Raw genomic sequence first — 115343 nt, 5'->3', positions numbered from 1 at the left:
CTCTTTCATTGTACGTAACTGGTGCATTTCCAGATGGAACAGACAAGCATTTCTGATTTCCGCCAATCACTGCATCAATATACCAATTATCTGTTTGTACATCTGCACCGCCAATTGTTGCGACAGCATCCACTATAAATAGTACATCTTGTTCTCTGCATGCTTTTCCGATTTGTTCTAACGGCTGCATACGGCCTGTTGATGTTTCTCCATGTACAATTGCTACGATTTTTGGATTTACTTTTTTGATTTCCTTAATAACATCTTCTGGGTCAAAAACCTCTCCCCATTCACAATGCATTAAATGAAGATCTGTGCCGTATCTTTCAGCGATTTCAGTCAGGAGATGACCGAATCTTCCATAAATCGGAATAAGTACTTTATCGCCAGGCTCAATCACACTGCCTAGAACAGCTTCTAATCCTGATCTTGATGTACCGTCAACAGGGAATGCCCATTTGTTTTTCGTTTGAAACACTTCTTGGATCATGTTCATTACTGTATTCATAATAGAAGTAAAAGCTGGATCAAACTGACCAACAATCGGTGTGCTCATCGCTCTCAATACTCTTGGATCTGCTTCTACTGGTCCTGGTGTCATAATCGTTCTTAATGGGGTGTTAAGTTCTTTATAGCTCATTTTTATTTCATCCTCTCTTTTTTAATAGGCCATGCGGTATAACATCTCAATTAAAACAATAACTCCATTTTTCAAATCTTCTGCTTCTGTATATTCTAACGGTGAATGACTAATGCCATTTTTACTTGGAACAAAGAAAAGTGCTGTTGGACAATACGTTCCAAACATTTGAGAATCATGTCCGGCTCCGCTGATCATTTTTCGGTAAGGGATGGACATGTCTTTTAAAATAGCATCCGAAAGACCAATTAGTTCTTGATCCATTTGCACTGGCTTTACATCCACCCATTGTTCTATCTCTAAACCAGCATCTTTTTTTGCACAAAATTCTTCGAAATAAGCAAAGATAGTCCTGCAATATTGCGCTAAAGTCGATTCTTCATGGTGACGCACATCTAATGTAAAAATCACTTCATTTGGAATGACATTTGGAACATTTGGAGAAACTGTCAGCTTGCCAACAGTAGCTACTAAACTATCATCTACTTTTGAGGCTCTATTTAATGCGTATGCTATTAATTCAGAAGCTATATGCATGCTGTCTTTTCGGTAAGACATCGGCGTAGTTCCAGCATGGTTGCTTTCACCAGAAACCTTTATATTAAATCTTCTTTGTCCTACAATATGTGTAGCGATGCCCACGGATTGCTTTTCTTTCTCAAGAACTGCACCTTGTTCGATATGAACTTCAATAAAACTTGCAATATCATCTCGAACCGCTGATTTTCCTGCAGGTGGGAATCCGGCTTGTTTCATCGCTTCATGAAAAGGAATAGAGTTTGCATCACACAAATCTGCACTATCTTCCATATTAAATTTCCCTGTGATCGAACCTGATCCCCAAAATGCTAACGGAAAACGGCTTCCTTCTTCTTCACATAATGAAACAACTTCAATTGTTTTTTTCGGCAATCCATGCTGCTGATATAAATAGTGCACGGCGAGCAAACTTGCAATGATTCCATACGCACCGTCATATTTGCCGCCATCCACCACTGTGTCAATATGAGAACCTGTTAGAATGGCTTTCTCCTGTTCTTCCGTTCCGGGCAATCGACCAAATAAATTCCCTACTCCATCAAAATAGGTTCTTAATCCACATTCATCCATTTTTGTCTTTAATGCAGATTGAGCTGCTTGCCAAACATCATCATATAATAGTCTTGTGACTCCGTCATTTGCTGTTCTGCCGAAATCAGCCAACCATTCTACCCATTTTGCCACCTCAGCTGTTTCCATATTAATTGTTGTTTTCATTCTTATCTCCTCTCGATGAATGATGTTTAAAACCATTTTTATATTCCCTTCCATAAAATCCATCAATTGTTAAGTTTCGTCACATTTATATTCACATAAATAATTTATATTTTCATTGTAATAAGGATATAAATCCAATACATTAGATAAATTGTTAGAATCCTTGATTTTTTTTGTGCAAAATAACTAAAGTAAAGGGTATAATAAAAATACTAACTTAATCTATGTTATTTTTATTAACATGAATGGAGGGGGAAAATGAAGTTAATCGATATCCTTAAAAAGCCTTTATTTCAGAATGTAAAAGTTATTGCAGGAGATTCAGGGCTTGAGAATGAAATTAAAAACATTACGATGATGGATGCACCTGATATTGCCTATTATCTCCATCCCAATGACTTTCTTATTACTACCGCCTATCACTTAAAGGATAATCCAAATAGTATCGTTCAACTCGTAAAAACAATGTATCAACAAAACTGTACGGCATTAGGAATTAAAACAAAACGATTTTTATCCAACATACCGGAAGAAGCACTGCAATTTGCCAATGACAATGGCTTTCCAATAATAGAGATTCCATTGGAAACATCACTTGGAGAAGTTGTAAATGCAACGTTAAATTATATTTTAGAAGAAAGAACTACGGAATTAACGACTGCTTTTGAAGTGCATCGTAAATTCACACAACATATTTTAAAAGGAAAAGGAATCAAAAAGCTTTTGGAGGAATTATCCGATATGATTGGTCAAAAAGTGCTGCTGTTTGATCAGCATTATCAAATCCACTCATCCTCCCTATCAAAATATCCGTTGGAAAATCAAATCTCTGAATTATATTCAAAGGGATATCAGCTTTTATTAGAGAATACGTCACATACTTGTTTTTCCATACGACATACGGAAGAAACAGTCAGTATTTTTCCGGTCCTTACACATATCGGAAAACCAGCCTATTTAGTGATTTTAGGAAATGTTCCAATCTATGATCAAAGTCTCCTTCTAATAATAGAACAGGCAACCAATGTATTATCCTTTGAATTAATGAGAGAAAATACATTAAAGCAATATGCAAGACGTGCAAGAAATGAGTTTTTCCTTCATTTTGTGGAAGGATCTTTTACTTCGAAAGAGGAAATCGAAAATAGAGCAAAAGAATTTAACTTAAAGTGGGATCAGCCAACTATTACCATAGCGGGAAAAATCGATCAAGATGAGAAACAAAAAAGTTTTACTCAACACCATTTAGAAACAGATTACATTTATGAATTCCTGGAAATGGAAGCAACAAAAGCTCCTTTTCCTGTTCATTTATTTCTAAAAGGGGATATGTGCATTCTAGTTATAGAAGCTCCTGAGCAAAGAGGGGATATTGATGTCGCCATTATACCATATCTAAAAGAGCTGCAAGCTTATATTGTCAATATCTTCAAAAGGACCATTTCCTTCGGTATAAGCAATATTGGTCATAATTTGTTCAATATTCCAAATGCATTTAAAGAAGCAGTCAGCGCCATTCATACCGGTCAACTTTCCGGAAGCTTGCAATTTATTCAAGTGCATCGCCCTAAGGATGTTTCGGAAATACTGCGAATTATACCAATGAAGGACTTGCAGGAATTTTATGATCATATCTTTCAAGGTTTTTCCATCCAGCAGCAGGGGGACGAAGAACAAATACTGCTTAATACGTTATCCGTTTATTTAGAAACACACTGCCAAATTTCTGAAACAGCAAAAAGACTATTTGTTCATCGGAATACTGTGATCTATCGATTAGAAAAATGTGAAGAATTATTAGGCAGCAGCCTAAAAGATGCCGACCTAACATTTCATTTGCGATTAGCATTTCGTATAAAATCTATCCTGCATACCAAATAATTGCATATTTTCTCAATATTTAGAAATTGTATACGATATTTTCTAAATATTTTGTTTAGTTTAACCAATGACTTCCAACTCTCCTTCTTTTATTATGTTAATAAAGTTAACTTATTTTGTTAGATGAATTAACATCAGTTAAAAAAGGGGAGATTACAATGAGTAATACGAAAAATGGCGGGATGAAAATATTTTCATTGGGGCTGCAGCATGTTCTTGCTATGTATGCTGGGGCTATACTTGTACCACTGTTAGTTGGTAGAGCATTAAATTTAACAACGGAGCAGCTTGCCTATTTAGTTGCCATTGATTTATTGACATGTGGTATCGCAACATTACTTCAAGCATGGAAAAATAAATACTTGGGGATTGGTCTACCAGTAGTACTTGGAAGTTCCTTTGTTGCTGTTACACCGATGATATCAATTGGTGGTACATATGGAGTTTCTGCTATATACGGAGCCATTATATTTACTGGTCTTTTTATTGTTATCTTTGCCCCTTTATTTAGCAAAATAACAAAGTTATTTCCCCCGGTAGTTATCGGAACAGTTGTTACGATTATTGGATTGTCATTAATTCCAACAGGAATAAAAAACATGGGAGGCGGAGTTGCCAGCAAAGATTTTGGTTCCATAGAGAATCTTTCTCTCTCCTTTGGTGTACTGCTATTTATTTTAATTCTTAATCGATTTGCCAAAGGGTATTTTCAATCATTATCTGTTTTAATTGGCATTATTGTCGGCACAATTGCTGCTGCTATTTTGGGAAAAGTAAATTTTGCTGCTGTTGCAGATGCTAGCTGGTTTCATCTTCCGAAAGCATTTTATTTTGGGACTCCAACATTTGAAGTTGGTCCTATTCTCACCATGTTAATTGTCGGAATTGTTATCATTATTGAATCAACAGGTGTTTTCTTTGCACTTAGCAAAATATGTGATAAGCCATTAGACGAAAAAGATTTAACAAGAGGTTATCGTGCTGAAGGGTTAGCTATTACTCTTGGAGGAATTTTTAACGCATTTCCATATAATACATTTGCACAAAATGTTGGGCTAGTTCAGCTCTCTAAAGTAAAAACAGCAAATGTTGTAGTTGCGGCTGGCGGCATTTTAGTATTTTTAGGACTTATTCCAAAAGTAGCTGCTTTTGCAACAGTTATTCCAACACCTGTTTTAGGAGGAGCAACTGTTGTTATGTTCGGAATGGTTGTTTCTTCAGGAATTAAGATGTTAAGCACGGTTGACTTTACAAATCAGGCTAACTTGCTTATTATCGCTTGTTCTATCGGTATTGGATTAGGAGCCACTGCTGTTCCAGATTTATTTGCACAGCTCCCATCAAGTCTTCGTATTATTGTGAGTGATGGAATTATAACTGGGAGCTTGACTGCCATTTTATTGAATGTATTGTTTAATGCTAAAACAAATAAAAAAAGCGTTAGTGCCTATTCTGATCAACTTAAGGCAGTAGACTAATACGAATAAGATTTAAAAATTATTAGATTAATAAAAACACTAGCGGCGTGATGCTAGTGTTTTTATTCGTTAAGGTTCTTTTCGTAGAGATTGTAGTTATTAATCCACAGCCTTACTACACTTCTCTTTCCGCGGGGCTACGTCTGAGCCGCTCCGTCGTTTAATCAATCCGCTTTATTTGCTTTGACCAACTTTACTCTTGCAACATTTGATTCAACAGCAGCTTTGGCTACTGCTTTAGCTACTGCTTTGGCTACTCGTGGATCAAATGGACTTGGAATTACATATTCTTCATTTAATTCTGTATCTGTTATTAAGTTTGCAATAGCTTCTACTGCAGCCTTTTTCATTTCTTCATTAATATTAGTTGCGCGAACATCCAGTGCTCCTCTGAAAATCCCAGGGAAAGCCAATACATTATTCACTTGGTTTGGATAATCAGAACGACCTGTGCCCACCACTCTTGCACCAGCTTCTTGTGCATCCGCCGGGCTGATTTCAGGAACTGGATTTGCCATTGCAAATATGATTGCATCTGTGCTCATGGACGCCACCATCTCTTTTGTTAATGCTCCAGCAGCAGAAACTCCAATAAATACATCCGCATTTTTCACTACATCGCCTAGTGATCCAGCTTCTTTATTTACGTTGGTGTAGGAAGCAACATCCGCTTTTACTTTATTCATTCCTTCAGGTCTGCCTTCATAAATGGCTCCCTTTGTGTCACACATAATCATATTCGTAACACCATATGAATATAAAAGCTTCGTAATTGCGATACCAGCTGCTCCTGCTCCATTTAAAACAATTTTCAAATCTTTCATTTCTTTTTTCACTATTTTTAGAGCATTTACTAAACCGGCCAATGTAACAATTGCCGTTCCATGCTGGTCATCGTGAAATACCGGAATATCAAGCGCTTCTTTTAATCTTTCTTCAATTTCAAAGCATTGTGGTGCTGCGATATCCTCTAAGTTAATGCCGCCAAATGTTGGTGACAATAATTTAACAGTTTCGACAACCTTGTCTACATCTGTTGTATCAAGCGCAATTGGAAATGCATCAACGCCAGCAAAACTTTTGAATAAAATTGCTTTTCCTTCCATAACAGGCAATGATGCAGCAGCTCCGATATTTCCTAATCCAAGAACAGCTGTACCATTCGTTACAACACCAACCATATTGCCTTTCATTGTATAATCGTATACAGTTTCTGGGTTTTCATAAATAGCTTTACAAGGCTCTGCCACTCCAGGAGAATATGCTAAGCTTAAATCTTGAGCATTTTTCACTTCCACTTTTGCATTCACTTCTAGTTTTCCTTTTTTTTCTTGGTGCATTTGCAATGCTTCTTCTTTTAAAGACATTTTCTTCTCTCCTTTTATTGTTATAAGTAATCATTATTGATTGGATTGTTTAGAAAGGATTATATTACTTGCTATTGCCGTATGGATTCCGCCGAAAAATAAAGATATCCACTCACTTTTCGAAACGTCAATTGACTCTTTATTGTAATAGTTCACCGTTCATCCTGTACGTTAGAGCTAGTCAATGGTCTAATTTGAAAAAATAATACTTTCTTTCCTGAAAATCTCAATGTAAACTTCATACTTATTTTATAAGGGGAAACTATTCTCCTTAAGATGATATAACTAATTAAACAAAAATGAAACGGCTATAGAGAAAAAAATAAGACGAAATTTTGACAAAATATACAAAGGCTGTACCATGTTTTATGATACAGCCTTGACATTACTAATCAGTAATTATTTCATTTATTAGAGGACAACAATATTTTTCTCTTTATCTAATGTAACTAAATGATGGATTCTATCTACAAACAAACCGTTTTCCGCAACGCCTGGAATTTGATTTAACTCTATTTGTAATTCCTTTGGATTTTGAATAGATGAAAAAAAGCAGTCTATAATATAATTTCCGTTATCTGTTACAAATATAGTATCCTCTTTCTGACGAAATGAGGTTGTACATCCTAATTTTTGAATTTGACGCTCCGTTAATTCGGCTCCAAATGGCACTACTTCTACTGGCAAAGGAAAACTGCCAAGTGTTGAAACAACTTTTTTCGAATCAGCAACAACAACAAAAATGTCTGCTGCATTTGCAATAACTTTTTCCCTTAACAAGGCTCCGCCTCCGCCTTTAATGGCATTAAATTGACTGTCCACTTCATCTGCTCCGTCGATCGCCAGATCAATCTTTTCAACCTCTTCAATCCTTAGGAGTGGAATACCAAGCTTTTTTGCCAATATTTCTGTTTGCAAAGAGGTTGCAACCCCTTGAATTTGCAAACCGCTTTTTATTTGTTCTGCAATTTTTACAATCGTATAATAAACTGTCGAACCAGTACCTAACCCAACAATCATGCCATCTTTAATAAATTCAATTGCTGCTTTTTCTCCTACCATTGCTTTTTCGTTCAAGATTCTACCTCCAAATCCAAACCGACTCTATTGTATTTCTACTCTTATTATATTCCTTTTTGGATTTCTATGGGGACAACTTACAGTCTTGAAGGTGAAAAAATAATTGCCTTCCATGTTTCACATGGAAGGAGCAGGATTCAGTAAAAATGGGAATTTGGAATAATATAAAGGTGAAAAGGCAAAAGGATTTATTATTAATTTTCCAAATAAACTTTCACAAGTTTTTCCACTTCCAACATTTTTTCGGCATTTTTTTGATACATTTTTTTGGCTTCTTTATTTTCCGTCTGCAAGGCGTAAATTTCTAAATCTGCCTGAATTTTTTTTATGGTTGCAAGCAGCAGTGGACGTTGTTGAGATTTCGCTAATTTCACTGTATCATCAAAAATATCAATGATTAATTCGCCATAGGAATTCACTTGCCCTAAAAAAACATTTTCTAAAGTAACGTTTAATTTACTCAACTCTACTTGCAGCCAATCCATTGTTTTTCCTGCTTTTTTTAACGGGTCATACAATACATTCCCATCCATAATAATTGTTTGAGGAACCTTATCCTTTGGCATTTTCATGTTCATCGCTTTTGGAGTCAAAGGACGATTTTCCTGCTTGAGCATAACACTTAACATCCCTTTTGGTTCAAGCACTGCATATTCTACTTCTGATAAACTAAATACGTTTTTTTGTCTCAATAGAGTACAAAAATCATCAATTGTATATTTTTCTTTTTTTAAATTCTCTTCCAATAGCTTTCCATCTTCAACTAAAACAGCTCCTGTTCCCTCAATGACATTTCTTAATGTTTTGCTTTTTAACGATATAATATCCGCTAGATAAGAAACAATGCCAAACACAGCTATCCCTAATATCCCATGTGAGATTTTTGAATCTTCACTTAAGATAACTTCCCCCGCAATATCACCAAGCGTTATACCTGCTATGTATTCAAATAATGATAATTGGGATATATGTTTTTTTCCTAAAAGCTTTGTCGTAATAAAAAGAATGAGGACAAATAAAAATGAACGCAGCACTACTTCTAAACCAGATATCATTTTTTATCCGCTCCTTTCATTTAAGATGAGCTGTATTCATTTTCTTCTCTATCCATCGTATATACTCTTAATTGAATATCATTTTTTATCTCCCCAACTAATACCATCGCCTCATGAAAATGCTTTTGTGCCTCTTCTTCCATTGAATTTAGAGCAAATGTAGATAATTGGGATTCCATTCCTTTTAAGCTGGCTAATGTTTGTTTTACACTGGATCCTACTGTCATTTTTTTGTATATCTCCTTTATCAGACGGTATGATTGGCAAAAACCAAACATACCGTTATAAGCATTATTGTTGTGTGTATTGTGGCTCTTCTTGTTCGATTTCTTGAACTCGTGGATTTAAAGTATCAATAACTTGTTGTGTTTGTTTTGCTGCATCTTGATACAACTGTTTTGCAGATTGGTTATCTGTAGCCAAAGCAAATGTCTCTAAGCTGGCCTGTGCACTTTTTAATCCAGCAACTGCTTGTTTTACGTTATTAATTACTGTCATTTTTTCTCCTCCTGTAGATTGTTTTTGCTACCTTTATATCATCTCTTTTCATCATTTTCTTATACAAATAATTAATTAGGAACTTCTTCTAAATCACCAAATTTAAACCATATAAAGTGAACCTTTCCATCAGTGGGGATTTTCTTCATCCCCCACTGATGGTTAGTTGAACTTATCGGACCTTTACGGGCAGTTTTATCCCCCACCTAGCTTCTTCGATTCCTCAGCATCCCCGAAGTGGGGGTTTTACTGCCCGTTAAGAGTGGGATAAAGTGAACCTTTCCATCAGTGGGGATTTTCTTCATCCCCCACTGATGGTTAGTTGAACTTATCGGACCTTTACGGGCAGTTTTATTCCCTTTATTGTGTTGAAATAGAAAATTTAAAAACTACAATGATAAGTAGACATATATGAATGCTAATTGTATTTTTAGGAGGGATTGTACAATGACAGGATTAGTAGCGGTGATTATGTTTTTTTCCATCTGCGTTATTGGCATCATTACGGACCATTTGCAAAAACAATCGAAATTAAAACAAAGCAGGCAACCGAGCAACAGCGTTGATACCAGATAGACCAGATATCTTTTTAGAAGGAATGCATGTTGTATTCATCGGTTCTTCCATGCTTTGTTTAATCGAAGCTTTTATAACAGGATGGAGGTTATTCACTTCTAAAAAAGCAGCAAAAAAACAAGAATCAAAGGCATCTTAGCATCCGGCGTTTTTGTGAATGACAGCCATAATTACTTTTAAAAAAGATAAATGACCATTGTCATATTTTTTTGCTGCAGGCAATAATTCATCTAAAGAAATAAACACCATAATTCCTGCAACTGCTGCATCTATCCACTAGTGACATGAAAGATTTTACATAAAAAAGAAAGACATGGAATCAAAAGAGGTCTTTCTGCTCCTAATAACTATGCTTTGAAACGATATGGGACTGTTGCAACTACAACATTTCTTCTATATAAAAGGTACGTTTTTATAAGTAAACTCGATTGGTTATGAAGTATATTATGCCAGCCTTTTTTTACAATAAACTGTGGTATTACTACAGTTACCCGATAATTTGATTCGCTTGCTTTATGTTCTACTGTATCTATAAATTTTGTTAATGGCTGAATAATGCTTCTATATTGAGAATGTAGAGTTACAAGTCGTATATCAGACTGCCATTTATTCCATTTTTCTTCAAACTGCTTTTCTTCTTCACGGTTAAAAGCAACATAAACAGCAATCACTTTATCTGGATTTAAAGACTTTGCATAATTTAACGAATTTTTAACTACGCGGGTAATCCCAGCTACTGGAACTATGATAACATTTCCAGAAATATCATCCCTTTCTTCCAGGTTTTGAATACGTAATTGTTCTCCAACAGAATCATAATGATTTTTTATTTTATAAAAGAAATACACAATGGGCGGAATAAATACTAAAACCGGCCAAACTTGTAAAAACTTTGTTATAAAAAACATAATGGTTACTATAAAACAAATAAGCGCACCAATGGCATTTATTATTAGTTTATATGTCCATCCAGCTGGTTTCTCACGTAGCCATTTAAAGATCATCCCGGTTTGGGAAAGTGTAAAGGGAATAAAAACTCCTACCGCATATAAAGGTATTAATTGTTCTGTTTTTCCTTGAAACGCGATAATTAGTATGATTGACAGCAATGCCAAGATAATTATCCCGTTAGAATATCCTAAACGATCTCCCCTGACTGTAAACATTCTCGGTATGAACTTATCTTTTGCTAAGTTTACTGCTAATAATGGAAAAGCTGTATAACCAGTATTAGCTGCTAGTATCAGAATTAAAGCAGTGGTCCCCTGGATAAAATAATACATAAAATTTCTCCCAAATATATTTTCTGCAATTTGAGATACCACTGTTACATTTTCTTTAGGAGAAGTTCCATAAAAATAGGCTAAAGAAACTATTCCTGTGAATAGAATCGCAAGTAAAATCCCCATTGCTATTAATGTTTTCGCAGCATTATTAGGTGCGGGATCTTTAAAATTTGGTATTGCGTTCGATATAGCTTCTACACCCGTTAATGCAGAACTTCCAGAAGCAAATGCTCTAAGAAGCAGAAATAAAGTAACCCCTTGAATAGGCGTTCCAATAGGTGAATGTAATTCTGCGGGAACCTTCCCAGTTAAAACTTGAAACATTCCGACACCAATCATAATAAATAAGGCTACTACAAATAGATAGACTGGATATGCAAGTATGGAAGCAGATTCTGTTACTCCTCGTAGATTTAAAATAGTTATAAAAATAACAAAAACTATCGAAATAAGAATATTGTATGAATGTAAAGCTGGAAAAGCTGAGGTAATGGCATCGGTACCAGCAGATACACTTACTGCCACTGTTAAAATATAATCAACTAATAGCGATCCTCCAGCAATCAGTCCAGAATTCACACCTAAATTTTTCATCGATACAACATATGCTCCACCACCGTGGGGATAAGCAAAAATAATTTGACGATAAGATAATATTAATGCAATCAATAAAACTAATACTCCTGCTGCAATGGGCACCGAGTACCAGTAAGCGGCAGTGCCTAGAGTTATAAGGACTAACAAAATTTGCTCAGGTCCATAAGCAACGGAAGATAAAGCATCTGAAGACAAAATGGCTAATGCTTTTGTTTTATTGATTTTTTGTTCCCCTAATTCATTCGATTTAAGGGGCCTGCCAATTAACAATCTTTTAAAAGAAATCATTTTAACACCACCATAGAGAATAATTTACTAATATATTCCCCTATTAAAACAAAATAACACAAAAAATCATAAAAAAGCCTACACGTCCATTTTCGACCTATAGGCTCCAGCTATAAAATGTATTTAATGTATATTAACCTTGTACAAACTTTGAAAAGACTCGATCTAACATACAAAAAACATTGAATTTCATATTTTTAAAATTGATCCTCTCAAATTCCACCAGTATAACTGCAGATTGATATATCAACCTGCAATATCTCTTTTTCTATATCCAATAAATCCAATTAAGGTGACAATCGCAGCTAAAGCGATTAATAACGAAATGGTTAAATAGTTTATCTCATCAACTGGATACTGCGGAATATTGCCAAATGGCGATAATTTCCCCATCCAATCTGGCGCTTGAAGCAGCTTCCCTAAATACACGACAAAAAACGAATAACCTAAATATAGCCATAAAATACTTGTTATCTTTGGAAATAAACCAATAAGCAGTATAGCGAGCCCAATTATTAATTCTTGTTTCCTTTTTTTATTCCCTCCCCCTCTCATCTTCATAAATAAATCGATTACTTCTCCACCTGTCAAATTCGGCCACAAATTGACATCTCGCGGTACATAGTTTTATTAATATATGATGCGGGAATATGCAGAAGAGGGCAATTATATAGAAAGAATCTATATGGAAAAAGCACTTCCTTATTTTTCTAATCTATTTAAAGAAGGCAGAGAAACCAGCTATATGAATAAAAATCTATCAGACGAGGCTATCTTTTTTTTCATTCAAATGTTAAAGGACTCTCTGCAAAAAGAAGATCATTATGCAAAAGCTCTGCCGTTAACAGAAGATATTATGAATATTTTCTTTTATGGGATTATGGGGAAAAGTGAAGAATAATTCACCCTTTACGCTTAGCTACTATGTTTCATCTTAGCAAGCGACCTCGTAATTAAGTTCGAACTAAGAAAAAAGACAGGGCAAGTCTGACTTGTCTCTGTCTTTGCTTTTTGTCTAATGAGGAGCAATTAATACACATAAAAATATGAATCAAGAGCACCAATAAATAATTAGATATCCTTGTACATTTTAGAAGTCAGTTTAAGTTGATACCTCGCTTACGAATAAACACATCTAAAGCACCAGATCCAAGTAAAATACCTCCAATAATAAAAACAAAACCTGTAACCTGTGTCAGCACAATCGTCTCTCCTAAAAATAGAACAGCACCAACTAAAGCAAAGAACGGATTTAAGTTAATAAAAATAGCGGCTTCTGTCACTCCGATTTTCCCAACAGCATAATTATATGCCATATGCCCAAGTGCAGTTGCAACAATAGCAGAGCTAAAGAAAATAAGCCATACACTAGCAGAACCTTTAGTCATGCTTGCTAATCCATTCGGTTCCGTAAATAAACTAATAATAAAAAGACAAATAGAACCGATTACTAACATATACCCTGTCATTAATCGAGGATCTAACGTATCGGATACTTTTTTAATCAGAATAAAGCTAATTGCCTGCGATAAAATGCTAATAAACATATAAAAATCACCAACAGACACACCATTCCATCCATTCGTGCCTTTTAACACGATAAAATACACGCCTAACAAGCCTAAAAAAACTCCAACTATCTTTGAAAAGGTGACCGCACTGCGTAAAAAGACAATTGCTAAAATGGTGGACAATAATGGCCCCATCCCCAAAATAAGACCACCATTTGTTGCAGAAGTATTTTTTAAGCCGATAGATAAAAAATAGTGATGGCCAACGACATTAAATAACGCACCTAAACAAACATACACCCACTCTTTTTTTGTTAACATGCGCACTTTTTTCAAATTAACAAGAATAATAAATACACAAATACCAGCAGTAAAAATGCGCAAAGCAGTCATCGTAGTCGGCATAAAGTTAGCTACCAGTACTTTTGTAGCAATAACATTCATCCCCCATATGGCCATGACACAAAGTAAAATAAAATAAATAGAACTTTTTTTCAAATTGCTCCCCTCTTTTCCACCACATATCATCGCATAAAAAAAGAGGAAAGAACAACCTAAAAATAAGTTAAAACTCTATTTTTGGCAGCCATGGATCAATACTATATGGAGTTTCTGCATTATGCTCTTTTGGCGGTATTTTCTAATTTTGCTAAGTAGACCTCCATGCTAATAGAAATTCGCACCATGGCGCATGAAAAAAGCAGTATCCCTATTTTATAGCACGGAGCAGCCCAGCATATACGAAGACTCCTATGGGATAAGCGGGACAGACGAGACCCCGCAGGAGCCATGCTCCAGGAGGCTCGACGCCCGCCCCATGGAAAGCGAAGTATATGCCGGCTGCGGAACCCTTTTTTCAGGGTAGACTAATTAGTATAAAGTAAACTTCCATCAGTAGGGGTCTTCCTCATCCCCCACTGATGGTTAGTTGCACTTATCGGACCTTTACGGGCAGTTATCCCCCGCCTATCTTCCTCGATTTCTCAGCATCTTGAGGCGGGGGTCTTACTGCCCGTTAAGAGCGGGATAAAGCACAACATTTATCCAGTATCAATTTTTTATAAAGGATGCTTTTCTACGTTCACCATACGAATAGGCTCCCCCTGCAGCTATAGAGAATATATTAATAGCTTTTTTATCCTATTGTTCAGTATTCCTTACCCGTTAAACCTCCCCATTATGATTGTATTATAGTACTTACCGTTAGATAACATTTTGTCCTTTTTGAGAATTCCCTCTATTTCAAAGCCGAATTTTTGATAAAGCTTAATCGCTTTTTCATTGGTTTCTAAAACTGTTAACGTTATTTTCTTCACGTCATTGTCACTGGAGTCCGCCCATTGAATCGATTTTTTCAAAAGACTTGATCCAATCCCATATCCCCAATAAACTTTTAAAACGCAGATTCCAAATTCTACTTTATGAGAGAATCTTCTCAATTGATTTCCTTCACATCTTGAAAATCCAACAATTTTTTCATCAACTTCCGCAACTAAAAATAGGTTTCTAACATTTTCCCGATCATTTTTAATGATTTGTTTAAAGGCCGATTCATCTAGGAATGCCTCGCCTTTTTCTCTGTCTAAATTTTCTGTTTCGCCGTCTATTTGCAATCGTATTTCAGACAAAATTTTCGCATCCATCTCTCTTGCACATCTAATAGAAATCATTGGGTTATTCATAATATACCTCCTAAAAATTTCTAGATATATGGAGATTTCAGGCTGTCTGGAAACGTTCAATTTCTTCATTGTTTCCTCAGATGCACAATCTCTCTAACAGAAAACATTAAGTATTTATATGACATTAGTACATCCAAAGAAAATATCTTGTTATCCTATCGTACCATATTATAAAGTATCAAAAAGGATGAAAGACGCCTTAAACTGATGAAAAAACATCAATGACATTAAAAACTATCTGAAAATTAAAAATAAACTCTTGACAACAGTCACTCTATTTAATTATCATGAGGTTAAGAGGTCAAACCTCTCATTTGGATTCGAGGTGATAATATGAATAATACAGAAAATTTAATGCCCACATTACGCGTGCGGAAGGGAGAAATCTCAGAATTAGTTCTTGTATGCGGTAGTCCAGACCGAGCGAAACTGATTGGTGAGCAGCTGGATGATTCGAAGGAGATTGCTTATTTCCGAGAATATCGCACCATCAATGGGTATTACAAAGGAGTTAAAATTACAGTTTGCAGTCATGGTGTTGGTGCACCAGGTGCAGCGGTATGCTTCGAAGAGTTAATTAAGGCTGGAGCGAAAAAAATCATACGTGTTGGTACAGCTGGTTCTTATCACGAGGATTTACCTCCAGGCAGTCTGATTATTGCTGATTCAGCTGTTCGTGCAGAGGGTTTGACCAAACAGCTAGTTCCAGAAGGCGTTCCAGCAGTGGCAGATTTTAAATTGTTAACCGCTCTTGAAGATACAGCAAAAACAAAAGAAGTTAAATATGGTTTAGGAACTATTGTCACGCTCGACGCATTTTATGCCGGACCATTAGAATTCCCACATATGCTTTATAAAGAATCAGGTGCCTTAGGGGCTGAAATGGAACTAGCTGCTCTATATGTAATTGCCAGGCTTAGAGGTGCTGCAGCTGCAGGTATTTTCGCACTTGATGGGTATGCTTTTGCAGACATGAACAACTACAATCCACACAAAGACTTAGTTCATCAAGCGATTCAGAACGAGATTGATATCGCACTCGATACATTCTTGAAAATTTAACTATTTTTCTTTTTGGACGACAGCCGCTGCTGTAAAATAAATCTTAATGGAATGTCGTTTTAGGAGGAAAGAAAATGAAAGATATTAGTATAGAAAAAAAATCATTATCAACCATTGCATTTAAAAAAATCGTGGACCTTATTGAAACCGATGTTTTTGCAATCGGAGAAAAACTGGATGCAGAACAAAAACTTGCAAACAAACTGAATATAAGTCGACCCGTTCTACGTGAAGCACTGCAGCGTTTAGAATTAGAAGGCTACATCACAAGAAAGCACGGTGTAGGTACATTCGTGCTTTCGAAAGCTCCGGTTTTATCAAGCGGTATTGAAAAACTAGATAGTGTGACGGAACTGGTTGGCGCACAGAACTATCAGGTAGGGACAATCGCCGTGACAAAACCTCAGTTATGCAATCATCCGCCTATTAAAAAACAGCTGCGCATGAGTGAAAATGAGAAATTGTATGCTTTTGAACGGATTCGGACTGCAGATAAAAAGCCGTTTGCTCTGGATAAAATCTATATGCCAGAACGTCTTATGATGAATAAGACGTTTACAGGAGATGCAGAGCAGTCTATTTTAGATTATTTAAGACAGGTTCATTCCATTGAGATTTTCAGTTCCCAGTGTAATATCTTTGCTGAAAATGCTTCAGCCGAAATTGCTGGGAAACTTGGCGTTATTGAAAATGAGGCGCTGCAAGTACTGGAACAAGCCTTTTACGATAATACAAATCAACCTGTGTTTTACGGTAAAAGTTATATTGCAAGCAACATCATGAAATTCAACTTGGTCCGCAGAAGATAAGGTGAAATAGAACATGTATCCAACGTTGCAGGAAGTAGTTCATGCAAACGCACTAAAAGCTTTTCGTACAGGCCTAATGGCAGGTACAAGTGGTAACTTTAGTGCGTTTGACAGAGATCTTGGTGTAATGGCCATAACGCCAAGCGGTATTGACTACGAAACAATGAAGCCCGAAGATATTACTATACTAGATTTGCAAGGGAATTGCATCGAAGGAAAATTTCCCCCTTCTTCAGAGTGGCAGATGCATCTTACGATCTATGAAACAATGCCAGAAGTAGCAGGAGTTGCCCATACCCATGCTCCCTATGCCACAGCTTTTGCTGTTTTGAATCAGCCAATTCCTGTTGTTTTGATTGAAATGGTTCTTTTAGGAGGGACAATTCCAGTGGCCCCGTTTGCCCTCCCAGGTTCACTAGAGCTTGGCGAAAAAGTGGTTGCTACTTTAAAGAAAAATCAAACTTCAGCTTGTCTGCTGGAGAATCATGGTACGCTTACAATTGGAGCAACACTTGAATCAGCTTGCGAAAAATCTGTATATTTAGAAGATTCTGCAAAAATATATCATTTTGCCAAATCGGTAGGGGAGGTCCAGCTTGTCAGTGAAAGGGCCGTTCAGGAAATGAAGCAGAAAATGGCTCTTTGATAAAGTGAACCTTTCCATCAGTGGGGGTTTCTTCATCCCCCACTGATGGAAAGCTTGCGTTCCACAGGATGTGTGGATCACACAAACGTTGCCACATGAAGTGGCGACCTTAGTTTGTGTACCTCTTATCGGCTTTACGGGCAGTTATCCCCCACCTAGCTTCTTCGATTCCTCAGCATCTTGAGGTGGGGGTCTTACTGCTGCCCGTTAAGAGTGGGATAAAGTACTAATATAGGGAGTTAATCAAATGAAAACTATTGAATCTGTAACTTATGATGGTTCAAAAATTATATTACTAGATCAGACCAAATTACCGAACGAAGAAGTTTATTTGGAAGTTGAAGACCTAAAAGATTTGTGGGATGCCATTTTTGAACTAAAAGTCCGTGGTGCACCAGCAATTGGAATTGCAGCCGCATTCGGGTTGGCTCTTTTTTCCAATCAACTGAAGACGGATAACAGCTTGACTTTTGTTAAACAGTGTCGAGAAATTTCAGAAACGCTCGCAAGTTCCAGACCGACAGCAGTTAACTTATTCTGGGCACTCCGCCGAATGGAAACAATTCTTGATGAATCAAAATCCGTATCAGAACTAAAAAGTCTACTGGATAAAGAAGCACATGCTATTAAAGCGGATGATGCGGACATTTGCAAAACAATCGGTCAATACGGATTGACATTATTAAAAGATGGGATGACACTTCTTACTCACTGTAACGCTGGTGGCATTGCAACTGCAAATAAATACGGAACAGCGCTTGCGCCTATATACCTTGCTAAAGAAAAAGGGATGAATATTCACGTTTTTGCTGATGAAACAAGACCGTTATTACAAGGAGCCAGGCTTACAACATGGGAACTTTTGCAGGCTGATATCGACGTGACCCTCATTACTGACAGCATGGCTGCAATGGTTATGAGGCAAGGGAAAATAGATGCTGTCATTGTAGGGTGTGACCGGATTGCAGCAAACGGGGATACAGCGAATAAAATTGGAACTTACGGATTAGCTGTTTTAGCAGAAAAACATGGAATTCCGTTCTACGTAGCAAGTCCGCTATCTACCATCGATTTGGAAACAAAAACAGGGGAAACTATTCCGATTGAGGAACGAAAAGCAGAAGAAATTACAGAAGGTTTTGGTAAACGCACCGCACCTGAAGATGATGTTATGGTGTATAACCCAGCGTTTGATGTTACGCCGAACGAGCTCATCACTGCCATTATTACCGAAAAAGGGATTGTCCATGCACCATATGAAAAAAATTTGAAACAGCTTTTTAAATAAAACGACTTAAACAAGGGGGACATCATGAACTTATATCTGATTGTCAATATTATTGGAGTTGCTGCTTTTATCGGTTTTGCATTTCTTTTTTCAAATAGCAAGAAAAATATCCAATGGAAATCTATAGGGATTTTAGTAGTCTTTAATGTATTTCTTACTTGGTTTTTAATAGTGTTTCCAATTGGAAGATGGATTATTAGCCAAATTGCCGTTGGGTTCAACTGGTTGATGGAGACGGCCTTCTCTGGTATTGGTTTTGCTTTTGCCAGCATGGTACATGTAAAAAATATGGATGTTGTATTTAGTGCCCTCATGCCGATTCTGTTGATTGTGCCGCTTTTTGATATCTTAACTTATTTCGGAATTTTACCGAAAATTATTCATGGCCTAGGTTGGGCACTTTCCAAATTAACTGGGCGACCTAAATTTGAGTCCTTCTTTGCTATTGAAATGATGTTCCTTGGCAATACTGAAGCACTCGCAGTTTCAAGTGGCCAGCTTAAGTCTATGAGTTCAGAGCGGCTATTTACCATTTCCTTGATGTCGATGAGCTGTGTATCTGCAGCAATTATTGGTGTTTATACACAAATGATTCCTTCACAGTTTGTTCTGACAGCTATTCCACTTAATATTATTAATACGATTATCATCACTAGTATTTTAAATCCAGTAAAAGTGCTGAAAGAGGAAGATGTGATATTCGAACTGAAAAAAGAAGAAAAGCCACCGTTTTTCTCTTTTCTTGGAGATTCCATTTTAGGAGCGGGGAAACTGATTTTCATTATTACGGCAATGCTGATTTCATTTATAGCACTTGCTGCGTTGCTTGACAAAATTTTACAAATTTTCGCTTCCTGGTTGACTCTTAGCAGTATTCTTGGGACAGTGATGATGCCGTTTTCTCTTCTGCTCGGTTTGCCGATTGATGAAGCTTTTAAGACTGCCCAATATATGGGAACGAAGCTTGTCACCAATGAATTTGTCGTGATGGCTGATATTATGCCAAAGTTAAGCACTTTTCCACCACACATGAAAGCTGTCTTATGTACTTTCCTTGTTTCTTTTACCAACTTTTCAACCATTGGTATGGTCCTCGGTTGTTTCAATGGGATTGTTAGTAAAGAAAAAGCAAATTATTTATCACGCGGTGTTTGGATGATGATTCTTTCAGGGACGCTAGTTTCACTTATGAGTGCAGCTCTTGTTGGTTTGTTTGTCTGGTAAGTAAATGTTTAGTATTACGCTATGTTTACTAAGGTTTAGATAAGCTAATATGAAACTAAAAACAGTGGGGTTTTCTTCCTTCCCCTACTGTTTAGTACGTTTCGATCTGCAGGAAGTAAGCAATTAATCATTACTAGGAGGAACAATTATAGTGAATACGAGATTTTACAATGGCTATGTATTATCAATGAAAAAAAACATGGAGGTGACTTTTGGTGAAGTATGGGTAGAAGGTCCTACTATTTCCTATGTTGGACCTAGCAAAGAATGCTCCATAGTGTGGGATCGCGAAATTGATTTAAATCATAATTTGATAATGCCTGGATTTAAGAATGCTCACACACATTCAGCAATGACTTGCTTAAGGTCTATGGCAGATGATAAACCATTAAAAACTTGGTTGGAAGAAAGTATTTTTCCTATGGAAGCTAAATTGACTAAAGATGATATCTATCATTTATCTAAGTTGGCCATTTTAGAATATCTAACTAGTGGAATTACAGCAAATTTTGATATGTATTTTTACCCAGAAAGTATTGCTCAAGCATCTTATGATTGCGGTATGCGTACTGTCATATTAGGTGGATTAAACGATTTTGTGCAAAGTCCAAGTGAGATAGAAGAAAATTATCTAAATTTAAACAAGAATAATCGATACAACGGTTTAATAACGTATGAGATGGGTTTTCATGCTGAATATACCACCTCCCATAGCATATTACAGGAGCTGTCTATCATTGCTAAAAAGCATAAAGCTCCAGTATACACTCATATTTCTGAAACGAAACAAGAAGTGGAAGAGTGTATAAAAAGACATAGCATGACTCCTGCAGTATATTTGAACAGTTTAGGATTATTCGATTATGGTGGTGGTGGATTTCACGGAGTCTACTTAACAAAAGAAGACATTCACGTATTTAAAGAGAAGAAACTATCCCTTGTTCTAAATTGTAGTGCTAATTTAAAATTAGCAAGCGGAATAGCTCCAATTAATGATTTTATCGCAGCAGGACTAAATATTGGGGTGGGAACAGATGGACCAGCAAGCAACAACAGCTTAGATATGTTCAAAGAGATGTTTTTAGTGAGCGGATTAGGAAAGGTACAGTCTGATCCATCATCAGTTTGTGGCAGTGAAGTATTAGCCATGGCTACACGTGGAAGCGCGAAAGCTATGAATTTAGAAAATTGCGACTCCCTTTCAAAGGGGAAATTAGCAGATTTAATTGTTATTGATATGCATAAACCAAACATGCAACCCGTAAATCATATTGTAAACAACATCGTGTATAGTGGAAGTAAAGATAACATTAAATTAACAATGATTAATGGAGAAATATTATATGAGAATGGCGAATTTTCACGTTTTAGTACAGAAGAGGTCGAAGAGATTTATCGAAAATCGAACCAAATTGTTAATAGAATTAGAAACACATAATAATTCATACTAATATTGTAGTAATTCAATATTCATTAAATAATAACTAATTAGGTTTCTTTTAAGGAGTTAAAAATCAAAATAGAAAAGGCTGAACCGATTATGAGAAAAAAAAGAACAATGATAGAATTAGTAAGCATACTATTAATAAGCGTTTTATTTATCTCAGGTTGTACTAAAACCGTTAATGATTATGGACAACAACAGACAAAAGACACAGTTACGGTTAAATCAGAAGAAAATTCAAGTGATAGCCTTAAGGATTCAGAAGAATACTTAGAACAGTTTTTTGATGTAAAGTTTGAAGAAAATGTAACAAAAGAAGATGTGAATACAGGAATAAAAAAGGTATTTGGAGAAAAAGCCCCCACTATTAACAAAGACTTAAATGGATTGACTTTTATTAAAGCACTCAACCAAGCAAGCGGCTTTAAAGAGTTATCTTTAACTTATAGTGACAAAAAGGTTAAAGATAGCTTGCAAAAAGCGGAGATAAATAAAAAAATGGATAGTAATTCAGCTAAATATGTTGCTTCTTCGATAGATACTAAGTTATTAGATGCTGCTACTGTAAAAGAACTTGTTTCTGTAAATAAAATTACCTCTGATATTGCTACTACAAGCTTTATGGAAGCAGTCAATAACAGCGGTCTCGGAAGGAATTTCCTCGGTTATTCAAACGATTCAACTATTTATCGAAAAATAGATGATAGTTGGAAATCTTTTATTTTATACAACGATAAAGAATTGTCTCCATTTGGTGCAAAACTTGTTAAAAATAATATTATTACTGGGTATAACTTAAAATTAAACTCCTATAACCCACACTTTTTACCGGAAAAAACGATAACTTATGGACACAATAATATTAACCATGCAATCCAATTAATAGGACTGCTAAATAGTGAAAATTTAATAGCTAAGGTGCAACTCGAACCAAAAGTTTCTATTTTTAAATATTTACCAGAATGGGGTCCAATTAACGAATCAACACCGATGTATAGGGTAGATAAGGTGGATGGCTTACTATTAGCAAATGCGGTAGAATACGACTTATCCTTAGAATTTTCCTCTATAAAAGATTTGGAAAAATTTGATCAAGTTATAGATACATATGCTAAGAGAAATAAAGAAAATAAAGGAAAGGGTTTAATTACTACCTCGTGGTGGCAGCCATTCCTTTTAACCTCTAATGATAAAATGCCTAAGGATCGTTTCTTTGAAGTATATGAAGCTAGTGCATCAAATGAACTGTATTCATGGAGAACTGTACTCTTAAAAGCTGATAAGGATAAAATGGAGAATAAATTGAAAGAAGTAAGTGATTTTGCTAAAACAAAAATGGAAAAACAGTATACTAATTTAGCCTTTTTTCATTATTTGCAAGGAAAAGATTATGAATAATCAGAATATTTTTTCGGTGCAAAGGTTGTATTTATTTTGAAAGATATATAGATTCCTCATTTAATTTCGGACTGTCAACAACCCCAACTTAAACATTTTAGTTGGGGTTGTCTGTATTTGATAAAGTAAACTTCCATCAGTTGGGGTTTTTCTTCATCCCCCACTGATGGTTAGTTACCCTTATCGGACCTTTACGGGCTGTTATCCCCATCTATCTATCCTCGATTTCTCGGCATCCCCGAGGCGGGGATCTTACAGCCCGTTAAGCGTGGGATAAAAAGGCCAGAAAATTAAGCAAAACAGGGTCCCTATCACTTACAATTTGCCATTTTTTTAAGATTCATGGTAGTAAAATCAAGGTGGACAACGTATACCTTGCTTCTTATATAGTATTTGTGTACTCAAATGGTAATCTGCTAAATTTAAAACTATATCCCGGAAGTTTTTGAACTCATTTCGGAGATTTTTGAAAAAATTACAACATCACACCGCGGCATTTCCTTCCATCGTTTTTTCTTGGATAAGAAGCAAACCTAATTCATGATGATCGCCTTCGTATAATGCCCGCTGCACGAAGCGAACTTCCCCCTGAATATCAAGGACATCGAGTTTGCAATGTGCAGAATTTCGCTGAAGTGCTGTATACAACTGGCTTTGGTTTTGAACTGGGATATTATTGACCTTTGTTATTAATTCCCCTGCTTTTAGATTCATTTTATCAGCTGGTGAATCTGGCACAATTCCTAATATTAACACCCCATTATTTTTACGTGTAAAATAAAACGGATGATTTTTTTCTTTGTTTTTCTGCCGATTAGAAATCCATTCACGTCCAATGATCGCTAATACAACACTAGCGATTGCGGCTTGAGGAAAGAAGTAGGAAGCAACAGCGCTTAGAGCGATAATAATCCCAAAAAATACTATCTTTTTCCCAACAGATTTTATCGCAGTAATTGGATGCATTCCAAATATTTCTTGTTTAAATCCTAATAAGAAAGGTACTAAAATGAGTGAATAAGTATGATCGCCTACTGTAAATACTGGCCATCCATTAATTGGAATAGTCAGTACACCATGTGGAACAAAAAGAAATACCGGCACCAGCCACGCTCGATTTGAAATATGTACGCCGATTGATTGGCCCCTTTTGCTTTTTTTCAAACGAGGAGAGGTGCCCTTTACACCGTTTCTTTGTATCAATATTCCTTCTGCAGCCAGCAGCAAGCCTAAAAGAATAACTGCTGTTGGAAATATATACATTTCTGCTTCTATTAAATTTTTAGAAAAAAAGAAAAAATCCCATTGCTTGTATAAGGAAAGCATGCTTAATAAAATACCAAAACCTACTGTATAAACTGGTGATAAAAAGCGAGTTTTAAAAAGCAGGCTAAAGACAATCGCAGCTAAACCTGCATACATAACAAATTCCATCGGTACAAGGAGCACAAGTCCAATGGATACAATAGATAGACATAAACCTATTATTAACCCCATTGGAAATAATTGCTTTAATTCATAATAAGCGTTTTGAGCCCTTACAGAAAAATATTTGCGTTCTTTTTTTACTCTTGATACTCCTAAATAAGCTGCCAGCAAAAACGAAAAATAAAAAACAGGATTTAAAAAAAGCTTGCCGACTCCTTTTAGTAATTCAAACAGCCAATCTTGCCCCATTGAGGCCACCTACCTTTTTTCAAAGACTTTATTGTGGAAATAAATAGTATGTCATTCTTTTAAAAAGTGGCATATTACCATCATGAACACTTTTATAACGAAGTGAAACATTACATTCTTTCTTGTTCGTTCATCCTGCTAGATGATAATGCTGCTTCACTTGAAATTTTCTTCATTCTATTATTCTATTATATTCCACAAAGCCTCCAATAGAAAGTATGCGTCTTATTTTTCTCTACAAAGATGTACCTGCTTTTATTGAATGAACAACCTATTCTTTATGCAGATATAACTAGCAGCACCGTATATAACAAGCTGCCGACTGTAAAAGTGAGGAAGCTGCTTTTTCTTTCTTTCGGTATTTCTTCTTTCATTGCATTAATGATAATGCCGCCAGAAATAAAAGCAAATACAGTCGATAATGCCAGTTGAGAGATTTCTATGATTCCTCCTAAAGACCAGCCAATTAAAACAGCAAAAGAAAGAAGCTTTCTTCCCGCCTTGTCATATATATTTTGATGATCATCCCTAATCCCACGGTCATTGGAAATAATATGAACGAACACGGCAAAAAAATATAAAAGCATTTCTTTTGCACTAGCAAAATCTTTATTTCTCAAGATATAGCCAATTAATCCGTTATATATAAAAAAGGAAGCAATATGAATCCAAAATACGCGTAATGATTCATAATCATCCCCCTTCTTTTTAACTGTTTTTGAAAGAAGGACAAGCCTTTCCATTCCTAAGAAGACAAAGAAACCAATCATTGCCATAATATAAGCGTGGTCTTCCGCTAATGCAACAATTTTATAATGGGTTTCCTTCTCTATATTTTGTTGGTGCTTATTTAAGTTAGGAAGCACCTCCACGAATACATAAGCAATAGATACTCCTCCAAAAAAAGATAAATATTTACTCCTCGGGATGGAAGACAAAAATCGAAAGTTGTTGGACAACATATGAAAAATAACAATACTTATTGCTAAATAAAAGCTAAGCACTTGCATCAAAATCACCTCAAATCTAAACGGGATGCCTATTTATTTAGAGAGCAGAAAGGGAAAAAGGACGCCACTGATGCCTTTAGGAACCCCTGCCTGTTAGGAGGAGTTCCTTTCCCCTTTTCCCCTTCTATTCATTAACCGTTGATAATCATTCCGCCATTCACATGAAAAACCTGTCCCGTTACATACGATGCATCATCAGAGGCTAGGAAGACGTAGCTTGGAGCAAGCTCTTCTGGCTGCCCTGCTCGTTTCATTGGAGCTTGTTGTCCAAAATTTGCAACCATCTCTTCTGTAAATGTTGCTGGGATAAGTGGTGTCCAAATTTCTCCCGGAGCAACTGCATTTACTCTAATTCCTTCTTCTGCCAATGATCCTGAAAGAGCTCGGGTAAAGGTTGTAATCGCACCTTTAGTAGAAGAATAATCAATAATTTGCGGATTTCCTTTATAAGCTGCAACCGATGTTGTATTAATAATAGAGCTTCCTGGTTTCATATGGTCTAGTGCCGCCTGTGTCATGAAAAACATCGAAAATATATTGGTACGGTAAGTGCGCTCTAATTGCTCTTCGCTAATTTCTTTTATGCTGTTCTTTGGATGCTGTTCTGCAGCATTATTGACAAGAATATCTAAACCGCCTAATTCCTTTACTGTTTGATCAACAAGTTCCTGACAAAAATCCTTATTCCCAACATCCCCAGGTACTAGAATGCACTTTCCTCCTGCCTCTTCTACATATTTCTTTGTTATTTCTGCATCATCATGCTCATTTAAATAGTTAATCGCCACATCTGCGCCTTCCTTTGCATAGGCAATTGATACTGCTCGGCCGATTCCGCTGTCACCGCCTGTAACTAAAGCTACCTTTCCTTTCAGTTTATCCTGAACTCCTGCAAGGTTATTTGCAAAGTGAGGATTTGGCATCATTTCCGATTCAATGCCTGGTTGTTTGTTTTGTGTTTGTGGTGGTTGTGATGTAGGTCTTTTTTCCATGGTAAATAAAAACTCCCTTCATTTTATCTTCATGGAACCTGTTCCCCGATAAACATATGTTAAACATGCCTTGTTCGCAAACAGGGTTTCTTTTTGGGAGGGAATTAGGGGTGTATCAACAATGAAAACCTTTGCTTTGATTCTCTTTTTTTTATAATAGGCTTTGTTAATTTTTATTGTTGATTTTAAACGAAGGTCCGCAGCAGGAATACACTTGACTTCGCTCCTGCGGGGTCTCGCCTATTTCGCTTTTCCCGTAGGAGTCTTCGTGTATTCCTGCTGCTCAGTGCTTCCAATATAGACAAAAACAACAATATCGTTTAACAGAGCCTTATAAAAAAGCGAGCAGAGCACCACCTATATTGTGTTTATCCCACACTTAACTGGCAGTAAAACCCCCACCTCGGGGATGCTGAGAAATCGAGGAAGCTAGGTGTTGAAACTCGCCCGTAAAGATCCGATAAGTTCAACTAACCATCAGTGGGGGATGAACAAAACCCCACTGATGGTTAGTTGAACTTTATAATGAAAACTCCTTTTTTTGAAAGAGGGAGGAAAGAAAAAAACCAGTCCCCTTCTATAAAGAAGCTGGTCTGGCTATTTTATCCCACTCTTAACGGGCAGTAAGACCCCCACCTCGGTAATGCCGAGAAATCGAGGAAGCTAGGTGGGGAATAACTGCCCGTAAAGATCCGATAAGTGCAACTAATCATCAGTGGGGGATGAGGAAAAACCCCCACTGATGGAGGTTTACTTTATTATTTATTTTGTTTTTTCTATTGCTGTTTTAACTTTCTCGACAACATTTTCTACTGTAAATCCATATTCTGCAAAAAGCTTTTCAGCAGGAGCAGATGCACCGAAATGGTCGATTGTTATATGCTCCCCTTTTGCACCAATATATTCTCTCCAGCCAAAAGATGCACCTGCTTCAATAGCAACTCGTGCTGGAATTGCTTCTGGAAGAACGCTTTCCTTGTATTCTGCAGACTGCTTTTCGAATAAATCCCAGCTCGGCATGCTTACAACTTGAACAGCAATGCCTTCTACTTCAAGTGCAGCTTGTGCTTTTATTGCTAAAGATACTTCTGATCCTGTCGCAAGAATAAGTGCTTTTGCCTCTGATTTTGCTTTAGATACAATGTAAGCACCGTTTTTTACACCTTCATATGCTTCTGCCTTTGTTACATCTAAAATCGGCAAGGCTTGGCGTGTTAAAACTAATGCTGTTGGTGTATCTTGGCTTTCTAAAGCAACCTGCCATGCAGCAGCTGTTTCTTTTGCATCAGCTGGACGAATGATCGATAATCCTGGCATTGCACGTAAAGAAGCAAGCTGTTCAATCGGCTCATGTGTTGGACCATCTTCCCCTACTGCAATGCTGTCATGTGTAAAGACATAGGTTACAGGCAATTTCATTAAGGCTGCAAGACGAATAGCCGGACGCAAATAATCAGAGAAAACAAAGAATGTTGCTCCAAATATTTTCACCCCACCATGAAGTGCCATACCATTTAAGGCAGCACCCATTGCAAATTCACGAACACCAAACCAAATATTTTTGGCTGCATACCCATCTAAAGCAAAATTTTTCTCATGAGCAATTAATGTTTTATTAGAACCAGCTAAATCAGCCGACCCACCTAAAAATGCAGGGACTGCTTTTGCAGCAGCTTGAATGGTTTTCCCTGATGCATCTCTTGTAGCCATTTGTTCACCGGCAGTAAAATCAGGCAGACTTTCCTGTAAATCTGCAGGCAATTCTCCTTTAAGAGCCAACTCCAATTGTTCTGCAAGCTCTGGATATTCCTCTTTATAACTTGCAAATAGTGTATTCCAAGCAGCTTCTTTTTCCTGTGCTTCTTGTACGAACACATCAAGATGAGAAGATACTTCTTCTGGAACATAAAACGCTTCCTCATATTCCCATCCATAGGCTTGTTTCGCAAGCAATGTTTCCGCTGCTCCAAGGGGTGCACCATGAGAAGCAGATTTTCCGCCTTTATTCGGAGAACCATATCCAATTACTGTTTTCACTTCAATTAATGTTGGTTCTTCTGATGTTTTTGCTTGAGCAATTGCTTCTTGAATTGCTTTTGTATCATTTCCATCTTCTACGCGAATTACTTCCCATCCATATGATTCAAAGCGTTTTTGCACATTTTCAGAGAATGATAGATTTAAATCGCCGTCTAGCGAAATATCATTTGAATCATATAAAACAATTAAACGACCAAGTTTTAAATGGCCAGCTAGTGAAGCGGCTTCTGCTGATACACCTTCCATTAAATCGCCGTCACCGCAAATGCTGTATGTGTAATGATCCACCACTGGATAATTTTCTTTATTATATGTTTCTGCTAAATGTCTTTCTGCCATTGCCATTCCGACAGCCATCGCAATTCCCTGGCCAAGCGGACCTGTTGTTGCTTCAACTCCTGGTGTATGGCCGTATTCTGGATGTCCTGGTGTATTGCTTCCCCATTGGCGGAAGTTCTTTAAATCATCGATTGTTACACCGTATTTAAACAAATGCAATAAGCTGTATAATAACATGGAACCATGCCCTGCTGATAAAACAAAACGGTCGCGGTTAAACCACTCTGGGTTATTTGGATTATGATTCATCTCTTTTGCCCACAGCGTATAAGCCATTGGCGCTGTTCCCATTGGCATTCCAGGATGCCCCGAATTTGATTTTTCGATTGCATCAATCGAAAGGGTTCTAATCGTATTGATTGCTACTTGCTCTACATTATTAATTACTGCCTTTGACATAATTTCTCATTCCTTTGAAGTTATTCAATAATCCTAGAATCATAGCTGTTAGCTATCCATATTTACTCAGTGCTTTTTTCTCACACAGATGTCTGCTTGCACTAAGTTTTATGTAAGCTCTACGCTTTCAGCTTGTCCGCTTAGACTAGCTTCTTTTTTTAATGTTTGCTTATTCCTTATTGCTTTTAAACGTAATACTGTCTTTGTGAACGATTAACTGACCTGTTTGCTTTTCATTGGCTGTCCACAATAAGATTCCTTCTGCTAATTCATTTGCCATAATGCGGTCAATTGCTGTTGGATTGGTGCCCATGCATAACGCTTCATCGATTTCTGCATATTTCCAATCCGCATCCACTTTATTTACCACTTCTTTTTCGACCACATCTGCTAATGAGACACTATAAATCAAAACATTAGAAGTATTCAAACTATTAAAAGATTTTGTGATATTATTGCTCAACTGCATCAGTTCAGCTGTTTCATAATCATTTGCTAAGAAATAGCCATCTACTGCAATAGCAATATCCTGCAGCATTTTTGTCGAAGGCTGCCCCTCTATAGAAAAACCAAATAATCTTGGCTTATCATATTTTAAAGAATGAATCGTATCTTTAACCTTTAGTATATTTTGTGTAATACTATTAAGCGCCGTATCATATCCTAAAGACCAATCCGATTCCTTTATATTGTTGTAAATAGAAACTGGTACAAATAAAGAGCGGATATTTGTGCTGTCAGCTAATTTTGCACTCCATGCTTCCTTGGCTTGTTGACCGCCAATAACAATGGCAATATCCATACCGAAAAACATTTCTTCCCAATCCTCGATATGTTCCACTTCCGATAATCTCAACATAGAATTACTTAAATAAGGAGAATCACTTGTGGACTGCAATTCATGATAGGAGACCTTTTCATCCTTTCCTGCTTCCAGCCCTATTAATTGATGCTGCGGTGATAGTTCATTATAAAGCTTATAAATGATCTGTTTAACTCCTGCTGGAAAAATCCCTAAAACTATAACTCCAACTTTCAAAATAGTTACCTCCTATTAATTGTCTCTTGTTGTTCATACTACACGTTATTATATAGGAAAGTTCTGAAAATGGGTATCACCATTCTTTTTTTTATTTATATGTAAAATACAATTAATACGACAGGGATTCTAATTTTACAATAGCCTCTACTTTTCTTCTTGTCTACCTCCTACCTACTTAAAACTACATAAAACTACATTAAATCACTTTCAGTCTATCACGTTTCTCCCTTTTATGCATTCGTTTTCAGTACATTATATGTTGAAGCCATTGTTCTACACTGTGACGGAATTATATAGTGGTCTTCCATTTTTTTCTACAAATGCCAACCTTCATGGCCATAAAACTTTCCTACAAAAAGTGAAAACTCCAAGAAGCACTGCTCCTTGGAGTTTCGTATTTAATAAGTTAAATTAAAAATCAAAATTATCAGGGTCTGGTCCTACTCTTGTATCTTGGTTTAATGCATCGATGCTTTCCATTTCCTCTTTTGTTAATGCAAAATCAAATACATTGCTGTTTTCAATAATTCTGTGTTCTTTAATGGATTTCGGAATGGTAATGATATTATTTTGCAGATCCCAGCGAATAATCACTTGCGCTACTGATTTATTGTATTTTGCAGCGATTTCTTGTAATTCTTCATTATCCAACAGCTGCCCTTGCATTAACGGCGACCATGCTTCTAATTGAATGCCATTTTGTTGGCAGAAGCTTAATAGTTCTTTTTGTGTTAAGCGTGGATGCAGTTCTACTTGGTTGATCATAGGTTTAATATCTGCATCTTTCATTAAGTCTTCCAAATGATGAATTTGGAAATTACTTACGCCAATCGCTTTGATTTTTCCAGCTTTATATAATGTTTCAATAGCTTTCCAAGCTTCTTTGTATTTGCCTTCTTTCGGCCAATGAATAAGGTATAAATCTAAATAATCCAATCCTAATTTTTCTAAGCTTACGTCAAACGCTTTTAATGTTTCTTCGTAGCCAAGATCGTCGTTCCACACTTTTGACGTAATAAATAAATCCTCTCTTGTAACGCCGGCAGCTGTCATTCCCTCTGCAATTCCTTTTCCAACGCCTGTTTCATTATCGTAGATTGCTGCTGTATCAATGCTTCTGTAGCCATTTTTTATCGCAGTGGAGACAGAAAAAGCAGTTGTTTCTCCATCTTCTACTTTAAAAACTCCTAAACCTAACCATGGCATTTTCACTCCATTTGATAATGTTACTGTTGATTGTAAATTATTCATCTTTGCTTTCCCCTTTTCTATTAGTATTCTCCATGTTGTGGAGTTCTCTTTTCTAACATTAAGCTATAGCCTGTCAAAATAACGGCTAATACTACCATTAATCCTCCCACCCAGGTGGTATGGATTAGTCCAATCTGATCTGTAACAACGCCGCCTAAATAAGCGCCTATCGCGATCCCTGCATTAAATGCTGCAATATTAATAGCTGATGCTACATTTACTGCCGTTGGAACAAAACGCTCTGCAAGCATGACAACATATACTTGCAAGCCTGGAACATTCATAAATGCCAACAACCCCATAAAGAAAATAGTGATGAGGCCAGCAATCTTAAACGGAATGGTGGTCATTAAAATAAATAAAACAACTGCTTGCACTACAAACATATAAAACAGTGCCAACAATGGTTTTTTATTGGAAAGTTTCCCTCCAATCATATTGCCGATTGCAATCGCAATTCCATATAAAAGCAAGATAACAGCAACCGTTTCTGCTTTAAAACCTGTTATTTCATGCAATAAAGGCGATAAATAGGTGAAGACAACAAATGTACCTCCATATCCTAATGCAGTAATAATAAACATAAGAAGCAAACGCCCATTTTTAACAAGCTTTAATTGATCGCCAAATGTTACCTTGCTTCCTTTTTGCAGATTGGATGGCACTAAGAAGCTATTAGCGATGAGTGCGATAATGCCAATGATCACAATAGCTAAAAATGAAATTCTCCAGCCAAATTGCTGTCCAAGGAATGTCCCTAATGGAACACCTGTTACAGTCGCAACTGTTAAACCAGTAAACATAATAGAAATCGCAGTTGCTCGTTTATCCTTTGGTACAACATCTGCTGCAATCGTGGAGCCTATGGACATAAACACCCCATGTGAAAATGCAGCAACGACACGAGCAATAAGTAAAATAGTAATATTTGAGCTGATAGCAGCAATACTATTACCAATAATAAAAATAATCATAATCCAAAGAAGTAATGTTTTTCTCTGCATATTAGATGTTAAAGAAGTGAGTACAGGAGCACCAACTGTAACACCTAGTGCATAAATAGAAACTGTCAGACCAGCCGTTGTAATCGATATACCCAGATCATTTGAAATAAGCGGCAGCAATCCAACACTGATAAATTCTGTTGTTCCGATTGCAAAAGCACTTATTGCTAAAGCTAATAATGCTAAGATGCTGCTTTTATTTAAAGCCATGATTTCTTCCTCCTTCTGTTTTTGAAAAAACTTTTTATCTTTTCCTATATGCATTCGGGATGAATTGATAATAGCTTCTTCCTTGAACTGGCTATCCCGACATATAGGTATAAAAAGATGTATACATTCTCACTAGTGACTGAATGTTATAAAATAATAAAGTAAACTTCCATCAGTGGGGGTTTTTCCTCATCCCCCACTGATGATTAGTTGCACTTATCGGATCTTTACGGGCGAGTTTCCCCACCTAGCTTCCTCGATTTCTCGGCATTACCGAGGTGGGGGTCTTACTGCCCGTTAAGCGTGGGATAAAATTTAAATTGCATTTCTACCGGCAAGTGTTATTATGAATCATATAGATAAATAAAAAAAGTACGCACTTTTTAGTAATGAAGGCACCTAAATGGTACATAGGTACTTTTTAGTGCCTATCAAATTGTCGACAAACACTTGATTTCAACAGCCTGCCGCAATTTGATACAACAAAACATTACTAAAAGAGAATGATGAAGAGACAGCTTGTCAAAACAAGGTTTTACTACAAAACAGTAGTAGAGTTGATTTTTTCCATATCATCGTTCTACGTTGATCTATTAACAGGTGAAACCTGAGTCTTATTTCTTAAAGATGGATGTTTTCATAGATTCAGCGACAGCAACCTATTGATCAAACTGGCTGATTGTAGTGGAAGGTGCGAGACTCCTGTGGGATTAGCGGGACAGATAAGACCCCGCAAGGCGAAGCCGAGGAGGCTCATCGCTCGCCCCACGGAAAGCGAGCAACCTGAAACGGAAAGCAACCACCTTATTTAAAAACAATAAATTTCAAAAAAATACCCAAATAGAAAAATCAACCTCCCTTTTCTATTGCTGCAAACGAAGTTGTCTCAGGGACATGATAAGGAATTTATAACTGCGAACTTTAAGTAAATAATAAATAAGGAGAGTGGATAAAAGTGAATGTAAAAAAAGCAGAAACAATCAATAAAAAATACAATATCTCCGTAGAAGCAACCCTTGAAGTGATTGGAGGAAAATGGAAATGTGTCATCCTTTGTCATTTGACACATGGAAAAAAACGGACGAGTGAATTAAAACGGCTGATGCCTAATATTACTCAAAAAATGCTGACCCAGCAGCTTCGTGAATTAGAAGAAGATGGCGTCATCAACCGCATCATCTATCAGCAAATTCCACCGAAAGTGGAATACGAATTAAGCGAATATGGAAAAAGCTTAGAAAGTATTCTAGACTCCTTATGCAATTGGGGAAAAACGCATATTACACGAATTTATGGAGATGAAAAATTAGTTTTAGAGGATAGTATTTTGAATAAATAACAAGCAAACGCATCTTCCTCTCATGAAGATGCGTTTGCTTTTAAGTAGAAAATATTATTTTTAATGTTCACTATCTGCTACTTTACTAGCTACTTTTACTTTACAATATAACGCAGCGCTGTTTGCAGTTGTATATCATTTTCATCCTTTTTCATTTCTGTCCGCACATCGTTCTGTAATTTGGCTGCGGTATGTTGATCAATCATGCCGGTCGCACGCAGTCCATTCTGATTTTGAAAAGCCTTTACAGCTGTTTCTGTTTGGCTGCTGAAATATCCATCTTCCCGATCTGTTCGATAACCTAGGCTTGTTAATATTTCTTGGGCGTATTTTACTTGTTCATCATTGCTTTCTTTTTTTAATGTTTCTTTTATCTGCAATGGATGAGTTTGATATAATGCAGTTTGTTCTACTTCTAAATTAGGCTGGATGCCTTTTTTGTGGATCCAATTCCCATCTGGGGTTAACCATTTAAACAAGGTTAATTTTATTTTGCTGCCATCGTCCATTGGAACAGCTTGTTGAACCGTACCCTTTCCAAATGTTTTTTCTCCAATTAATGTATAGTTTGCAGCCTCTTTCAATGCACCTGCTAATATTTCAGAAGCGGATGCACTGCCTTTATCTACAAGCACTACAACTAAATAATCTTTTTTATTTTTTAAATGAGAGTAATACTGTTCTGTTTGCCCATCTCGATGTTCAATTTGCACATAAGGCTTTTGTTTTGTTACAAACTCTTCTAAAATATGATTTACACTTGTCAAAAGTCCTCCTGGATTGCCCCGTACATCCAAAATTAAACCAGCAATGCCCTTCTTCTCTAAAGCTTTTAGAGCCGCATCAAATTCAGAAGCGGTTTCTTCGGAAAAAGAGGTAATCTGCAAATAGCCAATATTCTCACCAGCCTCTCTTTTTATCGAGGAATACACGGTTATTTGCGGTACTTCATCCCGGGTCACCGTCACATTAATAGGATTATCCAATCCAGAACGCACAATCTCCAACTCTACTTCAGAGCCTTTTTCCCCTCGTATTTTTTTAATGACGTCATATAAATCCTCCCCTTTTACACTTTGCCCATCTACTTTAACAATTTCATCATTCGGCTTCACTCCCGCTTTTTCTGCTGGAGAATCTTTGATCGGAGCAACAATGACAATTTTTCCATCTTCTGCAGTTACTTCTGCTCCAATTCCCTCAAACGAAGGATCCAACGCTTGATCAAACTGCTTCGCTGTATCTTGATCCATATAAACGGAGTACGGGTCATCTAATATGGAAAGCATGCCTTTAATAGCTCCTTCTTCCAATTTCTCCTTGTCCACTTTTTCTACATAGTTGTTATAAATCAAGTCATATGCGGTTTCCACCTTTTCTAATGGGTTCGCATGTCCCTTCTCCATTGTATGTGTGTTTGCTTCCAGTTTTTCTTTATAAAAAGCATTCAGCCCAATATAGGCGCCACCCGCTCCTGTCAAAAGAGATCCTGTCATATAAATAACAAGCCATTTTCGATTCATCCTGATCGTCCTTTCTCCATCAAACTCCAAGCATACATTGCTTCATTTATATGTGAATGACGGACAGGTTATGATGAAATGATTTTTTAAAAGGAGAGGATGGTAAACGAAGTGTTTAATGATTAGAAAAAGTAAACTTCCATCAGTGGGGGTTTTGCCTCATCCCCCACTGATGGTTAGTTGCACTTATCGGACCTTTACGGGCAGTTATCCCCCACCTAGCTTCCTTGATTTCTCGGCATCCCCGAGGTGGGGGTCTTACTGCCCGTAAAGAGTGGGATAAATGAACATTTGGGCGGTTCCGTTTTTCATATGTTCCCGTTCTTGGTTATTCGGCTTTATATGGCTGTTTTCTTCCTATCTGGAGAGTTTTAACCAATTACAGACTGATTTTCCTCTCTTGCAGAACTAAAAAAAGGTGACACCAAAGATTTGTATAAACCTTTAGAGTCACCCCTCTGTTTTTCTTACATATCCTTTACTTTTAGTACGCGCATCGCATTCAGAACTGCAAGCAGCGTAACTCCAACATCTGAAAATACTGCTTCCCACATGGTCGCAATGCCAAATACTCCTAATAAAAGGAATACTCCTTTTACTCCTAATGCAAACACTATGTTCTGCCATACAATGCTTCTTGTTCTTTTTGCTAATTTAATGGCTGTTGCTATTTTTGATGGCTCATCTGTCATAATAACAATATCTGCTGCTTCTATTGCTGCATCAGATCCGAGGCCTCCCATTGCCATGCCTACATCTGCTCTGGCTAGTACAGGCGTATCATTAATCCCATCTCCGACAAATAAAATTTTATCCTTTGGACTTTTTCTCTCGTCGATAATCTCGATTTGTTCTACTTTATTTTGCGGTAAAAGTTCTGCATGCACTTCATCCAGCCCTAGTTCTCTGCCTACCTTTTCTGCAACAGTTTTGCTGTCCCCAGTTAGCATCACGGTCTTTTTCATTCCTAACTCTTTTAACGTCTTGATCGCTTTAGCAGCGTCCGGTTTAATTTGATCGGAAATAACAATGGATCCAATGAATTTTTTTTCAATTGCAATATACAAAACCGTTCCCACATCATGATTCAATTGGAATTCAACCTTTTCTTTTTCCATCAGCTTATGATTTCCAGCTAATATTTCTTTTCCTTCAACTATTGCTTGTATGCCATGACCGGAAATCTCATTGTAATCATTTACTTTTTGTCCGTCTATTTCTAGCTTATACGCTTTACGAATCGATAAAGCGATTGGATGATTGGAATGAATCTCGGCATAAGCTGCGTTTTTCAGCACTTCTTCTTCTGAAATTCCGTTGGCAGACTGGATAGATGCTACCTCAAATACCCCTTTTGTTAAGGTGCCTGTTTTATCAAATACAATATACTTCACATCATTTAATGCCTCTAAATAGTTGCTTCCTTTTACGAGTATTCCTTTTTTAGATGCAGCTCCAATTCCTCCGAAAAAACCAAGTGGAATAGATACAACTAAAGCACATGGACAAGAAATCACGAGAAATATCAATGCACGGTATACCCAATCTGAAAAAGCTGCGCCGCTTATTAATAATGGTGGAAGCAACGCTAATGCTGCCGCTATAACCACAACAACAGGCGTATAGTAGCGCGCAAATTTGGTGATGAAGTTTTCTGTCTGCGCTTTGCGGCTGCTTGCATTTTGCACCAATTCCAATATTTTCGAAACAGTCGACTCGCCAAATTCCTTTGTTGCTTCTACTGTTAGTACACCATTTTTGTTAATAAATCCACTTAAAACTTCACTCCCTGTTTCTATCTCCCGAGGAATAGATTCTCCTGTTAAAGCAGATGTATCCACCATCGATGTTCCATCTATTACTTTTCCATCAAGCGGTACCTTTTCACCAGGCTTCACAATAATAACATCGCCAATATTCACTTCTTCTGGAGATACTTGTTTAATAGTATTCCCTATTTTTACATTCGCATAATCTGGACGAATATTCATCAAGCTGCTGATGGATTTCCGTGATCGATTAACCGCCATTCCTTGAAACAACTCGCCAATTTGATAAAAGAACATAACGGCAACGCCTTCTGGATATTGTTTTACGGCAAAAGCCCCGATTGTAGCAAGCGCCATAAGAAAGTGTTCATCAAACACTTGGCCGCGAATAATATTCTTCACTGCTCGCAGCACAATATCTCCACCGATAATAAGGTAGGCAAGCAGGAAAAGAAGAAATTCTGCTAGGGAAGATAGGGGAGCAAATAAACCGATAGCTGCTACAATTGATCCGACCCCTAATCGATAGATCATTTTTTTCGTATTCTCCGTACCGTGGTCATGACTATGCTCGTGCCCATGTTCATGTTGTTCTGCCTTCCGCACTTTTACGTCTGGTTCTAACTTATTAATAATAGCAGCAGATTGCTCCATGATATAATCAGGATTGCCTTCGGGTGCCTCTATTATCAGTTTTTTTGCAACGAAATCAACAGTAGCTAACACAACGCCATCCAGTTTGCCTACTTCTTTTTCTATTTTTGCAGCACAATTAGCACAATCTAAGTTTTCTAATAAAAGTGTAGTGCTGGCAGTACGCTTCTTTTGTTTTTCCTTCACTTTAATATGCGGTTCTAATGATAGAATTTTTTTATGTGTTTTTGTTACAATTTCTTCTTCTTTTTCCCTGTCGACATGCATCGATAATGTTTGAGTAGCAAAGTTCACCGAACATGTATTCACGCCAGAAATGGAGGCAACTCCTTTTTCAATTTTCATTGCACAATTTGCACAATCAAGGCCTTCTAATAAATATTCTTTTTTTTCCAGCTGTTCCGCCTCATTCATCATAATCTCCTCCTTCTTGTAAAATTCCATTAAAATGTATACCTTAGGTTTCTTTTGCTGTTGTGAAAATATTTATTTATATCAATAATAACGCTATTAATTTATATATGAACAATTATTCATATACTCATATTTATTATATGAATGAACTGTTTAAAGTGTCAATGTTATTTGTTATTATTTTTAGAATTAATCTATTATATTCTTCTTTTTTGCCACAATTAGGGGAAAAGAAGAGATTTATACCTCTTCCAGGTTGTTAAAAAACGTTCGCTCTCATCGTCACTCCCCGTTTTTTGCGGTGCTCATTACCCAAAAACGGTAACTCCGCTCCTCAAAAAGGGTCGTTCCTTGATAGACAAACGTTTTCAATCAGCCTGAAATTTTGTATTCTTACTTTTTCGACACTCTGAGAAGAGATTTATGTCTCTTCTTTTCCGGTTTTATAGAAAATTAATGATGCATCGCATGATCAATCATTTGCTTCAATACCCCCATAACATGCTCATCGTCACAAGAATAAATCATTGTTGTTCCTTCTCTTCGATATTTAACTAGTCGAAGATTCTTTAAAAAACGCAATTGATGCGAAACAGTCGATTGCAGCATTTGCAAACCCTCAGCAATTTCATTTACAGAATGGGGTTTTTCTGAAAGCAAGTGAAGAATTCTAATTCTTGTTGGATCGGATAATGCTTTAAAAGTTTGAGACACAATAAATAATGTTTCCTCATCCAGCTGATTATTAGAACGATCTATTGGCTGTTCACTATGATCGAAGTTTGTCATCTTTACCACTTACTCCCCTGTGTAAAACATTTTCTTTATTATACCATAGAAATGTTTTACACCATTTGCCAACAGCTTTCCAATCAACTATACCCAACCTAGCAGTTTTGCTGTTTGATAAACGATAAATGGGATGATAATAGCCAGCGCTGTTGGAATAAGAAAGGAATAAAATGTCCATTTTTTACTTTTCGTTTCTTTATAAATATTCAGCAGAGTAGTGCCGCATGGATAATGCAAAAGGGAAAACAACATCATATTTAATGCGGTGACCCATGTCCAATTATGTTCGATAAAGATTTTCTTCAAATCTACTAAACTATCTACTTCTGTCAAAGAGCCGGTAGATAAATAACCCATCAGCAAAATCGGAAGCACGATTTCATTTGCAGGCAATCCAAGAATAAACGCTAATAATATATATCCATCTAATCCAAGTGATTTTCCGAATGGATCCAGGAAGTTTACTGCATACATTAAGATGCTTTGATCACCGATATAAATATTGGCAATAATCCATGTTAGTACTGCAGCAGGTGCAGCTACTTTGACTGCTCGAACTAAAACCAGCCACGATTTGGTAAGGGATGAGCGAATGATTGTATCAAAGAATTTAGGACGGCGGTATGGCGGCAGCTCTAACGTATAATGTGTCGGAACCCCTTTTAAAGCCGTTTTCGATAAAACCCAAGATACAAAAAAAGTCACCAGTATTCCAAATAAAACGATCCCCACCACCATTGCTGTTGTAACAAGGGATTTTAGTCCGCCTGTAAAACTACCTGCCATAAAAAGGGATGAAAGAACGATTAGCGTTCCCCATCTGCCATTACAAGGAACAAAGTTATTTGTTAAGATAGCAAGCATTCTTTCTCTCGGTGATTCAATAATGCGAGAAGACATGACGGCTGCTGCATTACATCCAAACCCCATTGCCATCGTTAAGGACTGTTTTCCATGGGCGCCGACATTTTTAAATAAACGATCCATATTAAAAGCAACTCTTGGCAAATAACCATAGTTTTCTAAGAGGGCAAAGGTTGGAAAAAAAATCGCCATAGGCGGAAGCATGACACTAATAACCCATGTTGAGCCTCTATATAAACCAAGAACAAGCACCCCATGCAGCCAATCAGGTGCATGAACAAAATGAAAAAAAGAAGTAAGATATTTTTCTAAAAACCCAAAAAACTCACCCAGCTTCGAGGATGGAATATTTGCTCCAGCAATTGTTAAATAAAAGATGGCTCCCAACATTATAATCATTATTGGAAATCCCCAAAGTGGAGAAGTAAATACAGCATCTAATTTTTCCGTCCTTTTATCCCCTTCTTCCTTGGTTAATTGGACGGCTTCATTGCATAGCTGTTTGCTTCGGCTATATAATTGCTGCACAATATCATCCCTTAACTGAGGATTAGATAATGCTTGTGCTTCCGTATAAATCTTTTGAATTTCCATTTATAGAGCCTCCTTTACTTCCTTTATTTCTTTTTTCCCCATTCTTTTCTGCAGTTCATTCAACAATGCTTCGTCTCCATCCAGAAGCCTTAATGCAAGCCATCTAGCGGATATATGTTGATCTACTAAACCGCTTACTTTTGATTCTATTTTTCTTATTTTCCCTTCAATTTCTTCTGTATAGGATGTTTGAACAGGCGTACATTCAATTTCGCCTGAAACTAAACGATCAATCGTATCCAATAGCAACGAAAATCCTATTTTATTCCTTGCCGATATTTTTAAAACGGGGACACCAAGTTTTCTTGTTAATAAAAGTTCATTAATTTTTATTCCTTTTTTTTCTGCTTCGTCTATTAAGTTAATGCAGACTATCACATTTTTTGTCATTTCGATTACTTGCAGTGCCAAGTTGAAATTTCTTTCTAATGAAGTAGCATCTAACACAACTAATGTTACAGACGGTTTTTCGAACACAATATAATTCCGAGCTATCTCCTCATCCTTTGAATTGGAAAAAAGAGAGTATGTTCCAGGAAGGTCAATCAGCTGATAACTTTTACCTTTATGCTTTACCATTCCTTCTGCAAGGCTTACCGTTTTTCCAGCCCAGTTTCCAGTATGCTGTTTTAAACCAGTCAAAGCATTAAATAACGTGCTCTTTCCTGTATTTGGATTTCCGGCTAATGCAATTTTATAGAAACCACTCATGCATTCATCAACTCCCCTTGAATTTGACTGCTTTCTTCTTTTCTCAAAGCAATGGTTGTTTGACTAACACGAAAAGCAATCGGATCACCTAGCGGACTTTTCTTCATTACGTTTACGATAGCCCCTGGTACAAATCCTAAATCCAACAGTCTCCTTCTCATTACCCCTTCCAATAAAAGTTCTGTAATTCTAATGATATGGCCTTCTTTCCCTTGGTTAAGGGTAATTATTTTAGTTGTCCCCATTTATATTTCCCCTTGTCTATAGTTTTGCATTAGAGCAACTTTTAAACACATCATATGACTTTTTTCAGATTATGTCAATGATTTCTTTATTCCATAATGGAATGAAACAAGAGCATGTTATGAAGATAGGAGTAATATATGGAGGAATCTTCGACTATTTTGTGATTTATCTTCGTTTTGGTTTTGTTTATCTTCGTTTTTTTCGATTTATCGATTTTTCAACATATCTTGATAAAGTGAACCTTTCCATCAGTGGGGGTCTTACTGCCCGTTAAGAGGGGGATAAAATTCGTCATACATTATATCCAAAAAAACAGCCTGGCTACAAATGTAGCCAGGCTGTTTTTTATAAACGTGTTCTTACATTGGAACAATACCGATTGGATTGATTGCATTTGATTTGGCTGCGTTCCATTCGCCTCTGTGCAACTCGAAATGTAAATGCTGACCTTGAGAATCTCCAGTATTACCCATTGTACCGATTTGCTGTCCTTTATGAACAACTTGTCCTGCACCAACAAGTCTGCTTCCAGAGCTCATATGTGCATAAACAGTTGTATAAATCTGACCGTCGATAGAATGGGAGATAAATACTACTTCCCCATAACTAGAAGATGTGTACGAACGAATTACTACCCCATCAGCAGCTGCTACAATTGGAACAGGCCCTGTTGCTGCAATATCTACTCCAGCATGGAAAGTTCCCCACCGTTGTCCTAAACCAGATGAAATATAGCCATTTGCCGGTTTTGTAAAGCTGCCAGAAGAAACTGCTGGTGTTGAAACCGCTGGCTCGGAAGAACTTTCTGTGTTTGCGCTAGTATTAGATGGAGAGTTTGTCTCTCCTGAATTATTCGCTTTTGCAGCAGCAGCAGCTTGCGCTTTTCTCTGTCTCTCTAATTCTGCTTTTCTTGCAATCTCCGCTTGTCTTGCTGCTTCTGCAAGACGAGATTTTTCCAGACCAATTGCTTTTTCCATAGCAACCTTTTGATCTGCTAATAAAGCTTCCTCTTCTTCAAGAGATAACATTTCTGCATGAATGTCATCTTCTTTTTTCTCCAGCTTTGCCATTAAGTTGTCTTTTTCTTTCTTTTGGGAATTTAAACTGGACTTCATGCCCTCTAAATCACTCAACATCTGTTCAAGTGAACTGAGTTTTGCTTTAAGCTCCGCTTGTGATTGTTCTAAAAGCTTTTTGTCTGCTTCCTGTTCTTTCAGAATATCTTGGTCTGCTTCGACTATCGTCGCTACGGCACCCATGCGATCAATAAAGTCGCTGAAGCTTTGTGCTCCCATTAAAACATCAATGTAACTGACAGCTCCGCCAGTTTCCTGGTAAGATCTAGCTCTTTCTTTTAGAAGTTCATTTCGCTTTTCAATGCGTTTTTTCACCTCAGCAATTTGTTCTTCTAATTTCTTTATCTCTTCTTTTGTCGTAGAAACTTGTTCTTTCTTTTCAATGATTTTTACTTGTGTACTGGATATAGCCGTATTTAATCGTTGTATTTCTTCTTTTACACTCGATTGTTGATCTTTTACATCGCTTATTTTGTCATTTTTATCCGTTAATTTTGATTGGACATTGTCTTGTTTATTTTCAATATCCTCTTTTTGTTGATTTAAATCATTTAAGGAACTAGCTGCATAGGCGATTGTTTTTGGCGTCTGTGCTACTACCACTCCACTAATTCCAAGAGCAGCAACAACCGTTAATTTCAAGATGGATTTATTCAAGCGTATAGCTCCTTTCCCTGCATCGTTATGTAAAATCATCTTTTTTTAGGCTCGTATAGATTGTTGTTATTTAACCCACAGCATGAATATACTTCGCTTTCCGCGGGGCTACACCTGAGCGGCTTCGTCGCTTCACTCCTGCTTTCTTCTCGCCTGTCTCGCTGATCCATGCAGAGCTTTACGTTATTCCAAGCTGCTCAGTCATTTTTAAAGGCTTTTCAACTTGTTAAAAAGCAACAAACTTTTATAAAACAACCTTTTTTTATGTACAATCATTCATTTTCACATAAAGTAAACTTCCATCAATGGGGGTCTTACTGCCCGTTAAGAGTGGAATAAAATTCCCACATAATAGACTAAAAAGTTATTATGCGGGGTATAACTATTGATATATCAATCTCTTTAATAGAGCTTTTTGTATAAATTCCCTATCTCATTCGACCCTTATAAGTAAAGAAATTTCCGAACATTAGTTGTTTTTCTTTATATTTTCAAGAACTTGCGAATACTCATAACGCTTCCCCAAATTCCGATAATGGCTCCCATTAAAAGAAGCAATACAGAAACCTGATAAACAAACGGTGTAAAATCAAGGATTTGAATAAAGTTGGAAGCTAATTTAGGCTTTAAATATTGATATGAATAGTAATAAATAGTGGAGACTGCAGCAATTGGCACGATAGATCCTAATATGCCCAGCCACATGCCCTCAAGAAACAGCGGCCAACGGATAAACCAGTTCGTTGCACCTACTAATCTCATAATCTCAATTTCACGTCTTCTGGCCACAATCGTAATTTTAATCGTGTTGGAAATAAGGAACATTGCCGTAAACAGCAAACCAACAATCAGCACGATTCCGACATTTCTGCTGACCTTTATGACTTTAAATAATCGTTCAACAGACCCTTGTCCATATTTCACTTTAGCTGCATGGTCAAATCCTTTAATTTCATTGGCAACCTTTATGGTATCGGTTGGGTTTTTCGTTTTTACGATAAATACATCGTTTAATGGATTATCCTGTTCAAAGAGCTTAAAGGCATTTCCATCATCCCCGAGACTAGAAATTAAATTATTTAATTCCTCTTCTTTAGGAGAAAATTTTACACTTTTGACTTCCGATACATTTTGAATTTTGTCTTGCAATGCATTCCGCTCTTTTTTATTTGCAGCTATATCGATGTGTACACGAATTTCTACATTTTCTTCTATCGTAGTCGCTACTTTGTTTAAATTCATCATAATAACGAAAAAGACACCAACAAGTATTAATGTAATGGTAACTGAACTTATGGATGCAAAAGTCATCCATCCATTTCTCAATAAGCTTTTAAAGCTTTCCCTTGTGTGTCTACGAACTGTCCTAACCTTCATATCCGTAATCACCCCGCTGCTCATCCCGAACTATTCTGCCGCTTTCAATGGCAATAACGCGATGCTTAATTGTGTTAACAATTTCTTTATTATGGGTTGCCATGATAATCGTCGTTCCCCTATTATTAATTTCCTCTAAAATATTCATAATTTCCCATGATGTCTCTGGATCCAGATTTCCTGTCGGTTCATCCGCAATTACTAGTTTAGGAGAATTCACAATGGAACGTGCAATTGAAACACGCTGCTGCTCCCCCCCTGAAAGTTCTGTCGGAAGCATTCTTGCTTTATGTTTCAGACCAACAAGACTTAATGTTTCCATCACACGTTTTTTTATATATTTAGGATTTTCTTCAATAACTTCCAAAGCAAAAGCGACATTCTCATATACGGTCAAAGTTGGAAGCAGTTTGAAATCCTGGAAAACAACACCCATCTGCCTCCGTAATAATGGTACTTTTCCTAATTTTAATTTTGCTAAATTAATTCCATTTATCGTAATGGTGCCTTGTGTCGGCTTTTCTTCCCGATACATCATTTTTATAAAAGTAGACTTCCCGGCGCCACTTGGCCCTACTACATAAACAAACTCACCTTGAGCTATTTTTACATCCAATCCATTAACAGCAATGACTCCGTTGGAATATTTCTTAATAACATTTTTCATTTCTATCATCTATTATCACACCTGATTTTTATTTGTTAGAAACTTTTGCAAAAAAAAACATAATTCGACAAATATAAAGCGACTTAAAGAAACAAGCAGAAAAAAACAGCTTGTTTTTTCTATTACTCAAGTTATTATATCATCATTAATACGGTAAATTAACTCAAAAAATTATTACATTTTCTTTTCAAACATATCAAAAAGTACTATTAATAGAAATTACTGGGTTATTTCCTATTCTAATTTTACTATCCTTCGACGAATTTCTCCTGTTTTTCTTTCTAATTTTCTCTACTATAGATATTTTAACCTATTTCCCTTCTGTAAAAAAGGAATAATTTACTTCTTTTATTAATCATAAAGTAAACTTCCATCAGTGGGGGTTTTACAGCCCGTTAAGTGTGGGATAAAATATTCTTATATTAAAACGTTCTTTATTTTCCCATTTTCCCCTGTAAACAGAAAAAATGTCTTATTAATTATCAAGTCGATAATTAATAAGACATTCTCTGTTATTTCTTCTCAGCCAGCCAATCAGCAACAGCCTCTGCATCTTTCCCTTTTAAAACTCCACCAGGCATATTCCCTTTCCCTTCAAGGATAATTTTTTCGATATCCTCTTTCGAAAGCTCGGAACCAACAGATTTTAAATTTGGTCCTCCGCCGCCTTCTAAATTGCTGCCATGGCACATTGCACATTTTTGATTATAGAGTTTTTCCGGGTCTCCGGCTTTTGCGGAACTGGAGGATGAATCATCCTTCTTGCCGCAAGCGGCTAATACGATCAGCATACTAAATAATAGCACTACTAATTTCTTTTTGTTCAACCTGCTACACCTCTTTACGAGTGAATCATAGCTTTATTATACCAATTCTATTATTTTTCCGCATTAATAAGAAAAGCGCAAGCGCCCTTGCTCATCGACAGAATAAGCTGAGATCCACAGGATGTGGATTACACAAACGAAGACATAAGGACGTGGCGGTTTTAGTTTGTGTTCCTTGAAGAGATAAAGGAAACACGAAGAACGTAGTGATTCGATGTTGACTACGCAAGTGAGGTGAGGGAAGCGTTGAAGTCGATAGGGTGCTTGCGCTAGACACTTCTCTGACTTCAGAAAACTTATGCTTTCTTATCTCTTGAAAATGGAATTTGAAAAAATCCTCCTTATTTAAATCCCTTTCCCAGTACCTCTGATGCATCCATTACAATGACAAATGCTGTAGAGTCGATGGATTGTACAAGCATTTTCAGCTTTGTAAATTGTGATTGATGCACTACACATAAAAGAATGGGACGCTCATAATCTGTATAGCCGCCATGAGCTGTCAGCCTTGTTACCCCTCGATCCATTTTCGTTAAAATTTGTTCCCTGACCTCTTCTTGTTTTTCTGTAATAATAAGCGCCATTTTGCTGCTTCCAATGCCAATTTGGACAAGATCGATTGTTTTACTTGTAACAAACAAAGCAATCAGCGCATATAAACCTTGTTCAATACTAAATACTAATGCGGCAGTAATAACAATTAACCCATCAATGATTGCCACGCATTTTCCTAAAGACATTCCGGTATATTTATTAATAATTTGCGCTGCTAAATCTGTTCCTCCAGTAGAAGCTTTCCCTTTAAAAACAATGCCTATTCCAATACCAATTCCAATTCCTCCATAAAGAGCGGCTAATAATGGCTCATGTGTCCATGGTTCCATATCTTTTGATAAATAGACGACAAAGGGAAGAAAAATGGTGCCGACTAACGTTTTCACTCCGAAGTTTTTCCCCAATAATATAACGCCAGCTATAAATAATGGAATATTAAATGCCCATTGGACAAAAGCAGGCTCCCAATGAAATAATGCATCGGTAATAGTGCTTATCCCGCTTACACCACCCGATGCAATATGGTTTGGCAGTAAAAATAAATTAAACGTCAACGCTACAATCGCTGCCCCGATTAATACGTAAATATACTCACGCACGAAACTACACCTCTTTAAAAATTTGTCCGTTTTTGTCTCTGCTATTTTTCATCAAAATAGAACAACTGTGTAAAATAAACGACATATTTCTTCTTTTATTTTTTCCCAAGCAGAGAGTATATCATCCATTTAGAGAGGTGTAAACCGCATTAAATTAGCGTGTTAAAGGGATGAAATGTGAATTTAGCAGGACTTTTTATTTGTTCTATAGTTGTTTGAAACATAAAAAAGCCACCACATATAAAGTGATGGCTACTGTTATTATTCGCTAATGCTAAGTTTTGAACGAAGATATGCGTTAATAAATACGTCTAAATCTCCATCCATAACCGATTGGGTATTCCCAACCTCTGTGTTGGTGCGATGGTCTTTTACTAGTGAATATGGATGAAACACATAAGAACGGATTTGGCTTCCCCACCCGATTTCTTTTTGCTCTCCACGGATTTCTGCTAATTTTTCTTCCTGCTCCTCAATTTTCTTTTGATAGAGCTTTGCTTTTAACATTTTCATTGCCGTTTCTCTGTTTTTAATTTGAGAACGTTCTGTTTGGCAGGAAACGACCACGCCTGTTGGAATATGAGTAATCCGAACGGCAGAATCCGTTGTATTGATATGCTGTCCACCAGCACCGCTTGCACGGTACGTATCAATTTTCAAATCTTCTGTACGGACTTCAATTTCAATTTCATCATTAAATTCCGGCATTATTTCGCAGGAAACAAAGCTTGTATGTCTGCGCCCTGATGCATCAAATGGAGAAATTCGGACAAGACGATGCACACCTTTTTCTGCTTTTAAATAGCCAAAAGCATTGTGTCCTTTAATTGCTAATGTAACACTTTTAATACCAGCTTCATCACCAGGCAAATAATCCAATGTTTCTACCTTAAAGCCTTTTTTCTCCGCCCATCTTGTATACATGCGGAGTAGCATGCTTCCCCAGTCCTGCGATTCCGTACCGCCTGCTCCCGGATGCAATTCTAAAATAGCATTATTTTTATCATAAGGTTCACTTAACAGCAAATTAAGCTCAAATTCACTTAAACGTTTTACCAGCTGTGTAAGTTCACCTTCCAACTCTGCTCTCAACTCTGCATCGTCTTCTTCCTTAACCAGCTCATATGTTAACTCCAGGTTTTCATATGTTTCAAAAAGATTATGAAATTCATGCACCTGATCTTTTAACCCATTGCTTTCTGAAATAACGGCTTGCGCTGCCTGCTGATCATTCCAAAATTCAGGCTGCAGCATTTCATCCTCCAGCTCAGCAATACGAGCCTCCTTATTATCTAAGTCAAAGAGACCCCCTAAAGTTTTCTAGTGTTACCTCTATCTTTTCTAACTCATTGCGAATATCTGCTAATTCCATTGATTTGTCACCCTTTATTTAAATATAGTTCATTTATGGTTTTCAATTGCTACCTTCTAGTATTATATGGCTTTTTGCAAAAAAAAGCATGTTTTGCAGATAAGTTTTGATAATTGCATAGAAGTAGGCATCATTTTACCAAGCGCTTTCTTTATGCAGCATGTGAAAAGCCAAAGAATAAGCCTGTCTCTTTTCATCTAAGAGACAGGCTTTAAGTTTATCCCACACTTAACGGGCAGTAAAACCCCCACTGATGGAAGGTTCACTTTATTAAACGTTTTTGCCACAGCAGTTTTTATATTTTTTGCCGCTGCCGCAGAAGCAAGGAGCATTTCTGCCCACATCCATTTTTTTCGTTGCTGGTCTTTTCTTCGGCTTCTTTTCGGCTTCTTCTTTCGGATTAACCGCTTGTCCTTGGATTACTTCTTCCCGCTGCAAGTTGTTGCGAATTTCTGCCTTCATAATATATTTCGCCACATCTTCCTCGATGGAAACAACCATTTGCTCAAACATCGCATATCCTTCTCCTTGATACTCACGAAGGGGATCAATTTGTCCATATGCACGCAGGTGAATTCCTTGACGCAGCTGATCCATTGCATCAATATGATCAATCCATTTGCTGTCCACAGCACGAAGCACAATCACTTTTTCAAATTCGCGCATTTGTTCAGAAGCTAACTGCTCTTCTTTTTCATTATAGTTTTCCACTGCTTTAGCAAAAATGATTTCCACGATTTCATCGCTGTCTTTGCCGCGAAGTTCCCTTACTTCCAATTGTCCTTCATGCAGAAGATTGCCATGTGCATAATCAACAATTGCTTGTAAGTTCCACGCTTCTTGATCTTCATGATCCGGTGTGTGTGCTGCCACATTACGCTCTAGCGAAGATTTAATCATACCTTCCACGATCGAACGTAAATTGTCAGAAGTCAATACTTCATTACGCTGTTTATAAATGATTTCCCGTTGTTGACGAAGAACATCATCATATTGCAACAGCTGTTTACGTGAATCAAAGTTATTGCCCTCCACACGTTTCTGAGCCGATTCTACGGCACGGGAAACCATTTTACTTTGAATAGGCTGTGTATCATCCATTCCTAATCTCGACATCATATTTTTCATATTGTCCGATCCGAATCTTCGCATTAATTCATCTTCCATTGAAAGATAAAACTGCGTCACACCTGGATCCCCTTGACGTCCTGAACGTCCGCGAAGTTGGTTGTCAATACGTCTGCTTTCATGACGCTCCGTCCCAATAACGGCTAAGCCGCCAATATCTTTGACACCTTCGCCTAATTTAATATCCGTACCACGGCCTGCCATATTTGTCGCGATCGTTACTGCACCCTTTTCACCAGCATATGCGATAATTTCGGCTTCTCTTTCATGGTTTTTCGCATTTAAAATATTATGCGGAATCCCTTTTTTTGAAAGGTAGTTCGAAATAAGCTCAGATGTTTCAATCGCAACTGTACCTACTAGAACTGGCTGTCCAGCTTTATGTCGGTCTGCAATATCCTCCACAACTGCTTTGAACTTGCCATCCATACTTGCATAAATTAAATCCGCACGGTCATCACGAATGATTTCACGGTTAGTAGGTATAACTACAACATTCATATTGTAAATATTGCGGAACTCTTCTTCCTCTGTTTTTGCAGTACCTGTCATCCCTGCAAGTTTTTCATACATGCGGAAGTAGTTTTGGAATGTAATCGTTGCAAGCGTCATGCTTTCATTTTGAATTTCTAAGTTTTCTTTTGCTTCAATCGCTTGATGCAGACCATCACTGTAGCGTCGTCCTTTCATTAAACGTCCTGTAAACTGGTCAACAATGACAATTTCGCTGTCCTGAACAACATAATCAACATCATTATGCATGCTGGCATGTGCTTTTAATGCCTGGGAAATATGATGGTTAATCGCAACATTTGAAACATCAAATAAGTTTTCAATCTGAAAAACACGTTCTGCTTTCGACATTCCATCTTCGGTCAGCTGAACCCCTTTTGTTTTTTCATCATAAATATAATCTTTTTCAGCTTTTAAGCTGCTTACAAATGTATTCGCCCTCACATATAATTGCGTTGATTTTTGTGCAGAACCGGAAATAATCAACGGAGTACGAGCTTCATCAATTAGAATCGAATCGACTTCATCGATTACTGCATAGAATAATGGTCTTTGCACTTTCTGCTCATTATAAAGAACCATGTTATCGCGAAGGTAATCAAAGCCAAGCTCATTGTTCGTACCATACGTAATATCCGCACTATAAGCTTCCTGCTTTTCTTCTTTTGATAAAGAGTTTAAATTTAAACCAACAGTCAGACCAAGAAATTCATATAACTGTCCCATTTCAGCAGCATCACGTGTAGCAAGGTATTCATTGACTGTTACAACATGCACCCCTTTTCCAGCAAGTGCGTTTAAATAAACTGGCATAGTGGCAGTTAATGTTTTTCCTTCCCCTGTCTTCATTTCGGAAATATTTCCTTCATGCAAAGAGGCGCCGCCCATCAACTGAACAGGATATGGATATAGACCAAGAACACGTTTTGCCCCTTCCCGGACAACCGCAAAAGCTTCTACAAGCAAATCGTCCAACGTTTCTCCTTTTTGATAGCGCTCTTTAAATTCTTCTGTTTTTGCTCTAAGCTGATCGTCCGATAATGCTGCAGTCTCATCAGCAAGCAATTCCACCTTCTCCGTAATTTTTGTGAGTTTCTTTAAATCGCGCTTATTTTGATCAAACACTTTATTTAAAATTCCAAGCATTAAAAAACGCTCCTTTATTTGTATGTTTATAGTAGAAAAATAAAAAAACTAACAGAGACCTTTTCGATAAATATACGGTTCTCAATCTTATTAGCATAGTTAAAATACATTAAAAATAGATGAAAAATTTTTGTCCTTTTTGTTAATTGTATATGTAATTGTTATTATTCTTCTATATTAGTTTGGAAAATATTTTCATCCCACTCTTAACGGGCAGTAAAACCCCAATGTCATCAAGCTAAACTTCAATATATTGGAAATTGAATAAAAAGTGGGAGTATGCGTTAGGTTTTCCGAGGCTTACCGCTCGCTTTCCATGGGGCTACGCTTGAGCCTCCTCGTCGCAGACGCTCCTGTAAGGTCTCACCTGTCTCGCAATTCCCATAGGAGTCGAGCAGACGCCTCTCCAAACCAATCATATTTAAAATGTTACAATTTTGGAATCTTAAGTTGATGACATTTAGTAAAACCCCCACCTTAAGGTGCTGAGAAATCGAGGAAGCTAGGTGGGGAATAAAACTGTCCGTAAAGGTCCGATAAGTTCAACTAACCATCAGTGGGGGATGAACAAACCCCCCACTGATGGAAGGTTCACTTTATAAAAAACTTCATCATTTCCCAACTAATAACTTACTGTATCCTATTTATCTTACCATTTCCATACTAGAGTGACAACTTATGTACTGGTTAATGTTTGACAGAATGAAAAGACAGCCTTATTATTATACACTTATTTTCGCAATACTTATTAAATTTCCGCAATAAAAAAACGCAAGGCAGTGTGCCTTGCGTTTTTTTATTGCGCTTCAATCAATCCATATTTGCCATCTTTTCGTTTATATACAATATTAGTAGAATTTGTTTCTGCATCTGTATAGACAAAAAAGTTATGACCAAGCAAATCCATTTGCAGGATTGCTTCTTCACTATCCATGGGCTTTAAGTTAAATCGTTTTTGACGAACAATTTCCAGTTCACTTTCTTCCTCTTCTACTACAGCAGCAGCACTCATCTCAAAAGAACCAAACAATTCATTTATACCGCCCTTTTCACGGAACTTGCGGTTTACTTTCGTTTTATGTTTTCTTATTTGACGTTCTAATTTATCTGTAATTAAATCAATGGCAGCATACATATCCAAATGATCTTCCTCGGCCCTCAGCACTAATTGACTCATTGGAATCGTTACTTCTACTTTTGATGTTTTATCATTATATGTTTTTAAATTGACATTCACATTTGCATCTGGTGTTTCGGAAAAATAACGCTCTAATTTAGAAATTTTCTTTTCTACGTATTCTCTAATCGCTGGAGTTACATCAATGTTTTCTCCTCTAATGTTGAAGTTCATACAGTTACTCCTCCTTTATTTTTTCCAGTGCAAGTCTTATCTTCTCAACTATTCTATTCGAGAATGATTTTGACTATACTATATTATTCTAGTCTTCCCAATGGATATCCTGCTAAAACTTTTAGAAATTTCGACAAATTCATGAACAAAATGTGAGTTTTTTTCTAAAGGGTACTTTATTGCGGGAATTATTCCTAAATATACCCAAGTATAGAAAATAAATCCTCTCAAAACATATCTTCTAAAAACCAAACTATCTTAAAAAAAGCATCCATGTTTCATCTTCATAAAAACCGGTTATACATTAATCAGATTCATTCACTAAAAAAAGACGAGCTTCCATCGTAAAATTTTTTTAAAATTCATACCTCCATTATGGCTGCTTAAAACCACTCATTTAGCCATTACCTGAAAAAGTTTTCGACAAATTATCTAATAATCATCATTATTTCCTAAATAAAAGACGAGGAATGATTATTTATCTGCTTACTTTTGTCGATGTTTAGCTGAATTACTCTAAATCTTTTCATTATTTATAGTAGTAAAGTTTGCTACAATAATCTCAATTAAATAAAACATCAAGGAGGCACCATGAATAAAATACTTCCCTTAATAGATTTGCATGAAAATATTGACAAGAGCATCGAGTTAAAAGAAGAAGATGAATATTACTATAAGCTTTGGGAAGACGATCGCTTATAGTATACATATATGTCTAAAAAGAAAACGCATACAGGAGGGAATTTACTTTGAAAAAACAATGTGTTGCAATGCTATTAGCTGGCGGAAGAGGGACAAGATTAAAAAAACTAACGGAACAGTTAGCAAAACCTGCCGTACCCTTTGGAGGCAAATACCGAATTATTGATTTTACTTTGAGTAATTGCCGCAATTCAGGAATTGATACAGTTGGCGTTCTAACACAATATCAGCCACATGTTTTACAAAATTACATTGGCGACGGAAAAGACTGGGATTTAAACAGCAGACAAGGTGGCTTAAGTATTCTCCCCCCCTATCAATGCGGAAACGAAGAACGCTGGTATGATGGCACTGCCCATGCTATTTACCAAAACACTGCTTTTATTGAACAATATGACCCAGAATACGTGCTTGTTATTTCAGGTGATCATATTTACAAAATGGACTACAATATAATGCTTCAACAGCATATAAAAACTGGTGCTGATGCTACCATCTCTGTAACAGAAGTGCCTTGGGATGAAGCAAGCAGATTTGGAATTATGAACACAGATGGCCCTCAAAACCGAATTATTGATTTCGAAGAGAAACCGGCCAAGCCTCGTTCCAACAAAGCTTCCATGGGTGTATATATCTTTAAATGGAAAACCCTAAAAGATTATTTAGAAAAAGAAGAGAAAAATGAATTATCCTCCAAAGATTTTGGCAAAGACATCATTCCCGCCATGCTGAACGATAACTTAAAACTATATGCTTACAGCTTTAAAGGCTACTGGAAAGATGTTGGCACTGTAGATAGTTTCTGGGAAGCGAATTTAGACCTATTAAACAAAAACAGCAATATTTTCTTAAACAATAAAGACTGGAATGTTTTCACTGATGAGCAATCCTATCCTCCTCAGTACCTTGATGAGACCGCTAACGTTAACCATTCCATAATCAGTGAAGGATGCGAGGTATATGGAACTGTCGAAAACTCTGTTTTATTTAATGGAGTAACGATTGGAAAAGGAGCCATTGTCAAAGACTCTGTCCTTCTTCCAGGAGCGGTAGTTGGAGCAAATGCCGTAATCGAACGAGCAGTTGTTGCTAGTAAGGTAACGATTGATCATCATAACATTATTGCACCTGAAACCATTGCTTCGGAAATTGCCTTAATTGGTGAAGATATTGTAAATAAACAAACACAAAGTGGGATGTCGAAGGTGATTTAACTATTTTTTATGGCAGGGCATTCGTGTCCTGCTTCTTATTTTATTGAGTATGAAAATGTTGACCTTGAGAGAGCTTTTATTGGACGGTTTGCTTGCTTTTCCACTCTGTTTTGTCCTTGATTGCCCTGATCGAGGACAGTTTGCTTTATTCATCCTTATTTTCTCTTTCATAATCTAGATGAAAGGACATTCTTCTTACACCAAAAAGCACCAGAAATTTCACTGATGAAATCTCTGGTGCTTTTTGGTGTTATATTATTATTTGCATCATACGAAACCCGTAAAAAAACATAGGCTTTCGAGTTATTTTCTCCGATCATAAAACACGCCATCTATTTGCAATGACTGATACGGATTTACATATTTTTGGTTGGATGCTTTTTTTATTTTCAGATTTTTCAGCTCTTGCTGTACATTTCCTTTTTCTTGATGAAGAAGCTTTAGAAGCTCTTGATCCTGCTGTAAAAGCACCCCTCCAAGCTTTTCCTCTTTCTCATTTTGAGGAGCAGCAAGCAAGGCAAGACAAGCTTGCCTTTGATTCAGCAGTTCATCCAATTCTTGAATAAATTCCTCTTTATTCACTTCTTCTTTTAAAAGGTGAATCAGATCTGCTGTTATTTGATAGCATTGCTTTATTGCTTCCATTAAATTTGGCAGCCTTGGCCGTATTGCTTCTGACGGTTGATTTGAATTGCTTCTTTCCATGTATCGCGAAATTCTGTTGCCAGCACTTCTACTTCTACCAGAATTTCTCGATTACTTTCAATATTGGCCTTTATTAACTGACGATTCATATAGTCATAAAGTGACATCATATTTTGAGAAACTGGAATATCCATATTTAAAGTGACCATTAATTCTTGAATAATATTTTGTGCTTTTTGGATATTAACATTTCTTGCTTCCACATTTTTGTCCTCAATTGCTTTTTTTGCTAAGTGAATAAACTTTAAACAGCCATTATAAAGCATTAATGTTAAATCCCCTGGAGAAGCAGTTGAAACAGAATTTTGCTGATAAGCTTGATATGGATTGGAAGTTGCCATTTTTTAAAAACTCCTTTATTACGAACTAAACATATTGGTTAAATAAGCAGATTGACTGTTTGCTTTGCTTATTGCTGATTCCATGGCAGTAAACTTGGCATAATAGCGGTTTTCCGTCGTTTTTAATTTATCTTGATAACGAGTAATTTGGTCACTGTAATTATTTAGCAGCTTTCCAATCGTAAACGTGTTATTCACACTGGAAGTTTTCCCTGCTTTTGCTGTAATATCATTCATTGCCGTTTTTAAGCTTGCACGGAGACGCTGCGCAATCCCTTGATCAGAAGTAGTATCCCCGCTTATTTGAAAAAGCTCATAGATAGCGTTTGGATTTTCAGAAATTGCTGCACGGAGCTTGTCTTCATCAATTGTCAGCTTTCCGCCATCCAAATAATTACTTGTTGTAGTAATTCCAATTTGTGAAAGTTGAGTAAATCCAGAAGTCCCAGAAACAGCACCGCTAATATTGCTTCGCATTTTAGTCAAAACACCTGATAGAATAGAGTCATTACGAAGCGTACCGCTTTTCGCTTTTTCTTCCCAAAGCTTGATGTCATCTTCATCCATGTCCTTTTTCTGCTCGGTTGTAAGGGGGGCAAAATCACGATATTTTGTCTCGCCAGTTTTTGTTTTTATTTTGTCAATCACTTCATTATATTTATCAACAAATTTGACAATTGTGTCCATGATTCCGTCAACGTCAGCTGTTGAGGAGAAAGTGACAGGTGTTGTCGTTTGTTGCTTCGCTGTAAATTCTACACCGTTTATTTGGAACGTGTTTGATGGACGAGTGATATCAAGTCCATTATAAGTTAGATCGGCATTGCTTCCCTTAGTTCCAAAACCATTACTAGCAGCAAGATCATTATTACTATTAACCTGAAGAATATCGTTAAAAAACTTGCCTCCAGCTGGACCATCATCTGATAAAACTATCTCAGCAGAGGTAGAAATATCCCCTGTATTTTTTGCTGTAAAAGATATCTTTTTTGAGGTAGCATCATAAAAAGCAGTCACACCTGAATCTTTATTGATTTTTGCAATTACACTATCCAATGTATCATCGGCAGTGATTTTTAATTCATATGGAGCATCCTGCAATTTTCCGTCTTTTGTAATAGCACTGATTTTGATTGTTTGTTCGCCTGAAATATTCAACTTCGCAGATGAATTTGTAATAGACGTTGGATTTTTACTTACCATTGTCGCAGCAGATGCCAGTTTATTTATTTCAAGCGACCCAGTAAAGTCAATCGTTGAATTGATATTTTTAATCGAAACAGCATTAGGGTCAGAAACATTTACCGTCTTCTTAATATACGATCCTTGTTTCGATACACCGCTGAAGATTTGCTGATCCAACTCAAGAAGCATGGAATTCATGCTGCGGTAGTCATCTCTTTGCCATTCTGTATATGTTTTCTGTTGGTTGATTTTATCTAATGGTTTCTTTTCGGCCTGCATTAATTGCTCTACCATGGAATCAATATCCATGCCGCTTGCAAGTCCGCTTATTCTAGTAACCAAAATCCATTCACCTCTTTACGCCTTTTTGTCCACTACTAAACCGACAAACTCAGTCATAGCAGCATACATATCCAAAAATTTTTTAGATGGGATTTCCTTTACCACTTCATGGGTAGCATCATCGACAATCGTTACATAATACTCATTTAATTTTTCATGCAATTGAAATTTCACCGACGTATGGGATGGCTCCATAAAGTCATTCATCCCTTGAACTATATCATTCAGCTTTTTTTCACTCACTTGAAAACCAATATCTGCTTCTTCCTTATAAAGCGCATCATCAGTATTGTTTCTTTCTTCTATGCTTGTATCTGTTATTATCGGATTATTTTCCATTTGTCTAGATGCAGTATATATCGGTTGGGAAACAATTTTTTCAATCATTTTTTACATCCCCCTGTAATGAACAACTAGAAATCTACCAATTATATCGGCATTTATTTATAGGATTAAAGAAAATTGTGGGAAATATTGATGATTTAAGAAGAAATGACTAGATGTTATAGAGAAAAATGTCCTAGGAATTATGGGAAGATGACCGGTTATAGTTACCACATCTTTTTCCTTGTATAGATGAATTACATAGGCTTCTTTCTACATTTAAAAATATGAGTCGTTCTATATTCTTTTTTCTATCAAGGGAGACTTCCAATCAATTCCCATCCTATACAAAAATACTCTAGGACTTTTGAGCTTAGAGTTTTTTTTATCCCACACTTAACGGGCAGTAAAACCCCCACCTCGGGGATGCTGAGAAATCGAGAAAGCTAGGTGGGGGATAACTGCCCGTAAAAATCCGATAAGTTCAACTAACCATCAGTGAGGGATGAAGGAACCTCCCTGATGGAAGGTTCACTTTATTTAAAAGCTTTCTAATTCAAAAAAATTATTTACAATCTCATATATTATATGTTAACCTTTCTACAAAATTAGTTAACATAAAAAAGGAGCCTTATGGGACAACATTTTTGGATAACGGGCACAGATACGAATATAGGAAAAACGCTCGTAACTACATACCTTATGCGATATTTTCAATCAAAAGGGGCATCTGTTCTCCCCTACAAACCGATTCAAACAGGCATCATCGTAGAAAATACGAAGCAATACTATGAGGACACAGCATTTTATCAATCTTTCAGTAAAGATCCATTAGTCGAAGAGCATTTGAACAGCTACTCTTTTAAGGAACCTGCGTCGCCACATTATGCGGCGAACTTAGAAGGATGCGAAATAAAAGAGGAGATTATTATGGAGCACATCCGACAATTAAAATCATTGTATGATTATGTGCTTTGTGAAGGAGCAGGTGGATTATATGTTCCATTAAGCGATCAGCGCCCCTATTACTTGCTGGATCTTATCAAACAATCACAGCTTCCTGTCGTCTTAACAGCGGGAACACAATTAGGCACGATTAATCACACTTTATTATCTGTGGAGGTATTAAAGATGAATCATATTCCGATTGCAGGCATTGTTTTTAATCGTTTTGAAGGCACCTGGCTGGAGAGGAATAATATAAAAACGATTCAACAACATACAAGCTTGCCTTCACTAGTACTTCCTAAGTTAAAAAATCTATCCGATTTAAAACATATTCAGATAGAGAATACGGAATTTTTCGAAAGGATAGAAAGAATATGATGTCCATTTCCAATTTACAAAAAAGAGATTTAGATCATGTTTGGCATCCTTGCTCCCAGATGAAGGACTATGAAGATTTTCCTCCTATCGTCATTAAAAGCGGGAAAGGCATCTATTTGTATGACGAAAATGGAAAACAGTATATAGATGCTGTTTCTTCTTGGTGGGTGAATTTATTTGGACATTGCAACGAACGATAAGCAAAGCCTTAGCACAGCAAGCCTTTCAATTGGAGCATGCAATCTTTGCTAACTTTACGCATGAGCCTGCCGTTTTATTGGCTGAAAAACTAGCAAAAATAACACCGGATGGTTTAACAAAAGTATTTTTTGCAGATAACGGATCTTCCGCAATTGAAGTAGCACTAAAAATGAGCTTTCAATATCATCAACAAAAAAACAAACCGAATAAAAAACGGTTTCTAGCATTAACTGATGCCTATCATGGCGAAACACTTGGAGCCCTCTCTGTTGGAGGAGTTGGTCTTTATAACGAAGTCTATCAACCTCTTTTGCTGGATACAATTCGAGCACAAGGACCTGATTGCTTTCGCTGCTCCTTTAACGAGAAACCAGAAAGCTGCCATACACCATGTATCTCATCTGTTGAAGAAAAATTAAAACAACATCACGAAGAACTGACTGCTGTCATAATCGAACCGTTAATACAGGCAGCTGCAGGCATGAAAATGTATCCTCCTTCATATTTGCGAAAATTAAAGGAACTCTGTTTGCGGTATGATGTCCATCTTATTGCAGATGAAATTGCTGTTGGATTTGGGCGGACAGGAACGATGTTTGCATGTGAACAAGCAGACATATCCCCTGATTTCATGTGCCTATCCAAAGGGTTGACTGGTGGCTACTTGCCATTGTCTGCCGTAGTAACAACGGACGATGTGTATAATGCTTTTTATGATGATTATGGCAGCATGAAAGCTTTTTTGCATTCCCACAGCTACACAGGCAATCCTTTAGCATGCAGAGTAGCTCTTGAAGTATTGCAGCTATTTGAGGATGACCATTATATAGAAAAAATCCAACAAAAAAGCAAGTATATGCATGAGCTAGCATCAAGCATTTTTTGCCATCAATCCTACGTTGGAGAATACAGACAGACTGGCATGGTTGGCGCGATTGAATTAGTAAAAAACAAAGAAACAAAAGAACCTTTTCCTAGCGAAGAACGAGTTGGCTATCAAATTTATCAAATCGCTCTGGAAAAAGGCTTGCTGCTGCGGCCCCTTGGAAACGTTCTTTATTTTATGCCGCCATATGTGATTTCAAAAGAAGAAATCCATACCATGATTTCTATCGCAAACGAAGCAATCCAGCAGTATTTTAAAACAGCAAATTTTTCTCAGGAGGTACTTTAACATGAATAAAAACACAACTGTATCATTGGCAGTTGTCTCCATGTTTGCAGCATTAACGGCCGTTGGAGCATTTATCAAGATCCCGCTCCCTTATGTTCCATTTACACTGCAAGTTCTATTTGTCTTTTTATCTGGAAGTCTATTAGGAAGAAAAAAAGGAATGCAAAGTCAACTTGTTTATGTGTGCATCGGTTTAGCAGGATTTCCTGTGTTTACACAAGGAGGAGGAATTGGCTATATTCTGCAGCCAACATTCGGCTATTTAATCGGATTTATTGCGGGTGCATTTGTCATCGGATGGATTATCGATAAAATAGACCAGCCAAAAATCTATCATTTCATTGTTGCCAATTTCGCTGGCCTTCTAGTAGTTTACGCGATTGGCGTTCCTTATCTTTACTTGGCTTTAAATACATGGATGGAGGTTCCAAGCGATTGGTCGCATGTTGTGATGATTGGTTTTGTATACAGCATTGCTGGCGACATTATTATTTCCATTGTTGCTGGTGTTTTAGCGGCAAGGTTATTCAAAGTTTTCATTAGCATTCGAAATAAAAATAACATTCAGAACCAAAAGGAGAGTATTGTATGAATTGGCTACAGTTAGCACAAGAAGTGGTGGATGGAAAAATTATAAGTGATCAAGAAGCACTCAGCATTCTTACATGTGATGACGATGATTTACTTGCTTTGTTGCATGGTGCGTTCCATATTCGCAAACACTATTATGGAAAAAAAGTGAAATTAAATATGATTATCAATGCAAAAAGCGGCTATTGTCCGGAAGACTGTGGGTATTGCTCTCAATCTTCCATTTCTACCGCCCCGATTGAAAAGTATCCATTCATTTCAAAAGAAGAGATATTAGCAGGTGCGAAAACAGCGTTTGATAATAAAGTAGGAACATACTGCATCGTAGCAAGCGGCAGAGGTCCGACACGAAAAGATGTCAAAGTGGTTAGTGAAGCCGTCGAAGAAATTAAAGAAAAATATGGTCTGAAAGTATGTACATGCCTTGGATTGCTAAAGGAAGAATATGCTTCCCAATTAAAAGAAGCTGGTGTTGACCGCTACAATCATAATGTAAACACATCTGAACGCCATCATTCTTATATTACAACATCCCATACATACGAAGATCGTCTAAATACAATTGAAACAGTAAAAAAACACGGCATCTCCCCATGCTCTGGAGCGATTATCGGCATGAAGGAAACAAAAGAGGATGTTATTGATATTGCTCGTGCATTGCATAAACTTGATGCAGACTCGATTCCAGTCAACTTCTTACATGCGATTGATGGAACAAAACTAGAAGGCGTACACGAACTAAATCCACGCTATTGCTTAAAAGCGCTCGCATTGTTCCGTTATATCAATCCAACAAAAGAAATCCGGATCTCCGGCGGCCGGGAAGTAAACTTAAAAAGCCTGCAGCCATTAGGCCTATACGCAGCCAACAGCATCTTCCTCGGCAACTACTTAACTACCGAGGGACAAGAAGCGAATCAAGACCATAAGCTGATTGAGGATTTAGGGTTTGAGATTGAGTTGGTGGAGAAGCAGGAAAAGGAGTTTAGTTGTTAAAAGTATTATAGATAGTAAAACGGTGACTTCCTAGAATTAAATAGAAAGTCGCCTTTTGCTTCTTCAAGATTTATCAATAGTCACTTGAATCCTCTTCATAAGAACTATCTGTTGTTTCTTCTTCATATTGACTACCTTCATCCGTGTATTCTGCATCATCTTCTACATACTCTTCCTCTGTATCAGAATATTCCTCGTTTACATACTCTCTATCTACGTTCTCATCATCAGCATAATTCTCATCCGTATCGGTATATTCTTCCTCATCCTGATAGCTATCTTCTGTGTAATCTTCGTCGTCATAATCTGAATCTATGTATTCATCTTCTGCATACTCTTCTTCTGTATATGTATCTTCCTCATATGACTCCTCTGAATCTTCATCGGGATAATACCAATCTTCCGGCAAATCAGAATATTCATCTTAACCTACTACAACATTGGGGACAATACATCCTATTCCTCCCACATTAATTAAGTCTTTTTACCTAGTAATATTATAGTAGATTTAGTGTGGTGGTGATAGGTATTTATGGAAAAATTTTGGACAGAGTATTAATTTATACAAAACTAACATGTGTAAGGTTCTCTGTTCTATTAAAAAAATGGACTAACGAATTAAATACAATCAATTTCGAGGAGTCAGACCAAAAATGAAAGACTTGCTAGGCAAACAAGCAAAAGCACAAACGTCCAGCTTTAACACTTCTAATCTATCAAGCTTCGCCATACGGGGAGTCATTGCGGCGACTATTAGTAAATGTAAATACCCTCCCCACTTTAACCAAAAGATTAAAATGGGGAGGGTATTTACATTTACTTTCTATACATTAACCTTAGACTTCCAATCAAAGATAAAATCATCATCCGTCAATGGCTCTACTTTTGTAGCTTTTACGTAGCCATTTCCTTTTACAGAGAAGAAGTCGTGATTCTTCGTATCTGTCTTCATGCCGTTTTCAACAATCGGGTTGATTGGCTCTGACGGAAAGACAGGCTCATACCCAAGATTCATGCATGCTTTGTTCGCATTGTAGCGGATAAATTTATTCACTTCGTCCACTAGGCCAACTTGTTCGTACAAATCCTGTGTATATTCCAATTCATTTTCATAAAGAGTATTTAATAAATCTAATCTTTCACGAGTAGCTTTTTCCTGATCCTCTGGTGTTAGTTTCGCAAATAGCTCTTGAGCGATTAGGCCTACATATACGCCGTGAATGGACTCGTCCCTAATTATTAAATTTATAATTTCTCCTGAAGCCGTTAGCTTTCCTTGTCCTGCCAAAAACAGCGGGTAAAAGAACCCAGAATAAAACAAGAATGACTCCAAATAGACAGAAGCAACGGTTGCCATATAAAGATTATAGTTGCTTACTTCCGGCTTAAACAGCTTTTGATAGTATTCGGAGATCCGTTTTCCCTTTGATTGCAATTGGGCATGATTGTGCACCCAATCAAATACTTCGTCAATTTCTTCATCTGTAGCTAATGTCGTAAAAATGGTAGAATATGATTTAGCATGGATTTGCTCCATCATTCCCATAAAGGATAGAACCCCTTTGCGCTGCAGTCCCTCTACATGCATGCCAATCAAAGGCATTCCTTCTCCACCTTGCTCTGTATCCAACAACGTCAAGCCGCCTAGCACTTTTTTGTACGTATCTTGCTCTTCTGGCAATAATTCTCCCCATGTATTTTTATCAGCAGAAAGACTAATCTCTTCTGGCAGCCAGAATTGTCTAGTATTCTGCGTATAAAACATCTGTGTGAAATCATCTTCATGCTGATTCCAGTTAACAGCATACTTTGTCATGTTATTTCCTCCCGTTAATTTAAATAAGAAAAGCGCAAGCGCCTAGCTCATTGCCGTACGAACTGGCCGATTAAGTTCGCCACGTCCTGTGGCAACATCGGCACTTAAACATCCTGTCCTTCGGATGGGCTTCGACTAAGATAAAAGAAACACGATGAGCGTTAGCGAATCGATGTTGACTTATCGCAGGGAGAAGACCTGAAGTTCGATAGGCAATAGGCACTGGAGCTAGACAGCTATCTGACTTCAAAAAACTTATACTTTCTTATCTCTAAATAAAGAGGAGTCATTGCTCCTCCTATCTCTTTTCCTATTAAATGGCACATGCGATACATTCGTCAATCGCTAAATTGCGGGTCCGTGTATAATAAAGTGATTTTAACCCAATTTCATCTGCATAAATATAATAACGAGCCAATTCTTTTGTGGAAACATCCGAGTTTACATAAAGAATAGTGGATATTCCTTGGTCTACATGCTCTTGTGCAGCTGCAATTAAGTCCATTATCTTAAATTGGTTCATATCAAACGCAGATTTATAGAACCAGAAGTTTGTTTCATCCATATAAGGCATTGGATAATACGTTGTAGAGTTTGCATACGTACGAGACTCTATTTGATTAACGATTGGCATAACAGATGCTGTCGCATTTTGAACATAGCCAATCGATTGTGTCGGTGCTATAGCCAATCGATATCCATTATATAATCCATACGTTTTCACTTGTTCTGCTAATTTAGCCCAATCCTCACATGTCGGAATAGAAATCCCTTCAAACAATTCCTTTACCTTATCTGTTTTCGGAGCAAAGCTTACTTCTTTATATTTATCAAAATAAGTTCCTTTTGCATACTCCGATTTTTCGAAGTCTTTGAACGTTTCTTCTCTTTCTTTTGCGATCAGCATGCTCTTTTCAATCGAATAGAAATTCATCATCATGAAGAAAGTCGCAGTAAAGTCTCTTGCTTCATCCGATTCATAGCTAATCCTATTTTTCGATAAATATCCATGGATGTTCATTGCACCTAATCCGACTGCATGAAGCTCTTCATTGGCTTTTTTCACAGACGGAGCATTTTTCACATCCGATATATCAGAAACAGTTGTCAATGCCTCAATCCCAACATGGACAGAATCCCTAAATACGTCGCCAGGCTGCATAACATTTGGGATATTCAAGGAGCCTAAATTGCAGTTGATGTCACGGCGTATAATATCTTCTTGGCCGTAATCGGTAATTTCAGATGTTTCCTGAAGCTGGAATATCTCTGTACACAAATTACTCATTTTAATTTGGCCAATATCCTTAAGGGCATGCGCTCTGTTTGCATTCGATTTGTTCATAAAGTATGGATAACCTGATTCCAGCTGGATTTGGGCTATTTTTGTAATCATTTCCCTCGCTGACATGACGATGCGCTTTTTCACATTTGGATTCGCCACAAGCTCTTCGTACATATCATCCATTCTCATGTCATCCAAATGAACGCCATATTCCTTAAAGACACTGAAAGGAGCGAATACATAAAACTCTTTGTTTTCTTTCGCTAATTGGAAAAACTTGTTTTCCACAATCAGTCCAATGGAAAGTGTTTGGATGCGTGACTTCTCGTCGGCATTGATTTTTTTTGTATCCAGAAATTCGACCACATCCCAATGGAAGATATTTAAATAAGCAGCTCCTGCGCCCTTACGCTGACCTAGTTGGTTTGCATAAGAGAATGTGTCCTCCAACAGCTTCATAACTGGCACCACACCTGATGCAGCATTATCAATCCCTTTAATCTGCTCATTGCGAGAACGGAGCTTCGAAAGATTAAGAGCTACACCGCCTCCTATTTTCGATAATTGACCAGATGTATTAATATTGTGGAAAATCGAATTTAAGGAATCGTCCATTTCTAATAAGAAACAAGAAACCATCTCTCCACGCCGGCTTCTTCCTGCATTTAAGAAAGTAGGCGTTGCAGGCTGGTAGCGTTGTTCAATCATCGCAATTGCCGTTTTCTTCGCGGTGTTAAAATCTCCTTGTCCTAAAAATAAAGCAACGATAATAATACGATCCTCGTATGTTTCGAGATAGTTCTTCTTATCGTTCGTTTTCAACGCATAATCCTTATAAAATTTTGAAATGGCCATATATGATTGGAACTCAAATTGATAGTCATACACTTGTTTGGTGATTTCCTCTATCTCGGAAATCTTATATTGGTCGAGGACTTGCGGATAATAAAAATCTTCTGTCACCATATACGTAAATTTTTGTGCAACAGAGTCAAAACGAATCAATTTTGGCTTAATTTCCGATTCTAAGAATTCAGCCACAGCTTCTTTGTCTTTTTCCAGCCGGAAGAAGCCTTTATCGTTAAGCTGTGTCACTTCGTTGTTTAATTCTATATGTCTCATAGCTAATATTTTGCACCCTTTCTCTCACTATCTCCACATCTTCAGGCATACCGCTCATTTCAAACTTATGTAAGATTGGCACCCCGTACATCGTTGATATTTTATTAGCACTTAAAGCGAAATTTTGCCCCCAATTTTTATTTCCACTAGCAACTACAGCATAAAGGTTGTTGGGGTTTGATTTTAGGAAGTCTAAAGTTGATGGAGGAACTTGTCCCATTCCAGTTGTATAAGTTACTAATATATAAGGCTCATAGACTTTTAGTCCAGCCTTTAATTCTATCTCTTTATTTTCTGGGAATCCCAATTTATGAACAAATCGGCGTACATTTCCCGTTTTGCTGTCAAACACGATAAGCAACATCATCCCTCCCCTGAGGCCTTAAATAAAAAAAGAAAGTAAGCTATATTTATACAATACCCCAATTTCATACAAGGAATACTAAATACAGATATTTTCAGATAATTCATCTCTATATATTGTGTCTTAAACTATCTAATCGCATTTTCAGACTATAGTCAATACTGTCTTTTTTTAGTATTTTGTCAACAGTATAGCTTAAAAATAATGGTTTATTTTCATATTCCTTGTAGTTGTTGATTTGCTGGCTTTGTAACTATATGTTTCGATCATTTAATAGAAAATTTTTATGGGGATGGGCACTTCGAACAGCTTTTGCTAGCCTACAAGATTCATCTCCATAGATATTCCGCTTTAGACCGTGCTCTCTTAGCCGGTGGACCTTCTCTAGAGTTTCCCCATTGGAGCTTTATCCATTGTTTCAGCCTATCTAAAAGGAATACATGTTGGGCGCTTGCCGCTGGTTCCTTTGAATCATGAAGAGCAAAGTGAGCTTAAAGAGATTTTGGAGAGAAGGAATATTAATGTTGCTTATTGAAATAAATACTAATTAACCCACCCGTGCTACGGGTGGGTTACACTGCGGCAGAAAGCCATTTTTTAATGGTCCGACCGATTGTCATAGCTACTACACTTCCAACCTATCTAAATACGGTAAATTCAACAGTGTGATCCGTAATAAAACAGGCGAACACAGTTGTCCTGACACCATTTACCTTTACGATCCCAGCAAGACAATTGTTCAGCGTTCAAGCCTTTTCAAGTGACCCGATTATTATTCTGTTACAATACGAATGAAAATTAACTCTTGTATCAGGAAGATTTAATGATATTAGAAATGAAATTTTTTAGGAGCTGATTACATTGAACAATACAGAACTTTTTTCTACGATTCAAGAAGCCTCTAAACGATCAGGATTAACCCCTCATACACTACGTTATTATGAAAAAATCGGGCTTCTTCATGAAATCCAACGTGACACAAGAGGTAAGCGCTTTTACTCAGAGGAAGACATGAGATGGATCATTTTTCTGCTTCGCTTGAGGGAGACGGGAATGTCTATTCAGCAGATGCTTCGTTATTCTGATCTTCGACGTGAGGGGGAATCAACGGTAAAAGAGCGACGGAAAATGCTTGAGGAGCATCAGGTCCTAGTTAGAGCGAAAATTGAAGCTTTACAGGAAAACTCCGAAGTACTGAAGAAGAAAATCGAATTGTACAAAGAACTCGAATCAGGATTATCTTAAACAGAAAAAACATCTTGACTTTGAGTGCGCTCTAACAACTAAAGTAGATTTATGAGTGATATCTACTTAGGAGAGGTGGAGTTGAAATGACAGAAGCAGCTACAACAGTAAAACAGGAGAAATATACAGTTATTACCGGAGCAAGCTCTGGTATAGGTTACGCGACAGCTAAGGCTTTTGCAAAACGTAAGAAAAATATCATACTTATTGCTCGCCGTGAAAACAAGCTGAACGAACTGAAAAGAGAAATCTTGCAGGAAATTCCTGAGCTGGATATTGTGATAAAAGCAGTCGATATATCCATCAGTCAAAACGCTCATCAACTCTATCGAGAGTTAAATCCGTATCAAATCGAAACATGGATTAATAATGCAGGTTTCGGTAGCTATGAAAGTGTGTCCGCTCAAGACTTGGAAAAGGTTGAAACAATGCTGCTCCTAAACGTGGAAGCCCTAACTATCTTTTCGTCCTTGTATGTACATGATTATAGAGACATAGATGGTACACAATTAATCAATATATCTTCAGTTGGTGGATACACAATCGTGCCAACTGCCGTTACCTACTGTGCTTCCAAATTTTTTGTCAGTGCATTTACCGAGGGATTGGCCCATGAACTGAAAGCCGCCAATGCAAAATTACAAGCTAAAGTTTTGGCACCAGCAGCAACCAAAACCGAATTTGGAAAAGTGGCAAACAATACGAGCGAGTATGACTATGACAAAGCTTTTGGTACATACCATACAAGCGATGAAATGGCCAATTTTCTCTTGCAGCTTTATGATAGCAACATGACTGTTGGTAGAGTTGATAGAGAATCCTTTGAATTTAAACTGAGTGAACCACTTTTTGCTTTTGCAGGCAATTCTAAGAATAACCAAAAAGTCCAACTGAAGGATTAACACAGCACAATTTTAAAGTGGAGTAAGGTGAATCACAACAGATGTGAGTTGGTTAACAAAATAGCCAGAAATCACCTCCGCTATCATTAGTGGAGTCGTCCCAAGCAATTGGACGAAAATCTACATGCTGCTGTCACTACTAAATTAACGTGGATCGATGAGCTGCAGTTTTCTAGAAAAATAACTAGTTCAAATAAGCAATACAATCCTATGCTGTCATTTCACCAAAAAATAAAGATCCACTCTTGAGCTTAGCGGCATAGAGTGGATTTTTTTGCTTGCGATAACACCGATTCATAATGAAGAAGGTAACTAATGGTCGTTGAAAACACTTATTAGAGTCACCCATTCCATATTAACTTCTATCTTTTGATTGAAGTAATGCTCACATTTCCCCTTTTTAATGTATTACTTACATTCGACAAATATCGAGGCGCTTCGAGGCGTCACGGTGGTTTCCCTACGAAATTTAGGAAGTTCTAGCAATTCACCCAGTTATCATCTTACTGTTACAAAGCCAAAACTCCCTTTTTAAACATTTCCAGCAACCATTATGTGGAACATTTTGTGAAACAAGATTTTTCGGGGTGTCACTGTGAAGGACCTACCATAAGCACTGGGTCAGGTAGCTTTTCTAAGTGTTCCGATGGGATGAGAAAATCATCCAGTTCTTCATGATAGAAATCATAGACTTCATAACCTACATCCTCTCTTTTGACTTCAATATTAAATGTCTTTTTCATTGTTCCTACAAACCAGTCTAAATGCATCATCTTTTCTCCTCCTCCAAAAATAGAAAAAGAACTTCCCCCCGAAGAGAGAAGCCCCATTTTGATGAACATCATGTACATGTATGTTCAAGGATATAATATATATTCAAATTCCGTTATGTTACCTTTTTTTACTCCTTTAATTAGATAACACTAATTTTACTTCTGATTCATTCATATTATTTTCGCTAGCCCATTTTTCAATTTCTTCTTTCGAGCCACTTATTAAAAACTTTAATGGGACATTACCTTTTATAAATGCGTAATCTCCAATTTCATGTGAGACCTCTCTTAGACCTTTGGTTTTCATTACATGGTCTATCTCTTCTTTGGTGTAGGATACTCCATTTATTGTAGGATTTATCATATAACCAGCCTGTATTAGTCGCTCTCCGTCAAATATTAGTTCGAATGGTTCAGTTTCTTCCCACCCCTTAAGTATATGGAATATTTTTACTAAGGTGTCATTTGTAGGATTCGACTCAAACGAGATATAACCTTTATCCATTGTTCTTTGGACATAATCCCCCATTAAAGCACCATCAGAGATTATAGAACCCAAAAATTCCTTTTTTTGTAACATGCCTTAAAATACGATATTCCTGCAACCTATGTCCTCCTAAATAAAATTAAAGACCCTAGCAAAGCTAGAGTCCCTAATTTTTTAATAATATTAACGAAGAAGTTGTAAAACTCCTTGTGGTTGTTGGTTAGCTTGAGCAAGCATAGCTTGAGCAGCTTGAGAAAGAATTGAATTCTTAGTTTGGTTCATCATTTCTTTCGCCATCGTGCGAACATTTACTTTCATAAATGACTAGACTATATCTTCACCCTCATATCTTCTAGCAGGGGTCGGGCACTTCGGATTCACAATGCTGATGACCATTGTTTCACCTATGGATTTCATCATCATAGCTTTCGCCTTAGATGGTTTATCCTAGTCGTTGAACCTTCTCCACTCTTTCGAGACAGGAGCTTGGCTGCTGATTGCCCAATCTTTTCTTTTTTCATACATTCACGCTTACCATTTCTAGTTACGTTTTAGTAAGAAAAGCTCTGAGGGTTTTCCAGCAATTCACCCGATAATGATCTCTAGCCGTTACCAGCTAGGACGACTGTGCTTGTCACTGCAATTTATGCAGTTAAAGCATAATCAACGTCACGGATACGAGATTCCGCAGCTGTTAGGTTTTCAGAAGAAGTTCCTAAGTTGTTAATTGTGTGCTCTAAGCGATTTTGGAATGCTCCTAATTTAGAACGTTCACTTGATACATTTGTAATTGCATCGTTAATTGACGTAATTGCTGTTTCAGCACCACCTTGTGATGTTACGTCAATGTTTGCAATTCCTAAGCTTGTTGTATCCATTTTATTAACATCGACACTCATTGTTTGGTTTTGATTTGCACCAATATGCATAGATAAAGCATTGTTTGTAGTCACTACATCAGTGTTTCCAGTATCTAATGCAGTGTCAACAGTCATTTTGAAATTTAAACCACCAGCTTCAAAATCAGAAGTTGTAATCTTTTGGGCAGCAGTACTAGAAAAAGTTGTTCCCCCAGCCGCATTTGTAATTGCTAAATCTCCAGCCGTTGCATAAGTTGCATTCAAATTGAATGACATTGTACCCGCTTGTGCAGTTCCAGCTGCCACACCAGCTAAAGTAAACTTAGTTGTTGTTCCATCTGGAGCAGTTCCTGTTAATGCTCCACCCGCAGTTGCATCTAACGCTGAAGCACTTGCTACAACTACACCATCTTTATTTTTCAAAGTAACATCAAATGTATCTGCAGTACCAGTAGACTTTGTTTCAAGAGTATAGTCACCCAATTCTAGACCAACAATGTTAGTAGCAGTCATAGTGAAATCTGTATCAGCAAAACCAGTTGTATTAGTTTTAATATCTGCACCAATTGTTGCAGCAGTAGTACCTGTTACAGTATAGGTATCAGCTGCTAGATTAGCATCAGCTACCTGAACTGGTTTCAATGTAAGCGTACCAGCCGCACTAACGTTCGCATTATTGCCTACACTACCATTTAAAAGTTTTTTAGTGTTAAATTCAGTATCATTAGAGATACGATTAACTTCATCTTTTAACTGACTAATTTCCTTTTGCATTTCCTTTCGGTCAGCATCAGTGTTTGTATCGTTTGAAGATTGAACGGCTAATTCACGCATACGTTGAAGGATATCGTGTGTTTCGTTTAATGCACCTTCAGCTGTTTGGATAAGTGAAATACCGTCTTGAGCATTTTTGGATGATTGATCTAAACCACGGATTTGTCCACGCATTTTTTCAGAGATTGCTAAACCAGCTGCATCATCACCAGCACGATTAATACGAAGACCAGATGATAATTTCTCCATTGATTTAGATTGTCCTGCAGAAGCACTTGATAACTGACGATACGTGTTCAACGCCGCAATATTATGATTAATTCTCATTCTATTTTTCCTCCTTGAAGTTGGTGTTCACTTCCTTGTGAACAAGTTTTTAATTGGATCGAGGAAGGTCGGCCGCCCTTCCTGTCTCTATTTTATTTATCGTCTATACCATAGAATGTTTAATAGTTTTTTTATTTTTTTGCGATATTTTTTAGAAATGGCAAAATAGTAGATATATCTTGTGACGCTTGCTGGTTTTCTTCTAGTGTTTGGTCATATATTTCTTTACGAAGAATTTGTATATCTTTGGGAGCCTGTATCCCGATTTTCACTTGCTCCCCTTTATTGGCAATAATCGTAATTTCAATATCATCACCTATTTTTATGACCTCTCCTTGTTTTCTTGTTAGTACAAGCATACTATCACCCCTTTGAGCCGACTGGCATTTTATTTGTAAAAATAGGGTGTTTCGTTTCATAATTTGAATTGTTTAAGATTACTTGCATGGCGTGTTTATTTTTTATATTAATAATCACAGGAGCCTGGAAATTTGCAGTAGTTTTTTCAAATGGATCTTGAACTGTTAAGATACTGTATACAGCTAAATCTTTTTCATCCTTAATTTCCAAAGCTTCTATCACATAATTTTCTATTTCAATATCATAGGTTGGTTCAAAAGAAAAAGGATTGGCAATTACAAATGCCAATGTTGTTGTTTGGATAGATTGCATAGCCGCAAATTCCCCATCATCTGAAAGGGGCAAAATAATAAACTGCTTTTCATCTGGAAAACCAGGAATTCCTTTTTTAAATGAAAGTATTTCTTCCTGATTTATTTCTACTTCTCCATGGTATTTCGTTTGGATGTGCATTCCATCATTCCTTTAAATAGATTGTTCGTAATTAGTTCCTACATATTTTAGATTATCAAAGTCTATTGTTAATGAAGGATATTGTTTTAAGCTGATATTTACTTCACCTGGACGATAAGTGAAGATTGGTTTATTTATAGTTGTTTCGATGGTGGGAGCGTGCGTCTTCCAATTTATCTCCACATTACCAGGATCGTAACCAACCTTGACACTTCCTGCCGATGGAATCCAAGCCAATCCAAACTGTTTTGGTGGCCCTTCACTGTTTCTTTTTGCCTGTGTCTTAATCGGGTTTCCACCATTTTCAATCCGCATTAATTCGTCTCCATCTTGAATACGGCGGGCGATTCCTTCCAGCAAAGCTTGTTTCCCCAATTGTGCCGCTTCTTCTTTTCTTACTCGGATGCTTTTTAAATCGACATCTTCTCTTGCTTTTGTTTGGTCAATCGTCAGTTTTGAAGGTGTTCTTTCTATATTCATTTCTGCTGCTGGCTGTTCTATCGATAAATCGGCTTTGGGCTGCTCGATCTCCATTGTTCCAGGTCTTGTCGTTATTTCAATTTGTCCAAAGGTAGATTGCAATCGTATTTGAGGAAACATAGACTCCCTCCTTTCCTAAAATAAAAGGCCGGACTTCAACTTATTGAAATCAGACCTCTTAATTTTATCGTAAAAAATCCATTAAACTTGTTTGCATTATCCTTGCACCAACACTTAGTGCAGCACGATGAACACTTTCCTGTACCGTTAAATCAGTAATTGCCTGCTCCATCTCTACATCTTCATTATCAGAAAGAATTTTCGATGCTACGACTTGCTGCTGATCGATTCGGGATTCGACCATTTCCAAACGATTATAACGGGCGCCAAGCTCTGATCTTTCACCATTAATCGAATCCAATGATTTATCCAAGTCTCCCAGGAACGAATCTAATTGTGAAGTGTCACCACTTTCCAAACTCGACTGAATTCCTTGTAGTGTATTGAATAAATCCTGACTAAACACAGTTCCAGGGCTAATATTTGCTTTTAGTGAAACTCCTCTGGAAACCTCTACGCTGTAGCTATTAATAGCTGGATCCATAATATTTGCCGCAACGGTAGGTGGATCTCCATCTGTTACAGGCGGATTCGAAACATCCGTCCCATGAAAAATATATCGTCCATTTACCTGCGTATTTGCAACCGTTACAATATCTTTTTTGATTTGTTCAATTTCTTTTGCAATTGCTTGTTTGTCTTCCGGTGTATTTGTATCATTTTTTGCTTGTAGCGTAAGCTCTCTTACCCTTTGCAGGTTGTCATTTGTCTGTTCGACACCAGCCTCTGAGTTGTCCATCCATACATACAGCTCGGAAAGATTGCGTTTATATTGATCAATTTCCGTTAACCCGGTGCGGTAGTACATTCCTTTCATTGCGACAACTGGATCATCCGAAGGTTTTGTGATTTTTTTTCCGGTCGAGATTTGGTCTTGGTATTTACCCATTTTTTCGTAGCCGTTGCTGATATTGCGCAAAGAATTTGCCGACAGCATTGATTGTGTAATTCTCATTTTTTATTCACCTATCTTCCTCCAACGCCCATACCGATGATTTTTTCCAACAGCTCATCTTGAATGGTAATCATTCTGGCAGCGGCATTGTATGCTTGCTGAAATTGAATCATATTCGTCATTTCCTCATCTAATGAAACAGAGCTTGTCGACAATCGCTTATCATCTACTGCTTGCTTTAAAGTAGTGGAGTTGGACGTCATTCGATTTGCTTCCTGCGCATCGATTGCCATTGCACCGATTACCCCTTCAAAATAGTTTTTGAAATTGGAGGTTTGCGGGTTGCTTGCATCTCCGCGGTAATCATAGTTTTGGTTGATCACATCAGCCAGTTTTAAAGCAACGGTTGAATCTCCAATTGCTGCATTCGTTGGATCTGTTCCATCTGCCGCAGCAATATTATCTAAACTATTATAAATATCCTGGGCAACCCCAATTCTGCCGGCAAAGCCTGTCCGGTTAGAAATAGAAGTGTTTTCCGTATCTGCAAAGAAATTGATTGAATCATTTTGCTTACTTTTTATTTCATTTGGACTCATTCCATCGCTATGGATTTTATTAAACTCTATTGCAAAGGTATACGCTAAATTATCAAGCTCTGAAAGCATATCGGCATATAGTCCTTTTGCTTTGCCATCTGTTCCTTCATATCCATAGGCCTCTACTAAACTTTTTAATTTTCCGCTTGAGTTAAAATCAGTAAATTTTATATCAGTGTTATCTACCGTAATGGAAGATACTGTATTATTTACGCCATTATAATTGAGTTTCAGTTCATTATAGCCTGTCTCTGTTACCAGCTTTGCCTGATCTGCACCTGTATCGCTGATTAGAGAAATAACGGCTTTTCCTTCTGCCATAGCACTTGCATTTCCACCTGGCTTCACATAATCAACCTTCACGGATACTAAGCTGGACAACTGATCAATGAGACGATCTCTTTCATCATAAAGATCATTCGGTAAGTAGCCATGTGGCTCCACGCTGCCGATTTGATCATTCACGCTTGAAATTTGATTTAGAAGGGAATTAACTTCTTTTTCTGCTACTCCCACTTCTGTTTTCATATTATTTTTTTCAGCTGTTAGTGTATCGCTTAAATAATTAAACGTTTCTGCAACAGCGATTCCTCTTTGGCGCACTACCGAACGAGCTCCAGTATTTCGTGGATCAACCGCTAAATCCTGCAAGGACTGCCAAAACTGATCCATTGTGTTCGCCAATCCAGAATCAGAAGGTTCGTTCATGACCTGCTCCATTTTCGAAAGGGCATCGGAACGAGCTTCCCAGTATCCTAGTTTGCTTGATTGGCCGCGGTACTGATCGTCTAAAAAGCTTTCTCTTACCCTTTGTACAGAACCTGCTTTAACACCAGTTCCCATTTGACCTGGGATTTGTGGACGGTTCATGCCCGGAGCAGGATACGGACTTTCTTCTTCAAAGTTCACTCGCTGGCGAGTGTAGCCAAGTGTGTTGGCATTGGCAATATTATGACCTGTTGTATATAATGCGCTTTGTTGTGTATTTAACGCACGGCGGGCTGTTTCTAAGCCCATAAATGTGGAACCCATCTATAGTACCTCCTTTATTTGAGTTGAATAAGCATCGGAGCTGAGTCTTATTTATATAAATGCTGTGTTATAGCTAATTGTTTATCCCACTCTTAACGGGCAGTAAAACCCCCACTGACGGAAGATTCACTTTATATGTACATCTGTTAATTGGAGCGGAATACGAACGCCTCTCGCTGCAATCAACAGACAAGTTTATATTGTATTATTCGTATACAATTGGTGTAAGGAGTTTGAAGACGCTCATCCTATTGGTTTGGAGAGGCGTCCGCTCGACTCCTATGGGAATTGCGAGACAGGCGAGACCCCACAGGAGCGTCTGCGACGAGGAGGCTCGGCGCTCGCCCCATGGAAAGCGAGCGGTAAGCCTCGGAAAACCTAACGCTTACCCTTACTTTTTTTGTGAAAAACAACAAATTTTGAGAAAACAGCTTAAGAAAAAATGAACGATTGTGCATTTTATAAAAATCTATATTTTCCCTATCATTTATTATGCTTCCGAATTAAATAAACGGGGAGTTTCTTTCTGATTTGTTTTCGCTGCTGGATTCGAATAATTATACGCTCGTTTTGTTGGTCTTAATAAACTAAGGGTAACATTTAACATCTGCATCGATTGGTAAATTAACTGCTGATTTAGATGGTTTACGTCCTTCAGTTTGATTAATATCGCTTCCAGCTTGCTTTTTGCTTCCGTTACGCGTATTTGTTCTGAAACAGTTAATAATGGAAGAATGTCTTGAAGCTTTGGCTCCGCTGCTGCTGGCAGCAACCCCTTCACCGCTTCGATTCTTTTTGCTTCCAACTTATCGATCACTACTAAAAAATGCTGCTCATCCTTCATTATCTCCTTGAGGGATTCCATGTCCCCTTTTTTCAGTATTTCTGTTTTCTGTTCTGCCCGCTCATATAAATTCCGATGCAGCGTTTCTAATTGTTCCAATGAATGGATTAATTGCTCGTTCAACACTGAATCCCTCCTTTCGATTTGAAGTGATTATTTTTTAGAATAAAAGTTTAAGATGCTTTTGGCGATTTCCTGCGGGTTTATTTCATAGTTGCCGCTTTGCACTTGCTTTTTTAATGCCTCTACTTTTTCCGTGCGTTCAGGGGATCCCTGTGAAACCTGCTGCAATTCTTTTGCCGCTGCGGAGATTTCTACTTTATCGGTTCCTTGGCTTGCAGCTTTATTTGTTTGATCCATTTTATTAATTTGTTTTTTATAGGGGTTAATGCCCTGTGTTCCATAATTATTAATTTTCAATTTGAATACCTCGCTTTCTTTCCGTACAAATGATCATACTTCTAGTATCGGATGATTAGCGTTTTCTTTAATCATTTCCTTCTGATTTTCTTAAAATCCGTCAAATTAACTAAATATATACAGAGTAACCAAGAGGATTTTCCTATGAAAAGTTGAGGTTTTTGTTGTGGAGAGTAGATAAGAAAAGCGCAAGCGCCCTTGCTCATCGACGGAATAAGCTGGACTGAATCGAGTGAGATAAAGGAAACACGAAGAGCGCAAGCGATTCGATGTTGACTTATCGTAGACGAGGTGAGGGAAGCGTTGAAGTCGATAGGGCGCTGGAGCTAGACACCCGTCAGACTTCTGAAAACTTATACTTTCTTATCTCTTAAACAAGAGGGAAAAAATCCCCCCTTATTATTTTTCCGAAAAATACGTTCTTTGTCTTCTAGTTAATTCCTGCTTCCGCTCTTCTTCTGCTTCCAAGCTTTTTAGCCCTTTTTGGAGTTCACCTAAACAGCTGGAGCATAATTTTCCTTCTCTAATTTCTGTGCCGCATTTCGCACATGGGTAGCCTAGATTTGGAAATTGGGCCAGTTTGATTCTGCCTTTTTTGATAAATTTATAAATAAGGGATCGTTCGACACCTGTTGCTTCCACCACTTCATCCATTTGAGCTGTTCGATTTTGTTTTTTGCGAATAAATTGTGATACTGTTTCATAATCTCCTTCTTCTTGTTTCCAGCATTTTTGGCAAATATCTCTTAGATTATTCACCACATATAAATCGCCGCATTTTGGGCAATTAGCCAATTTAGCCATTACCGCATTCCCCGCTTTCCATCTGTTTTACCGTGCAATCGTAAAGGAATCGACAGATTTTGCGCCTGCCTCCTTTAACACCTTTGCCACCCTGCGTAAGGTTGCTCCTGTAGTATATATATCGTCCACTAAAAGAATATTTTGAGCATTTATTACATCACTATCCACCGCTTTAAAGGTCGGCACATTCTCCAGCCGTTCGTCCCTTGATTTTTTCGATTGTTTTTCACTGTGTACTCTTTCCAGACAGTCCACCGCTTTCAGTCCTGCACATGTAATCAACGCTTCTGCCTGATTAAAGCCTCTTTCATATAATCGAACGTCACTAAGGGGAATTGGAACAACCACTTTCTTTGTAAATACTTCTTTTGGGAAAAACAATGAAAATGCGCCGGCTATTTCGTAATCGCCTCGATATTTAAAACGAGCAATCGTTTCTTTTATAAAATCGTTGTATAAAAACAGAGAGGTGTTTTGATCTAAAACGCCTTTCCATGCTGGATCTTGCTCCCACCTCAAACAATCATGGCATGTCCCTTCTTTTATAAAAGCATCAGCCAATGCTTCAAGGGGACGGCTGCATTTTTTACAGCGTTCTCCTTCTATTAAAGCTAATTTATTTCGGCAATCATCACATAAATAATAGGAAGGTTCTTTTGATAAAAAATAAGTCCAGTTAAAAACGGGTGTAACTTCTGCTAAACAAATCACACAATGCATCGTATCCTTCCTTTCATAAAAGCATTCCTTTTTCTTTTGCTTCTTTATTGCTTTGCAAAATTTGATTTCTCGCAGCGACCATGCTGTTTGTTTTTCCGTAATGGAAAAAAGTAATATCTCCACTTGGATAGTCTTTTTTTCTGCCGACTCGACCTGCGATCTGCACAAGGGCGCTTTCGGTGAAAATTTGATTTTCTGCCCCAATGACTGCCACATCAATATTGGAAAAAGTAACCCCACGTTCCAAAATAGTCGTGGTAATTAGCAAATCTAATTTTTTTTTTCGCATTTTTTGCACCTTTTCTTTTCTCTGCGGATCTTCTGCATGAACCGTTTCTATTTTGGTGGTTAGTTGTTCAAAAACGTATTTTACGTTTTTCATGTACGCAATCTTCGGAATAAAAAGCAACACTTGTTTATTGGAATGAAGGCGTCTTTCTACCCACTCTACAATAACTTTCGGAATTCTTCCCTTCTTCAACTGCTTCTCCCAGTTTCCACACCAAAGGAATTCTGGTACGGGAAGGGGATGCTGATGAAAGCGTGCTGGAATGGTCACATAGTTTATTTTGTTTTGCTGGCATTTTTTCTTCCAGCTTGCATCCGGGGTGGCGGTTAAATAAATCATGGCGGAAGCTGGTTTTCTGGCGTGGTGTACCGCAAATTGCAGGGCGTGGTCTACCGAATAGGGAAATGCATCCATTTCATCCAAAATCACAAGATCAAACGCCTGTTTAAAGCGGAAAAGCTGGTGGGTTGTGCTGATTGTGAGGGGACTGTAAAGATGGCGGTCTTCACTGCCGCCGTATACGGGCAGGACAGTAATGCTAGGGAAAACTTCCTGCAGCCGGGGCGCTAATTCCAGCACTACATCGGTTCTTGGGGTTGCGATGCAAACTCGTTTGTTTTGCTGGAGGGATTTTTCGATGCCTTTAAAAAGCACTTCTGTTTTTCCTGCGCCGCATACAGCCCAAATCAGCAGCTCGGATTGTTCGTCTATCATTTGTTCTAGTTTATCGGATGCCTTTTGCTGTCCTGGAGAAAGTGTTCCTTCCCATTCCAGGTTGGCAGAGGCGGTATCTTGTATAACAGCAGGACCAGTCCAACTGATCAGTGGGGTGCATTCACTGATTCGCCCCATCATGATACAATTCCGGCAATAGTGGCAAAGCTCCTCGCAGCGGGAGCAATGGAAGGAAGCAAAAAAATGTTTTTCCGTATTGCCGCAGCGATTGCAAAGATAAGAAGATTTATACTTTTCGATGCCTTTATTGTAAGCACAATACCCTTGAAGATAATGTTGCTGTATTTCTTCTATTGTAAAGGGGAGCTCATCGAGTAATAAGTGCTTGCCTTGGAGGTGGGATTGGAGATTGGGGTTGAAAGAAAAATTCGGATTTATGGACTGCGGGGGCAGAGTGGGGATGTCGCTGATTCTGATGGAATTTTTCACAGCGGTTGTTGGTTGGAGTTTATTGTTGGTGGTGATGAATCGCATTTTTTAATGTCCTCCTAATAGGTTATTTAATGTTTTTACACAAAGGTAATATTCATTGTCTTTTCTTGTACCTTTATTTTCCAAATGAGTTTTAGACATCAATCTAGTAGCAAGGGCTGAAGAGTCTATTTGCAAAAAGTCTCTAACTTGCTGATTATTAATTGTTTTTCCTATTAAATAGGAATAGTCTTTCAAAGCATAAATAAAAGCTCTTTTATTTTTTGTTTGACACTTAGGGCAGTGCCAGTTTGCCTTTATCCATATTAAAGGAGCATATTTGCAGCTAGTACAGATAACCCCACTTATAATTTCTTCCTCTCCTATTTGAAATTTTTTTAATATAGAGGAGTCTAACGGCGTGTTTTGTTTGATTAACAGTTTTATTACTTTTTTTAATTCTTGTTCTGTTATGCTTTCTTGTTGAATAGAATTAGAAATTTTTTGTACTTTAAATGGAATATAATCTCGATGAATGATTTGTTTATTAATAGAGGGATCACTAGAATTTGTGCGGATTAATGAGGTGGGGTTGCTTATCACGATGATACTATATAAGGGAATAGTGATGTATTTACTTAACCATTTACTTAACTGTGTTTCTAATCTTTTCAATTGGATGAATGGATAAGGCAGTGCTGATTGTACTCCATCCTTCGTTCTTATTAATTGCTTAAATTCTGTATCAAAATATAATTCTCCCTGAATATTTTTCACTTCTAAAATTAGGGCGTACTTTTTAGACAGTATCAATGCATCAATTTGAAAATAGTTTTTGCCATCAAACAAGCGTAAATCATGTAGAATATAATACTCTTTTTCTGGCAAAAAGCTGAATGGAAAAGCCAATGATTTTTCACCTTGATAACCAGCTATCTTTAGCTGCAATTCTTTCTTAATTAAGGGAATTTTGGGATGAAAGGGAGGTATTCTTCCTAATAATGCTTCCATCTGGGGAATAGAAATAGGGGCTTCAAGTTTTTTTACAATCAATTTATCACATCCTATTATTTTTTCACTGCATATATTATAGATTTGCCTGTGATATTCCTTCTTTTTTTTGAGAAAATCTTTTTTTCTTCTTTTTTTGCGTTTTTATCTTTGTTTTTTTCAATTTATCTTCTTTTTTGGCGGCTTTATCTTTGTTTTTTTCCGATTTATCGATTTTTCGACTCCAAACACCAAAATTCGACACACACACTGACATCCACCCGCCCCTACAAAAAAAGAACCTGCACCTCAGCAGATCCCCCCTCTCATCAATCCAGCTTCTTCACCCATCCCAATGCCATCGCTCCTTCACCTAGATGTGTTCCGATGACTGCTCCAAAATAGCTGACGGTAAAATCGACATTGGGGAAAGCAGCAGCAAGTTCTTGTTTCCAATCTTCGGCTTCATCCTGGCGATTTGCATGGATAATGGCTGCCTGGTAGTTTTCACCCTTTGTTGCTTCAGCGAATAATTCAACGATACGTTTCATCGCGCGTTTTTTTGTTCTGATCTTTTCAAATGGAACGATTACTTTATCGGAGAAATGCAGAAGCGGCTTCACTTGTAAAAGGCTTCCGATTAACGCCTGTGCACTGGATAGTCGGCCGCCACGCTGTAGATGACTTAAATCGTCTACCATAAAATAGGCGTTGCTTGTCTGCTTCAATTCCTCGAGGATTGGCATGATTTCCGATGCCGTTTTCCCTTGTTGGGCAAGTTTTGCTGCTTCTATGGTAAAAAAGCCTTGAATCATACAGCTTATTTCACTATCAAATGCATATACCTTTATATCATCTACCATTTGGGCTGCAGAGACTGCTCCTTGGAACGTTCCACTGATGCCGCTTGATAAATGAATACTAATTACTTCATCATAATCTGCAGAAAGCTGTTCAAATAATTCTATAAATTTACCGATTGGCGGTTGGGAGGTTGTTGGAATATCTTTATTTTGCACTTCATGATAAAATTTCTCAGCGTCCAGATCCATTTCTTCCTCATAAATTTCATTTCCTAATACAACCATTAAAGGAATGATATGTATATCATATTGATCTCTTATTTCTTTCGGGATATATGCTGTACTATCTGTGACAATAGCTGTTTTCATTCCATGCATAACCTGCCTTATCTATTCTTATTTTATGTTTATTTTAACGAAAAATTATCAAGATTGCATGCTATTTTACTTTTTAACGATAGTATACTAAAAAAGATAGATGGGAAATAGGAATTATCGGGGGGAAGATAGCAATACAAGCACCATTAATTAGAATCCAGTGTCTGTAGTCTTTTAATATTTCTTTTATTAATTTCTTTCATTAAAATCTCAATAAATTCCTTTTCTAAATTTAAGGAAATAGCTAGTTGATATGCTTGCAATAACTCTGCGTTTGATAGATTTTTTATTCCACTCATATAACTCCCCCTATCCCCTTAGTTATAAATAGTTTTACTGAAAATACTGTATATTTCAAGAAATTCATAGGATTTTTTTACTATTATCGTCTAATTTATGTCAAATTAACAAATTCCCCATCTTATTCAAGCTGCAAATAGCATATTTTCCAAATATTTTTCAGTCTTTTTTGCATCCTTAATCACAAAAGCCCCACTCGCAAGTCCAGTCCTTTAAAAAACAAAAAAGCATCCCCGCAAAGGGACACTTCTTTTATCGAACCTCTACCCAGCCGTTTTTAATCGCAACAACAACAGCCTGTGTACGGTCATTCACATTCATTTTTTGCAAAATATTGCTGACATGGTTTTTTACTGTTTTTTCACTAATAAATAAAGCTTCACCAATTCCTCTATTGCTTTTTCCGTCAGCAAGAAGCTGCAATACTTCACATTCACGGCGCGTCAATAAATGAAGCGGCCTTCTAATTTCAACTGTTTGCACATAATGATCCTGAGATCCTGATTCTTCCAATGCTAAACGACGATATTCATTTACCAAATTATGGGTTACTTTCGGATGCAAATAAGACCCTCCGTCTGCAACTACTTTTACCGCTTCCACTAATGCATCCGCATCCATTTCCTTTAATAAATAACCGCTGGCGCCAGTTTTTAATGCATGCGTCACATAATTTTCATCATCATGAATAGATAAGATAATTACTTTTGTTTCTGGAAATTTTTCTAAAAGCAGTTTAGTTGCTTCTACCCCATTTGTTGTAGGCATATTAATGTCCATGATTGTTACATCTGGCTGATATTTTTCCACAAGCTCGACTGCTTGTGTTCCATCAGATCCTTCTGCAACCACTTCAAAACTTGATTCAAAATCTAATATACGTTTTACTCCTTCTCTGAACAATTGATGATCATCTATAATAACAATTTTTGTAGACAATTGTTTCGCCTCCCCTTATTTCTCTTTTCTTTAGTTTTGTATGGGAACATTTATCATCACGATTGTTCCTTTACCTTCCTTTGTATCAATCGTTATTTCACCTTTAAGAAGTTGTACTCTTTCTTTCATTCCTATCAGTCCAAAAGATTCTGGCTTTTTATCTTCTTTATTGAATCCTTTTCCATCATCTTTAATCATAACAATTACCTGTCCTCTTAGCATTTCTAATCGAACCGTAATAACTTTTGCTTCCGCATGTTTTAATGCATTTTGAACAGATTCTTGTACAAGACGGAACAATGCTACTTCATATTTGCTTGGCAGCCTTGCTTCGGTCCCAATATTAGAAAAAATAATTTGTGTAGATTGATGATACTCTTCTATTGTTTTTAAATATTTATTTAAAGTAGGAACTAGTCCTAAATCATCAAGGGCCATCGGACGAAGATCATAAATAATTCGTCGCACCTCATATAAAGCGCTGCGAACCATCATTTTAAGATCTTTTATTTCTCGAAAAGCCTCATCAGCTCCATGTTCCTTATATATTCTTTCCACTAAGTCAGAACGCATCATCACATTTGCCATCATTTGAGCTGGTCCATCATGAATTTCTCTTGAAAGACGTTTCCTTTCTTCCTCTTGAGCTCCAATGATTTTCAAACCGAAATCTTGTTTTTGGTTAGCATCCTCCAACACTTCTCCAACCTGCTTTAAATCACTTAAATCACTGATTAAATAATTCATGACAACTGCAATTTGGGTTACAAGATGGTCTGCTCGATCAATTGTTTCGTTTAGGCCGACTAATCGTCGCTCTATATCATCCCTTCTGTCCCGATACTGCTTCTCAAGATGACGATTCATGCCTAGTTCCATCTGGAGAGTATGAGCTTTTTCATAAGCTTCGCGCACTTCTATTTCGGTATATTCATTAAAATGTTTACTTACTTCTGATAATCTTTTTCGAGCAAAACGAGTTTGTATCTCCAGTTTGTCTCCTTGATCTATCGTCTGCAGCACTAGTGTTTTTATTTCTTTCAGCTCTTCTGTTAAAGTCTCATAATCTTGTCGACATTGTTCTCCAATTCGAAAGATTTCATCCTTGCTAGAGCCAACTGTTTCGACCATTTTCTCTAAAATAAAATCCAGCGTTTTTGTGTCAAATTTCTTTATATGCATATATAATTCCTCCAAAAGGTTGAAAAACCTTCCTGTATCAACTTTATTTTAGCGTGAAAGAAAAAAATATATATAATTGATTGAAAAAATCGCCAAAAATAAAACTATCTTCTTATATATTTTCCATTATAATTAATACTTATATCCTGTTTTTTATTTTATTTAATAAAATAATAATGCCATAAGGCTTGTTCATCAAAAAACTACAAGGAAAGATTACACACATTCTTTTATTCATTTTTTCTATATGCCAGAAATTTTACTAGCTAGAAGCAGGAGAGTTCAAGGTATAAGCCCACCCTATTCTAAACGCTTTCTTTTATTTGGAAATTCCACTTTATTTTGTAAAGAAAAAGAGGACTTTTCGGGCATGGAGTTTTACTTATTATAACACGTGATATCTTTATTAATATTAAGATTTCATTACAAACACTTCAATAATTGAAGAATACTGATTGTCGAATTATAATGAAATAAGACTGCAAAGTGAAATTTCTGACAAAATTTTTTTTATATAACTATAGTCTTATTTTTATATCTTACTATTCTTTTAAATTCAATACCATTTCATACCTGTCATACGGAAAGGAGCGATTTTTGATGCTTCCTTGCTATCATACTGTAAAAGGATACGGCGAACAGGAACTGATTATTCAAAAGTCACGTTTTATTGCACATATCCAAAGGGTCGAAACAGAAGAAAAAGCACAGGAATTTATTCAAGAAATAAAAAAAAAGCATAAAGATGCTACACATAATTGTTCTGCTTATTTAATCGGCGAGCATGATCTAATTCAAAAAGCCAATGATGATGGAGAACCTAGCGGAACAGCCGGTGTACCCATTCTGGAAGTATTAAAGAAAAAAAAGCTAAAAGATACTGCTGTTGTTGTAACCCGCTACTTTGGCGGCATTAAATTAGGCGCCGGTGGCTTAATCCGTGCATATGGAAAAGCAACTTCAGAGGGGATAGGAGCTACAGGTGTTGTAGAAAGAAAGTTAGTTAAGGTAATTGGTACAAGCATTGATTATACTTTCCTAGGAAAAGTCGAAAATGAATTAAGATCTTCTTCTTATCAAATAAAGGATATGCATTACCTGGATGCTGTAGAAATCGAAACATATATTGAGCTGGAAAACATGCAGAATTTTAAAGAATGGATAATTGATTTAACAAATGGCCAAGGAATCATAACGGAAAAAGAGGAAGTGTATTTAGAGACATTATTGTGATATTTTTACATTTTTTTCAATATGTGCTTAGTCTTGAAACAAAACACTAATTTACGAATGGACTATGGAAGAGTAGAATTTACATAGTGACTAATTTCGACAAAAATCTATTTTAAGGGAGATACCAATGGCTTCAAATAGAGAATCATATCTATATAATAATAAAAAAAGAAAACGAAAAAAAAGAATATTCGCCTTCATCCTACTCCCGATACTTTTATTAGCAATTAGCGGTGTAGGCTACGGTGCCTATCTATATACAAAAGCAAAGTCTGTTATAAACAATTCCTACCAGCCGATTGATAGAGCGTCCAAAAGAGAGGCAAAAGTAGACCCAAAAATCGATGATGTTTCCATTCTTTTTATTGGCGTGGATGATAGTAAAAAAAGATCTTCTGCATCAGGAACTACTCGTTCAAGATCGGATGCATTAATGGTGGCAACCTTAAATGAAAAGGAAAAATCAGTTAAATTGCTGAGCATTCCCCGTGATTCTTATGTTTTTATTCCGGAAAGAGGCTACAGTGATAAAATCACCCACGCCCATTATTTTGGCGGCGTCAGCTCTACAATAGAGACTGTCGAGGGATTGCTTGATATACCGATTGATTATTATGTTAAAATGAATTTTGATGCATTTATGGATACAGTAGACGCACTTGATGGAATTGATGTCGATGTTCCAGTAACCTTTACAGAACAGAACTCAAAGGATAAAAAAGGTGCTATTCATTTAGAAAAAGGTCCGCAGACGTTAAATGGAGAACAAGCATTAGCACTTGCAAGAACGCGTAAAATTGATAATGATATTGAACGTGGAAAACGTCAGCAGCTTGTTTTAAAAGCAATAATGAATAAAGCAGTCTCTGCAAAAGCTATCACAAAATACTCCAGTTTAATGGAGGCAGTAGGGGCTAATATCACAACTGATTTATCTTTTAATGAAATTCAATCCTTCTTGGCATACGCAACAGCTGAAAATGGCCTCCAGGTTGACAGCTTAACATTAACTGGAAATGATGGTAAGGACGAAAGCGGAAAATATATTTATAAGCTGGATGAAACAGCACTGGAACAAACAAAAGCGATTTTGCAAAATCATTTAGGAGTCGGCAACAATAACCTTGCAACAGACACGAATGAAACAACGTCAGATACAGATACTACATCAGATGCAGCTACTGAAACAACAGCATCAAACAATAACAATGGCAGCTAAATAGCTAGAATGAAAAAACAGCTTGAGGGGATTCTCTTCAAGCTGTTTTGTTTATCCTCTTTTTTATTATTCCCACCACATTTGATAAAGTGGACCTTCCATCAGTGGGAGTTTTACTGCCCGTTAAGAGTGGGGAAAAAAACATAAAATTCCCGAATTTACATTTGATTTTAAACCATCCTATAGACAGGAGGTGAATATAGTGAGAAATAATCCAATTGAATATACAGGGAAGGTATTAGATAAACGAAATAATCTTACAGGTCCTGCTGACCCAGACAAGCCCTCTTATCCAAAAAGGCCAAAGCATGTAGCCATTCAAAATGAAAAGAATAAAGGCCAATAATATTTCGATGCTTCTAGAAGGCTGCCTGTTGAGGCAGTCTTTTGACTTTCGAATGTCCTATTTCCCTTAAAAATGGAGTAAGGTGCGCCAATTCATCTAAATCAGCTAAGCTTCGTCCCTTTTCCACAAGGCACCCCTGAAAATAGGGTCCCGCAGCCGGCATATACTTCGCTTTCCATGGGGCGGGCGTCGAGCCTCCTCGGAGCTTTGCTCCTGCGGGGTCTCGTCTGTCCCGCTAATCCCATAGGAGTCTTCGTATATGCCCGGCTTCTCCGTGCTATAAAATAGGGAGACTGCTTCTTTTCATGCGCCATGGTGCGAATTTTATTAGCATGGTTGTCTCTGTTAAATTTGATTGTTGATTTTTGAATGGTCAGTGAATCTACTCGCTTTCCGCTGACGAACCAGCAAGCCGCCTCGCTTGTACCCGTCTGAGCTGAGGTCTTTTCAGCCCGTTTTTTAAGCAGGAGTCTCGCAAATTACCTTCCCAAAAACAACATTATTATTGTTTAACAGAGCCTTCCACAAAAAAAGAGCCATCCTCTATTTAGGACAGCTCTTTTACTGCTTATTTTTTTTCTGTTGTATAGCGCAGGTCATTAATAAATTTTAATATCGGCTTATAATTTTTTCCAACAAGTCCGATTTTTTCAACAAACAATTCAATAATTAATAGCATGATAGCAATTAATAGTATTGCGCCCCATACTTTTGCCTGTGAAAAGATTACTGCAACAAGCCCAAAAAATGTCGCCATCGCATAAATGATAATAACCGTTTGACGGTGAGTGAATCCAATGTTTAACAGACAGTGATGCAAGTGGGATTTATCTGGTGCGGATAATGGCTGTTTATTAATTAATCGACGTATAATAGCAAAGAAAGTATCTGAAATTGGTACTCCTAAAATGATAACGGGTATTACGAATGAAATTAATGTTACATTTTTAAAACCTAATAAGGACATTACCGCAATAATATACCCAAGAAACAACGCTCCCGTGTCTCCCATAAAAATCTTTGCTGGATAAAAGTTGAAAAATAAAAATCCTAAAGTGCTTGCTAAAGCAATGGAAGAAATAGCGATAACGTATCCATTCCCCATAATCATTGCCATGCCAGTCATGGTGAATAATGCAATGGAAGAAACACCTGCTGCCAATCCATCCAACCCATCAATTAGATTAATCGCGTTTGTAATTCCCACAATCCATAATATTGTGATTGGAACATCTAGAAATCCGAATTGGATCTGTCCGCCAAATGGGAGATTGATAAATTCAACTTGCACTCCACCCCATATTACTACGACTACAGCTGCGATAGTCTGCGCACCAAATTTTATTTTGGCAGAAAGATTATACATATCATCAAGCATTCCCGTGATAATGATAATAACGCTTCCTACTAAAATAGGGTAATGGTACGCTTTATCAGGATTTATAATTAAAGCCCCAATAATAAAACTTATATATATTGCTAATCCGCCCATACGAGGCATTATTTTTTGATGTACTTTCCTTTGTTCCGGTTTATCCATTGCTCCTAGTTTAAATGCAAGTTTTTTAACTAGTGGAGTAAGTAAGATGGAACCAAAAAAACATACTATAAGCATTAAATAAATCATTAAGTGCCTCCTTCATGCCCCACTATACGTACATTTCTAGGCATATGTCTTTTCCATAAATATATCGAAATTTATTATAGCACATTCCAAACAAGCTTGGTGCATAAATCCCTTTCCTTTTTTTACATTTTTATTACAAAATAATTATGTATTCTTCATGAAACCTTAATCTTTATAGTATAAGACGACGGAAAAATAAAAAAGTTGCACTTTTAGTATAGACAATTTTCATTTTTCTAATGAAAAAGTGAATAATTAATCCAAACTGTGCAAAAATCAGCGTTATTTTCATTATTTTTACCAAAAAGTATACAGATTCACTCCTAGCGACCACCAAGTAAAAAAACAACCTTTCCTTATCAAAAAAATGCACGAGAGATTTCATTGGATAAATCTCTTGTGCATGGCTTTGTTATACTATTGGCTGCAAAATTTCAGGCTGATTGAAAACGTTTGTCTATAAAGAAACGACCCTTTTCGAGGAGCGGAGTTACCGTTTTTGGGTAATGAGCACCACAGAAAACGGGGAGTGACGAAGAGAGCGAACGTTATTCAACAGCCTGACAACCTTATTTTAGAAACCAGGTTGTTTTCATTGCTATTATATTAACTTAATACCGCTTCTTTTTCTTCACTTTGCCCTTTAGAAGCATTTTCACGATACTTCTTCTTTTCCTCATTGGACATTTTTTTATAGTCATTCAGAAACTTTTCATATGCAGGGATGACATCATTAATGCTTCCCTCCATTTTTATTTTTCCATATTCCAGCCAAATCGCTTTATCGCAAAACTGTTTCATTTGACCGATAGAGTGGCTGACAAAAAACATGGTCTTTCCTTTTGCTTTAAATTCGCGCATTTTCTCAAAACACTTTTCGCCAAATGCTTTATCGCCAACGGATAATGCCTCATCAATAATTAACACATCTGGATCTGTGTGAACAGAAATCGAAAATCCTAATCGTGATCTCATCCCGCTGCTGTAGGATTTAACTGGTTGATCAATAAACTTGCCCAACTCCGCAAACTCAATGATTTCAGGCTCCAAGCTGTGAATTTTTTCTTTGCTGAATCCTAGCATTAAACATTTTAATTCAATGTTTTCTCTACCTGTCAGTTGGTTGTTTAAGCCTGCAGCAACAGCAATCAACGACGCTTGTCCGTCTATTTCAACTGATCCAGACGTTTCTGGAACAATCCCAGCAATAATATTGGAAAGCGTTGATTTACCAGACCCATTAATGCCGACAAAACCAATCGTGTCCCCTTTTTCTGCTTCAAAGCTTACATCTCTTAATGCATAAAAAGGTTCTCCATAGCTTTTTGGCATAAATATATCAAGCAATCTTTCTTTATTGCTAGTATATAACTTATATCTTTTCGTCAAATTTTTAACAACAACTGATTTTTTCATACCATCACTTCCATTATAAGAAATCAATAAAATGCCTTCTAAATCGAACATGCAAATAGGAGCCTAGTAAAAGCATAACCAGCACGAGCACCCAGAAATAAATCGTGGTGTGCAAATGCTCTACAATAAACCAACCTTCACCTAAAAGTGCATATCGGTATCCTTCCACCAAATAATAAAATGGATTCAATCTCATCACAAATTGAAAGGCGGGTCGAAAATGGTCTGCCGGCCAAAGAATAGGTGTGACGTATAGCAGCACCCTCATTAATGATTGAATCAACATTTGAAAATCTCGTACAATTGTTGCAATCGTAGAAGTAATCAACGATAAAGAAAATAGAAAAATAATGGTTGCAAACAAAAAATATGGAAGCTGTAAATAATAAATATTAATCGGTATACCCATAAATTGAAACGCAATAATCGTCCCAATCATTAATAAAAGCTGCGGATAAAGCTTCGATAAAATAACATAGGATGGAATCGCACTAAGCGGAAAGTTCATCCTAGACACCATCTTCAGCCTTGTATAAATTGATTTCGACCCATGTGTAATAGATGGATAGATAAAAAACCAAATAAGTATGCCTGCCAACATCCAGGAGAAATAATGGTATTGTCCGCCACCGTGTGGATAGGTTACGTCTTTTCTATGCTGAACAAATCCAAAAACAAACCAATAAATCGCAATTTGAATGGCTGGGTTAAACAATTCCCAAAATACCCCTAAATAATTATTGTTATTTGCACTTTTTAATTCATATGATGATAATCTTTTAATCAAATGAAAATTATCATATTGCTCTTTTAGAACTTTAAACATTGAACCCATAAATCATGTATCCTTCCTTTAGCCTATTTGAAGATCAATAGGCTACTCTAATAAAGTAAAACTTTCATTAGCTGCGGGAAAATCCGCTTTGTCTTTTATTTTAGGCTACCCTGAAAAATAAAGACCGCAGTCAGAATACACTTCGCTTTGCTCCTGCGAGGTCTCACCTGTCTCGCTAATCCCGTAGGAGTCTTGTGTATTCTGACTGCTCCGTGCTTCAACTACAACAATAAAAATGTAGAGTTGGATAGATGTCTCAGCATTTAACTTTTTTACTTTAAAAACACTTCTTCTACTACCCTTTTAGAAGCTTCCCCATCTTCTAAATAACAAAACATATTATAAAATTGTTCGAACTGTTCATTTAAAGGCATAGCATCAGCTTGTCTGATATAGTCGATCACTTCATCTGTTGTTTTTGCAAGTGGACCTGGCGCCATTTTTTCAAAATCAAAATAAAAACCGCGCAATTTATCCCGATAGCTTTCGATATCATACACATAAAATATCATTGGTCTTCTCAGGTTGCCATAGTCAAAAAATACAGAAGAATAGTCTGTGATTAACAAGTCAGCAATTAAGTATAATTCTCGTATATCTTCATAATTAGAGAAATCATAGGCAAACCCGCTATATGGCGTTAGATCAAGATTCTCTGCCACTAAATAATGCATTCTCAGCACAATAATATATTCGTCGCCCAACTCTTCTTTCAGCTTCATTAAGTCCAGCTCTAAATCAAATTTATATTTGCCTTTCCCATAAAATTGATCATCTCGCCAAGTTGGTGCATATAAAAGAATTTTCTTCTCTAACGGCAAACCGAATTTCTCTTTTAAAGCAATTAAATTATCTTCCGTATTATCATTAAACAATGCATCATTTCTTGGATAACCTGACTCAATCATGGTTTTATGAAACCCAAAAGCACGTGCGAAAATGTCGCTGGAATATTTATTGGGAGAAATTAAATAATCCCAATTGCTGGATTCCTTCAAGAAATTCCTTTTGTATTTTTCCGTATTCGTACCTGGCATGTGCACTTCATCCATATCTGCTGCAAGTCTTTTTAATGGCGTTCCATGCCAAGTTTGCAAATATGTTGTGTACTTTGGCTTAGGTATCCATAATGGCAGACGACTGTTGCTTACCCAATATTGTGCTCGAGACATGGTAAACAGCCATCTAACAGAGAATCTTGGTACCATATCAATTTCCCTGTTTTCAAAATTCTGCATATAGCGCTTGTCTACACTCCAATATAACTTGTATTCCGGATGATGTTCTTTAATATACTCATATATTGCCCTTGGATTACAGCTGTATTGTTTGCCTAAAAAGCTTTCAAAGACAACAGTATTTTTTTTAAAAGGCAATTTCCCTAAAAAGGTAAAAGCCAATTTGTATAGAAGCTTTGCCTTTTTGCTTCTTTTCATTCTTTGAAGCTTTCCTTTAATCCTAGCTTTCAGCTCTTTTTTTGCATTATAATCAGAAACTCTTATAGACAAAAATTGTTTTTTTACAGTAGATTTAAGAAAGTATCTTTTCTTTCCGTAAACACTCGGAACAATCGTTTTTTGTTTTAAATATTTAGGATTATACGATTGAAATTTTAGACGAGGACTAAGCAATCGTTTTGTTTCGCCGTTTTCTTCATACACGATTTCCAAGTAAAAACGATAATAGATTAAAGGATCATTATTTAAATACTTGCTTAAGTCAATGTTTCCTTCGAACCCTACTAAATCAAAGTTATGATTGCTTGTCCCATACATTTCCGTTAAGTCATTTCTTGTATTAGACTCGAGAATGACTTTATGCTGCTCATCATTTATGTTATTGGTAATGACTAAGTTCTTCTCTTGAACTGCAGGCACATTCATACCCCAATTTGGATCAAATCCATATCCAGAAATGCGAATAGACCCTTCTTTAGATAAATAGGTCTCTTCTATATTAGCAATTATTCGTTGTTTCGTTGTCTTAAAGGAGAGATTTCCTTTATTCGTTGTATAAGCAAAAAACATCGTTTCTTCTTTAGGAAATAAACAATAATAAAGCTCTAATTCTGCTCCATTGCTTTTTAAACGATGTTTCTTTTCTTCCTCTTCCCCTTCTCCTTCTAATGACACATACATATCCCATACAGCAGTATGATGGAAAAGGTTGTCATGGTCATGTAAAGAAATGGTAGCTTCATACGTTCCATAGTCTTCATGCAAAGCTATTTGTTTAAAATCATAATTTAGTGGACGTCCAGTGTTTCTTTGAAGAAAAACGAGTGTTGCTTGCTTCCCTTCCAATAAACCATGCTTAAAACAAAATTTTATATATAATTGATTATGATCAATAGAAATCTTTTGAACTTGTTTATGCACAAATCCAGATTCACTCATTTTGCTACTCCTCTCAACACGACCTCGAGCCGATGGCGCCTGGCCGATTAAGAACGCCCCGTCCTTAAATCTTCATCGGCACTTGTTCATCCTGTACGTCGAAGCTATACAGTATTTTTCATTTAAACATTTTCCTACTTTTTCTCTAAAAAAAATACCAGCTTTTTGAATCTATCACACATTATATCGGTTACTTCAAAGTATTTCAAACTAAATATCGAATCTTGCCTTATTTGCAATTTTGCTGAAAAAATCGAATATGACTGTATTTATAATTTCATCCTCTTACTATCTTATTGCTAATATTTCTTTTTTTAAACACATCCTCCAAAATGAATGCTTCGCAATCTCTAAATTTATGTAAAATGAATGGTTTCTGTTCTCTTCCAAACACGCACCATACATCAGTATATCAAAAATCTTCATTTTTGGAGCCAATTTCACTAAATTTCCCCTTCTGTTTTTTCATTAGAAAAAAGCTCCCCTTCAGGCTAAACAGATTTTATTGTTTTAATCTGTCTACCTAAAGGGGAGCATATCAAAAATTGCTTAAACAACCTTTTACGTCAGCTTTTCTTTTATATTAAACATGTTAAGTTAAGGTTCGATTTCCCCATTAAATATTAATGAAATTGACAAAAGATTAGGGCTTTGTATCTCTCCCGCTGCACGCAATCAATAGTACTCATTATAGAATTATTTAAAGAAACTGATATTTTATAACATGAAAAAATAATAGTTGCCAAGCCCTCTTTTATACATTCATTTTTAAACAAAAAAAACCTTCATCCTCTTTCCAATCAGCATACAAGACATCTTCAAACCTTGTAATATTTCTTTTTATGAGCTGTTTGAGGAGCCAGTTTTCATCAAACCCTGTTTGTTTTAAATTATCTTTATCAACATGACCGTCAGTTATTAATGAAATAGGCATATATACTGCTTTCTGTTTTAAACTCAAATCTTCAATTGTAGGAGATGCGTATTTAGATTTTTTTATAGCACTTATTTTCCCATTAGGTTCCAATATCGCATACTCTACTTCTCGAATCGAAAAAATATCTTTTTCCTGTCTCAATATTTGTTGCAGTTCATTAATATCCATTTTATTAGCACTTAACTGCTGTCTATCTATATGTCCTTTCCGTATTATAATTGAAGGATTGCCTTCAAGAATATTTCGTGTTCCTCTGAATTTATTTGTTAATATTTCTATTGAATAAATTAATATGGTCCACAAAGATACAGCATATAAAATAGACCATATCTTTATTTTAGGGTCATAAATGGAGTTTCCTACTAGTTCCCCCATAACAATAGCAGAAATAAAATCAAAGGGAGTAAGTTGAGAGATTTGTGTCTTTCCTAAAATTTTAGTAGCAACTAATAGTGCAATAAAACCAACTAATAGTTCTATTGTTAATTGTCCTATACCACCCACTATTTTCCACCCCTTCTAAAGGATTTCCACTATAGTATAACCAAAAAATAATTAGTTAAACTAATGTATTTCAATAACCTAGGCGACTATAAGGCTGCCTTAAAACTATTTAGGTCCGAGAGATAAAGTAAATGATGATAAGCATAAAGATATCATCGATGTGCACAAAGTAGATTAAGGAAAAGCTGGGGAAATTTTAGAATCTAAACATCCCATTCCAGTTAATTAAGTTTCGAATGATCCCTCGAAATAAGAAATTACGCACGTTCTAAGGGAAAGTTTTTTTACTGAAAACTGTTGAGAAACTATTAGCTGGTTTAGTGGAAGAAGAAAGACAGCACAATCCTACATTAATAATGCTGGATTGTGCTGTCGGCTCTTCATTTTTAAAGAATTTTATGGTTTTTTTAATGATTTTATTATTTTTCAAACAACTTTATTGTCTCTGAACAGTAATTATCAACAATACGATTTAACAGATGCCTTTATTTAAAAGAAGGTATATCCAACTGCATACGGTAAGAGCTTAATAAGCTGTACATATTATACATAGTGCTTACTTGCTTGCTTGCCCAGCCTATATCTGTAGCATATTGATGCGAATTAGTGTATTTAGTATATTGGAAAGCATCCGATTGGTTAGGGTTCCATCGCATTTCATATAATGTGTTTTGTTTATAAGTGACATTGTTAATATATTTTTCTCCTATAAACTTAGCCCCTCCAATGATAGCCGCTTCAGGAGTAAACCATCCTTGCTTGTATGCATATTCTGATCCACTTTGTATCGGGGAGCTGTCATATGCACCAATTCCATACATATTATAAACTACTCTTGGTTCTACATCTATTCCATCTACTTTTGAAACAGTAGTCCCTGTAGCCAACTGCGATTTCCCATTGCCCGTTTCTAGCATCGCATGTGAAATTAAATAGATTTCATTTACGCCGTATACTTTACCAGCCTCCAAAAAAGCAGCTGCTTTTCCCACAAATATTCCTTTATTAAATAAAATCTTCTCATTTACTTCTGCATCACTTAAATTAGCGCTGCTTGATAAATCCAAGAATTGAAGTTTTTGTTTATTATCTGTTAAGAAATTATTAGGATCCAAATAATACTTAACATCATATGGACTAGCATTTACCCAAGTATGATAAGCAGAAGTATAGGTAAGCGGAACACCTTCAAACCATTTGCCTGATGGAACATAATATTTGTAGTAATTAATCTCATACCAGTATTTCCCGAAGTTATCCATGGTTGATTTTGCAATCACATCTACTTTATTATTTGTTGTTAGTGTCCCGATGCTCCAATATTCTGTGTTAGGCCCACCACGAACATTCCATTTTCCGCTTTTACCGTTTGCATCATTCTTAATAACTGCCTGCGTACCGTTATTTACAAATGTTAAGGCATCTTCCATAATATACGCTTTATATTTTTTATCAGTTTGAGGACTTAACAGCATTTGATTATCCACATGCTGATCAATTGATTTGTTTAAGTAAAAGTAGTTAGAGAAAACATCCTTCGACTTGCTCATCTCAAAATGAAGAGAAGCATCGCCAGTATCTTCATAGTATTTCAACAGAACGGTATGAAAGCCTTTCGGTAAATAATAACCTAGAAGTTCCCGCTTTTCCCCATCACTGTTATTCCATGAATCAATAAGTTTATTCCCATCTATCTCTAATACTACGCCGTCATCAGCAGAAACGGTGAAATTATAATTCGTATTTTCGGTGACATTGATCACTTTTTTATAAATTGCTGTGAATCGATCACTTGGAATGGCAGCATCTGGCGACCCTTGTTTCCAATCAAAATGAATATCTTGTATTTTGTTATAAGAGTCTTTTCCACCAGCAATGACTGATTTCTTGTTATCCTGCAAGCTGTAGCTAGGAGGATTTTGTGCATCGATCATTTCTGGATAATATTGTGCAAACCAGCCAGATGAATCGTCTACATTTTGATTTTCATATTTGGAAAGAGAAAGCTTAAACTTAGCTGCTTTCGTATTATCATAGTAGCGAACCTCAATCCAATGAATATTATCATTATTTGTATTATCAATTTTTACTTTTACTGCCTTTTCACGATACTTACCATTTTTCCACTGATCAATTACTACCTGGCCATCAATTCTTACTTGCATGCCATCATCAGATAATCCTCTTATAATATATTCTCCTGCATCTATTCTTTTAGCAGATACATATTTTGCAGAAAACATATCAGCATTTATTCCACCAGCAGGTGCATTATTCCCATAATCCCGTTCTAATGACATGCTATTATCAGTGCTAAATGAGTTGACCGCTGCAGGGTGCCCAGAAACATTTGTATTATTGTAGTAATACGCAACCCAGTCGCCAAGAGGCAATACATCGGCAGCTAAAGTTGCATTCCCTGTATTTTCAAAGTAGTCCACTTGAACTTTATGATCCTCATCCGACAAGTTTTTAATGAGGGCACTATTTAAGCGTCCACCAGAATTTTTCCATCTAGAAATAAGATCTTTATCATCAAGCTTTACTTTAATTCCATCATCTGCAAACGTATAAACGAAATAATCATTCATCCCAGATATTTTTTTAATGAAAGAAGCGGAAAATCCGTCTTTTCCTACATTAGCAAACCCTGGATTTTTCCCCCAGTTATAATGAATGCTGTTTGTTTGAAAAACAGATCCATCTCCAGATAAATTATTTGTTGGATAGGAAATACCTAGCCAATCAGAGGATGTCACTAAATCATTAATCGGCTTAATCTTGAAATTCAATTTCGATTTTCCTGTTTTCTCCAAATACTCAACACGGATCCAGTGTACATCTTTTTTTGAAGCATCTTTCTCATTGCCCACATCATTAATAGTAAGCAGGAGTTTATTTTCAAGAGAATTTCCTTTTCCCCATCTATCGATGACTAATTTATCATCCACATAAATCTTTACTCCATCATCAGCAATATTTTGAAGCATATATTTACCTGCTGGCAACCTCATTGCAGTAAGAAACTTGGCAGAATAATTATTGGATGGAATCCCCACTGCAGGTGCACCGTATCCTAAGTCAAAAGAAAGGCTTCCATTTTCATTTCCACTTATGATCGTTTTTGCTTTTGGTGTGCCACTAAAACTAGTAGTTGGATAATAGTATGCCAGCCAATTTCCAAAAGGAACTGCATCAGCTGTAAAATATGCTGTTTTTGTTTTTTCTAGATAGTCAAAACGCAATATATTCTCGTCATTCGTTAATCCAGTTATGATTGCTTTATTTTCCTTGCCCCCAGAACCAGTCCATCTACTAAAAAGACTTTTTCCGTTAATGCTTGCTTTCGCTCCATCATCTGCAATTGCATCGATAAAATAATCATCTTTTTTTAACAGCTTGTAAAAAGAAGCCGAATAATAATCTTTCTTTGTTATTGCTGTTGGATTTGTATATCCCCAATTAAAAAACAAACTATTTACTTTATTTGAAGCACTATTTCCACCAGCTATTTTTGAATTTCCTGCTAACTCTTGATTATTATAATAGGAAGAAAGCCAATTATCATAGGATAATTCCTCTTGCAATGGCTTGATGGAAAAATCAAGATAGCTTTTTCCTGTCTTCTCTACATACTCTAGTCTAATTTCATGTACGGCTTTATCACTATTAGACTTATTATCTTGTAATTTTATTTTTATAGATTCAGAGCCTTTTTTTGGCTGATCTATGATTTTTTTTCCGTCTATATATACCTTCAGCATGTCATCGGCTTTTGTTTGAATAACATATTCTCCTGCCGATAAACGTTTAAATGTAGATAATTTTACAGAATAATTGTCCGCCCCAATTTTTTGCGCACCAGGAGTATGGAGACCATAATTAAATGATAGCTTTCCGTTGTTTTCATCCAGGATAAGAGAGTCTTGCGGATCCCCTTTAAAACTGGTGTTATTATAAAAGTAACCTACCCAGCTGTTAAAAGGTAAAATCTCTGAGTATAAAACGGCATCATTTGTATTTTCATAATATTCCGTTTTAATCGAATGTACACCTGATTCCATATTCGGCAACGCTTTTGTGTGTAAATTCCCGCTTGAGTTGCGCCAGCTTTCTATTTGTACCTTGTCATCCACAAACATTCTGACTGCATCATCTGCATAGGTGCTTAAAAAATAGTCTTTCTGCTCATTTACCTCTAGGCTTCTTTGAAACTTAGCAGAAAAACCATTATCTTTTATATTTTTGATCGGCGCTTGTTTGCCCCAATAAAATTTAACTGCATCATACTCACTTGTAACCGCTTTTCCAGTTAACTCTTTATTATTATAAAAACTTCCAGACCAAAGACCTTGCGCACTTGCTCTATCATTAGTTGAAAATAAAGCATAAAAACTAATAAAAAGCAGAAAAATAACAATATACTTATTTATTACATTACTTTCTTTACTGATTTGTTACACCCCCAAAAATAGCTACTGTTCTATTATCTAAGAACCTAGTACAAATGTTAAGCTAATTTCCGGAAAAAAACTAGTTGTTTTTTCCCATTTTCACTAAAATACTACAAAATCATTACCACCAAATGACATATTTATCGATTTTATTACAATATTTTTTATGTATTAGTATAAGAAAAGCGCAAGCGCCCTTGCTCATCGACAGAATAAGCTGGACTGAATCGAGTGAGATAAAGGAAACACGAAGAACGTAGTGATTCGATGTTGACTTATCGTAGACGAGGTGAGGGAAGCGTTGAAGTCGATAGGGCGCTGGAGCTAGACACTAGTCTAACTTCAAAAATTTTATACTTTCTTATCTTTGAACAAAAGCGCAAGCGCCTTGATCATCGCCGTACAAACTGGCCGATTAACTACGCCACGGCCTTATGTCTTCATCGGCACTTGTACATCCTTATACTTCGGAAGGGCTTCGACTGAGATAAAACGAACCTTCTATCAGGGCGATTTTCCTCTGATGGTTAGTTGAGTCGATCAGGTTTTTACGGGCAGTTTTTTCACCTACTTCACAATTCTTAGGCGATACCTTACTGCCCGTTATAACGTGATAAAGGAAACACGATGAGCGCAAGCGTAGATGTTGACTTATCGTAGAGAGATGACCTGAAGTTTGATAGGCGATAGGCGCTGGTCGGCTAAATATGCCAAAGAGGAAAATCGACTAAATACGCAACGTCCTGTTGCAACGTCGATTGACTCGTATCCTGAGAGCCTGTGGCAACGCCGACACTTGTACATCCTTATACTTCGAAGCTGGACGCGGACCAAACTGCTAAGTTATCCACCACTCTATTTCGTCTATAATTTCCTAGAAAACAAAAAAACTCTATACATAACGTGTATAGAGCAACCGAATGACTATATATACTAATTCCATTCTTAGCGGACGCCAGCCCCAATAAGATGGGACAATTTCCGCTTATTTAATCGTTTCTTCTGAAAGAAGCTTAGCAAGCTGTACTAGGTACGGTTTTAAAGAACTTCGAATATCATCCCGTTTTAATGCTAATTCAATCGTTGTCTGAATAAAACCGAATTGTTCTCCTACATCATATCGATTTCCTTCAAACTCGTATGCAAATACTCGTTGAATTTTATTTAATTTTTCAATCGCATCAGTTAACTGGATTTCGCCGCCAGCGCCAATTTCCTGTTCCTCCAAAAACTTAAATATTTCTGGTGTAAAAATATATCGTCCAATAATCGCTAAGTTGGAAGGCGCCGTTCCTTGTGCAGGTTTTTCCACAAACTGCTTAACCTGATAACGTCTATTTCCATAGTCTTCAATCGGATCTACAATTCCGTATCGATGCGTTTCAGAATCTGGCACAACTTGGACACCGATGACAGAAGATAATGTCTGTTCATATTCATTTATTAATTGGCCTAGGCACGGATTTTCACTATCCACAATATCATCGCCTAATAAAACAGCGAATGGTTCATCTCCAATAAACTTGCGGGCACACCAAACAGCATGTCCAAGTCCTCTCGGTTCTTTTTGGCGAATATAATGAATATCCACATTAGATGATGCTTTCACTTTTTCTAATAAATCAAATTTTTCCTTACTGACAAGGTTTTCCTCAAGTTCCCAAGCATGATCGAAATGATCTTCTATCGCCCTTTTGCCTTTTCCTGTTACAATAATAATATCTTCAATACCAGAAGCAATCGCTTCTTCCACTATATATTGTATGGTAGGCTTATCGACTATAGGCAGCATTTCTTTAGGCATTGCTTTTGTTGCAGGCAAAAATCTAGTTCCTAATCCAGCAGCAGGTATAATTGCTTTTCTTACTCTTGTCATAACTACCTCCAAATAATTCCTCTTTGCACTTATATTCTAAAGTCTTATTATGTAATTGTCCATATTTATCATGTACATAATATGTTTATCTTATGTTGACGACAAACAGTCCTTGTTAAAATGACAACTCATTCCTAATTAGCAGACATTTCTACTTTCCAAAGTCTATCAACTGCTATGATGCTTATGAGTATGTCGATTAGTAAGATATTTCCACTATTCATGTATACTAATACTTGTCAGAACTAAATAAAAGTTTTAAAATAAAATAATTAGGAAAGTATAATGATATAAACATATTATATACACATATATTCGAGAATATAAATCGACTATTTAAAAAGGAAGTTTGATTTTCTTTTTTATTTTTCAGGAGGAAAAAAATGAAAAAAGTAATTACCTATGGTACCTTTGATTTATTGCATTGGGGCCATATTAATATTTTGAAACGTGCTAAAGAGTTAGGCGATCATTTAACGGTTGCTATTTCTACCGATGAGTTTAATGCCATTAAAAATAAACAAGCATACCATAGTTACGATAATCGAAAAATGATTTTAGAAGCCATTCGCTATGTGGATGAAGTAATACCGGAAAACGATTGGGATCAAAAAGTAAACGACGTTATTGAAAACGATATTGACATTTTTGTTATGGGGGACGACTGGGAAGGTAAATTTGACTTTTTAAAGGATCATTGTGAAGTTATTTATTTACCTCGTACGGTTGGAATCTCCACTTCTAAAATTAAGAAAGATCTTTTTAAAGTAAATGGCTAGAGAACTAGCCATTTCTGCTTACTTATTACTATTTTCTTTTCTGTTTAGGATAGCAAAACTATTTCCTCAGCAAAAGAAAATAGTTTTTTGTGTCTCTTTTCCTGAAAATAACCATTATATTTATATGGAATTAAAAAAGCAGCAGGCTGATATTCCTTGTGTTTTTTTAACAGAAAAGAGAACATTTAATTATTTTGCACAACAAAAGCAGTCAATGGATGTTGTCTTGTTATTTTCCCCTGCTAAGATTCTTCCCTTTTTGAAAGGCATTTATCACCTTGCCACTGCTAAAGTTGTTGTAGTCGATAATTACTATGGCTTTTTATCAGAAATTACGTTTAAAAAAAATGTTAAATGCCTGCAAATATGGCATGCAGCAGGTGCCATTAAACAATTCGGTCGCAAAGACCCATCTATTAAAACAAGAACAAAAGCTGCAAAAATTCGTTTTCAGAATGTGTACAACCAATTTCAATACATTTTGTCTGGTTCCACTATAATGTCAGCTATCTTCCAAGAAGCATTTGGCGCAAATAAGAATCAAATGCTGCCTTTAGGCATTCCGCGAACAGATCTTTTTTTCCATAATGAAAGAAAAAAGTTAATTCAAGAAAACATCTATGCGGATTACCCAGATTTAAAACATAAAAAAGTGATTTTATATGCACCTACATACAGAGATGGAGAAAAAAATTATTCACTTCCATTGGATCTTGCTCTCATGAAAGAAACGCTGCAAAATGAATATATCCTAATTTTAAAGCTTCATCCGCATATTACTAATACACTGGAATTGGATTCATTCAAGGGTTTTGTATATGACTTAACAAACTATCCAAATATAAATGAATTACTATTAATAACGGATATTTTGATAACAGATTATTCGTCTATTCCATTTGAATTCTCTTTTTTAGCGAAACCAATGATATTTTTTCCATATGATTTAGAGGATTATGCTGTTGCAAGAGGTTTTTGGGAAAATTATCGAGAGCTTGTTCCTGGTCCTATTGTTTCCAACACAGCCGAAATAGTGAATATTATCATGAATCCATATGCAGATATTACAAAAGTCCAGCAATTCCATCAGGAATGGAATGAATATTCCAAAGGGAACTCTAGTGCAAATACGGCTAGCTTACTGTTGGAATGGCTGAAAAAAGACTAAACATGAGATATAATCATCTCCGTTTAGTCTTTTTTATTACTTAATATTAAGCCCTACATTAGAATTGATCGTTGTATAAAATTGATACATTCTTTTTTCATAAATCCGTTGATTTGGATCTTGACGTATCAAACTGATTTTTTGATAGTCGTTATAGCGAAGGAATATTGCATATCCTGCTTTTTTGAATTCTTTTAATAAAGACATAGGAATAACTAATTCGAAAAGATGATCGTCTTTTTTTGTCACTTCGAAGGAATATTGATTTTCTGGATTATTTCTGTCTCGAAGAATTAAATCATTTACTTCGTATATAAAATCACCATATACAGAAAAGTGTAATGTGTACTTATCCTCTTCAAATAAACCTTCATTAAAGAAACCAGCCATCGACACTCTAATATATTTATTATCCTCAAACGGGGTAACCATATAAGGCAGATCATCAATGATTTCAATTTGCTTCACTTTTTCTTTTTTGTCCCACATATACAGCGGAGCAATTTTTTCCTTTTCTCCTGTTAAGAAAATGTTATATACCACTTTATTTATAGGGTGGAAAAATTGATCTTCAATGGAATATTTAAGGTCTTTTGTTGTTTCGATTACTTCATTAAATTTATCGTAATAAGCTTTTTTATTTTTACTTTTAAAGAAATGCTGTCTGTTAAAGAATCTCGTAATACAATCAAATTCATATAAACGATTTAAAATCATCTTTTCCGTTTTAACATCTAAATTTTTGCTTTTAACATAGTTAATTACGGTTATATTCGTATCCATTTTTTGCATAATAGATGTTTGTTTTGTTAAAGATGCATCATTTTCATCTAATCTATTTAAATAATAAATTGGTTTCGTTGTTGTAGAAATTGTTTTAGCATTTGTTAATACATCGATAAAGAACTGTTTATCTTCCGCGTACTTCATCTCAGGATATCTAATATTATTCTCTTTTAATAAGCTTGTTTTCATCATTCTCGACCGTGGTCCTAAATGTTGAAAAATATGTGGAATAGAAGTCGGCAGTATATTTCTTCTCTCCATGCATGATTCATGCTCCCCAACAATTTTAGTTGATTTCGATTCCACTTGTATCGTTTTTCCTACCACATAATCATCATTAGATTCTACTAGTATTTGATACAATGTTTCCAGCCCATCTTCTTCAAGCCAATCATCTGCATCTAAAAAAGTAATATATGGAGAAGCAGCTAATTCAATCCCTAGATTTCTTGGCTGTGCTGGTGTTCCTGTATTTTTCTCTAAAAATACGACTACCATATTCGGATATTTTTTTGCATACTCCAACAGGATCGGACGGGACATATCTGTTGAGCCATCATCCACTAATATGTATTCTATTTCACTAAAATTCATTGTTTGATTTATTACAGAGTCAATGGTTTTTGCTAAATATTTTTCAGCATTATATACAGGTGTAACCACTGTTACGACCTTATCTTTTTTCTTTTTCAAAACATTAAATATGCTTGGTCTTTTATTAAAGATAAAGTAGCCGCTGCTATTATAGTTTATATTGTTTTGTTTTTCAAAATCTGATTTGTTATACGTATTAGACAAACAAAAACACCGTCTTTCTGTAGCTCTTTTATTTTATAAGCCCATTAAATGAACCATTTATACAGGCTGTCGACAAAAGCTCGATTTCTTCGTTGTTCCTTTTACTCAGATCACACCCAAAGCTTCACGCCTCGAAATACAAACGTTTTCGATCAGCCTGCAGTTTGTGCAAATACTGCTGTGTCTGCACATACTTAGATTTATTTTATTATTATACACTTATTCATAATTATCTTAAACATATACTAGAAATCGACAATTCCAAACTATCTGACCGTTGGCAAATTGGATTATTCCACACGCAGAAAGTATTTTAGCTCTTTCTTCTATTTCGCTTCTTTTTTATGCTCGAATAAAAGAATATCCCTAATGCTCCTCCAGTACAATCCACTATAACATCCGATTTAAGCGGAGTTCTTCCATTTGTAAACATCTGATGCGTCTCATCTAATATAGCATATATCATGACAAACAAGAAACTAATAACAATTGCTTTCCACGCTGTTTTCGTATAATTTTTGATTGCCCGAATTGTAAAAAAAGCCAAAATAAAAAAGACCATCAGATGGGATGCCTTTCTTATAAAAAACTCCATAAAATGCGCTACACCTAAAGCTTGCACACTAATTTCTTTCCCTGCATAAGTGAAAGATATAGGGGAGAACAAAGTATGCAGAAAATTGTTATGTTCGGCAGCTTGAAGCCATGGAGTAATATCTTGATCTTTATATGGCTGTGCCGAAAAACAATAAATAATAAAAAGAATGATAAGAATAGGACACCACAAAAATACAGCCTTTTTCATCAAATTCTCCTCTCCTATATGGCATACTTGTTTCATTTTAATATAACAGCCTTTTCCCTCTAAATTGGAGAAAAGGCTGTTTAGCCAATAAATATGTATATTCTTTATGTCCTAATCTTAAAACATTCCCCGACATTTCTCGGGAAATATTATGTCATGATTTGTTGATAATTTTATGGTTTTTTCTTCTGATTATTGCGGTATATGTTATATATACAAAAAAATTTGATAAAGCCATTCCACTTATTTAAATAAAATATTAATTGGAAGGATGGATATTTAATGAAAATTAAAGTAGGCAGTTGGAAATTATTAAGCTCTCAAGACAAACAGTTTATCTTGCAAACCGTTAGCACCTTAAACAAATACAAAGGAAGAACTACTGCTTAACATATCTTGTATTTGACATCTTCTCTATTCCTTACAACTCATAAATTTCAATAGGAAGCCCATCTGGATCAGCAAAAAAAGTAAATTGTTTATTCGTATATGGATCTGTTCGTATTTCTTCTACTTCAATAGAATATTTCGTTAAATAATCAACTGTCTCTTTTATATCTTCTACTTCAAAAGCAATATGGCGCAATCCTGTCGCTTCCGGATAACTCGGCCTTTCCTTTGGATTAGGAAAAGAAAATAGTTCAATTTGATAGACATCGTTTACCTTAAGGTCGAGTTTATACGATTTTCTTTCTTCTCTGTATACTTCTAATTGTGGGGTAAATCCTAATATATCAACATAAAAATGCTTGGATTTTTCATAATCACTGCAAATAATGGCGATATGATGAATCCTTTTTACCTTCATTCTTTTCCCTCCCTCTTCCACAATAAAAAGGCTACCCTGAAAATAGGGTTCCGCAGCCGGCATATACTTCGCTTTCCATAAGGCGGGCGTCGATAACTCGGAGCTTCACTCCTGCGGCGACTCGTCTTTCCCGCTAATCCCATAGGAGTCTTCGTATATGCCGGCTGCTCTGAGCTATAAATAGTGGAAGCTGCTTCTTTTTCATGGGCCATGGTGCAAATTTGGCTGCATGGGGTCTACTTGAAAAAAAAAAGTGCTCTTAATTTAAAGCACAGTCTGAATACACTTCTCTTTCTAAGGAAGGGCACTGAGCAATAAGCGTTTCCAAACCAACATAATCTCGCAGATTCCCCCAAAATCAAAGGTTTTGTTTACTCCCCTTTTTTATGCCATTCCCACGCACTCCCAATAATCTCCTCCAAATTACGGACCGCTTTCCAGCCTAATTCATTAAAAATTTTATCTGAAGAAGCAACAAGTCTTGCAGGATCGCCAGCACGTCTTTCTGCCAAAACAACATTTGCTTTTCGTTCTGTTACTTTTTCACATGTTTCAATTACTTCTTTAACAGAATAACCTAAACCATTACCTAAATTATAAGTTTCTGCTTCTTTGCGACCATCAAGCAATGCTTCCAATGCTTGAATATGCGCCTCTGCAAGGTCTGTTACATGAATATAGTCGCGGATGCAAGTACCGTCAGCCGTTGGATAATCTGTTCCAAAAACAGAAATTGAATCTCTTTCTCCTAACAAATGCTGTAGAATAAGTGGAATCAGATGCGTTTCAGGATCGTGATTTTCACCAATTTCTCCAGATATATGAGCTCCTGCTGCATTAAAATATCTCAATACAACATAGTTTAATCCATATGCTTGATGAAAATCTGTTAAAATTTGTTCGACTATTAATTTTGATTTTCCATATGGATTGATTGGCGAGGTGATAGAGTTTTCCAAAATAATTTCCTCTTCTGGTATTCCATATGTAGCTGCAGTGGAGGAAAAGATAAAATTCTTGACCTTATGTTTTAACATGACTTTTAACAAAGTTAAAGTATTTGCAACATTGTTTTCATAATATTTATATGGATCTTGAACAGACTCTCCAACTAAGCTAAATGCTGCAAAATGCATCACTGCTTTAATTGGGTACTTGGAAAAAATAGGATCTAAATCTTCCTCATTACCTAAATCTCCTTCTACAAAGACAGCTCTAGAATCTATTGCTTCTACATGGCCTGTTGTTAAATTGTCCAGTATAAGCACTTCTTCCTTTTCTACTAATTCCTTTACTAAATGACTGCCAATATAGCCGGCTCCGCCTACTACTAAGATCATAATTTTTGCTCCTTCACTATTAATCTAGTTTAAAAACAATGACATTTAAGTTTATCGCAGAAAATATAGATACCGACAATGGATCTCCATTTTTCCTAATATTTGTATTTTAACATAAGAGTTCAAAAATAGATGATAACTGCAAAAGTTTTCTTTCCCCCACAATCATCTAAATATAAAGTAAACTTCCATCAGTGGAGGTCTTACTGCCCGTTAAGAGTGGGATAAACAAATCCATAAGGCAGCCTATTCCTTATTATTAGGGAGTTTTTGGGATGGTTATATCAGGAATCTTTATTGAAAAATGTTCAGGAGCTTTTGGTGTTTTTGTATTATTGCGCTCATATGTGTCAGAAACAGAAGGATGATTCTCAACTAATTTTCCATTTACTTTATCAATACTTCCTGCCAACTTATCATAATCCTTTATATATACTTCTGGTTTTTCATCATCTGGCAAAAGAAGATTGGTTATCTTTCCTGAAAAATCACTTGTTAAAGAACTATCTTTTTGTAAAATCAGTTCTTTAATCCTTCCGCTTCCAGTCATTAAAAAGACAGTGTCTGCTTTTAAGGTCTCTACCTCTCCATATAAAGATAAAGTTGTATTATTTACAGCCGGAACATAGAGCTGAACACTCGCTTCCTCCCCTACAATCACCGCTGCCTCTTTATTTACTGTTAAAGTCCCCACAGAAGATTCGCCATCTACTGCTGTATTCGTTTCACTGGATAGGTGATTCAGCTGTACATTATTCAATACAGCTTGTCCTTTTCCTGCTATAATCGTCTGACCATTTACTAATACATTGTCACACATCACCTGATGACTATTTTCTTCCGTAATAGTAAGATTTCCATCAATTTTTATGTCTTTAATCGTTATATAATCAGCTTGAACAATTAAGTCTCCGCTAAACGCTTCGCTACTGCCGCTCATTACTATGTTATCGGTTTTATCAGAGGATGGTTTACCACTGGCTTGCAGCTGAAGTCTATTGATTTGGATTATAGTATTATCATCTTTTACATTAAATTGTATTTCAGCATGCTTTAATGCTTCTTCATTTTTAGTGTTTAAGACAGCTTGTACGGTGCTAGTGTACAGATATTTCATACCCGAAATAATAATAGCATTATCCATAATAGACTCTATTGTTCCTTTATGTACTGTGATCTCATTTTGTTCTTCTGTCCCTTTCGTTATTTCTGCCTGTTTTTCTGAAGATACTTTTTCTTCCTTATTTGTATAAACCAAAAAATAATAGCTGGCGAACATAAGGAAGAACACACAAAGAAAAATAATCGCCCATTGAATTAACTTTGATAATTTAGAATGCCAACTTCCCACGACCACGCTCTATCCTTTCATATTTGAAAAAGATGCTGAAACCCCAGCATCCTTTTCTCTCTTCTTATCATGAACCAACCTTACCAGAAACCGTTTTTTTCTTATATTTCTGTTTTACTATATAATAAAAAAACGCAAAATGACCAACTAGATTTCGTTTCCATAATCTTTTCGGCTCCCTTGCCATTCGATACAGCCATTCTAATCGCAGCTTTCTGAATAACCCTGGGGCGCGATTTACATTTCCAGATGAAAAATCAATAAAGGCGCCAACAGCCATTGTAAGCGTACACTTTAAATGTGCTCGATGTTCAGCAATCCACTTTTCCTGCAAAGGCATTCCAAACCCAACTAATAATATATCCGCTTGTTTATTATTAATATCATCAATAACCGCATCAGAATGATGTTGGTCGTAGTAGCCGTGGTGCTCTCCGACAAAATCAAGCTGTTTATACTGATTCTGCAGTCTTTTTAATGCCTTACTCGCTATCCCTTGTTTTGCTCCTAAAAGAAAAATGCGGTATTTCCGATTTTGATTATTTAAATGCTCAAAAAGAGCTGGTATAAAATCAGTGCCATTTAAATTTTCTTTAAATTGAAACCCAAGAAGTTTAGCTCCTATTTCAATTCCGATTCCATCATTAAGTAACAAGTCACATGAATTAATCATATTTCGATAACTTCTGTCTTCTTGAGCAAGATTATAGCAATGATCATTTAAAAAAAATAGTTCAGTAGATTTTTTTTTATTTAAACGGTCATCAATGCATCTAATTGCTTCTTCCGTATTAACAACATTTACATGAATATTTCCTAACCATCTTTTTTCCATTCTCTGATTCATTCTCCTATTGGAATTTCTGTCTACATTATATATAAAAAACAAAATGGATACAATCCAGCAGCAGATCTAGTGATTTTGTAGTTAATTGTCGAATTTTACAGGAAACTATATGTTTTCATCAAGTCATAATAAATGGTAAAATAAGCTTAACTTCACTATACTTCATCAATAAAAGCTTAATGTTTGTACTCAAATTATCCAAGATAAAGGCAAACCATCTGAAAAGGTGGGACGCAAAGCTTCAGATCTAAGGTAATTTATTACTATGATGGCTGGGCCACCTTATATAATATAAGGAGGTTTATTACCGTGATAAATTTGTTTCCCACTAAGTTATCTCATTCAAAAAAGTTAGATCCTGATTGGATAAAACTAATACTCGAGGCAAAACAATTAGGCTTAACACCAGATCAAATACGTTCCTTTCTTCTTAAAAAGTAATTCTATCAAATATTATCTACGATTTTATCAGATTATTCTGATATTAAATGTTTCTGTTCTAATATTTTTTGTTTTTATAGCTATATTTTTATTGATAAGTATATTATCTAACAGAAAAAGACAATACCCCGATAATTGATCAGGTACTGTCTTTTTAATATTTATTCTACTCTTTATCCCACTCTTAACGAAGAGTAAGATCCACATCCTGTGAACCGCAACTAGCCATCAGGGAGGATGAAGAACCCCCCACTGATGGAAGGTTCACTTTATAAGAACCCTTTTAGTACATATCGCAGCAGTTCTTTTTTTCGTCTATTTTCCATCGTCATATTTGGCCATTCCCTTACTTTTATCGGGGTGATATAAGTTTTCGCCTTTATATTTTTATTTACAGTTGGAATAATAGCAATTTCCCCTATTTTTGCTCCGCTTTTTAGTTGCTGATATTGATCTACATACAATCCAGTCGCTACTTCTTTTTTTGCAATAGCCCCATTTTCAATCGTATATATACTATTTGTTCTTTCTTTCATTAAAATGCTTTTTTTCGGAAGGGTAATAGCATCTAAAACTTTCTCTGTAATCACCTGCATATCAACATGTGTTCCGCTGATTATTTCTTTTGACTGCTCATTTAATGTAATGGCAAAAGGATACATGCTTTCCTTTTTAATCGATGCTTGATCCTTTGGCAATGCGGAAACATAATCAACTTTGCCAGAATACACTTTGTTGTTTTTTCCATTAATGACTACATCCATTCCCTCTTTTACCTTTGGTCGTTCCTCTTCCTTTAACAGCCCTTCCACTATTTGTTTATCCGATACGATGGTTATGATAGGATTTGTTAAATCTTCTTTGATGGAAGCAACATAACCTGATATTGTACTTTGTTCCGTTTCATCTTGTAATTGTTCTTCATTCCTATGAATTAAAGCCTGATTCTTTTCAATAGCTGCCGCACTCTTAGCCATTTCTTGTTCTTTGTCTAAAATTTGCTGTTCAATAGATGTTGATAATAATTCATTATTATTATTATTATTATTATTATTATTATCTTCATCACCAGTAGGAGAAGCTGCGGATGAGACAGTAGTTTGCAGACGCTTGAGCTCACTTATTTGTGTTTGCAGACTGCTCTGCTCTTTTTCCAGTTGATTTATCTCCAACTGTAAGGTGTCAGTCGACTTTTTTGCTGAATGATTGGTATAAGCTAGAATAGGAGTGTTAGGCTCAACAAACTCTCCTTTTTTCACTAAAAATCCACTGAAAGCCCCTTTGCTGTTATCCAAATAAACGGACTGTTTTTCTAAAGGAGCACCTAGTCCTTTTTTGTCCATCTTTTGCACTAAATCTCTTTCTTTCACTTTTGTCCATGCGTGAACATATGTACTTCGGTCAAATGAATGTTTTGTTTTAAGAAGTAAACCAATATTAAAGACAAGAAATAGGGCAATAATGATAATTAGTGCACTTTTTTTCCAATTCATATTCTCCCCTCCTTTTAGACTAATTCTTCCAGCTTCCAATATTTTGCCGACACCGCTATGAGCAGATAAAAAACATAAAGGACAACGACAAGTAAGAAGATGAATCGTCTGCTTCTCCCAGAAATAGCCGTTAAATACTTATACTGTATGTACAACATCCATATTTTAAATAAAGTAATTTCTGCACCAGCATAATAAAGTACTTTTTTATTCGAAGTCGCTTGTGCAATAAGTCCTAATGAAAAGATGGATGATAATGGCGTCAGCTCAAAAAACAGCTGCAAAGGAATCAGCAACAGCTTCTCCAATAGCAAAACCACAGCCGCCAGCATTTGAATATACACTAATTTCTGGTAATCTATTTCTATAAAAACATAAAAATATAAAGGCACTAGAAACAGATTAATAGCAAGAAAGAACCATGCCCAGCTGACTTGTCCAATGGCAAACATTAATTTATTCAATTCAAAATCACTGGCATTATATTGCTCTAATTCTCGTGAAACAATCTCATTTCCCACACCAAAAAATGAACTTATTCCATATACAATCGTTGCTATAACAAACAAAATAACGATATTTTTTGTTAGACCTGTTATTCTTTCTGTCTTTTCCAGCTCATAGGGAAACTTATTTATTTCTTTTATCCCTCTTGTTACTTGGGCATAAAAATTCACCCTTCAACTCCTCCTTGCTATCACGTAATTATTTCATAGTTAGTTTTATCTTCTTAAAATAGTTTATCTGTATTTTTGCTTTTTAGGAATAGGATGACTATCTTATTTTAACTGAAAACCAAATTATGTAAAGCTATCACAGTCAATCTGAAGCGATAAAAGGCAAGTATGTAAAATCAGCAAAATCTAACAAAAAACCCCCATTTAGAATGGAGATTTTACTTTTTCACAAATACATATTTTTTCTCAGTCTTCTTTTTTCTTGTTCCTTCAAACCTGCTGATAGGAGATAAAAGGCAAATAACAGCATCACGTATCCCAACAGCGGAAAAAGCATAATCCATTGTGAATGATTAAAAAAGGAGCGGGATTGCCCTATTAAACCAGACCATTCATTTGTCATGGAAAGATACACTCTTGAATCCGGCTGGAAGATGGTTCCTCCAAAAAACAAACCAAATATGCCCAACTGTCCAATAAGATGTAATACTTGTATCGTTTCATTTACATACAGCACAGAAAGATTCCCTCGTAAAATCGGAAAAATATGCTTCTTCATGATATGCCATCTGCTTCCTCCCAATGTTTCGGAAGCCATGACATATAAGCTTTGTTTCACTTCTCCTGTTTTTGCATAAACAACATCATAAACTCCTGCTATGCCAAGTACACTCATTAAAACAGCTTGAATAATGACTAAGGAGATACTGGATAAACTTGGGTTAATATTAATGCCTTTCATAATGAAATAAATAATTACAACGGGAGGGATGCTGTTTAGAATAGCGATTTTGCTTTTTCGTGGAGAGAAGTAACTTCCTGTTAATGCATGAACCATTCCGAAAACGGTTCCAATCAGCAATCTTAAACCTGCCACAATAATAACCGTCAATACCGTGTATTTCGCTCCATATAATATATGAGAAAAAATATCATATCCCCATTTATCTGTACCAAACAGAAATTCTTTAGAAGGAGAAAGCGGCGGTGCAACTAACTCTTCTCCCTTATCTGTTTGGATGTATCCCACCTCTAATGCATAGTCTTCTGCATATGGGGCAAAGTGAGATCCAAAAAAACTAACAAACAGGAAAAATAGAAGCAATACAATTCCAAACAATAGTTGATAATTTATTTTTTTAAACATGAATGACAATCCTTTCTACTAAACATATGATTCCTTTTAATAGAAAAAAAATAGAACCATACAAAAGAAAAATAGCGAATAAGCAAAAAATGACAAGATTATATTGATATTGAAATGTGGCTGCTGTTTCAAAAAGCAAGGATGTTAATCCACGTAAATTAAACAAGTACTCTACTATAAATAGATTGCTAATCATTATGGAAACAATCTTATGTAAATCTGCTTTAAAAAAAGGTGTTACATTTGTTGTTACATGGTATGTATATATTTGCTTTTTGCTTAATCCCTTCGAGATGGCGGTAAGAATATAATCCTGCGTCAAGACATCCTTCGTTTTTTCATTTAACGTTCTTATCACATAAAGAAGCGGTATCATGATCAACGATATGAGGGGCAGCACAACAGCTGATTCGTCATTGCTGAATGAGGCAACTTTTGCAACCTTTATACCTGTTTGCTGATAAATAAAAATAACAAATAATTGCAATAACAGGATAAAAACAAAATCTGGGAGAATGCCTAAAAAGCCAAAAATCTTATTAAAAAACTTTTCGCTGTTCTTCCAGAGCCAAATGCCTAAAACAAAACCAATAATCAAAATAATGAGTCCCGCAGCTAATAAGTAAAGAAAGGATGCTAGGAAGTAGCTTCCTAGATCTTCAAATAAAAACCTCGTCCGATCTCCCTGTATATAAAGATAGGACTCTCCAGTAAATAATCCAACTAGGAATTGTTTTATTAAAATAAAAATCCTCTTTGCCTGAAAAACCGTATTTCCACCAGAATTTAAAAAAACAAGTGGAAATGAGGCTAGTACAAAAATAAATAACACACTGATAAATTGAAATAATATTCCTTTTATGTAAGTCATTTTATTAGATCCTTTCCATTATCCCTACAATTCTTACTGTGTATTTCTTAACAAATTTAAGCATTCCCACCCCTATCTTTTATTCATTTCCCTTGCTATAAAATCATTCATACTTTCCAACTGTTTGATTATTCAATTCAATTCAATTAATTTAACTTATCCCACTCTTAACGG

The 115343-nt window shown here is 36.4% G+C and carries 103 protein-coding genes, 3 pseudogenes and 1 riboswitch (1 of these 107 running past the window's edge); of the genes and pseudogenes, 28 read left to right on the top strand and 78 right to left on the bottom strand.

The window, feature by feature from the left end; genetic code table 11:
- On the bottom strand, window positions 1–640 hold the 5' portion of the coding sequence (locus tag ACTYBU_RS06200; RefSeq protein WP_445488037.1) for a pyridoxal-phosphate-dependent aminotransferase family protein. The gene continues 593 nt to the left of window position 1, outside the view; only the first 640 of its 1233 coding nucleotides appear in the window; its start codon is at window positions 638–640; its stop codon lies beyond the left edge, outside the window.
- 21 nt (window positions 641–661) lie between these two features.
- Window positions 662–1897: an allantoate deiminase gene (gene allC / locus ACTYBU_RS06195; protein WP_445488035.1), complete on the bottom strand. Its 1236-nt coding sequence runs from the start codon at window positions 1895–1897 to the stop codon at window positions 662–664.
- 258 nt (window positions 1898–2155) lie between these two features.
- On the opposite strand from allC, the gene ACTYBU_RS06190 reads away from it, so the two are divergent.
- The gene (locus ACTYBU_RS06190; RefSeq protein ID WP_445488033.1) at window positions 2156–3778 is read left to right on the top strand and encodes a PucR family transcriptional regulator; all 1623 of its coding nucleotides are present in this window, start codon (window positions 2156–2158) and stop codon (window positions 3776–3778) included.
- Between the two features lie 158 nt (window positions 3779–3936).
- Window positions 3937–5256 (top strand): nucleobase:cation symporter-2 family protein, encoded by a 1320-nt coding sequence (locus ACTYBU_RS06185; RefSeq protein ID WP_445488032.1) that lies wholly within the window; start codon window positions 3937–3939, stop codon window positions 5254–5256.
- 164 nt (window positions 5257–5420) lie between these two features.
- Here the strand turns inward: ACTYBU_RS06185 and ACTYBU_RS06180 are convergent, their stop codons facing one another.
- From ACTYBU_RS06180 to ACTYBU_RS06155, 6 genes are all read right to left on the bottom strand, one after another.
- A complete protein-coding gene (locus tag ACTYBU_RS06180; RefSeq protein WP_445488030.1) occupies window positions 5421–6623 on the bottom strand; it encodes an NAD(P)-dependent malic enzyme in 1203 nt (400 codons plus the stop codon).
- Window positions 6624–6656: 33 nt separating this feature from the next.
- A complete protein-coding gene (locus ACTYBU_RS06175; RefSeq protein WP_445488029.1) occupies window positions 6657–6779 on the bottom strand; it encodes a hypothetical protein in 123 nt (40 codons plus the stop codon).
- Window positions 6780–7034: 255 nt separating this feature from the next.
- On the bottom strand, window positions 7035–7700 hold the full coding sequence (gene rpiA, locus ACTYBU_RS06170; protein ID WP_445488028.1) for a ribose-5-phosphate isomerase RpiA: 666 nt from the start codon (window positions 7698–7700) through the stop codon (window positions 7035–7037).
- 197 nt (window positions 7701–7897) lie between these two features.
- Window positions 7898–8758, bottom strand: a complete 861-nt coding sequence (locus ACTYBU_RS06165; protein ID WP_445488027.1) for a DUF421 domain-containing protein — start codon at window positions 8756–8758, stop codon at window positions 7898–7900.
- 20 nt (window positions 8759–8778) lie between these two features.
- Window positions 8779–8985 (bottom strand): DUF1657 domain-containing protein, encoded by a 207-nt coding sequence (locus tag ACTYBU_RS06160; protein ID WP_445488025.1) that lies wholly within the window; start codon window positions 8983–8985, stop codon window positions 8779–8781.
- A gap of 64 nt (window positions 8986–9049) precedes the next feature.
- Window positions 9050–9256 carry a DUF1657 domain-containing protein gene (locus ACTYBU_RS06155; protein WP_445488023.1) on the bottom strand — a complete coding sequence of 69 codons (207 nt, stop codon included), beginning with the start codon at window positions 9254–9256 and terminating at the stop codon, window positions 9050–9052.
- Between the two features lie 447 nt (window positions 9257–9703).
- Here ACTYBU_RS06155 and ACTYBU_RS06150 point away from each other — a divergent pair, with 447 nt between their 5' ends.
- Entirely contained in the window at window positions 9704–9832 is a 129-nt protein-coding gene (locus ACTYBU_RS06150; RefSeq protein ID WP_445488022.1) for a hypothetical protein, read from the top strand.
- Window positions 9819–9971 (top strand): hypothetical protein, encoded by a 153-nt coding sequence (locus ACTYBU_RS06145; protein WP_445488020.1) that lies wholly within the window; start codon window positions 9819–9821, stop codon window positions 9969–9971. The genes ACTYBU_RS06150 and ACTYBU_RS06145 overlap by 14 nt, the downstream gene beginning before the upstream one ends.
- 208 nt (window positions 9972–10179) lie before the next feature.
- Here ACTYBU_RS06145 and ACTYBU_RS06140 read toward each other — a convergent pair whose 3' ends face one another.
- Together ACTYBU_RS06140 and ACTYBU_RS06135 are read right to left on the bottom strand one after the other, a co-directional pair.
- Window positions 10180–12003, bottom strand: a complete 1824-nt coding sequence (locus ACTYBU_RS06140; protein ID WP_445488019.1) for an APC family permease — start codon at window positions 12001–12003, stop codon at window positions 10180–10182.
- Window positions 12004–12516: 513 nt separating this feature from the next.
- Window positions 12517–12627, bottom strand: a pseudogene (locus ACTYBU_RS06135) (ABC transporter ATP-binding protein); the annotation flags it as partial.
- Window positions 12628–12640: 13 nt separating this feature from the next.
- On the opposite strand from ACTYBU_RS06135, the gene ACTYBU_RS06130 reads away from it, so the two are divergent.
- Window positions 12641–12904 (top strand): hypothetical protein, encoded by a 264-nt coding sequence (locus tag ACTYBU_RS06130; protein WP_445488018.1) that lies wholly within the window; start codon window positions 12641–12643, stop codon window positions 12902–12904.
- Between the two features lie 196 nt (window positions 12905–13100).
- Here the strand turns inward: ACTYBU_RS06130 and ACTYBU_RS06125 are convergent, their stop codons facing one another.
- Together ACTYBU_RS06125 and ACTYBU_RS06120 are read right to left on the bottom strand one after the other, a co-directional pair.
- Window positions 13101–14012: a DMT family transporter gene (locus ACTYBU_RS06125; RefSeq protein WP_445488016.1), complete on the bottom strand. Its 912-nt coding sequence runs from the start codon at window positions 14010–14012 to the stop codon at window positions 13101–13103.
- Between the two features lie 659 nt (window positions 14013–14671).
- The gene (locus ACTYBU_RS06120; RefSeq protein WP_445488014.1) at window positions 14672–15196 is read right to left on the bottom strand and encodes a GNAT family N-acetyltransferase; all 525 of its coding nucleotides are present in this window, start codon (window positions 15194–15196) and stop codon (window positions 14672–14674) included.
- Window positions 15197–15550: 354 nt separating this feature from the next.
- Between ACTYBU_RS06120 and ACTYBU_RS06115 the strand changes: the two genes are divergently transcribed.
- From ACTYBU_RS06115 to ACTYBU_RS06085, 7 genes are all read left to right on the top strand, one after another.
- Complete coding sequence (locus tag ACTYBU_RS06115; RefSeq protein ID WP_445488012.1) at window positions 15551–16258, top strand: nucleoside phosphorylase; 708 nt, start codon at window positions 15551–15553, stop codon at window positions 16256–16258.
- Between the two features lie 74 nt (window positions 16259–16332).
- Complete coding sequence (locus tag ACTYBU_RS06110; RefSeq protein WP_445488011.1) at window positions 16333–17067, top strand: GntR family transcriptional regulator; 735 nt, start codon at window positions 16333–16335, stop codon at window positions 17065–17067.
- 13 nt (window positions 17068–17080) lie between these two features.
- Window positions 17081–17713 (top strand): class II aldolase/adducin family protein, encoded by a 633-nt coding sequence (locus tag ACTYBU_RS06105; RefSeq protein WP_445488009.1) that lies wholly within the window; start codon window positions 17081–17083, stop codon window positions 17711–17713.
- Window positions 17714–17960: 247 nt separating this feature from the next.
- Window positions 17961–19001 carry an S-methyl-5-thioribose-1-phosphate isomerase gene (gene mtnA / locus ACTYBU_RS06100; RefSeq protein ID WP_445488007.1) on the top strand — a complete coding sequence of 347 codons (1041 nt, stop codon included), beginning with the start codon at window positions 17961–17963 and terminating at the stop codon, window positions 18999–19001.
- A 24-nt stretch (window positions 19002–19025) separates the two neighbouring features.
- Complete coding sequence (locus tag ACTYBU_RS06095) at window positions 19026–20225, top strand: NupC/NupG family nucleoside CNT transporter (protein ID WP_445488006.1); 1200 nt, start codon at window positions 19026–19028, stop codon at window positions 20223–20225.
- A 151-nt stretch (window positions 20226–20376) separates the two neighbouring features.
- Complete coding sequence (locus ACTYBU_RS06090; protein ID WP_445488005.1) at window positions 20377–21663, top strand: amidohydrolase; 1287 nt, start codon at window positions 20377–20379, stop codon at window positions 21661–21663.
- A gap of 120 nt (window positions 21664–21783) precedes the next feature.
- Window positions 21784–23067 carry a hypothetical protein gene (locus tag ACTYBU_RS06085; protein ID WP_445488003.1) on the top strand — a complete coding sequence of 428 codons (1284 nt, stop codon included), beginning with the start codon at window positions 21784–21786 and terminating at the stop codon, window positions 23065–23067.
- A 483-nt stretch (window positions 23068–23550) separates the two neighbouring features.
- Here the strand turns inward: ACTYBU_RS06085 and ACTYBU_RS06080 are convergent, their stop codons facing one another.
- The 7 genes from ACTYBU_RS06080 to ACTYBU_RS06050 form a co-directional block, all read right to left on the bottom strand.
- A complete protein-coding gene (locus ACTYBU_RS06080; protein WP_445488002.1) occupies window positions 23551–24744 on the bottom strand; it encodes a PDZ domain-containing protein in 1194 nt (397 codons plus the stop codon).
- A gap of 278 nt (window positions 24745–25022) precedes the next feature.
- Window positions 25023–25754 carry a hypothetical protein gene (locus tag ACTYBU_RS06075; protein ID WP_445488000.1) on the bottom strand — a complete coding sequence of 244 codons (732 nt, stop codon included), beginning with the start codon at window positions 25752–25754 and terminating at the stop codon, window positions 25023–25025.
- A 131-nt stretch (window positions 25755–25885) separates the two neighbouring features.
- The gene (locus ACTYBU_RS06070) at window positions 25886–26746 is read right to left on the bottom strand and encodes an SDR family oxidoreductase (protein WP_445487999.1); all 861 of its coding nucleotides are present in this window, start codon (window positions 26744–26746) and stop codon (window positions 25886–25888) included.
- A 762-nt stretch (window positions 26747–27508) separates the two neighbouring features.
- Window positions 27509–29524, bottom strand: a complete 2016-nt coding sequence (tkt, locus tag ACTYBU_RS06065; RefSeq protein ID WP_445487997.1) for a transketolase — start codon at window positions 29522–29524, stop codon at window positions 27509–27511.
- A gap of 169 nt (window positions 29525–29693) precedes the next feature.
- Window positions 29694–30563 carry a 6-phosphofructokinase gene (locus ACTYBU_RS06060; protein ID WP_445487995.1) on the bottom strand — a complete coding sequence of 290 codons (870 nt, stop codon included), beginning with the start codon at window positions 30561–30563 and terminating at the stop codon, window positions 29694–29696.
- Window positions 30564–30977: 414 nt separating this feature from the next.
- Entirely contained in the window at window positions 30978–31817 is an 840-nt protein-coding gene (locus ACTYBU_RS06055; protein ID WP_445487994.1) for an aldo/keto reductase, read from the bottom strand.
- A 20-nt stretch (window positions 31818–31837) separates the two neighbouring features.
- Complete coding sequence (locus ACTYBU_RS06050) at window positions 31838–33100, bottom strand: MFS transporter (RefSeq protein WP_445488145.1); 1263 nt, start codon at window positions 33098–33100, stop codon at window positions 31838–31840.
- 886 nt (window positions 33101–33986) lie between these two features.
- Here ACTYBU_RS06050 and ACTYBU_RS06045 point away from each other — a divergent pair.
- The gene (locus ACTYBU_RS06045; protein ID WP_445487992.1) at window positions 33987–34370 is read left to right on the top strand and encodes a winged helix-turn-helix transcriptional regulator; all 384 of its coding nucleotides are present in this window, start codon (window positions 33987–33989) and stop codon (window positions 34368–34370) included.
- Between the two features lie 95 nt (window positions 34371–34465).
- Here the strand turns inward: ACTYBU_RS06045 and ACTYBU_RS06040 are convergent, their stop codons facing one another.
- The 6 genes from ACTYBU_RS06040 to ACTYBU_RS06015 form a co-directional block, all read right to left on the bottom strand.
- Window positions 34466–35893: a S41 family peptidase gene (locus ACTYBU_RS06040; protein ID WP_445487990.1), complete on the bottom strand. Its 1428-nt coding sequence runs from the start codon at window positions 35891–35893 to the stop codon at window positions 34466–34468.
- A gap of 467 nt (window positions 35894–36360) precedes the next feature.
- Complete coding sequence (locus ACTYBU_RS06035; protein ID WP_445487988.1) at window positions 36361–38730, bottom strand: heavy metal translocating P-type ATPase; 2370 nt, start codon at window positions 38728–38730, stop codon at window positions 36361–36363.
- Between the two features lie 453 nt (window positions 38731–39183).
- On the bottom strand, window positions 39184–39519 hold the full coding sequence (locus tag ACTYBU_RS06030; protein WP_445487986.1) for an ArsR/SmtB family transcription factor: 336 nt from the start codon (window positions 39517–39519) through the stop codon (window positions 39184–39186).
- A gap of 87 nt (window positions 39520–39606) precedes the next feature.
- Window positions 39607–40980 (bottom strand): nucleoside recognition domain-containing protein, encoded by a 1374-nt coding sequence (locus ACTYBU_RS06025; RefSeq protein ID WP_445487985.1) that lies wholly within the window; start codon window positions 40978–40980, stop codon window positions 39607–39609.
- A complete protein-coding gene (locus ACTYBU_RS06020; protein WP_445487983.1) occupies window positions 40981–41691 on the bottom strand; it encodes a FeoB small GTPase domain-containing protein in 711 nt (236 codons plus the stop codon).
- Window positions 41688–41936, bottom strand: coding sequence for a FeoA family protein (locus ACTYBU_RS06015; protein WP_445487981.1), 249 nt, complete (start codon window positions 41934–41936; stop codon window positions 41688–41690). The genes ACTYBU_RS06020 and ACTYBU_RS06015 overlap by 4 nt, the downstream gene beginning before the upstream one ends.
- A gap of 77 nt (window positions 41937–42013) precedes the next feature.
- Here ACTYBU_RS06015 and ACTYBU_RS06010 point away from each other — a divergent pair, with 77 nt between their 5' ends.
- A complete protein-coding gene (locus tag ACTYBU_RS06010) occupies window positions 42014–42211 on the top strand; it encodes a hypothetical protein (protein WP_445487980.1) in 198 nt (65 codons plus the stop codon).
- An 85-nt stretch (window positions 42212–42296) separates the two neighbouring features.
- Here ACTYBU_RS06010 and ACTYBU_RS06005 read toward each other — a convergent pair whose 3' ends face one another.
- The 8 genes from ACTYBU_RS06005 to hpf form a co-directional block, all read right to left on the bottom strand.
- Window positions 42297–43670, bottom strand: a complete 1374-nt coding sequence (locus ACTYBU_RS06005) for a murein hydrolase activator EnvC family protein (protein WP_445487978.1) — start codon at window positions 43668–43670, stop codon at window positions 42297–42299.
- Between the two features lie 483 nt (window positions 43671–44153).
- A complete protein-coding gene (gene ftsX, locus ACTYBU_RS06000) occupies window positions 44154–45047 on the bottom strand; it encodes a permease-like cell division protein FtsX (protein WP_445487977.1) in 894 nt (297 codons plus the stop codon).
- Complete coding sequence (gene ftsE / locus ACTYBU_RS05995; RefSeq protein WP_445487976.1) at window positions 45037–45723, bottom strand: cell division ATP-binding protein FtsE; 687 nt, start codon at window positions 45721–45723, stop codon at window positions 45037–45039. The genes ftsX and ftsE overlap by 11 nt, the downstream gene beginning before the upstream one ends.
- A gap of 503 nt (window positions 45724–46226) precedes the next feature.
- Window positions 46227–46541 (bottom strand): cytochrome c551, encoded by a 315-nt coding sequence (gene cccB / locus ACTYBU_RS05990; RefSeq protein WP_445487974.1) that lies wholly within the window; start codon window positions 46539–46541, stop codon window positions 46227–46229.
- 341 nt (window positions 46542–46882) lie between these two features.
- Window positions 46883–47695 carry a YitT family protein gene (locus ACTYBU_RS05985; protein WP_445487973.1) on the bottom strand — a complete coding sequence of 271 codons (813 nt, stop codon included), beginning with the start codon at window positions 47693–47695 and terminating at the stop codon, window positions 46883–46885.
- Between the two features lie 261 nt (window positions 47696–47956).
- A protein-coding gene (gene prfB / locus ACTYBU_RS05980) for a peptide chain release factor 2 (protein ID WP_445487972.1) occupies window positions 47957–49067 on the bottom strand; the annotation gives its coding sequence in 2 pieces (ribosomal slippage) (window positions 47957–48994 and window positions 48996–49067; 1110 coding nt in all).
- A 270-nt stretch (window positions 49068–49337) separates the two neighbouring features.
- On the bottom strand, window positions 49338–51854 hold the full coding sequence (gene secA / locus ACTYBU_RS05975; RefSeq protein ID WP_445487970.1) for a preprotein translocase subunit SecA: 2517 nt from the start codon (window positions 51852–51854) through the stop codon (window positions 49338–49340).
- Window positions 51855–52650: 796 nt separating this feature from the next.
- A complete protein-coding gene (gene hpf / locus ACTYBU_RS05970) occupies window positions 52651–53205 on the bottom strand; it encodes a ribosome hibernation-promoting factor, HPF/YfiA family (protein WP_445487968.1) in 555 nt (184 codons plus the stop codon).
- 749 nt (window positions 53206–53954) lie between these two features.
- Here hpf and ACTYBU_RS05965 point away from each other — a divergent pair.
- Window positions 53955–55121, top strand: a complete 1167-nt coding sequence (locus tag ACTYBU_RS05965; RefSeq protein WP_445487967.1) for a glucose-1-phosphate adenylyltransferase — start codon at window positions 53955–53957, stop codon at window positions 55119–55121.
- A 303-nt stretch (window positions 55122–55424) separates the two neighbouring features.
- Here the strand turns inward: ACTYBU_RS05965 and ACTYBU_RS05960 are convergent, their stop codons facing one another.
- Genes ACTYBU_RS05960 through flaG form a run of 4 tightly spaced genes read right to left on the bottom strand, consistent with a single transcriptional unit; the run spans window position 55425 to window position 58081 of the window.
- Window positions 55425–55766, bottom strand: coding sequence for a flagellar protein FliT (locus tag ACTYBU_RS05960; RefSeq protein ID WP_445487966.1), 342 nt, complete (start codon window positions 55764–55766; stop codon window positions 55425–55427).
- Complete coding sequence (gene fliS / locus ACTYBU_RS05955; protein WP_445487964.1) at window positions 55766–56167, bottom strand: flagellar export chaperone FliS; 402 nt, start codon at window positions 56165–56167, stop codon at window positions 55766–55768. The genes ACTYBU_RS05960 and fliS overlap by 1 nt, the downstream gene beginning before the upstream one ends.
- Window positions 56168–56185: 18 nt before the next feature.
- Window positions 56186–57694, bottom strand: a complete 1509-nt coding sequence (locus tag ACTYBU_RS05950) for a flagellar hook-associated protein 2 (protein ID WP_445487962.1) — start codon at window positions 57692–57694, stop codon at window positions 56186–56188.
- A gap of 15 nt (window positions 57695–57709) precedes the next feature.
- A complete protein-coding gene (gene flaG / locus ACTYBU_RS05945) occupies window positions 57710–58081 on the bottom strand; it encodes a flagellar protein FlaG (protein WP_445487961.1) in 372 nt (123 codons plus the stop codon).
- Window positions 58082–58651: 570 nt separating this feature from the next.
- On the opposite strand from flaG, the gene bioD reads away from it, so the two are divergent.
- The 4 genes and pseudogenes from bioD (at window position 58652) to bioB (ending at window position 62306) form a co-directional block, all read left to right on the top strand.
- Window positions 58652–59344: a dethiobiotin synthase gene (bioD, locus tag ACTYBU_RS05940; protein WP_445487959.1), complete on the top strand. Its 693-nt coding sequence runs from the start codon at window positions 58652–58654 to the stop codon at window positions 59342–59344.
- Window positions 59344–60719: pseudogene (gene bioA, locus ACTYBU_RS05935) on the top strand (adenosylmethionine--8-amino-7-oxononanoate transaminase). Before bioD ends, bioA begins: the two are co-directional and overlap by 1 nt.
- 1 nt (window position 60720) lies before the next feature.
- Complete coding sequence (locus ACTYBU_RS05930) at window positions 60721–61311, top strand: biotin transporter BioY (protein ID WP_445487957.1); 591 nt, start codon at window positions 60721–60723, stop codon at window positions 61309–61311.
- Window positions 61308–62306, top strand: a complete 999-nt coding sequence (gene bioB / locus ACTYBU_RS05925) for a biotin synthase BioB (RefSeq protein ID WP_445487955.1) — start codon at window positions 61308–61310, stop codon at window positions 62304–62306. Before ACTYBU_RS05930 ends, bioB begins: the two co-directional genes overlap by 4 nt.
- A gap of 73 nt (window positions 62307–62379) precedes the next feature.
- Here the strand turns inward: bioB and ACTYBU_RS05920 are convergent, their stop codons facing one another.
- From ACTYBU_RS05920 to nrdI, 4 genes are all read right to left on the bottom strand, one after another.
- On the bottom strand, window positions 62380–62715 hold the full coding sequence (locus ACTYBU_RS05920; protein WP_445487953.1) for a hypothetical protein: 336 nt from the start codon (window positions 62713–62715) through the stop codon (window positions 62380–62382).
- A gap of 414 nt (window positions 62716–63129) precedes the next feature.
- Window positions 63130–64122 (bottom strand): class 1b ribonucleoside-diphosphate reductase subunit beta, encoded by a 993-nt coding sequence (gene nrdF / locus ACTYBU_RS05915; protein ID WP_445487951.1) that lies wholly within the window; start codon window positions 64120–64122, stop codon window positions 63130–63132.
- Between the two features lie 313 nt (window positions 64123–64435).
- Window positions 64436–66529 carry a class 1b ribonucleoside-diphosphate reductase subunit alpha gene (gene nrdE, locus ACTYBU_RS05910; protein WP_445487949.1) on the bottom strand — a complete coding sequence of 698 codons (2094 nt, stop codon included), beginning with the start codon at window positions 66527–66529 and terminating at the stop codon, window positions 64436–64438.
- The gene (nrdI, locus tag ACTYBU_RS05905; RefSeq protein WP_445487947.1) at window positions 66489–66893 is read right to left on the bottom strand and encodes a class Ib ribonucleoside-diphosphate reductase assembly flavoprotein NrdI; all 405 of its coding nucleotides are present in this window, start codon (window positions 66891–66893) and stop codon (window positions 66489–66491) included. The genes nrdE and nrdI overlap by 41 nt, the downstream gene beginning before the upstream one ends.
- Before the next feature lie 861 nt (window positions 66894–67754).
- On the opposite strand from nrdI, the gene ACTYBU_RS05900 reads away from it, so the two are divergent.
- Window positions 67755–68138: a MerR family transcriptional regulator gene (locus tag ACTYBU_RS05900; RefSeq protein WP_445487945.1), complete on the top strand. Its 384-nt coding sequence runs from the start codon at window positions 67755–67757 to the stop codon at window positions 68136–68138.
- Window positions 68139–68224: 86 nt separating this feature from the next.
- Window positions 68225–69040, top strand: a complete 816-nt coding sequence (locus tag ACTYBU_RS05895; RefSeq protein ID WP_445487943.1) for an SDR family NAD(P)-dependent oxidoreductase — start codon at window positions 68225–68227, stop codon at window positions 69038–69040.
- 590 nt (window positions 69041–69630) lie between these two features.
- Here the strand turns inward: ACTYBU_RS05895 and ACTYBU_RS05890 are convergent.
- The 14 genes and pseudogenes from ACTYBU_RS05890 to ACTYBU_RS05825 all read right to left on the bottom strand — a co-directional run bounded on the left by ACTYBU_RS05890 (window position 69631) and on the right by ACTYBU_RS05825 (window position 80132).
- Window positions 69631–69813, bottom strand: a complete 183-nt coding sequence (locus tag ACTYBU_RS05890) for a hypothetical protein (RefSeq protein ID WP_445487942.1) — start codon at window positions 69811–69813, stop codon at window positions 69631–69633.
- Window positions 69814–69949: 136 nt separating this feature from the next.
- Window positions 69950–70393, bottom strand: a complete 444-nt coding sequence (locus tag ACTYBU_RS05885) for a hypothetical protein (protein ID WP_445487940.1) — start codon at window positions 70391–70393, stop codon at window positions 69950–69952.
- A 90-nt stretch (window positions 70394–70483) separates the two neighbouring features.
- Window positions 70484–70597 (bottom strand): annotated as a pseudogene (locus ACTYBU_RS05880) (flagellin); the annotation flags it as partial.
- A 347-nt stretch (window positions 70598–70944) separates the two neighbouring features.
- On the bottom strand, window positions 70945–72261 hold the full coding sequence (locus ACTYBU_RS05875) for a flagellin N-terminal helical domain-containing protein (protein WP_445487938.1): 1317 nt from the start codon (window positions 72259–72261) through the stop codon (window positions 70945–70947).
- Window positions 72262–72392: 131 nt separating this feature from the next.
- The gene (gene csrA / locus ACTYBU_RS05870; RefSeq protein WP_445487936.1) at window positions 72393–72620 is read right to left on the bottom strand and encodes a carbon storage regulator CsrA; all 228 of its coding nucleotides are present in this window, start codon (window positions 72618–72620) and stop codon (window positions 72393–72395) included.
- A gap of 4 nt (window positions 72621–72624) precedes the next feature.
- The gene (fliW, locus tag ACTYBU_RS05865) at window positions 72625–73074 is read right to left on the bottom strand and encodes a flagellar assembly protein FliW (protein WP_445487935.1); all 450 of its coding nucleotides are present in this window, start codon (window positions 73072–73074) and stop codon (window positions 72625–72627) included.
- Window positions 73075–73086: 12 nt separating this feature from the next.
- Window positions 73087–73674 carry a DUF6470 family protein gene (locus tag ACTYBU_RS05860; RefSeq protein WP_445487933.1) on the bottom strand — a complete coding sequence of 196 codons (588 nt, stop codon included), beginning with the start codon at window positions 73672–73674 and terminating at the stop codon, window positions 73087–73089.
- A gap of 64 nt (window positions 73675–73738) precedes the next feature.
- On the bottom strand, window positions 73739–74629 hold the full coding sequence (gene flgL, locus ACTYBU_RS05855; RefSeq protein WP_445487932.1) for a flagellar hook-associated protein FlgL: 891 nt from the start codon (window positions 74627–74629) through the stop codon (window positions 73739–73741).
- Window positions 74630–74640: 11 nt separating this feature from the next.
- Window positions 74641–76200: a flagellar hook-associated protein FlgK gene (gene flgK, locus ACTYBU_RS05850; protein ID WP_445487930.1), complete on the bottom strand. Its 1560-nt coding sequence runs from the start codon at window positions 76198–76200 to the stop codon at window positions 74641–74643.
- 490 nt (window positions 76201–76690) lie between these two features.
- On the bottom strand, window positions 76691–77167 hold the full coding sequence (locus ACTYBU_RS05845; RefSeq protein WP_445487928.1) for a flagellar protein FlgN: 477 nt from the start codon (window positions 77165–77167) through the stop codon (window positions 76691–76693).
- Between the two features lie 30 nt (window positions 77168–77197).
- The gene (gene flgM / locus ACTYBU_RS05840) at window positions 77198–77464 is read right to left on the bottom strand and encodes a flagellar biosynthesis anti-sigma factor FlgM (protein ID WP_445487927.1); all 267 of its coding nucleotides are present in this window, start codon (window positions 77462–77464) and stop codon (window positions 77198–77200) included.
- A gap of 399 nt (window positions 77465–77863) precedes the next feature.
- Window positions 77864–78268 (bottom strand): TIGR03826 family flagellar region protein, encoded by a 405-nt coding sequence (locus ACTYBU_RS05835; RefSeq protein WP_445487925.1) that lies wholly within the window; start codon window positions 78266–78268, stop codon window positions 77864–77866.
- A 27-nt stretch (window positions 78269–78295) separates the two neighbouring features.
- Window positions 78296–78988, bottom strand: coding sequence for a ComF family protein (locus ACTYBU_RS05830; protein WP_445487924.1), 693 nt, complete (start codon window positions 78986–78988; stop codon window positions 78296–78298).
- Between the two features lie 13 nt (window positions 78989–79001).
- Complete coding sequence (locus ACTYBU_RS05825; RefSeq protein ID WP_445487923.1) at window positions 79002–80132, bottom strand: DEAD/DEAH box helicase; 1131 nt, start codon at window positions 80130–80132, stop codon at window positions 79002–79004.
- Between the two features lie 229 nt (window positions 80133–80361).
- On the opposite strand from ACTYBU_RS05825, the gene ACTYBU_RS05820 reads away from it, so the two are divergent.
- Window positions 80362–80493, top strand: coding sequence for a hypothetical protein (locus ACTYBU_RS05820; protein WP_445487921.1), 132 nt, complete (start codon window positions 80362–80364; stop codon window positions 80491–80493).
- On the opposite strand, the gene ACTYBU_RS05815 is transcribed toward ACTYBU_RS05820, so the two are convergent.
- The 6 genes from ACTYBU_RS05815 to ACTYBU_RS05790 all read right to left on the bottom strand — a co-directional run bounded on the left by ACTYBU_RS05815 (window position 80490) and on the right by ACTYBU_RS05790 (window position 85015).
- Window positions 80490–81476 carry a nuclease-related domain-containing protein gene (locus tag ACTYBU_RS05815; RefSeq protein WP_445487919.1) on the bottom strand — a complete coding sequence of 329 codons (987 nt, stop codon included), beginning with the start codon at window positions 81474–81476 and terminating at the stop codon, window positions 80490–80492. The two genes, ACTYBU_RS05820 and ACTYBU_RS05815, sit on opposite strands and share 4 nt — an antisense overlap.
- Window positions 81477–81510: 34 nt before the next feature.
- Window positions 81511–81690 (bottom strand): hypothetical protein, encoded by a 180-nt coding sequence (locus ACTYBU_RS05810; RefSeq protein ID WP_445487917.1) that lies wholly within the window; start codon window positions 81688–81690, stop codon window positions 81511–81513.
- A gap of 52 nt (window positions 81691–81742) precedes the next feature.
- Window positions 81743–82585, bottom strand: a complete 843-nt coding sequence (locus ACTYBU_RS05805; RefSeq protein ID WP_445487915.1) for a DegV family protein — start codon at window positions 82583–82585, stop codon at window positions 81743–81745.
- A gap of 155 nt (window positions 82586–82740) precedes the next feature.
- On the bottom strand, window positions 82741–82893 hold the full coding sequence (gene sda, locus ACTYBU_RS05800) for a sporulation histidine kinase inhibitor Sda (RefSeq protein ID WP_445487913.1): 153 nt from the start codon (window positions 82891–82893) through the stop codon (window positions 82741–82743).
- A 253-nt stretch (window positions 82894–83146) separates the two neighbouring features.
- Window positions 83147–83833 carry a response regulator gene (locus tag ACTYBU_RS05795; RefSeq protein WP_445487911.1) on the bottom strand — a complete coding sequence of 229 codons (687 nt, stop codon included), beginning with the start codon at window positions 83831–83833 and terminating at the stop codon, window positions 83147–83149.
- 30 nt (window positions 83834–83863) lie between these two features.
- Window positions 83864–85015 carry a sensor histidine kinase gene (locus tag ACTYBU_RS05790; RefSeq protein ID WP_445487910.1) on the bottom strand — a complete coding sequence of 384 codons (1152 nt, stop codon included), beginning with the start codon at window positions 85013–85015 and terminating at the stop codon, window positions 83864–83866.
- A 600-nt stretch (window positions 85016–85615) separates the two neighbouring features.
- Between ACTYBU_RS05790 and ACTYBU_RS05785 the strand changes: the two genes are divergently transcribed.
- The 3 genes from ACTYBU_RS05785 (at window position 85616) to ACTYBU_RS05775 (ending at window position 87813) form a co-directional block, all read left to right on the top strand.
- Window positions 85616–86248, top strand: coding sequence for a YigZ family protein (locus tag ACTYBU_RS05785; protein ID WP_445487908.1), 633 nt, complete (start codon window positions 85616–85618; stop codon window positions 86246–86248).
- A gap of 127 nt (window positions 86249–86375) precedes the next feature.
- Window positions 86376–87467, top strand: a complete 1092-nt coding sequence (locus tag ACTYBU_RS05780) for an LCP family protein (RefSeq protein ID WP_445487907.1) — start codon at window positions 86376–86378, stop codon at window positions 87465–87467.
- A 202-nt stretch (window positions 87468–87669) separates the two neighbouring features.
- Window positions 87670–87813 carry a hypothetical protein gene (locus ACTYBU_RS05775; RefSeq protein ID WP_445487905.1) on the top strand — a complete coding sequence of 48 codons (144 nt, stop codon included), beginning with the start codon at window positions 87670–87672 and terminating at the stop codon, window positions 87811–87813.
- A gap of 568 nt (window positions 87814–88381) precedes the next feature.
- Here ACTYBU_RS05775 and ACTYBU_RS05770 read toward each other — a convergent pair.
- The 7 genes from ACTYBU_RS05770 to galU all read right to left on the bottom strand — a co-directional run bounded on the left by ACTYBU_RS05770 (window position 88382) and on the right by galU (window position 101858).
- Entirely contained in the window at window positions 88382–89440 is a 1059-nt protein-coding gene (locus ACTYBU_RS05770) for a glycosyltransferase family 4 protein (RefSeq protein WP_445487903.1), read from the bottom strand.
- 606 nt (window positions 89441–90046) lie between these two features.
- Window positions 90047–90856 carry a teichoic acids export ABC transporter ATP-binding subunit TagH gene (tagH, locus tag ACTYBU_RS05765; protein ID WP_445487902.1) on the bottom strand — a complete coding sequence of 270 codons (810 nt, stop codon included), beginning with the start codon at window positions 90854–90856 and terminating at the stop codon, window positions 90047–90049.
- A gap of 13 nt (window positions 90857–90869) precedes the next feature.
- Window positions 90870–91691, bottom strand: coding sequence for an ABC transporter permease (locus ACTYBU_RS05760; protein ID WP_445487900.1), 822 nt, complete (start codon window positions 91689–91691; stop codon window positions 90870–90872).
- Window positions 91692–91963: 272 nt separating this feature from the next.
- Window positions 91964–94087, bottom strand: coding sequence for a CDP-glycerol glycerophosphotransferase family protein (locus ACTYBU_RS05755; RefSeq protein WP_445487898.1), 2124 nt, complete (start codon window positions 94085–94087; stop codon window positions 91964–91966).
- A 754-nt stretch (window positions 94088–94841) separates the two neighbouring features.
- Window positions 94842–95528 carry a YetF domain-containing protein gene (locus ACTYBU_RS05750; RefSeq protein ID WP_445487896.1) on the bottom strand — a complete coding sequence of 229 codons (687 nt, stop codon included), beginning with the start codon at window positions 95526–95528 and terminating at the stop codon, window positions 94842–94844.
- Between the two features lie 485 nt (window positions 95529–96013).
- Entirely contained in the window at window positions 96014–99928 is a 3915-nt protein-coding gene (locus tag ACTYBU_RS05745) for a PA14 domain-containing protein (protein WP_445488143.1), read from the bottom strand.
- Window positions 99929–100967: 1039 nt separating this feature from the next.
- Window positions 100968–101858 carry a UTP--glucose-1-phosphate uridylyltransferase GalU gene (gene galU / locus ACTYBU_RS05740; RefSeq protein WP_445487895.1) on the bottom strand — a complete coding sequence of 297 codons (891 nt, stop codon included), beginning with the start codon at window positions 101856–101858 and terminating at the stop codon, window positions 100968–100970.
- A gap of 383 nt (window positions 101859–102241) precedes the next feature.
- Between galU and tagD the strand changes: the two genes are divergently transcribed.
- On the top strand, window positions 102242–102637 hold the full coding sequence (gene tagD / locus ACTYBU_RS05735; protein ID WP_445487893.1) for a glycerol-3-phosphate cytidylyltransferase: 396 nt from the start codon (window positions 102242–102244) through the stop codon (window positions 102635–102637).
- Window positions 102630–103805 carry a CDP-glycerol glycerophosphotransferase family protein gene (locus ACTYBU_RS05730; RefSeq protein ID WP_445487891.1) on the top strand — a complete coding sequence of 392 codons (1176 nt, stop codon included), beginning with the start codon at window positions 102630–102632 and terminating at the stop codon, window positions 103803–103805. Before tagD ends, ACTYBU_RS05730 begins: the two co-directional genes overlap by 8 nt.
- A gap of 36 nt (window positions 103806–103841) precedes the next feature.
- Here the strand turns inward: ACTYBU_RS05730 and ACTYBU_RS05725 are convergent, their stop codons facing one another.
- The 6 genes from ACTYBU_RS05725 to ACTYBU_RS05700 all read right to left on the bottom strand — a co-directional run bounded on the left by ACTYBU_RS05725 (window position 103842) and on the right by ACTYBU_RS05700 (window position 110528).
- Window positions 103842–105389: a glycosyltransferase family 2 protein gene (locus ACTYBU_RS05725; RefSeq protein ID WP_445487889.1), complete on the bottom strand. Its 1548-nt coding sequence runs from the start codon at window positions 105387–105389 to the stop codon at window positions 103842–103844.
- Between the two features lie 313 nt (window positions 105390–105702).
- A complete protein-coding gene (locus ACTYBU_RS05720) occupies window positions 105703–106230 on the bottom strand; it encodes a VanZ family protein (RefSeq protein ID WP_445487888.1) in 528 nt (175 codons plus the stop codon).
- Between the two features lie 385 nt (window positions 106231–106615).
- Window positions 106616–107002, bottom strand: a complete 387-nt coding sequence (gloA2, locus tag ACTYBU_RS05715; RefSeq protein ID WP_445487886.1) for an SMU1112c/YaeR family gloxylase I-like metalloprotein — start codon at window positions 107000–107002, stop codon at window positions 106616–106618.
- Between the two features lie 371 nt (window positions 107003–107373).
- Window positions 107374–108342: a UDP-glucose 4-epimerase GalE gene (gene galE, locus ACTYBU_RS05710; protein ID WP_445487885.1), complete on the bottom strand. Its 969-nt coding sequence runs from the start codon at window positions 108340–108342 to the stop codon at window positions 107374–107376.
- A gap of 259 nt (window positions 108343–108601) precedes the next feature.
- Entirely contained in the window at window positions 108602–109693 is a 1092-nt protein-coding gene (locus ACTYBU_RS05705; RefSeq protein WP_445487883.1) for a hypothetical protein, read from the bottom strand.
- Window positions 109694–109760: 67 nt separating this feature from the next.
- Complete coding sequence (locus ACTYBU_RS05700; protein ID WP_445487881.1) at window positions 109761–110528, bottom strand: WecB/TagA/CpsF family glycosyltransferase; 768 nt, start codon at window positions 110526–110528, stop codon at window positions 109761–109763.
- A gap of 210 nt (window positions 110529–110738) precedes the next feature.
- Window positions 110739–110825: riboswitch (cyclic di-GMP riboswitch) on the top strand.
- 24 nt (window positions 110826–110849) lie between these two features.
- On the opposite strand from ACTYBU_RS05700, the gene ACTYBU_RS05695 reads away from it, so the two are divergent.
- Complete coding sequence (locus ACTYBU_RS05695) at window positions 110850–110981, top strand: anti-repressor SinI family protein (protein WP_445487879.1); 132 nt, start codon at window positions 110850–110852, stop codon at window positions 110979–110981.
- Between the two features lie 269 nt (window positions 110982–111250).
- Here ACTYBU_RS05695 and ACTYBU_RS05690 read toward each other — a convergent pair whose 3' ends face one another.
- The 4 genes from ACTYBU_RS05690 to ACTYBU_RS05675 all read right to left on the bottom strand — a co-directional run bounded on the left by ACTYBU_RS05690 (window position 111251) and on the right by ACTYBU_RS05675 (window position 115169).
- Complete coding sequence (locus tag ACTYBU_RS05690; protein WP_445487877.1) at window positions 111251–112474, bottom strand: hypothetical protein; 1224 nt, start codon at window positions 112472–112474, stop codon at window positions 111251–111253.
- A 14-nt stretch (window positions 112475–112488) separates the two neighbouring features.
- Complete coding sequence (locus ACTYBU_RS05685) at window positions 112489–113151, bottom strand: hypothetical protein (protein ID WP_445487875.1); 663 nt, start codon at window positions 113149–113151, stop codon at window positions 112489–112491.
- Between the two features lie 226 nt (window positions 113152–113377).
- Window positions 113378–114298 (bottom strand): ABC transporter permease, encoded by a 921-nt coding sequence (locus tag ACTYBU_RS05680; RefSeq protein ID WP_445487873.1) that lies wholly within the window; start codon window positions 114296–114298, stop codon window positions 113378–113380.
- Window positions 114291–115169: an ABC transporter permease subunit gene (locus tag ACTYBU_RS05675; protein WP_445487871.1), complete on the bottom strand. Its 879-nt coding sequence runs from the start codon at window positions 115167–115169 to the stop codon at window positions 114291–114293. The genes ACTYBU_RS05680 and ACTYBU_RS05675 overlap by 8 nt, the downstream gene beginning before the upstream one ends.
- Window positions 115170–115343 lie beyond the last annotated feature (174 nt).

Source organism: Niallia sp. 03133 (assembly GCF_052663225.1).
This window is presented reverse-complemented; position numbering and strand designations above follow the sequence as displayed.

Coding starts and splice junctions, on each gene's coding strand:
- secA (WP_445487970.1), bottom strand. CDS start 51,854: ATGCTTGGAATTTTAAATAAAGTGTTTGATCAAAATAAGCGCGATTTA.
- flgL (WP_445487932.1), bottom strand. CDS start 74,629: ATGAGAATTACACAATCAATGCTGTCGGCAAATTCTTTGCGCAATATC.
- ACTYBU_RS05690 (WP_445487877.1), bottom strand. CDS start 112,474: ATGAATTGGAAAAAAAGTGCACTAATTATCATTATTGCCCTATTTCTT.
- ACTYBU_RS05760 (WP_445487900.1), bottom strand. CDS start 91,691: ATGGGTTCAATGTTTAAAGTTCTAAAAGAGCAATATGATAATTTTCAT.
- ftsX (WP_445487977.1), bottom strand. CDS start 45,047: ATGAAGGTTAGGACAGTTCGTAGACACACAAGGGAAAGCTTTAAAAGC.
- mtnA (WP_445488007.1), top strand. CDS start 17,961: ATGAAAACTATTGAATCTGTAACTTATGATGGTTCAAAAATTATATTA.
- ACTYBU_RS05700 (WP_445487881.1), bottom strand. CDS start 110,528: ATGGAAAAAAGATGGTTAGGAAATATTCATGTAAATGTTGTTAATACG.
- ACTYBU_RS05835 (WP_445487925.1), bottom strand. CDS start 78,268: ATGGCTAAATTGGCTAATTGCCCAAAATGCGGCGATTTATATGTGGTG.
- ACTYBU_RS06085 (WP_445488003.1), top strand. CDS start 21,784: ATGATAGAATTAGTAAGCATACTATTAATAAGCGTTTTATTTATCTCA.
- flaG (WP_445487961.1), bottom strand. CDS start 58,081: ATGATTGAAAAAATTGTTTCCCAACCGATATATACTGCATCTAGACAA.
- ACTYBU_RS05805 (WP_445487915.1), bottom strand. CDS start 82,585: ATGAAAACAGCTATTGTCACAGATAGTACAGCATATATCCCGAAAGAA.
- ACTYBU_RS06120 (WP_445488014.1), bottom strand. CDS start 15,196: ATGAATAACCCAATGATTTCTATTAGATGTGCAAGAGAGATGGATGCG.
- ACTYBU_RS06070 (WP_445487999.1), bottom strand. CDS start 26,746: ATGGAAAAAAGACCTACATCACAACCACCACAAACACAAAACAAACAA.
- ACTYBU_RS06075 (WP_445488000.1), bottom strand. CDS start 25,754: ATGCAAGTGCTTAGCTTTTATTTAGCAATAAGTATTGTTATTTTTCAT.
- ACTYBU_RS06030 (WP_445487986.1), bottom strand. CDS start 39,519: ATGACAAACTTCGATCATAGTGAACAGCCAATAGATCGTTCTAATAAT.
- ACTYBU_RS06115 (WP_445488012.1), top strand. CDS start 15,551: ATGCCCACATTACGCGTGCGGAAGGGAGAAATCTCAGAATTAGTTCTT.
- ACTYBU_RS06190 (WP_445488033.1), top strand. CDS start 2,156: ATGAAGTTAATCGATATCCTTAAAAAGCCTTTATTTCAGAATGTAAAA.
- ACTYBU_RS05895 (WP_445487943.1), top strand. CDS start 68,225: ATGACAGAAGCAGCTACAACAGTAAAACAGGAGAAATATACAGTTATT.
- ACTYBU_RS06055 (WP_445487994.1), bottom strand. CDS start 31,817: ATGAATAATTTACAATCAACAGTAACATTATCAAATGGAGTGAAAATG.
- galE (WP_445487885.1), bottom strand. CDS start 108,342: ATGATCTTAGTAGTAGGCGGAGCCGGCTATATTGGCAGTCATTTAGTA.
- ACTYBU_RS06150 (WP_445488022.1), top strand. CDS start 9,704: ATGACAGGATTAGTAGCGGTGATTATGTTTTTTTCCATCTGCGTTATT.
- ACTYBU_RS05810 (WP_445487917.1), bottom strand. CDS start 81,690: ATGTCAGTGTGTGTGTCGAATTTTGGTGTTTGGAGTCGAAAAATCGAT.
- ACTYBU_RS05770 (WP_445487903.1), bottom strand. CDS start 89,440: ATGATTTATTTAATGCTTATAGTATGTTTTTTTGGTTCCATCTTACTT.
- ACTYBU_RS06025 (WP_445487985.1), bottom strand. CDS start 40,980: ATGGAAATTCAAAAGATTTATACGGAAGCACAAGCATTATCTAATCCT.
- ACTYBU_RS06080 (WP_445488002.1), bottom strand. CDS start 24,744: ATGGGGCAAGATTGGCTGTTTGAATTACTAAAAGGAGTCGGCAAGCTT.
- nrdF (WP_445487951.1), bottom strand. CDS start 64,122: ATGACAAAGTATGCTGTTAACTGGAATCAGCATGAAGATGATTTCACA.
- csrA (WP_445487936.1), bottom strand. CDS start 72,620: ATGCTTGTACTAACAAGAAAACAAGGAGAGGTCATAAAAATAGGTGAT.
- ACTYBU_RS06105 (WP_445488009.1), top strand. CDS start 17,081: ATGTATCCAACGTTGCAGGAAGTAGTTCATGCAAACGCACTAAAAGCT.
- fliW (WP_445487935.1), bottom strand. CDS start 73,074: ATGCACATCCAAACGAAATACCATGGAGAAGTAGAAATAAATCAGGAA.
- tagH (WP_445487902.1), bottom strand. CDS start 90,856: ATGAAAAAATCAGTTGTTGTTAAAAATTTGACGAAAAGATATAAGTTA.
- ACTYBU_RS05890 (WP_445487942.1), bottom strand. CDS start 69,813: ATGATGCATTTAGACTGGTTTGTAGGAACAATGAAAAAGACATTTAAT.
- ACTYBU_RS05875 (WP_445487938.1), bottom strand. CDS start 72,261: ATGAGAATTAATCATAATATTGCGGCGTTGAACACGTATCGTCAGTTA.
- allC (WP_445488035.1), bottom strand. CDS start 1,897: ATGAAAACAACAATTAATATGGAAACAGCTGAGGTGGCAAAATGGGTA.
- ACTYBU_RS05885 (WP_445487940.1), bottom strand. CDS start 70,393: ATGTTACAAAAAAAGGAATTTTTGGGTTCTATAATCTCTGATGGTGCT.
- ACTYBU_RS05680 (WP_445487873.1), bottom strand. CDS start 114,298: ATGTTTAAAAAAATAAATTATCAACTATTGTTTGGAATTGTATTGCTT.
- nrdI (WP_445487947.1), bottom strand. CDS start 66,893: ATGTTGCTTATCGTGTTTGACAGCAAAACGGGAAATGTACGCCGATTT.
- ACTYBU_RS05780 (WP_445487907.1), top strand. CDS start 86,376: ATGGCTTCAAATAGAGAATCATATCTATATAATAATAAAAAAAGAAAA.
- ACTYBU_RS06010 (WP_445487980.1), top strand. CDS start 42,014: ATGATTTCTTTATTCCATAATGGAATGAAACAAGAGCATGTTATGAAG.
- gloA2 (WP_445487886.1), bottom strand. CDS start 107,002: ATGAAGGTAAAAAGGATTCATCATATCGCCATTATTTGCAGTGATTAT.
- tagD (WP_445487893.1), top strand. CDS start 102,242: ATGAAAAAAGTAATTACCTATGGTACCTTTGATTTATTGCATTGGGGC.
- bioB (WP_445487955.1), top strand. CDS start 61,308: ATGAATTGGCTACAGTTAGCACAAGAAGTGGTGGATGGAAAAATTATA.
- ACTYBU_RS06160 (WP_445488025.1), bottom strand. CDS start 8,985: ATGACAGTAGGATCCAGTGTAAAACAAACATTAGCCAGCTTAAAAGGA.
- ACTYBU_RS05830 (WP_445487924.1), bottom strand. CDS start 78,988: ATGCATTGTGTGATTTGTTTAGCAGAAGTTACACCCGTTTTTAACTGG.
- ACTYBU_RS06140 (WP_445488019.1), bottom strand. CDS start 12,003: ATGATTTCTTTTAAAAGATTGTTAATTGGCAGGCCCCTTAAATCGAAT.
- ACTYBU_RS06130 (WP_445488018.1), top strand. CDS start 12,641: ATGATGCGGGAATATGCAGAAGAGGGCAATTATATAGAAAGAATCTAT.
- ACTYBU_RS05790 (WP_445487910.1), bottom strand. CDS start 85,015: ATGCATATAAAGAAATTTGACACAAAAACGCTGGATTTTATTTTAGAG.
- tkt (WP_445487997.1), bottom strand. CDS start 29,524: ATGTCAAAGGCAGTAATTAATAATGTAGAGCAAGTAGCAATCAATACG.
- ACTYBU_RS05785 (WP_445487908.1), top strand. CDS start 85,616: ATGCTTCCTTGCTATCATACTGTAAAAGGATACGGCGAACAGGAACTG.
- sda (WP_445487913.1), bottom strand. CDS start 82,893: ATGAGTGGAATAAAAAATCTATCAAACGCAGAGTTATTGCAAGCATAT.
- nrdE (WP_445487949.1), bottom strand. CDS start 66,529: ATGAGACATATAGAATTAAACAACGAAGTGACACAGCTTAACGATAAA.
- ACTYBU_RS06095 (WP_445488006.1), top strand. CDS start 19,026: ATGAACTTATATCTGATTGTCAATATTATTGGAGTTGCTGCTTTTATC.
- galU (WP_445487895.1), bottom strand. CDS start 101,858: ATGACAAGAGTAAGAAAAGCAATTATACCTGCTGCTGGATTAGGAACT.
- ACTYBU_RS06110 (WP_445488011.1), top strand. CDS start 16,333: ATGAAAGATATTAGTATAGAAAAAAAATCATTATCAACCATTGCATTT.
- ACTYBU_RS05720 (WP_445487888.1), bottom strand. CDS start 106,230: ATGAAACAAGTATGCCATATAGGAGAGGAGAATTTGATGAAAAAGGCT.
- ACTYBU_RS06185 (WP_445488032.1), top strand. CDS start 3,937: ATGAGTAATACGAAAAATGGCGGGATGAAAATATTTTCATTGGGGCTG.
- bioD (WP_445487959.1), top strand. CDS start 58,652: ATGGGACAACATTTTTGGATAACGGGCACAGATACGAATATAGGAAAA.
- ACTYBU_RS06180 (WP_445488030.1), bottom strand. CDS start 6,623: ATGTCTTTAAAAGAAGAAGCATTGCAAATGCACCAAGAAAAAAAAGGA.
- flgK (WP_445487930.1), bottom strand. CDS start 76,200: ATGGGTTCCACATTTATGGGCTTAGAAACAGCCCGCCGTGCGTTAAAT.
- ACTYBU_RS05860 (WP_445487933.1), bottom strand. CDS start 73,674: ATGTTTCCTCAAATACGATTGCAATCTACCTTTGGACAAATTGAAATA.
- ACTYBU_RS05930 (WP_445487957.1), top strand. CDS start 60,721: ATGAATAAAAACACAACTGTATCATTGGCAGTTGTCTCCATGTTTGCA.
- ACTYBU_RS05730 (WP_445487891.1), top strand. CDS start 102,630: ATGGCTAGAGAACTAGCCATTTCTGCTTACTTATTACTATTTTCTTTT.
- ACTYBU_RS06015 (WP_445487981.1), bottom strand. CDS start 41,936: ATGGGGACAACTAAAATAATTACCCTTAACCAAGGGAAAGAAGGCCAT.
- ACTYBU_RS06165 (WP_445488027.1), bottom strand. CDS start 8,758: ATGATATCTGGTTTAGAAGTAGTGCTGCGTTCATTTTTATTTGTCCTC.
- ACTYBU_RS05960 (WP_445487966.1), bottom strand. CDS start 55,766: ATGGAAGCAATAAAGCAATGCTATCAAATAACAGCAGATCTGATTCAC.
- ACTYBU_RS05755 (WP_445487898.1), bottom strand. CDS start 94,087: ATGAGTGAATCTGGATTTGTGCATAAACAAGTTCAAAAGATTTCTATT.
- ACTYBU_RS06035 (WP_445487988.1), bottom strand. CDS start 38,730: ATGAATGAGGCGGAACAGCTGGAAAAAAAAGAATATTTATTAGAAGGC.
- ftsE (WP_445487976.1), bottom strand. CDS start 45,723: ATGATAGAAATGAAAAATGTTATTAAGAAATATTCCAACGGAGTCATT.
- ACTYBU_RS06040 (WP_445487990.1), bottom strand. CDS start 35,893: ATGAATCGAAAATGGCTTGTTATTTATATGACAGGATCTCTTTTGACA.
- hpf (WP_445487968.1), bottom strand. CDS start 53,205: ATGAACTTCAACATTAGAGGAGAAAACATTGATGTAACTCCAGCGATT.
- ACTYBU_RS06020 (WP_445487983.1), bottom strand. CDS start 41,691: ATGAGTGGTTTCTATAAAATTGCATTAGCCGGAAATCCAAATACAGGA.
- ACTYBU_RS05825 (WP_445487923.1), bottom strand. CDS start 80,132: ATGATGGGGCGAATCAGTGAATGCACCCCACTGATCAGTTGGACTGGT.
- ACTYBU_RS06155 (WP_445488023.1), bottom strand. CDS start 9,256: ATGACAGTAATTAATAACGTAAAACAAGCAGTTGCTGGATTAAAAAGT.
- ACTYBU_RS05675 (WP_445487871.1), bottom strand. CDS start 115,169: ATGACTTACATAAAAGGAATATTATTTCAATTTATCAGTGTGTTATTT.
- fliS (WP_445487964.1), bottom strand. CDS start 56,167: ATGGCAACTTCCAATCCATATCAAGCTTATCAGCAAAATTCTGTTTCA.